Origin of the sequence: [Micrococcus luteus] ATCC 49442 (genome assembly GCF_010367585.1) — a bacterium.
In the GTDB taxonomy this organism is placed as follows: domain Bacteria; phylum Actinomycetota; class Actinomycetes; order Actinomycetales; family Micrococcaceae; genus Arthrobacter; species Arthrobacter luteus_A.
On the sequence record NZ_JAAAXP010000001.1, the window covers coordinates 970,835 to 1,083,975 of the forward strand.

Here is a 113,141-nt window from a genome sequence, read left to right on the forward strand (position 1 = left end):
AGGAACGTCGGCCGCGACGGGGTCAGCTTGAGGCCGCCGACCACATCCAGCAGCACCCGCCGCTCGGCTTCGTCATGCCCGTGCTTCGCTACCAGGTTCACAAAGACCTCCCACAGCGCAACGCACCAGATCTCCCCGGCGTTGTGCACGGCACTGTTCGACCCGCCGGAGTTCGGACTGATGGGAGCACCGGTTGGCAGCAGCTGTCCGGCGCTGATGTGACGGAAGGTCAGCGGGCTCGTCACCATGTCCGCGCTGTAGGGATACCGCCGGATCGAGAAGTAGTAGTTGTCGTTGAAGGTCGGCGTGAGGTCGGTCCAGCCGCCCACCGGGAAGACCCCGTTGACGAAATCGTCTGCGGGTTGCGACGTCATGCTGATGGCGAAGAAGTCACCCCAGCCCTCGCCCATGGCGCGGCCTTGCTGGTTAGTCAGGCCATTTGCGTTCCCTACCAGCCGGTTGGTGATGTAGTGGCCCATCTCGTGGAACGTGATCAGCGCCTCGTGGTTGCTGGTACGGGTCGGTTGGGTTGGCTGCGGTCCCAGGAACTCGAACATCTGCATGCGGGGACTTGCCCCGTCTGCCGGGGTGGACATGTTCGCGTTGTCGGTGCCGCTGAAATCGTTGCCTTCAGCCAGGATCGGGTCGCCACCGATGCCGCCGCGGTTGAAGTTGTCGGCCTGGGCATTCCCTGCAGCCTCGTCGAATCCTGCGTCATACCAGCGGTCGTGGAGCCAGTTGACGTGGAAAAACATGCCTACGAGGCTGTTCTGGAGATTGGTTGCGTCGCTGGCATCCAGGCTGTGGTCGTAGGTGTAGTCGAAGGTGTCGGTAGCCGTAATTTCTCCCAGCACGTCGCCGCCGCCCAGCCCGTCGTGCGGCTTCAAATCGGCGTAGGCGATGCAGTTGTTTCCTTCAGTGGTGGTTGCGCCCGGCGGCAGCCACGGGTCCAGGCCCGGCAGGCTCTCCAGCGTGACCAGGCGTTCGGCGACAGGATCTGCCTGGAAACCATCGGGTACTCCCGTGGGGTGGGGGGACCCGGGAGCCGGCCCGTCATGGGGCCGGAACACCGCGTCTCCGGTGTTATGCACGCGATAGGTAAAGAGCGCACCCTCGCTGGCCAGATTCTTGCGGAACAGGACAAAGGGCGTCTCCACGGAGTCGATAACGTAACTGAAGGCGGGAAATCCGACGATCCACAGTTCAAGGTAATGACCTGCGGCGAACTGCTGGTTCCCCAGCGGAAACATCACGTCCTTCACTCTGACCGGCCGCTCAAAAAGTGGCCGACGTTCGTTCTCACCGGGTATGAATTCATAGGACCGGTACGGGGCATCGTCGGGCTGGTTTTCCGCAAGGACAAAATCAGAGGGCTGGTACACGACCCGGGTCAGGTCGAACGCCGCCCTGGCGATAGCGTCTTCCGGGGTTCGCGCCTGCGTTGCCCGGCGCTCCCGGGCAGCGACGCCCGCGCCGGGGAACAACTGCCCGGACATGGAGATCACGCCGTTTCCGTCGTCGAGTGCAACCGTCACGTCAGAATCGAAGACTTCGACACCGTCGACACTCTGGTACAGCTGCGCCGTTTTAAGACCCGTGCGGCTGACCGAACGCACTTCCACACCGGCGGCGTCTTCTTCTGCGAGGTTCCAGACGGCACGCCTGTCCCGGATGAACTGCCGCACGGCGTCGGCCGGATCCGAAGGTCCCGGCGCGGCCAGCCGGCCGCTGGGCTGTCGGCTGACGATCCGGTTGGGGAGTCCCGTGGTTTCGTCCTCCTCGATGACCAGATCCGGTACATCTGCGGACAACTGGTCCCGCCCCGTGGTGGGCGTTTCAGGGGATGGCCGCTCGGCGCCTCGTGCCACCTGGACTCCGCGGTCATAAAGGGCGTGATAATCGTCCGGGATCATGTGCCTTCTCCATCCAGGGGTCGGATCCATCCGACCACGTTAGTGTCGTCCGTGCTGAGTGACCATCCCATTCAGAGGATGGGCCGATCTCCTTAGTCTCCGGAGTCCGCGTCACAACGCCATCACGTTGGCGTCACCGCGTGAAGTTCCGTCCCCGGCGGTGACGCTCCGGTGACGAGCCATTGCAACCATGACGTAAGCGGGTCAATTCTGATCCGCACATTTGAATGGCGAAGGGGCGAACAATGACCACTGGTACGAACGAACAGAACGACGAATATGTCGAGTTCGACGAGCAGGCGGTTTCGGCAACTCTGGAGGCATCGAGGCAGCCGTTCGAAGGAAGGGATGCACGGGCTGTCACTGAGATCTCCGCAACGGATGGCGGCGAGCTCGAGCTGCGCGCATCCTGCGTTTCTGTTAATTCCGGCAACCACAGGGTGTGCCTGAGGCTTCCCCTGGGCATCGGCCAGGTATGCATCCCGGTGCCGTTCGACCTCCCGAATGGCACCGCAGTCAGGGCCTGTCTGAGCATCCGCACCAAGTGGGGCATTCCCACGGGCGTATGCGTCAAGCTCTATGTCTCAGGCGAACAGGTTGCGAGCAAGTGCTTCCCGTGACGGACTGATGTTCCGCCGTGCACGGCGGCCGCACGTCCACAACGGCCCGGGCGGGAGGCGACCCCTGGCCCGGGCCACACCTGGGCGCCGGCACATCAGGCTGTGTCTTATTGGCGTCCCAACCGCCGAACGTCCAATGCCGTATGCGATGCCCCGGAATCCAAGGGAGTAGAAGAAGTGGATGACGAACTGAACTTTGAACGCTCGTCCTTTTGTGCCAACAGCTGTTGCCTGGAGGTCGCTCTGGTACCTCGAACCGGGAAGGTTTATGTGCGCAATTCCCGGAACCCCGGCACCCTGATGACGTTCTCCGCAGAGGAGTGGCGCGCATTCCTGGCCGGTGCCAAGGGCAATGAGTTTGATATCTAGTATTTAGGTGGTGCCCTGGCTCGCCCACCTTCCGGCGAAGATATCCTCGTCCAGGAACGCGGCCGCCGTCACGCCGCTGGCGATTGCAGTGGCAACGAAGCTCATATTTCCGCCGGTCGCCTTGGCCATGTCCCCCACGGCAAAGACGTTAGGCACCGACGACCGCTGGAAGTGATCGACCCGTACCCGGCCATCGTCCCTCAACGTGCAGCCGAGTTCGTGGACGAGGGGTGATCGCTGGCTGTACTTTGCGGACACGAAGCCTGCCCGATAGGTCACGGCGGTGGCATCCGCCATCCTCAGCATCAGTCCGCCGGGCTGGGCCTCGACAGCCACGACTTTGTCTTCGATGATCCGGATGTCGTTGTGACCAAGCCTTCGTCGCGTCAGCGGGGAAAAGCTTGGCTCTCCGTTGGAGCACAGCTGCACGTCGCGGCTGATTCGATCCTGGACGTAAGCCGCCATGAAGGCTGCCTGCTCGCTCCCGCCGATCACCACCACTGGTTGATCCCCCACCTCAAAGCCGTGACAGAGGGGGCAATGGAACAGGCTTTTGCCATATGCAGTGCCGATGCCCGGGATCGACGGCAGCTGATCGACAACGCCCGTAGCCAGGATCAGGTGATCTGCAGAGACATCGGCCCCTGTTGTGGACACCACGATCTTCGCATCCTCAACGAGAACCGTCGTGGCTTCGGCCGACAGGAGTGAAACGCCGGGGAACTTCGCCAGCTCTCGGCGGGCCGCGAGAATCAACCCCTCCGGAGTCATTCCCTCCCGCCCCAACAGCATATGGACGCTCGAGGCCGCACCATTCCGGCCTTGATGGTTGTCGATGAGAACGACGCTCCTGCGCTGTCTGCCAAGCACCTGCGCCGCAGCCAGGCCGGCTGGCCCGCCCCCGATGATCGCAACGTCGAAATGTGATTCCCTACCCATGGCATTCGCGGCGTCAGCGCACGCCGGCCAAACTCGGGCCGGTCAGGATGAGTTCGTGCATGCGCGCTGAGAGCTGCGCCGGGATCCCTGCTTCGGCAAGGAGGGCCGCGTAGTTGTGCACCTGCCGACGGGCTTCGCTGACATTTCCCTCCGCCAGGTGCGCGCGGATGAGGCAGCGATGTGCGCTCTCCCGCAGCGGATCACCGGCAATCGCCTGCAAGGCCGCCTCAATCGCACTGTCGAACCTCTCTGCGCCCACATACCAGGCAGACATCCGTTCCAAAGCGTGCAGCCGGATCTGACGCTGGCGCTCGCGGTCGATGACCAGCCAATCGTCGTACCAGGTTGGCAGCAAATCCCAACCCAGTGCATTGATGGTCACTGGTGGCGCCGCACCCGGCAACCACTGATCCAGCCGATTGCGTAGCTCTGTGATGTCCACGCGCACAAAGGTGGTCAGGCCGAGCCTGTCACCGGACGCAGCCACCAGCGGCAGCCCGTCGGGCCTGGGCAGCCTCCACAACGTCGAGCGCAGGCAGCCCCGGGCCTGGGCCTCATCCAGATCCGGCCATAGCTTTGCGGAGACTGCCGTTCTGTTCAGGTCGCTGCGCAATGCGAGAAAACCCAGCAAATGCTCGGCCCGCGGGGTCAGTCCCACTGTCGACTCACCAAGCCGTAGGCGGAAGTCGCCAAGGAGCCGGAGTTCCAGGGCACCCGCGGCGCAGTGTCCGGGGATCGTTCCGGCCGGCCTTTCCTTGACCGATGTAGCGGACGTGCTGGTCCCTGCGGAGTTAATGTTCCCCGGTTCCATCGGACGTTCCTTTCCTGCGCCTTGCCCCGCCCGGGCTCGTGTGGCGCCACGAGACCTTCGTTCTTTGGAGTACACGCGCCGCTGCGTTACTCCTGCGTTACCGCCGGCGGGAGCCGGAGTGCTGGCCGGCCCTTCGATGCATGCGTGGCTGCCTCGCGGCCAGTAACGCTGCTGTAACGCCCGGGTGCTGCAATGGGGTTGCCGAATGCCACAGGTTACGAGCAGCGCGAAAGCGGGAAACCATGATTGGCCCAGTCGCTCAGATCCCCGCGGGAAACGGGACGTCCCTGGATCTCTATCTTTTGAGGTTCGGAAAGGACGGCAGGCTCGAGAGCCCGCAGACCGCGGAGCTCGCTGTCGCAGCAGCCCGCGCGGCCACCGACGTTTTTGTATTCTCGCACGGGTGGAACAACGTCTATGGGGATGCCCTGCGGAACTACACCCGGTTTGCGGAGGGCTTTATCGCCCAGCGCGCAGAATTCCAGCTGCAGGTGCCAGCGGACTATCGCCCGGTGCTGATAGGCATCGTCTGGCCCTCCACGTGGTTCGTGATGGACTCCGAGAACGGTCCGGACATAGCGGGAGGCGACGGCAAAGCTTCCGGCGAAATCGAGGCGATGACCGCCGAAGTGACTGACGGGTGGGATACCGGGACCCGCGGGCAACTGCTCGACCTGGTCGACGGGGTCGAACTCCTCACCGAGGCCCAGGCACGGGATGTGGCGGCGCTGCTTCTCGGAAACTGGTCCGAGGACGAGGACGGACAGTCAACGCGGCCCGACATCGACAACGTTATTGACGCCTGGAAAGAAATCGACGGCGTAGAAACCGCAGCCGGCGACGACGAAGACGAGATCGGTGTCATCGGCGGCGGACAGTCAGATGCTGCTGTCAATGCGGCCGGCGGATTCTCGCTCGATCCCCGGGGGATCCTCCGGATGGCAAGCGTGTGGAAAATGAAGGACCGGGCCGGGGACGTCGGTAAGCTGGGCGTCGGTCCCCTGCTCTCACGAATCGCCAGGCCCGGAGTTCGCCTGCACCTCATAGGGCACTCATTCGGGGCGAGAGTGATGCTCTCGGCCGTGGCACATTCCCCCGTATTCGACAGCAACCCGGTCCATTCCCTCCTGCTCCTGCAACCTGCAGTCAACCGCTGGTGCTTCGCGCAGGACGTGGCCCAATTGGGCAGGGCGGCCGGGTACGCGAAGGTACCGGACCGCGTGGTGCGGCCCATCATCGCCACGCGTTCGACCTTCGACCAGCCGCTGCATGAAGTCTTCCACCATGCTCTTCGCGGCGATAACTTCGGCGAGATCAATGCCGCCGCGGTGGGAGATACCGACCGGTACGGCGCCCTCGGCGGGTATCCCCCGCAAGGCATACGCTTCGCGGATCAGGAGGCGAAAGCACCCGGCACAAGGTACGACCTGGGCGGGGGCGAGCGTGTCATCTCAGCCAACGGATCGCGTGTCATCGACGGAAAGCCCATGATCGATGGTCACAGTGATGTGAACTCGCCGGTGACCTGGTGGGCTTTGCACAATCTCTCCGGGGCGTGAGAACCCGTGTCGGGTCTGATCATCCGCCGCTGGAAGCTGGCCGTCCTCCGCGTCAGCCTGGATCTGTCCGCGCGGCCCGCAGTGGTCCGATCCAGGCTGGACAGCTACGCCGGCGATCGCGAGGTGACGTACTGGGAGCGCTCGGACGCGCTCGCGGACTTCGGACTCGCTCTGTCAGGCGAAACCCCCCGCACGGTGCAGGTGCCGCAGGAACTTGAACGCGCCGTCGTACGCTCCATGCTCACGGAACTTCCCGCGGAGTCCGCGCTGTGGCTCAGGCTTGAGCCGCCCTACGGCTACCTTGGATCCGCCCCGTGGGAAGCCCTTGCCGAACGGATTCACGTCCCCGTGCTGCGGGTCCCCGATCGCCTGCCCGTGGCTGCCTCCCTCGGCGACACCTGGCACGTGACGATGGTGGTCAGCGCGCCGAGCCGAACGGGTTGGGGGGCCACGCACGTCAGCAACTTCGCGCGCGCCCTCGCCCGGTCCGCAACCATGGGCGAAATCGAAAAGTTCGAGATCGACGTATTCCCGAACCTGACTGTGTATCAGCAACTGACCGGCGCCGCCGATGACCTGCCCTACGTCCGGATTCACGATCCCGGCGATTTTGTACGCCAGCCCCGCACACGGCCGGCCCCCAACAGGGTTGGCGGCACGCGGCGGATCGACTCCGACGACGACCCGCGGCTGCTCTGGGCGGAATGGATCACCGACCGGCTCGGGTCGCGGGCATCCAGCGCCCTGCACGTTGCAGCGCAGGGCCTGGCGAGTGATGACCGGTCAATGCTCACAATCTCCGTGGATCCGGCATCCCCTCAGACTCCGCGCAGGGCTGCGACGGCGGACGCCTACGACGTGTGGTCGCTGGCTGACGCGATCGGGGCATCCCTCGTGTCGATCGCTGCTCCCGAGCACGAACGGCGCGACATCGGTGCACGTATGGTCGCGGACCGGCTGGGGCAACTCCGGCCCGGGCCGACGATCTTCAGCTCGATCGAGCTTGACCCCGACTGCCAGGCCCTGGCCCGAATCCATTCTTTCCTTGCGATGCAGCGGGACAACGAACTGCCCGGCGACCCTTCCTGGTTTGGTTACATCCAGCCCGAATCGATCCAGCAGGCGCTTGCGCAGCCGCTCCCGGCGCGCCATACCAATCAGGCCGCGCCGCCTTTGCCGTCCGGACCGCTCCCCGAGGGTCTGTCCCACCCCGAGTCCTACGCGCCAACCGCGCCGCTCTCGGAATCCGTGAGCGGCAGCGAGGTGCCCCGCTGGGTGGCGTCGTCGTCGAGGTTCATCGAGACCCGACAGGCGAACCTGTCGAACGCCATCGACGCCGGCGAGCGGCGGGACGGCCCGGACTCCGCCTACGACAGGGGCGCTTCGGAGGCGCTCGCGGACATTCAGGACCTCATTCAACGCCACCTGGGGAACGCATGAGGATGATCGTGGCGTTTGAGTCACTCGGGGCCAAGACGGTGATGACCCTTTTCAAGGCCCCGGTCTCGGTTGCCGGGCAAAACGAGGGCCGCAGCATCCGTATCACCCCGCTTCGCGGCGTGGACGCCAAAGAACGCGGGGAAGAGCTGGCCAAGCTCCTCAGAAGACACACCCCGGTCAAGCAGGCAATGGGCTTTGCACTCGCACATCCGCCGGCAACATCCCCGGTGCCGATCTACTTCCGGGTGGCCAGCAGCAGCGCCGACTCCCTGCCGTGGGAGCAGCTCTTCATCGTCCCCCAAGGTTTCCTTGCGCTCGACGCACGCTGGCCGATCGGGCGTATCGCCAAGCGGGTGCACGACGTGCGGCAGCGTTCATTCGAGGCACCGTTCCGCATTGTGGCCGTGCTTTCGGCCGCAGGAGAGACAGGCAACGGAAAGTCACAACTCGAGTCCCTCACGCGGTCAGTGAACGCAGCCCGCGGGAACGGCCTGGACGTTGTTCTCCATGTGATCTCGGGTGATGCGGCCATCATCAACGCGGCGACCGGGCTCGGCGATCCGGCCGTCACAGCAGACTGGCTCGCCGCCACACCAACGGAAATCACCCGCCAAATTTCTGACGCCCGCCCCCACATCCTCCATGTGCTCTGCCACGGCGGTTACGCAGCCCCCGGGGTCGTTGGCCTCAACTTCGCCACGGCGCTGGACTTCGAGGGCGGGGCCGGAATGGGGAGCGTCGTGGTGTCCATCGACTCACTCGCCGGCTCGATCGACCGTTCGACCTGGCTGGTAGTCCTGGCCGCGTGCGAAACAGCCGCGACTGAGGACGGGACGTCCGTTGCGCCGGCCGTCACTCAATCCGCCGCCCACCTGCTCGTCAACTCGGGCGTCCCGGCCGTGATCGGGATGCGCGAGATCGTCGATCTCACCGCGATGAACAGGTTCTGCAAGTTGGTCTATCCGGAGCTCCTTGCCATCGTCACGCGCGCCGTGGCCGATGACGGTCCTTCCGAACGCATCGTGGAATGGGCACCCGCCCTGACCGCACCACGGCTTGCGAGCGCAGGCGTTGATCCCGTGAGCGACGCGGCCTGGTCGGATCCGGTCCTCTACGTCCAGCACGAGGAACTCAGAGTCGATATGGGTGGTGCCGTCGGTGCTCTGTCCGGCGACGAACTCAAGGCAGCGCGGGGACGGCTCGACGAATACCTCAGCTTTGAGCAGGGACTCGACCCCAAGACCACTCCACATGGCGTGATCAGGGAGGTGCAGGCGGAGATCAGGCGGCTGCGGGCAATCGTGGGAGCGGCCCGATGACCGACGACGGGACGGTGCTGCCGGCGTCGGTCCAGATCGACGCGTGGTCGGGAAAGCGTGCCGTATCCCCGCTCGCCCCGGACGCACGACGCTGGGGGGCCAAACCCGGCCTGCCGACCCAAAAGCCCCTTAAGTTCGATAAGCCACCCGACCCTACCGACTGGGAGTCCGACGAGGTGGGCTACGGCATTCTCGTCCCCGACTCCCCCACGGCGCCTGACACGGGCGAATATGTGTGGACGAAGGAGAAGGCGACGGGGAGTGCGCTCCCGGAGCCGGTCCGCCGACTGCTCAAAGCGCGTCCGAAGACAGTACTCCTCTACTGGAATCCCCTGCACGGGAACCGCTTTGTCCGGCGCTATTTCGACAGCGATCCTCCGCACACCAGCGACCTCCGCATCGGGCTGTCCCAGTTCGGGACTGACCGCAAACAGTTGCCGCGATTTGTGCTCATTGCCGCCAGTCCAACCACGATTCCGTGGGGGGTGCAATACTCACTCGCCCTGCGCCATGCCGTGGGACGGCTGCCCTTCGACGACAATCAGGGAGCCGCGTACGTCTCGGCGATGCTCGACGGTGCCGGCTGGGCAACGTCGCCGCCAACGGCGTCGAACGTTGCCGTCTGGACGGTCAACCACGGTACGCGGGACATCACCCATCTCATGCAGAATGTTCTGACCAAGCCGCTCATCGAAAAGTGCGAGGGCACCATAGAGAAGCTCACCGTGGTGGACGGTGCGGACGCCACGACCGCGGGGCTCGTGTCAGCTCTGGCGTCGAAGCCCACTCTCCTGGTGACCTCAAGCCACGGGGCGACGCCCCTCGACGAGCGCGAACTCGTCCGTGACCTGGGACTGCCCGTCGCCCGCAATCACACCCCGGTGGACATTGACGCGCTGGTCGAGTCGGTACCCGGCGGCGCTGTCTGGTTCGCCCAGGCATGCTGTTCGGCGGGCTCGTCCCGTGAAAGCAGCTACGCGGCGCTCCTTGAGGAAGGGACCATGGCACGGCTGATCGTCGACACCGTCGCCGGGCTCACCTCGTCTGTTTCACCCGCCCCGCTCGCGCTTCTCACCCGCCAAATCCCGGTACGCGCTGTCTTCGGCCATGTGGAACCGACGTTCGACTGGACACTTCGCGACCCCGGGACGAAGCAGCGGTTCGGTCACGACCTCATCAGCGGGCTTACGAGCCAGCTTCACTCCGGGCAGCCGCTGGGGCTGATACTCGAGAACTACTACTCCGGCGTCGGTTCGCTCGTCAGTGCCTGGGCGACGCGATCGGACGAGTTCCAGGACTTGCACGATCGCGAGATTCTGGCGGAGATGACCCGCCTGCGTCTGACGGCGTGGGATCGGCAGTCGCTGGTCCTCCTTGGCGATCCCACGGTCCGGATCCCCAAGCTCGCCGAATTCGACCGTTGACAGACCCTAAGTAACGCGAGTAACCTCAGTCACATGTTCTTGAGGTAACGCGCGTTAGTAAGCGAAGCGCGGACGCCCCGGAGCACCATCAGGTCCTCAGCATCAACGACACTCCCGGAGCATTCAATGGCGAAAATTACGGCCCCGAAGAAGGCCGCGGCTGTGCGGCAGCGGGGTGTCACCATGAATGATGTCGCCAAGCACGCCGGCGTCTCCCGGACGGCAGTGTCGTTTGTGCTGAGCAACCGCGAAAATGCCAGCATTTCCGCGGAAACCCGGATCCGCATCAACGACGCCGTGCAGGAACTGGGTTACCGCCCGAACGCCGGAGCACGTGCACTGGCATCCCAGCGCAGTGACTGGTACGGCATTGTCACCGAGATCGTGACGGCACCGTTCGCCGTCGACATCATCAAAGGTGCCCAGGACCAGGCCTGGCTTGACCGCCGGTTCCTGCTCATCGCGCCCTCCGACCAGGCCGATGCCACAGGACCCAACCAGGGCATGGAAGATGCCGCTGTCGAAAAGCTACTGGAACAACGAGTGGAAGGACTTCTCTACGCAGCCACATACCACCGCGGCGTGCACGTTCCGCAAAGCGCCAGGGAGGTGCCCACCGTCCTCATCAACTGCTTTGATATCGACGGGAAACTCCCGTCGATCGTCCCGGACGAGCGCGCCGGAGGCAGGGTGGCCGTCGAACGGCTGCTCAGGGCCGGCCATACCCGGATTGGCGTCATCAACCTGGACCCTGACATTCCCGCGGCCCTCGGACGTTTGGAAGGTGCCCGCGAAGCCCTCACCCAGGCGGGGCTGGATCTTGATCCAGAGCTGGTGGTGCCCGGACATGCAACGGCCGACGGCGGTTATGCCGCCGCCTGTGAAATCCTGGACCGCTACCCGGAAAAGGACAGGCCTACCGCACTGTTCTGCCTCAACGACCGCATGGCAATGGGCGCATACGACGCCATCAAGGAACGGGGCCTGACCATCCCCGGAGACATCGCCGTGATCGGCTTCGATAACCAGGAACTGATTGCGGCCTACCTCAGGCCCAAGCTGACCACGGTTGCTTTGCCGTTCGAAAAAATGGGCGCCCTGGGAGTCCGGACGCTCGCAGCTCTTACAGCAGGACAGCCGATAATTGCCGACCAGCAATTAGTCGACTGTCCGCTGCTAGAACGCTCTTCGGTCTGACCGCGAAATCAACGTCGAAGAGCAACCCCTCACCCACCCCTTCACCTTGCTGATGAAGATAGGAAAGAGATAACCATCATGACACAACACCGATTCTTGAGGTCTGCCCGCATCACGGCCGCCGGTCTGGCGGTCGGCGCCATGCTGCTGACCGGCTGCGCAGCCACCGCCAACAAGCCTGCCGGCACCGACGCCGCGGCGAATGCGGGCGCATTCCTCACCATCCCGCGTGAGGATATGGGCACCTTCGTGCAGAACTTCAACCCGTTCGCGCCCACAGTCAACCCGATGGTCCAGCAGTCCATCTACGAATCCCTCCTGATCTTCAACCCGGCCAAGGGAGACACCGTGCCGTGGCTCGCCACCGGGTGGAAGGCCGCCGAGGACGGCAAGTCCATCACGTTCACGCTGCGCGACGGCGTGAAATGGTCTGACGGTAAGCCGCTCGTGGCCGAGGACGTCGCCTACACGTTCGAGCTCCAGAAGAAGATCAAGGGCGGTTACGACTATCTGGACACCGTGGCCGCAGAAGGAAACACGGTCACCTTCACCTTCAACAAGCCCTGGTCCCCGGCCCTCTACGATGTTGGACAGCTCACCATCCTGCCCAAGCACATCTGGTCCGCCCTGGCCGATCCGGAGAAGGATGCCAACGCCAAGCCGGTGGGCACCGGCCCCTACACGGAGGTGGACAGCTTCCAGGCGCAGTCTTTCGTGCTGAAGAAGAACCCCAACTACTGGCAGCCCGAAAAGCAGAAGATCGCCGGTATCAAGATGCTCGCCTTCGCAGGGAACGACGGCGCCAACCTCGCCGCCGCCAACGGCGACGTGGACTGGGCCCCGCAGTACATCCCGAACATCGAGAAGACCTTCGTCTCCAAGGACAAGGAGCACCGGCAGTACTGGTTCCCGGCCACGGGCGCCATGATCAACTGGCAGCTCAACACCACCAAAGCCCCGTTCAACGACGTGGATGTCCGCAAGGCGCTGAGCATGGCCGTGGACCGGGACCAGGTCACGACAATCGGCATGAGCGGCTACGCCAAGCCGGCCGACTGCACCGGACTCTCCGGCAACTATGAAACCTGGAAGAACGCCGAGGTCAAGGACAACTGCACCTGGACAAAGCTGGATGTCCAGAAAGCCAACGAACTGCTGGACAAGGCCGGCTATGCCAAGGGTGCTGACGGCAAGCGCACGCTCAAGGACGGTAAGCCCTTCGAGTTCAAGATCTCCGTAGGCGCTACCTCCTCCGACTGGCTGTCAGTTGCCAACGTGATCGCCCAGAACCTGGCCGAGGTGGGCGTTACCGCGAAGGTGGAATCCCCGGACTGGGCCGCTGTGGTTGCCGGCTACGAGACGGGCGACTTCGACTCCGGCATCGTCTGGAGCGCCAACGACCCCAGCCCGTACAAGTACTTCAACACCTCCATGGGAAGTGCAACGGTCAAGCCGGTGGGCACCAAAACCTTCGACAACTACCACCGCTTCGGTGATGCCACAGCCGATGCGCTGCTCGCCGAATTCGCTGCCGAATCAGACGAGTCCGGCCAGAAGGACATCGCCAATAAGCTGCAGGAAGAATACAACAACACCGCGCCGCTGGTGCCGCTGTTCTCCGGACCGGAATGGGGCGCCTTCAACGACACCCGCTTCACCGGCTGGCCCACCGAGGGCAATCCCTACGCCACCCTTTCGGTCCGCGCACCCACCACGGTGCTGGTACTGACCACCCTGGAACCGCGCAAGTAACCAACTCCGGGCAGGCGGGCCACCTCGCCCACCAGCAATGCACGCCCGGCGGCTGCGTTTCAACTAGCCGGCCGCCGGGCGTGCCCCCACATTTTCCGCACTTCCCGAATGGAGGGAACCCGTGCGCTTCATCCTGCGCCGCCTTGGTTTCTACCTGATCGCCTTCTGGGCATCCATCACCCTGAATTTCCTGCTCCCGCGTTTTATGCCGGGCGACCCCGTCTCCCGCATGTTCGCACGTTCCCAGGACAGAATGCAGCCCGAACAGATCGAGGCCCTGCGAAAGCTGCTCGGCGTTGACGACAGGCCGCTCTGGGAGCAGTACACCGACTACCTGCACAACATCTTCACCGGGCAGATGGGAGTTTCCATCTCGCGCTTCCCCACCCCTGTCACCGAGGTCATCTCGTCCCAGATCGGCTGGACGCTCCTGCTGGGCGGAACCGCACTGGTGATTGCCGCCGTCGTGGGTAACCTGCTGGGCATCCTGGCCGCGTGGCGCCGCGGCGGCGCGGTGGACTCCGCACTCCCCCCGGTGCTCGTGTTCATCGGCTCGTTCCCCTACTTCTGGCTCGCCATGGGCGCGCTCTACCTGTTCGGCGTGGTGCTGGGCTGGTTCCCCATCCGGCACGCGTTCACGGCCGGGCTGGAGCCCGGCTTCACCTGGGAGTTCATCGGCGACGTCGGCGCCCACCTTGTGCTTCCGGCGCTGACCATCGTGCTGGTGTCCATCGGCGGCTGGATGCTGGGCATGCGGAACACCATGATCGCCACCAATTCGGAGGACTACATCACCATGGCCGAAGCCAAGGGCCTCCGGCCGGGCCGCATTATGCTCCGCTACGCAGCCCGGAACGCCATGCTGCCCTCGGTGACGAGCTTCGGCATGGGCCTGGGATTTGTGGTGGGCGGCGCGCTCCTCACCGAGGTGGTGTTCGCCTACCCCGGCGTTGGCTACCAGCTCCTGAACGCCGTTCAGGGCCTCGACTACCCGCTGATGCAGGGCCTGTTCCTGACCATCACCGCCACCGTGCTGCTGGCGAACTTCCTGGTGGACATCCTGTACGTCCGCCTCGACCCGCGCGTGCGCAGCAACTAAGGGATCCAACCATGACAACCGTAATTCTGCAGCAACCCGCCAAGCCGGCGGGCACCATAAGGGCTGGCCGCAAACCCAACCGCAGCTTTATCCACGGGCTCCTCACCAACAGGAAGTCGATGGCGGGCATGGCGGTGATGCTGGTGTTCATCACACTGGCGCTCCTCGCACCCGTTCTGTTCCCGGGCGATCCCTCCCGGATCACCGCCATGGCCTCGCTGGAACCGTCCGCCGAGCACTGGCTGGGCACCACGGCCAAGGGACAGGATGTCCTCGCCCTGACCGTCCACGGCTCCCGAAGTTCCCTGTTCGTGGGGCTGACGGTGGGATTCGCCTCCACGCTGATCGGCATCCTGGTGGGCCTTGCCTCTGCCTACTTCGGCAAGTTCATCGATGAAGCACTCTCCCTGGTGACCAACGTCTTTCTGCTCCTTCCCGGCCTGCCGCTGCTGGTGATTCTGGCCGCATTCCTGCCGCCGGGACTGGGCACCGTCATCCTGGTGCTGGTGGTCACCGGGTGGGCCGGCTCCGCACGTGTCCTTCGCTCGCAGGCCCTGTCCATCCGGTCGAAGGACTTCGTGGCCGCGGCCGTGGTCTCCGGCGAACGGGCGGGCCGGATCATGTTCCGCGAGATCCTGCCCAACATGGCCTCCATCGTGATGGGTACCCTCCTGGCCTGCGTGATCTACGGCATCGGAGCGCAGGCGGGTCTTGAGTTCCTCGGCCTGGGCGATGTCAGCACGGTCTCGTGGGGCAACAACCTGTTCTGGGCCGGCAACGAGGGCGCCCTCCTGACGGGCAGCTGGTGGGTGTTTGTGCCCTCGGGTGTCTGCATCGCGCTGGTCGCCTTTGCGCTGGCCCTCATCAACTACGCCGTGGACGAGGTCACCAACCCCAGGCTGCGGAAGATCAAGGCACCCAAGCCAGCCGCCGTACAAACCCCTGCACACCCTGAAAGGAGCGCCCCGTGACCGTCTCCCAAGTCTCCTTCGGCTCCCACGAACCAGTCCTGGACGTCAGGAACCTCACCGTAAGGTACGTCGGCGATACCCGCTCCACCACCGCCGTCGACCGCGTTTCCTTCAGCATCGGCACCGGCGAGGTGTTCGGGCTGGCCGGGGAATCGGGCTGCGGAAAGTCGACCATCGCCAACTCGATCATGCGCCTGCTGAAGGATCCGGCCAGGATCGCCGGTGGCAGCATCTGCTTCGGCGGCAGGGACGTCCTGGCCATGAGCCCGGAGGAGCTGCGGCGATTCCGCTGGCAGGACGTGGCCATGGTGTTCCAGTCGGCCATGAACTCCCTGAATCCGGTGCTGACCATCGGCGAGCAGATCGTGGATATCTTCACCACGCATGCCGGCTACTCCCGCAAGGAATCGCTCCGGCGCGCGGGTGAACTGCTGGAACTCGTCCGGATCGATCCGGCGCGCCTTAAGTCCTATCCGCACCAGCTCTCCGGCGGCATGCGGCAGCGAGCGGTCATCGCCATGGCCGTGGCGCTCAAACCGTCGCTGCTGATCCTGGACGAGCCAACCACTGCGCTGGACGTTGTGGTGCAGCAGGAGATCATGGCCCAGATCAAGGAACTCCAGCGCGAACTCGGCTTCTCCGTCCTTTTCATCACGCATGACATGTCCCTCATGGTGGAACTCTCGCACCGCATGGCCGTGATGTACGGCGGCCGGATCGTGGAAACTGCAAAAGCCCGGGATGTCTACGCCACCCCCCGCCACCCCTACACCCAGGCACTGATGGGCGCGTTCCCGCCGCTTACCGGCCCGCGCATTCCGCTCAACGGACTGCCCGACGGCGTCAAATTCCGGAATATCCCGGACCTCACCGAGGCGGCACCCGGACATTTCGTGGCCGCGGCGGGTGCCGCGGGTGACTTGGGTGCCGGAACTGCGGCGGCTGCCGGCTCAGCGGCGAATGCCGGCACACCGGCCGCCGATCCCTCAATCATGGAAGGAGCCGCACGATGAACCGCACTGCACTGTCCCCGGGGCATCCTGATGCTTCCGTAGAAACCCCTGCCCTCGAGATCCGCGGGCTGGGAAAATCGTTCCCGATCGGCGGGCTTTTCTCCCGGGAATCGGTCCGTGCACTGCACGGCGTCGATCTGTCTATTGGCCGGGGCGAAATCGTGGCACTGGTGGGGGAATCCGGTTCGGGCAAGAGCACCCTGGCCCGCTGCGTTGCCCGGCTCGAGAAGCCAGGCTCCGGGGAGATCCTGATTGACGGCGTTGATGTCCTCAAGCGCGACCGGTTCCAGGCTTCGCGGGCCTTCCGCTCCCAGCTCCAGATGGTGTTCCAGGACCCGTTCGGTTCACTGAACCCGGCGCACAGGATTGAGCACTTCCTGCGGCGGTCGCTGGCAATCCACGGAAAGGCGGGCCGTTCTGAATCCGCCACCCAGCAACGGCTTGAGGAGCTGATGGCCACCGTGGGCCTGCAGGCAGACATGCTGGACTCCTATCCGCACGAACTCTCCGGCGGGCAGCGCCAGCGTGTGGCCATTGCCCGGGCCCTGGCCGTGGAACCGCGGGTGATTCTCGCCGACGAGCCAACGTCCATGCTGGATGTTTCCGTGCGCATCGGTGTGCTGAACCTGATGCGCACACTCCGCGACGAGCAGGGCATTTCGATGCTCTACATCACCCACGACCTCGCATCTGCCCGCTACCTGGCCGACCGGACAGCGGTGATGTTCGCCGGTGAGCTCGTGGAGGAGGGCGAGTCCCTGGACCTGCTGGCCAATCCGGCCCACCCGTATACCCGGTTGCTGGTGTCCGCCGTGCCGGACCCGGCCCGCGCGGGCTCCTACGATCCCGTCCGCCGCGCCGAACTGCGCCAGGCGGTCATGGCCTCGACGAACTGCGCTTTCGACGGCGACCCGGACCAGCCGTGCTCTGCGACCAAGCCCGTCCGCCACCAGGTCGGCGAACCCCGCAGCCGCCATTGGGTCCGCTGCCACCTCTACCGGCCGCGTGCCGGCGGGGGCGGGCATGCACTGGCACCTGAATCCGGGCCGGCACCTGAACCAGAAGACAAGAAGGCTTCGGCATGACCGGACTGATCCACCCCCTGGCCACGGTTCCCCGGGACGAGCTGGTGGCCCGCGCCGAGGCCGATCCGCTCCGCCCCCGCTTCCATTTCGTGTCCCCCGCCGGCTGGCTCAACGATCCCAATGGCGTCTGCCAGTGGAACGGGACCTACCACCTCTTCTACCAATACAATCCGGAGGGCGCCTTCCACCACAACATCCGGTGGGGCCACGCCACCAGCGCCGATCTCGTTACGTGGACGGACCAACCGGTGGCGCTGGAACCGTCCGCGGGGCCGGACGCCGGAGGCTGCTGGTCCGGGGTCGTGGTCAATGACAATGGAACACCAACCCTGGTCTACTCAGGCCGGGCCGATGAGCGGGAGCTGGCTTGTGTCGCCGTCGGGTCTGCGGACCTGCTGAACTGGACCAAAGCGGCCGGCAACCCTGTTATCGCCGCCCCGCCGGCCGGCGTCGACATTACCGCCTACCGCGACCACTGCGTGTGGCGCGAAGGGGACAAGTGGCGGCAGCTGGTGGGCTCAGGAATCCGGGGGCGCGGCGGGACGGCCTTCCTCTACGAATCCGCCGACCTGCACGCGTGGGACTACATCGGTCCGCTGTACATTGGCGACGCGTCGCAGGGTGACCCTGCCGGCACGGACTGGACCGGCACCATGTGGGAATGCGTGGACCTGTTCCGGGCAGGCGGGGGTTCGCTGGGTTCCGATCCCGTGGACAGCTCCCCCGATGTCCTGGTCTTCTCGGCATGGCACGACGGCGACACGCGGCACCCGCTGTACTGGACCGGGCGCTATTCCGGCGACTCCTTTGTACCCGCGGCGCTGCACCGCCTCGACTACGGGGGACGGTTCTTCTACGCACCGCAGTCTTTCCGGGACGATATGGGCCGACGCATTATGTTCGGCTGGCTCCAGGAAGGCCGCAGCGACGAGGCCATGGTGGACGCCGGCTGGTCCGGTGTGATGAGCCTGCCACGTATCGCTACGGTGACCGACGACGGAATGCTGCGGTTCGCGCCGGTACCGGAAATCGAGGCGTTGCGCCGGGAGCACGTGAGCATGCCCGGCTTCGTGCTGTCCGACGCCGGGGCACCTGTAAGTGCCGGGGTGTCCGGCCGGCAACTGGACCTTGAGCTCGACGTGCAGATCGCACCGGGAGCTGTGCTGCGGCTGGTTGTTCTGGGCTCGGAGGACGGCGCCGAGGAGACGGTGGTTGAACTGAGCCGCGCACCCGGCGACGGTTGCGAAGGAAGCCTCCGCCTCGACCGCAGCCGCAGCAGCCTCGACGCCACTGTAGACACGGAAGACAAGTCCGGGCCTGTTCCGATGCCTGGCGGCCGCGTGCACCTGCGTGTGCTGCTGGACCGGTCCGCCGTCGAGATTTTCGCAAACGGCATGCCGCTCACAGCCCGCGTTTATCCCACCCTGGGCGGCGGCCGGGTGAGCCTGGCAGCCTCCGGGGGTAGCGTGCGGCTGCTCGCGCTCGACGCCTGGACCATGGCTGGAATCTTCGACGGGCCCCGGCCCCTCTTCCCCTAACGCAGGACCGGACTGTTTCACACCGTACTGAGCCGGCAGCACCGACGCCGCCCGGAATGAAAAAGGACCTCATGAAGAATTCACCCTCAGTTTCACGCCGCTCACTCCTGACCGGGGCAGGTGCGGCGGTTGCACTCAGCGGGCCCCTGGCATTGGCTGGTGCCGGCACCGCTACGGCATCCCCAGCCCTTACACCCGGCACCGCGCCGGCCGGTTCCCCCGCGAAAGGACGAACCCGGATGCGTCCGAATTTCCACTTCAGCGTCCCCGACAACTGGAAGAACGATCCCCAGCGCCCCATCTACCTCGACGGCGAATACCACTATTACTACTTGTACAACGGTGATTACCTCGATGGCCGCGGGGGAACCTCGTGGCGGCGGGCTTCCACCCGGGACCACGTCGTGTTCCAGGACGGCGGCGTCGCGATCCCGAAGTTCAGCAACGCCAACGGTGACTGCTGGTCAGGATGCATCGTAGAGGACGTCCATAACAGCGCGGGGTACGGCGAGGGCGCAGTGATCGCGCTCGTGACCCAGGCGCCCGAAGGCCGGCAGGCCCAGTACCTCTGGTACTCCAAGGACCGGGGACGCTCATTCCAGCCCGGCGGCCTGGACCCTGTGCTGCCGAACCCCGGAGTGCCCGACTTCCGGGATCCCAAAGTCATCCGGGACGCCGACCGCAAGCGGTGGTTCATGGCCAACGCCGAGGGGCAGAAATTGGGGTTCTACGCGTCAACGGACCTGCGGTCCTGGCAGCGCGTGGGCGAGTTCGTGCGCACTGACCTGGGGTTGCTGGAGTGTCCCGATATCTTCCGCATGACCGCTGATGACGGGACGGAGCACTGGGTCCTTGGCACGAGTGCCAACGGCAAAGGCCGCGGCCTGCCCGCGACGTACGCGTACTGGACCGGCGCCTTCGACGGCAGTTCCTTCACGACCGACCATCCCGAGCCGGAGTGGCTCGACTACGGCTTCGACTTCTACGGGGCAGTCACGTATCCGCATCACGAGGCGTCCGGCAAGGAGGACGGCACGCTGCGCCGGGTGATCGGCTGGGCGAACTTCTGGGACTATCCGCACAACACGCCCACCCTCGCCACCGACGCGTACAACGGGGACGACATGATTGTGCGCGATCTCCGGCTGAAGCGGGGAAACGGCCGGTACTACTTGGCGTCAGCACCGACGTCGGCCCTTGCGAAGCACGTCAAACGCACCCACCGCCTTGGCGACCTGTCGGTGGCGGGCACGCGGGACCTCGACTTCCGGGGACTCTCCTACGACCTGTCCTGCGAGCTGGTGTGGGACCCCGCTGCCCCGCCCGCAAACCTGGGACTGGAGGTCTGCCGTGCGCCCGGCGGCGGCAGGCATGTGGCCGCCGGTGCGTTCCTCCGTGGTCCCTTCGCGTACGTCAACAGGCGGCCCACGATCAACCCGACGGGCGGCGAGACGCAGACCCCCGTCGAGCCCGCGGCGGGACGCCTCAGCATCCGCATCCTCGTGGACCGGACGAGCGTTGAGATGTTCATTGGCGACGGGCGTGTGGTGCATTCACACCGGGTGTTCCCGCTCGAAGGCGACAACGGCATCCGCCTCTACGCACACGAAGGAGCCGCTACCTTCCGGGACCTGACCATCCGCGAGCTGAGCGTGGTGCAATAACCCGCCGCCTGCCCGGCCCGGCCACCGGCTGGCTTCGTGCAGGGTTCACGGGAGCGTCGCCTGATGTCAGCGCACACCCGAGTCGAATGCCACGTTCACCTCGGTGATGGACCCGGCCTCAATAACAACCTGCTGCGGAGAGGCGGCTGGCAGGGGGGTCCCGGAGAGATTTGCGGCGTGAAGCTCATACGTCCCTGCGGGGAGCTCGAGCTGGAATTCCCCCTGGCCGTTGCTGGTAGCTTCACGGACCGTTGTTCCTGAGATGTCCCTGATAACGATATGGGCGGGCAGAGGAATTTGTGAGCAGGGCGTGGAATCCATGGTTTCGGGGCATCCGGCGTCGACGGTGACATGTCCCTTGATTCCGGAGTTCGCAGGCTCCGTCGCGCAGGACGCCAGTATCCCCGCCGTGCATACCGTTATGAGCACGGACTTCAAGGTGCGGAGCCGGAAGCGCATAATCCAACAACGTTTCTTCAGTGGCACAAGTTCCTCCCGTCTGCGGTGACTCCGGCGTCCGATATCAGAGTTCGGCGATGCTGGAGTTTCGCAGTAACGCACCCGTAACGCCGACTCATCTCTAATGGTCCAAGCCATACTTTGTCACTCAATAGAAGAAAGGAGCCGTGATGAGCGAGACAGCAGACTCTCCTGCCCCGCAAGGATCAGAGCAATCCACGCGGGTTGAGCTCCCGGGCCCAACCTTCCAGGAGCGGGAAGAGGAGTCCCCCGGGGCGGAGGAACGCCGGCCTGACATGGACCAGCGGCAGGCAGCGATCCATACAGAGCGGCGCCCGGCAGGGCCGGAGGAAACACACGAAGACCAGCAGGAGGCCATCGATGACGGGCTTCCGCGAAACGATGACGAGCCTGAAACTGATCCGGCCGAAAGTTCCGAGGACTAGCCATGTCTCCCGTATCGATCCTGTCCAACATCTCGCTCGGCGACGGGCCCACAAACAATGACACCTCCACCGTGGGGGAACCGACAGCAGCGGTGGCAGGCAGCCACATGTTCATGACCGGGAACTGGTATTGCAGTCAGAGCACCGACGGGGGCACAAACTGGAAGCACGTGGATCCGTTCACGGCGCTACCGTCAGCCGCCGGGGGTTTCTGTTGTGATCAGGTGGTGCTTTATGACGCCCGGCGCAGGCTATGGATCTGGATTCTTCAGTACAGCCGCCGGAATGGTGCCAACGTTTTCCGGCTTGCCGCCGTCCATGATGGCGACTTCGGCAACCCCGGCGCGTGGTACTGGTGGGATATTGCGCCGACAACGCTGGACAGTTCCTGGACACAGCTATGGTTCGACTACCCCGACGCCGCAGTGACGGCGGACAACTTGCTCATCACGTTCAACGTGTTCAACAATGTCGGCGACGGGCAATGGCAGCGGGCCGTCGTCATGCGCTTTCCCCTCGCGACCATTGACACTCGGGGAACGCTGGGTTTCAACTTCTGGACAACCACACAAAACGGCTCCCTCCGGCTTACGCAGGGCGCCGGACGCACGATGTACTTCGCCAGCCATAATTCGAGCCAACAGGTACGCCTGTTTTCCTGGGCAGACGGGCAGAACGGCGTCAATTGGTGGGACATCAACGTCACAGCATCAAGCAGCGCGATATCATCCAATGCCCCCAACAATGTGAACTGGCTGGCCCGGGCCGACCGGCGGATCACGGGCGCCTGTATCGGCAACGGCACCATCACCCTCATGTGGACCGCCGGCAGCGGAACGAACCGGCCCCGCGCGTACTGCAGAGTCGTGCAGATCGCAGAGGCCACCAAGCAGGTCACGGCCCAGCCTGATATCTGGAGTTCCACCCGGTCCTGGGCCTATCCGGCAGCGTGCACCAACAATTCCGGAGTCCTGGGGTTCACTGCGTTCTATGGCGGAGAAGACCGCCACCCCGGGCATATCGTCGGAATCCGTGAGGACAACGGAACGTGGAGCACCGCATACAGCAGGCAAGGAAGCCATTCACCCAACGAACCTAAATGGGGAGACTACCTATCCTGCCGTCGGCATACGCCCTCCACCAATACCTGGGTGGCATCCGGATACACTCTCGAAGGCGGCGCGACCCGCACCGACATCCTTCCCCGGATTGTCAGGTTTTCCAGGGTGTGATGACTCCTCCAACAAATTCCCAAAGGGAGCATCAGTTCACATTGGGTTGAATAGTCGGGCGGGGCCATGACACCGGAGATCATTTTACTGACGCTGCTGGGAACAGCGCTGGCGTGTACGCTGTCCGCTTCGGCAGGATTGGGCGGTTCCCTTGTTTTGGTGCCGATGCTTGCGCTGGCCATCGGTACCAAGGAAGGCGTGGCTCTGGCGGCCCTGCTGCTGGCGGCCAATAATCTGGTCAAACTCGTTGCGTACCGCGGCACCATCCCCTGGCGGAAATCGCTGATCGTCCTGGTGCTGGTGGTGATCGGTTCCGTGTTGGGTGCTGCCCTCCTCATCGCCGCTCCCGAAACGTGGGTGAGCGCCGCAGTAGTCTTAAGCATAGTGTTGGCGCTGGCTGCCGAGCGCCTCAGACTCCCCGCGATGCAGAAGGTCGGGGCACCGGTGCTTGCCTTGGCCTCGGGGGCGACCTCAGGGTTCTCGGGAACGTCCGGACCGCTGAAGGGGGTCGCGCTGCGCCTACTCAACCTGGACCGAAGCCACCTGGTCGGCGCTGCGTCGATTGTTTCACTTGCGGGAGACGCGACGAAGGCCAGCGTCTACGCCGGAGCAGGGCTGCTCAGCACTGAATCCCTGCTGTTAATGGCGGGTCTCTTCCCCGTCATGATTGCCAGCACATTTTTCGGCCGTTTCCTGAATACAAGGGTCGGAGAGCGCGGATACGCGGTCCTCTTCTGGACCGTGATGGGCGGCTATTCCCTCAGGCTGCTCGGTTTCGCACCCTAGGACAGCTGAATCGTGGCGGCAGTCGACAGCGTGACTACCCGCACCCGCCGCGCGGGCCGACGTGGCCCACGCCCCGCGGCAGGGGCGTTCAGCTGGCCGGCGCCACCACGTCCTCCAGCATTGACCTGTCGAAAAAGCGGACCTCGCCCGTGGCCTCGAAGAACACCGGTACCACCGATGTACTCGGGTCCTTGGACGTTTCGTAGATCTCGGCCGCACTTCCGTGCTTCCTGGCAATCGTTCCAACGAGCTCTGTACCGCGAACCCGGACAGTTCGATATTTGTAACTCATGGTGACCCCTTCGTCGGAGCCGCGGACAACGGCTGCCTTCAAGTTAGTCCCGACCGAGGAGATATCCCAGCTTTCCGGGCATCAACAAATTCGGGGCGTTATGCATTCACCGGCGGAAGGCCTTTGCCGCTCTTCCGGAGAGCTGAGCCGCCAATGCCACGCCTGGGTTTATCGAGGGGAACGGCACCTGGAGATCCGGGGTGCGTAAGGATCCAATGAGTTGTTCAGGTCGCGCCGGTGCCCGCTCGGGCGCCTTTCAGTCATTGGACGCGCAGCGGTGCATAAACGCTGCCATCTGATCCCGCAGAATCGCTGCACCCGGGCGGAAGGTACGTGTCTTGTCAGCCTCGGTCCAACCGTTGCTGATTGCGGTGGACGCCAACCAGGAGATCTGCTTGTAGAAAGCGTGGTCGGTGGGGATATCCGCAAATGCGGACTGGCCGTCCGGCTCATAGGCGGGAGATCCGGCATGGCGGTAGATGAATGCTGCCATCTGGTCGCGGTTGACCGTTGCCGCGGGGCGGAACGTCCGCGTACCGTCTGCCTCCCTCCAGCCCTCACTGATCTTTTCAGACCACAGCCAAGAGATCTCCTTGTAGAACGCGTGCGTCGTGGGCACGTCAGCGAAGGGCGACTGTAACGGGGGGACGAAGTCCGGCCTGCCGGCAAGCCGGAACAGGAACGCGGCCATCTGGTCGCGGTTCACCTGCTGGGCGGGACGGTAGGTCCTGGTCCCGCCTGCCTCGATCCAGCCCGTCGAGACGCGCGATTCCGCGAGCCACGAGATCTCCCGGTAGAACAACGCACCCGGGGGAACATCAGTGAAGGCTGTGCCGCTGGCAGTCGTCGGAGCGTCAGGGATTACACCGGCGTCGACGGAGACATGGGTGGAAGCCGGTGCAGGGGATGTGCCGATGACCGGGAAGTTGAAGCCAAAGCGGTAAAAGTTCAGCGAACGGGCCATGGCGCCGCGTTCGACAGGCTGATCAGGTCCGAAGCTCCCGTCGGGATTACCCACGACCACAAAGGTGGACGCCAGCCATGCCAACTCTTCATAATTCGGCATGCCGGGCAGGATATCCGGGTAAGCGGAATAGATGTGTGCGTCCGGGGGGACCCGGGGACTGTCGGCCAGCCGATGGAGGAAAACCGCGAGCGTCCGGCGGGTGATCTCCTCTTCAGGGCGGAAGGTACCGTCGGTGAACCCGTCGTCAATGCCCCAGGCCGCGACCCAGCGGACCGCGTCATTGTAGTCGGAACCGGGCGTCAGGTCAGAGAAGGTCGGGGCGTTCGGGGGAACGGCAGGACTTCCGGCGTACCTGTACAGGATCGCCGACAGGGAACCACGGTTTACCGGGATGTCAGCCCGGAAGGTGCCGTCCGGGTAGCCCGTGATGTAACCGCTGACGGCGGCCCACAGGATTGTGTCAAAGTTTGGGTGCTCCGGCGGGATATCGGTGAAAAGGCGGGGTTTTTCCAGCCCGGTGTCAATGCCGGAAATGACTTCGCCGGAGCTGACGTGGACAGGTGTGGGTTCCTGGCCCGGACTGTCGCTGCTGTACCACCGGTCCAGGGCGCCGCTGGTTCCGCCGAGGAACTTGAGCCGATAGGTTCCCGGTGCGAGCCCGGTCAGCTCGTAGCTGCCATCGGCATCCACAGACGTGCGCCCGGCCACGGAACCGTCCTCTGCGTATGCCTCCACTGTGAGGAGGCTGAACACCGTTCCCACGCTGCTTACTTCGCCGATAATGGCCGCGGGTCCCATGCCTGGGGTCAGGCCGCGTTCGGGAATGAGGGTTCCTTCGGGACAGTTATCGCCGAGCATCTCCATCAGCGCGGCGTACTCGGCGGGGTCAACGCTCAGGTTCCACCGGGACTTCACAAAGATCCATTTGTCTGCATAGCCGCATTGCACGCCAGAACCCGGCGGCTGCCACTGGCCCGGGTCTTTGGATCCTTTGTCGTCATCGACGGCCCTTGTCACGGCCCTGAGAGTCGTGTCCGGGTACTTGAGGTCGTTGGCAAAGTCGCGCCGCTGTTCGGCCGTCCAGGCCCAGGCCCCTGACAGCCAGGCTTCCTCGAGCGGGACCATATGATCGACCGTCATTTCCGCTGGATCTGATGCAAATAAGCGGTCGTATAGGGAAATCCAGCTGCCGGAAATGATTGTGCAGGGTGGCTCAACGACGATCATGGACGGGTGGGACGCTGCAATGAGCACCTCGTTGGCAGTGTCACAGCCGTCTCTGTCAGCATCAATCCATCGGCCAAAGCCCTTGGGATCCAAAGGCACGCCTGCTTCCGGCCGCACTTCAAGGGTCTCCAACAGATCAGCCGAAGTGGTCAGGCCGTCCCGCGCGCTCACCGCCGGCAAAGGCCCTGCCAGGCCTAGGAAGAACACCGGCACCAAAGCCGCTGCGATCCCAGCCTCGATAGTCCTGCGATCGAACCGAACACGCTCTCCCGGCATTCCGTTCCCCCAAGCATCAGCTAGTGCCTCGAGAGGTTGCCCAGGTTCTTGCTCTGACAAGGGAGGCAAGGAATTCTACAAGGTCATTCAAACAGAAGCACGCTGCATAAAGGCGCAGGTTTTGCTCAAGTTTCGAAATGAAATCCAACGGGTGCGTTCCGTGCAACTGCGGCAGCTTGGGGAGGCTCCTGCCCGCCTACGGATTCCTGAGTTGGTGGACACGGAGTCCTCTGAACCCTCTGGCCCGGTCCGGCTGCAGTACGACCCATCCGGAGCCCGAAGTGTGCACAACGTGCACACTTATAAACGTGCCTCACTGCACCTCGGGACGATGAGCGCATCCCTCTAAAGGACGCCGTTGGGTGGCCTCCGCTCACGTGCCCCTTTGGAGCGTACGCATCCGCAGCTCTGGCGTCAGATTGTCCACCACTGAAGTCAGGCCGCCCTAGAGACCTGCCATCGCGGGAGCCAGCCCTGACTGCTGTCCAGCCGTTCGGCCACGAGCTCTGCAATCTGGAGGCTTGAGAGGATTATGAGGGACTGCGGAAACTTCAGGAAAAGGATGTTGAGGGCGGTGGGACATCAATCTCCACGGGCCGGCCGGTATGTCTGACATCTATCGCCGGACATTCAGCTTTGACATTTATGGGCGTTCGACCCGAAACAGTGGACAATCCGGGCAACACCTTTGGTGTTCATTCATGCTGGAAAACCTTCTTGGGCCTCGTGATCGTACGCGTTAGTGGCTGCCATTGTTGGGTGACGGGGAGCTGCCGTTGATCAGATGGAACTCCAGCGCAGCCTGTGCGGTCCGCTAGTGTCCGGTCCGCTAGTGTCAGGTTCTGCGGATGGAGATGGGTTCGTAGACCATGACCGAGCCCAGCGCCGGTCCTCGGCAGGTCAGCTGACACGGCGGTAAGCGGTGGGCCCGCAGTTCCACGTCGATATGCGCCGGGTGGGGCGGGCGGCCGGTGATGTGGATGCGCCAATGGTTGCCCTCGCTCAAGGTCTCAGTAACCAGATAGCCATTCCGGCCGGCGGGACCGAAACGTCCGAGCACGGCAGCGACGGCGGCTTGCTGTGGTGGGATGAGATCCGTGTATCCGCGCAGATACTCTGCGTGGATACGATCGGCGAGGTGATTCTCGATCGTGGTGACGGATGACTCGGCATCGAGTCCACCGTAGTACACACCGTCGGGGGCGACGACGGCGTTAGCTGCGAACCTGTCACCGCCAATGTGGGAGCACTCCCACACCAGCTCTGGCCATCGCTCACTGAGTGCACGTCCTACGGGCCGTCCCCGCACGGCGCAGCAGGGGTCATGCTGACCATGAGCGCAGATCAGGATAACCGGCGGCAAGCCAGGATGTCCGGGCGATGTCAGGGCTGGGACAATCTTTGCAAGGTCCTCGTCCCGGTCCCACGTTCCCCATAGCTGTTGATAGGCATCGGCGCTTTGATGGCGCAGTACGGCCCAACGTCCGGGACCGAGGCGCCGGCGTGGGCCGGGCCGCCGCACCAAGAGGACCCGTGCACGTGCCGTCCGCGCAGCCGAGACTACGAGGGCTTTGGTTCCAGCGTCAAGATCGAGGCCGTCGAAGCCGTTGGGCGGCCACCCGCCCCGGTACTCTATGAGGATCCAAACCGAGCCGGGCGACGCCGTGCCTGCCATCGAGTCGCCGCGCGTCCGAGCGCTTTCCGCGCAGAAGAAACGTTTTGTCGGGGCCACGAGGGACATCACTGTTCAACGGGGACGAGAACTCCTGCGCGTAACAGACGTTCGACGAGTTCAACGCCGAGATCCGTCGCGGGGTGATCCTTGCCGTCGAGCAGGAGCCTGACGGACGGCAGATGTGTCTCGGGGAAATCGAGCCAGCCCACGCGGGTAGTCAGGCGTGAGCCCTCGAGCCGTGGTTCCAGTGCATCCCGAAGCCGCACCAGCGACTCGGGGCCTAGGCGCTCGAGGGCCGCGAGCTGGGCCACGGGGCCTAGCGGAGCCGGGCGTCCCTGTCCCCTCCGGGCTCGGTGGAAAAGGGAAGTGGTATCAGCCTCAGAGATTGCTGCGGCGAGACGTTCACGCACGGCGGCGATCTCCCCATCGGGTCCCTCCACGCCCAATGGCAAGGAACGGCGCATCTCGGGATCGTCGCACAGTGCTGCAAGCGCGGCCTGCGCCAGGTGTTCGGCCAGCCCGTAGCGAGTCCAGTTGTGAACTCCCAGAGTGAGATGGATCGAGACTTTGCCCTGTGCCTGGGCGGCATGCAACCAACCACGTGGCAGGTAGAGGACATCGCCGGGCTCGAGGACCGTGTCGATGTAGGCCGTGCCTTTAGCGGCCTCGGCGACGGCGGAGCGGCGATCTGTCCAGGGCTGGCTACGCAGCGGATCCATGTGGACCGGCTCATGGATGATCCAGCGCTTTGTTCCCTCGATCTGCAGAACGAAGACGTCGTGGATGTCGTAGTGATCGTTGAAACCGCGGTTCTGGGGCGGGGTGATGTAGGCATTGGCCTGCACAGGATGTCCGAGCTCGGTACTCAGCTGCGTGCTGAAGCTCGACACCGGCTCCCACGTGCGATGCAGCGCCTGTAGGACGAGGGTGGCTCCGTCGGCGAATTTGCGCCAAAGTTCGGTGTCGTCGAGCTGGTCGGCGATGGTGGCGCCGACGCCTGCCGGGGAGGTAAAGGAGGAGTCGGGAAGTGTCGAGCCACCCTTGGCTACACGCAGGAAAGGTGTCCGCAGTCCGCGGCGCGAGATCAGTTCGTCGACGGCCTTGGCTGAGAACACATCGGAGAAGTCGCTGACACCACGCGTGAGCAGCGCAGTGCGCCCCCAGACGTCGCTGGCGAATTCCTCATGGCCGATGCCAATCAGGCGTGTTTCCAGGACCCCGGCATCCCTCCCCGCGCCGGGGTCCTGGACGTCAGTGGTAGAGCTCAAACTCAGCTGCCCTGTTGTTCGGCACCGCCATCGGCACCGCCGTCCGCACCGCCGTCGGCACCCCCGTCAGCACCGCCGTCGGCACCGCCGTCGGCACCCCCGTCCGCACCGCCGTCGGCACCCCCGTCAGCACCCCCGTCCGCACCGCCGTCGGCACCCCCGTCAGCACCCCCGTCCGCACCGCCGTCGGCACCCCCGTCAGCACCCCCGTCAGCACCGCCGTCGGCACCGCCGTCGTGGGCGCCTGGGATGCCGTCCGCGCCGCCGTCGGCTGGGCCCTCCTGCTGGCTTGGATCCTGCTCTGGATTAGACATGCTTCCTCCCAAGAATCGAATGGCGTAACCCAGGCTCCGGTTTCGTCGCCTGGTTCCAAACCGAGCGATCCTACATCGACACCGCTCGTGATCATCACCCTATCGATATGGGTCAGCTCTGGGAACAGCTCGCACGCACTCAGCGGTCCCAAGGCCGGGCACGTCGAAGATGGCTGTCCCGTCACGTCAGCAGCTGCGATGCGCAGTGGGCCAGGCAGTGATGAGACCTTCCGCCCTCTCTTTGGTGCCACCCATGGTGTAGCGCCGAGTGCAGACCAGAAACGCTTCCGGTCCGCAGGAGATTGGATCACCTAATGTCGCGCTGACGCATACCGCTTACCCGTTTGTCGCGGCTATTGCGCCTCTCGGGGTCTTGTTGAATTGCACCCCACCCTGAGGGTGTCTTCATAAGTGATCGGAGCAGATTCACGAACTTCGGAAGCCGACACTACTCGGAACCGTCGCCTGTCTGGGCATCTGGTGACAGCGGCAGCCCCATGAATGCGTACAACTCCCGCCAAGCGTTATCCAGCCGCATCTCTGCCAAAAGGATTTCTTCCTTGCCGGCATTATCACCGCGCTGCCGCAACTCGTAGAGATCGTTGTACAGCCCGTCGACCCCATCCAAGCGCTTCTTGAATTCCATGTCAGCCATCGCAAAAGACTATCTGAACGACAACGACCGGGGACAGGGCCGGCCAGGGCCTTGCCGTCCCGGCATTCCAGCTGGCTCCCCTCCCGAGGCCCATCCCGGAAGGCTACACCGTGACTCCTGGGAACTCCATGTGCCCTTGGGCTCCTCCCCCTCGGTCCAGGCTGACGAAAGGCCCTTATCGGCTTCGAAAATGGACGGGGAAGTCCCCGAAGAGGGGCTGGGTCAGCCACTATTGCTCGGTCTTGTGCCGCCAATGGATCAGAGGCGCGGGCCAATACTTCCGTGGAGAGCCGTAGCCGTTTGGTTCGCACATGTACTGGCTGACGACGCTCTGATCGCGAGCATGGTCCCTGTCGGAGGAGTTGCGTTAACCGCGTCGGAAGTAATGGGCTGGATCGATGTCAACTTGAAGTTCATAGTGGGAAGATCCCTAGGATTCTCTATAGTCTGGGACGGGAAGTCACCCTACGCGAGGGTCAGTGAGAACGTGATCGAAGCAGTTGCTGCTGTAATCGGCCGGAACAATGTCACCATATCCGGCCGGGATGATGGGCCTGTGATGATGTTTGCCCACGGTTTTGGATGCGATCAGGCTATGTGGCAGAAGCTGCTGCCCTATTTCGTTGATGACTACCGGCTGGTGCTTTTTGACCATGTTGGTGCGGGACACTCCGACATCAGCGCCTATGACTGGGAGAAGTACGGGTCCCTAAATGGGTACGCGTCGGACCTGCTGGAGATTTGCGCCGCCCTTGACCTTGAGGACGTCATCCTCGTAGGCCACAGTGTCAGCACCATGGTCGCCGTGATCGCCGCCGTGCAGGACCCCAACCGTTTCTCCCACCTGGTCCTGCTTGCTCCTTCACCCCGCCATACGGATGACCCCTACGACGGCTACGTGGGCGGGTTTTCGCGGGAAGACATCGAGGGCCTGCTGGCATCTCTGGACAGCGACTATTTCGCCTGGGCCGCTGCCGTGGCGCCCATGGTGATGGGCAATCCGCAGGCGCCGGAATTGGCGGAGGACCTGCGTGTCAGCTTCTGCCGGACAAATCCGACCATCGCACGGCACTTCGCCGGGGTAACCTTCTTCTCTGATACCCGTCCGGAACTGAAAAAGTTGCGCACGAACTCCCTGATTCTGCAGTGTTCCGACGATCGGCTTGCCCCGCCGGAAGTGGGCGCCTATCTGCACAGGAATTTAGAACACAGCACCCTGGTGCAGCTTCAGGCCACCGGGCACTGCCCCCACGTCAGCGCTCCGGAGGAAACGGCCCGGGCGATTCTGCACTACCTCGACACCCGCTCGTGACCGGCGAGCCGCAGGCCCCTCCCCCGCTCAACTTTGAAGCCTTCTTTCATCAGACACCCTGGGATGGTCAGCCTGAACAGTTCTACAAGCCAGTGCCGGGACCGGCGGGGCGGCAGAGGACGGCTTCGCTTCCGCATATCTGACAGAAGCGCCCATCACGCGAGGGCGTCCCTCAGAGCAATAAAATCCGTCTTGGATCTGGCCCGTCGATCAACGAATTTCAGGGGACCTAACAGCAGGCGCTCTGGAGCAGAACGAATCCCTGCGACGAGACCACGCGCAACGGGTCGGCAAATAGTGAATCAATAGTCATGAGCTGGAGGGTACCGGGACGGCAGGACAAGTAAGCCGGCGCGGAGACCGCGAAAAGTGGGGCGTCGAACTAAATCAGGCTGGTTCAGTCCACTCCAGAGCCGCGGTTATGGATTCAGCGTTGGGAAGCTCGTGTCTTACGGCGGGCGGCAGGGCCTCGTATGTACGGAGGCGACCGCCATGGGCGAAGTTGACCGTCCAAGGCTGTAGCGGACTGTGTGGTCCTTCTTGCTGCCACAGAACAGGATTCCGACGGTTTCTGCGTGCGCTTCCCGCCGTAGACGATCATCACGAGGGCGAGGTAAAAATTTAGCTTCCCCGCGTTATGGCCAGCTCGCCATAACTTGGGACAAGTGTGTCCAAATTAGAGAAATGTCCGGGAAGTACGCTGCCAGTATTAATCGCGTTGCGATGATGACTACGAGACCCGCCAAGAGGGCTAAGGCGGACCTTCCCACCAAGTATTTCCAGCTACGCCGGTCGTCGCTCATGCTTTGAACATAGGGAGGGACAGCCTCACAGTAAATGCTCACCCGGATTTTACCCAGCTTTCCGTCTTCTTCTTGGTCTACCAATGAGTAGCGCATACCGCTCGAAAGAACTGCCGGTACCCATACATGGCCTAGCCCGAAAACCACTCCTGCTGGCGAATCGGTCGAGGGACGGTTCATCTGTTGCCAGCGCTGGTCGTCCCTGTCCTGATAGCCGGTCGCTTAACGTGATCCACGGCGGCGTCCCGGAGCGTGTGCAGTCTTCGACTCCGTCCAGTCAATCCATCTCCGGCGCGCGTTTCCCGTCGCATTCCGGTCGAGGCCACCTACACCGACGCCGATGGTGTCCAGATGGGACTGCCCCGGCTTTTGTTGACTCGGGGTCTTAGGCCGCTGTGAACGCGGTCCGGTTGATTGTTTCAGATTCGATGGGCGTGAGTTTGCCCAGCCGTCTTTGCCGTCGCCGGCGATGGTAGGTTCTCTCGATCCAGGTTGTGATGGCCAGCCGGAGTTCCCGCCGGTGAGCCACCGTTGACGGTCCAGGACGTTCTTCTGCAGCAGCGAGAAGAACGATTCGATCGCGGCGTTGTCCGCGCATTATCCGGCTAATGACCCTGGATGCCGGGGCTACCGTGGGACGGGTTGCCCAGACGTACCACCCTGACGACGTCGACGCGTCTCTGTCGGTGCAAAGCATGCTTGTTCAGGGACCCCTCGCCCGCACCGTGGCCGATGTCCGGCTCACCATGAGTGCGCTGAATGACTTCAGCCCGCGGGACCCCGCCTTCGTCCCGGGCGCACACGCAGCCGCCCGGCCCGAGCGCCCACTCCGTGTCGGACTTGTCCGCGACTTTGGTCCTGCCGCACCCACCGCCGCAGTGACCGCTTCCCTAGACCAGGCCGCTGGATACCTGGCCGACGCGGGCTACGTCGTAGAGGAGATCGAACTGTCCGTGCTGGCCGAGGCCTACCGGCTCTGGTACCTGCTGTGCATGGAAGAGTTCCGCCTCGCGATGCCGATGGTGAACGAGGTCGGCGACAAGGGAATGCAAAAAGCAGCGGAGCACTACTACGCCGTAGCGGCCGACTGGTGGGGCGAAAAGCCGACCCTCGAACAGTTCATCGCGGGATACGCCCGCCGGGGCACCCTCATACGTCAACTCGGTGCCATCCTCGAATCCCACCCCCTGATCCTCCTGCCTGTCTCGGCCGAACAGGCCTTTGAGTAGGACGCCGACATCGCCAGCGTGGAGAGCATGCGCCGGCTCATGGCTGCGCAGGCATCAATGATGGCTATCCCCCTTCTCGGGTTCCCGGCCATGTCCGTACCCACAGGGCTGGCCAACGGACTACCCACCGGGGTGCAGCTGCTCGGACGGCGGTTCGACGAAAACACCCTGCTCGACGCCGCCACGGTCATCGAGGCACGCGCCGGAACGTTCACGCCCATCGACCCTCGCTAAGGGAACCCAGATGCGCGACCGGGCCCGGTCAAACCTGCCGGGCCGGCTCGCCAGGCCGAAGTCGGTTGGTAGCGGCTAAGTCCGCCGATCTTAATCTCTGGCTTGCCCTCGTTTCATGGTGCAGTACTGGCGGTACACACAGCGCCTGGTGTTTCTTCTTGACGGGGTTCCAGGGGGACGGTTGCGAAGGGTGCGTGGCGGGGCTAGCGTTTGCCCAGGTGCCGCTCTCGCCTTTGCACTTAGCTCGTGTTCACCGGGGGAAGTTCACAGTTGGTTGCGGTCGCACGCGCTTCGAATGAAGGGTTTGGGATCACGGCTGATCGTATTGCCGGGGTCTGGTCCAGTGTGCCGGAAGCGGTGTCCCGAAAGCCGTACTTGCCCGGGACTACCGCATCAGCCGCGAGACGGTGCACCAATACCTGCGCCACGCCAATCCGGGGTGAATCCACTCCCCCGTCGTTGCGGCGTAGGCGTCGCGGGCCGCAGCTTGACGGAAGGAGCCTTATCGGCGCTGCGAGAGTAGCCGATAGAGGCTGATCGAGCTACACCGTTAGAGACCTGCTGGCTGTACGCCGCCCGATCCTGCGTGCACCCCGGACGTCACAGGGTCGGGCAAAAAGAACTCGCATTGTGGATGGCGGGCGCGTGCGGCTCGCTGACTCGATGACTCTGATTAATGACCACTCTTCTCCTGGTAAACGGCTACTTGTGACCTGGACTCGATGTCCGACACCGTGAACGCAACAATGGGCCTCCCATGTTGCGAGGACGGAAGACCCCTTTTGCGGTTGGGGTGTGAGTCGGCCGCCGCGGTTAGCCTGCGTAAGGGTCGGCGATGCCGATGTACTGGGTGTAAAGGTATTCCTCGATGCCTTCGAGGCCGCCCTCGCGTCCGAGGCCGGACTGCTTGACCCCGCCGAAGGGGGCCGCGGCGTTGGAGACGACGCCCGTGTTCAGGCCCACCATTCCGGTTTCAAGGCGTTCGCTTATCCGGATGCTTCGGTTCAGATCCTTGGTGAAGATGTAGGCCACGAGCCCGTACTCGGTGTTGTTAGCCAGACGGATAGCGTCGTCCTCGGTGGAGAAGGTGACAATCGGGGCGACGGGTCCGAATATTTCATGGGACAGGATTCGGGCGCCTTCGCGCACGTCGAGGAGAAGGGTGGGTTCGTAGAAGTAGCCCGGACCGTCCACCGGTGCCCCTCCCGTAATCAGGACGGCACCATCGTTCACGGCGTCGGTGACGAGCTCGTGGACCTTGTCCCGGCTCTTGGCGTCGATCAGCGGGCCCATCGTGGTCTCCGGGTCGGTTCCGCGGGCGATGGTCATGGCCGCCATCCTCGCGGCGAACTTCTTGGCGAACTCCTGGGCGACGGATTCGTGCACGATGAACCGGTTCGCTGCGGTGCAGGCCTCGCCCATGTTCCGCAGCTTCGCCAGCATCGCCCCAGTCACGGCGGCATCGACATCGGCGTCCTCGAACACCACGAACGGGGCGTTCCCGCCGAGCTCCATAGAGGTCCGCAGCACGGTTTCGGAGGCGTCGGCCAGGAGGCGGCGGCCAACCTCGGTGGATCCCGTGAAGGACAGCTTGCGCAGGCGCTGGTCCTTGATCAGCGGGCCCGTGGTGGCACCGGCGGTGGACGTGGGAATGACATTCAGGACACCGGCAGGCAGACCAGCTTCCAGCATGACGGCAGCGAACAGCTGGGACGTCAGCGGCGTCAGGTTCGCAGACTTCAGCACCATGGTACAGCCAGCGGCCACCGCGGGGGCGATCTTGCGCGTGGCCATGGCCAGCGGGAAGTTCCACGGTGTGATCAGCAGGCACGGTCCCACCGGCTTCTTGGTGACCAGCAGCCGGGACTTACCGTCAGGCGATACAGAGTAGCGGCCGAAGGCGCGCACCGCTTCCTCGGAGAACCAACGCAGGAACTCCGACCCATAGCTAACTTCACCCCGGGCTTCCACCAGGGGCTTGCCCATTTCCAGAGTCATCAGCAAAGCGAAGTCCTCGGCACGGGCGGTGACCATTTCGAACGCGCGTCGCAGGATCTCCCCGCGCTCACGTGACGGGACCTTCGCCCAGGACTCCTGCGCCGCGGCTGCCGCGTCAAGGGCGGCCTTGCCGTCTTCGGGGCCCGCGTCAGCGATGCTGAGCAGGACCTTCCCGGTGGCGGGGTCCTCGACGTCGAAGGTCTTCCCCGATGCCGCCGGGCGCCACTCGCCATTGATCAGCAGTCCAGTCGGCACGGAGGCCAGCAACCCGGCTTCACGCTGGGAGTTAATTGACATCGTTCTATCTCCAAGGGGTTTGAAGGAAGTCGTAGCGGTGTGCAGCCCGACCTTCAGCAGTTAGGTGCGGTCTTCCTGCCAGAGGCAGGGCATGAGGAGGTTAAATCTTCTGTGTATCTTTCACCATTGAGGTGGCAGGGTCGGTGCCGACCATCTGGGGCGGCACCGACGCCTTAGGAGAGAATTGGCTAGGCTCGGACGCCGGTCTTGATACGGATCAAGTCCAGAGCCTGAACGAGGTATCCCTTGAAGACCGGGTAGTTCTCGCTCATCGGGAAGTGCCCGATGGCCTTCATCTCGATGAACTCGGCACCGGGGATCTGGCTGGCCGTGCGGGCTCCGTCTTCAGGGGTGGTGAGGTAGTCATATTCGCCTGTCATCAGGACCACCGCGCATTTATCCGTCTGGATTTCGCCGAGTTTGCCGCGCAGGTCGTGGTCCACCGAGTAGAAGTACAGGTCACCCTTGAACGCCTCGGAACCCTGTGTGTAGTAGAACCATGTTTTCCAACGGTCGGCCTCCGGCGATTGCGGGGCCATGAGGTCCCAGGTGCCGCTGCCGCAGACCTGCGCGGCATTGGCGTGGGGGTGCTGCCACCAGTCGAGGTAGAACCCCGGTGAGTAGTCCGCCCCCTCTACTGGGATGACGGCGTCGAACCTCTCCGGGAAGCGGTGGGCGAGCTGCAACGCTATGTTCCCGCCGAAGGAGGAGCCCATGAAGATGGGGTCAAGCAGTTCCAGTGCATCGACGAGGGCGATGATGAAGTTGGCGTAGTGGTCCGCGCTGAGCTGGTACTCCTCGGTCCACCACTGGGTGTTTTCAGGGGGGTCTGATTTGCCGTGGCGGGGAAGGTCGTAGGCGATGACGCGGTAGTTGGCTGTGATTTCCGGGTCTTCCAGGAGGCCTCGCCACTGGTGGTTATGGGCTCCAGCGGTGTGCTGGCAGACCAGGGGCTGGCCCTGGCCGTTTTCGAGGTAGAAAACCTTGTATTCGAGGCCGTCCACGTCAACGGTGACGTAGTGGCCGGTGACAGGGGAAATTTTGCTCATGTCAGGTACTCCTATGGTCTAGACGGGTGCGCCGGTGGAACGCAGCAGTTCGATCTGGCGGGTGAGGCAGCGCAGGTTCTGCATCAGGATCAGGACGTCGCCCTCGAGCTTCATGTCGCGCTGGAAAGTGGCGGCCCAGATGCCGTGGTACATGGGAGCGGGGACGGGTTTGCCGAATTCACCCCAGGTGTGGGCGCTGGCCCGGATGGCGAACTGGTAGGGCACCTCGATGGGTCCCGGGTCCACGGAGATCTGGGCGATGGTTCCGGACACCACCCGGACAACGAAGGTGTGCGCCTCCATGTCCAGCAGGTAGGAGCAGGTGAAGTACTTTCCGTGGGCCTGAATTTCCGGGTCCTGGTTGTTGGCCTCGGTGAAGCTCTGAACCCAGGATTCTACAGAAGGGGCACGTGTTGCGACCGTCATGTCGTTGTTCCTCTCATTGGTCTCGCTGAGGGTGGACTTCTTTGCCCGAGCCTCGAAAGCGGGGTTCCTGGAGTGCCTTTAGCGGCTGGCTCCGTTGGCAACCCTTCGCTGCTTCCATTGCAGCCCCCGTGGCCCCGAACGGTCCAATACCTGTGCCCTATACACCAATAGGCTGAAACTATTGGACCCCGCTTGTGGCGGAGCTTAGAGTTGAACGATGCAGCAGCCACAGCTAGACCTGCGCGTCCTGCAGTACTTCATAGCCGTTGCGGAAGAATTGCACTTTGGTCGAGCGGCTGCGCGGCTCCATATCGCGCAGCCATCCCTTAGCGTCCAAATACGGAAGCTTGAACACTCGCTCGGCACTCCCCTGCTGATCCGGTCCAGCCGCAGCGTCTCCCTGACCAGCGCGGGGGATGTCCTGCTGGGTGAAGCTAAGCGCCTTTTATCCGCCGCGGAGCGTGCCGTTTCGTTGACGCGTGAGGTCGCCCGCGGTGTGCGCGGCACCCTGATAGTCGGCTTTCAGGCCAACGCGGCGGCTGAACTGACCCCGCGGATCCTCGCCGCGTTCAAGAACAACCACCCCGAAATTCACGTGCAGATGAGGTCCTTCGATTTCGCCGACCCCACAGCGGGGTTGGCCGATGGAGGCGCTGACGTGGCATTTGTGCGGCCGCCCCTGCCGGCGGCTGACTGGCTCGCCATGGAGACACTGTTTATTGAGCCGCGGGTCCTCGTAGTTGCCAGCAGTTCCCGCTTTGCCGGACTGTCTGAGGTCTCGGTCGAACAGGTCGTTGATGAGTCCTTCGTCGCCCGCAAGGCTCCGGATAAGTGGAGGGATTTCTGGCTCGCAACCCAGGCCCGCGGCGGGCAGCCAGTCCGTCTTGGCACTCAGGTAGCCACCGTCGACGAGTGTTTCGAAGCCATTTTGGGTGAACGGGGCATTGCGTTCACCCAAGCCTCCACCCAGCGTTTCTATGACCGTCCGGGGCTATCTTTCATACCGGTCAGAGACGTCCCGCCCTCTCCGCTGTCGATTGCATGGCGCACTGATGTCAATGACGGGCTGGCACGGGAGTTCGTGGAGACGGCCCGGACCTTGGCGTCCTTCGGGGGCGTCCCGAATCTCGTCGACTCCCGTCTGACTGCCTAGCTATCCTCTTCCTACTTCCCGAGCACAGGTGGGTCCCAGCCAGCCACGCCTCGGCCTAGGGAAGATGCGCATGGAGCCGCCCCGGTATTCGGTGGGAGCGGCGGACTCCAAGTTCACCAGTGCTGACCCGACGTTGTCCAGACGCAGGGCCAGCCAGCCGGCGCCCATCTGGATCCGCTGATTCCGGAACGTTCCTTAGCGCCTGCTGACCGCCGTCCGACGGGGGCATTCGCTTGCCTGATGCCCGGCGACTGGAAGGCATGCATAGACGTCATTGAAAAACCTCCGGATTTCTTAGTTTGTCCATGCCCTCTTGACGGAGGCAACGAAACCCTCATCCGGAGGTTTTCAGATGAGGCAACGAATCGCTCTTCCCGGAGGTACTGCGGGCTGTGAGTGCCAGGATCTGGCGTGAGAGATCGCCGGGCTTGATCTGTTTGAAGGCGGCGTTCATCTGGATGATCGGGCGTTTGCGCATCTTCTCGTGCCGGATCGCGCGTTGGTGGGGTGTGGCAGGGGCGTCGGGCTTTTTGGTCACTTTCGCGCCGTGCCGCTGCCTCTGTATGAGTTTTTGCTGGGGCAGCAGATAGTTGGTGAAGACCCGGTCCAGCTCCCAGATTTCGTTGAGTTTCTCCAGCTCCGCGGCGGTGTCAGAGCGGAGGTAGCCGACCAGTTCCCGGACCATGCCCAGTTCTTCTGCTCGACGTGCGCGCCATCGTTCTTGTTCCCCGGCCGGGACCGGGTGAAGGTGATCTGGTGCTCCTGGCAGTAGGCGAGCAGGTGGTCATTGATGAACTCGGAGCCGTTGTCCGAATCGATCCCGATGACCGGGAAGGGGAACACCGCAATGACGTGTTCGAGGGCTTCGAAGACCAATTTGACCGCCTTGTTCCGCACGGACCGGTTTACTGTCCAGCCGGTGGAAATGTCCGTCACGGTCAGGGCGAAGCAGAATTCCCCGAAGCTGTTGCCTCCTTCGTGGCCGACCAAATCGATTTCCACGAATCCCGGGACGGCGTCGTCCCATTCGGCCCAGGTCCGGACCGGGATCTGGGATTTCAGCAACGTGCCGGGCTTGGTGTGGGACCGGCCGCGCGGGAAGAGTTTCGCCCGTTCACCGGAGAGTTTCCGGTCGATGGTCGCCGCGCTCATCCGCACCAGCAGCTCGGCCTGCGCGTCGGTGATCTCAAGCTTTTTGTCCCGGCACAGCAGCGGTACCAGGACCGGCAGCATCGGGGCCAGGAGCCTGCCGGCAGGAGCGCGCAGCACCGCCCAGCACCTGATCAACGGGTCTAGCAGATCGGGGCCGTAGACATGCGTCCTGCCCGGTCTGGGCTTGACGATCTTTCAGCACCAGGGCTTCCCGCAGGGCGGCCCTGGTGTAGTCGCGATGCCAACCGGTCAGTTCGACCAGCTCGTTCAGGATCCGGGCTTTCTTGCACGATCGGCGTTCTTGTAGACGAAGGCTTTCTTCTTGGTCACCGCTTGCCAGTGAATCATCGTTAGCTCCATGAAAACGGGCATAGCGCGCACCCACTGCCACAGCCGATAACCACGCCGCCAGGCGGAGGTTTTCAATTGAGGCAACGTATCCGCCTACGCGGAGGTTTTCTACGAGTCAACGCGCCCCCTTGACTTTCTTGCTGAGCGTGGTCAGTCTTGTCGACAACAGGACGGGGCATCCGTGCGCGCCTGGTCCAGTGGAGGATACTCATGTTCCGTGCCAGGTCGCTGATGCGTTCCGGGACCTCCGGAGACCGGGTTACGCGCCTTGAGCTCTTCTTCGATCTGGTCTTTGTCTTCGCGCTATCTCAGCTGTCCCATCATTTGCTGGAACATCCCTCCTGGATGGGGGCCGGTGAGACATTTGTGCTTCTTCTTGCGGTCTATAAGGTGTGGGTGTACACGACCTGGTCGGCGACGTTGCTGGATACTTCGCGGATTGAGGTCCAGTGGATGCTGCTGATCGTCATGCTTGTCACACTGTTCATGAACGCCTCAATCGGCTCAGCGTTTGGCGCCTTCGGTTGGCTTTTTGCTGCGAGCTACCTTCTGGTCCAGCTGGGCCGCGGCGCGTGGATGCTCACGGTCGGACTTGACCGCACCACCCACAACCATTTCGTGCGCACTCTGATCTGGGGGTTTATGAGTGCGCCGCTTTGGATTGCCGGCGTCTTCTTCAGTCCGGGGCCGCGTTTGATGTGTTGGGGTGTCGCTGCCGCGATCGATCTGGCCGGCCATATGCTGGCGCACCGGTTGCCGGGCCGGAAAACCGAAGGAAGCAGGGTACCGGTCCCGGGAGAGAGGATCTTTGAGCGGTTCGGGTTGTTCTACCTGATCGCGCTCGGCGAGACGATCCTCTCAACCGGCCTGGCGATTGCAGGCAATCTGGAGGACCCCTTGATATTTCTGACCGGGACCATAAGTTTGGCCGGAAGCATCGCGATCTGGTGGTGCTATTTCCATGGTCTCGAACAGGACATTCTGGAAAAGCTTGCTTCTGTCGATGATCAGTTCCGACCCGGCATTTTGGCTGGCAACACCTTGGTCATGTTACTGGCAGGCCTGATCCTGGTGGCGGTTGGTGATCAGCTCGTGATCAGCGATCCGGCCGCCCGCCCCGACCTGTCCACCGTTCTGCTTCTATTTAGTGGGCCGGTTCTCTTCCTTGCCGGCCGGGGCTTTTTTATTCGACAGGTACTGGGCCTACGCCACTCATCTGATCTCGTCGGCATTGGAGCCTTAGTGGTGCTGGCAAATTTAAGCCTTCTCCTCCCCGCCTTCGTTGCCGCCATGGGGGCCGTTCTTCCCCTCGTGGGCGTAGCAGTTTCCGACACCATGAACCGCCGCCGCCGAACGCAACAGGGAGCCCGCTGACGTCCTATTGGATGCAGGGAATGTATCCCGGGCCGGCTTTGACAGCCTAAGGAGTCTTCCGCCAGCCCCCTCCCCCATCTGTCCCGCGGTGCACCGTTACATCCTTCGCAGCCCGGGGTGTTGTGCCTGTACCACCGATCCGGCCGGCGGTTGTTCGCTGATACAGGCACGACGACGGGTCCTTCGTAACGTGGATTCCCTACCCCGTGGCCAAGCGCGGCTGGTAGCACGTACCAGCATCTGCCTTATTTCTCCACGACAGCGGGTCTCCTAACTCTGGCAGGGGCATCCTCGCAACCGCTGCCCCTGCTAGGACTCTCAATGTGCTTGGGAAGAAATAGCTGCAACCGAAACCCGGATTGGCTAGTTATGAAACTCTGAAGTACGTCCCAATCTGACGACCGAGGTCCCGGACCCTTGACTTTCTTCTCGAGCGAGCCTAGAACTCAGCCTGACAGGACGATGGGTGGAGCGCAGTGGCTGGACAGCGAATCGGGTATGTACGGGTAAGCACTCTGGACCAGAAGGAGAAACGCCAGCTCGAAGGCCAGGTTCTTGACCGTGTCTTCACAGACAAGGCATCCGGCCGGGACACCGCCCAGGCCACAACTCACCGAACTGCTGCGGTTCGCCCGAGACAGCGACACCTTGGTCGTGCACAGCATGGACCGGCTCGCCCGGAACCTCGACGACCTGCGGGCCTTGGTCCAGGGCCTGACCCGCAAGGGTGTGCGGGTGGAGTTCGTCAAAGAGAGTCTGGTCTTCACCGGCGGGGACTCCCCCATGGCAAACCTCATGCTCTCCGTCATGGGCGCCTTTGCCGAATTCGAACGCTCCCTCATCAGGGAACGCCAGAGGGAAGGTATCGCCCTGGCAAAGCAGCGCGGCGCCTACAAAGGACGGAAAAAGACCCTCACTCCGGAATGCGTAGCCGAGCTGGTCCAACTGGCCGGCACCGGTGTCCCGAAAGTCCTCCTTGCCGGTGACTACGGGATCAGCAGGGAGACCGTCTAGCAGTACCTGCGCCACGCCAAACTGGGGTGAATCGCGCCCCGCCGCCCCTGGTCGTTCCACGGCCAACGCGGCGCCAGCTTGGCGGAAGGTACATTATCCGCTGTAGAAGTTCTCAGCCAAGACCGCCGGTAGCTCGCCAAAGGCTAGCTATTTCAGGGCGCTCGGACAATGACATCTGGACCTCTTTGTACTCGTCCATAATCTCCCAGGCCTCGGAACGTGTCTCTCTCAGGAGGGAGAGTAGCGCTACTCGTTCCTCCGCGCTGGCATGAGGCCAATCTTCGATTGTCCGGGTAAGTTCCGGAGCTGTCGCGCGTAGGCATCTAATCGGTGCTCCGTCAGCTATGCGTTCAGCGTGCTCGAAACTCGCCGCTCGGCACATTGTCCGGATGAGGAGAGGCGATCCAACTAGTTCATCCATCAACTCCGGAGAGCCGGGGTCAAGAGCCATTCGTACTCTTGCAGCTTCTAATTCAGCGAATACGTCGTTCTAATCACGCTCGTGAACCCGCTGCGGCCAGCCTCTACAGTGGCTACAAATGCCCCTATCGCCTCGAAGTAGCGTGCCTTAGACGCTTCAGCACGTTGATCGTCCAGTTGTTGGCGCAAAGATCTCTCCTGTGAAGCTAACTGTTCTTCCGCTAAGGCAGCGGCCTGACGACGTGCAAGCGCAGCTAGTCTCAATTGATGCTTATTGCTTCGCCAACCTAAGAGAAGGGCAACACCGGCCGCAGCAATCGCACCTATCGACGCTCCAAATGTGCCGCTCCAGAGCTGTAGCAGCCAGATCTCATCGCTGTTCATGCCGAAATCGTATCCTCGGCGGCGAAGCGCCCAATTAAGGACAGGCTTTCAGTCCATGCATGTTTGATCTCTCGTAGCTACGAGTTGCGGCCGTTCTAAATGCCCCCGGCCCTATCGAGGGAGTTGTTATGAGCCCTGGAGCTGCAGTACCACGTGCTCTTCGCCGCCCTCCCGGCTACTGGTCATTGCCCTAACACCGGCTTTACAGATTCTCAATAGCGGCGCCTAGAAATTGACGGGGAGTGCCCTGGAAGAGGCTGCGCGTGACATCAAACATGGCGTGTTTGACCGGGCTTATTGCCCGCAAATTCCGGGGTTAGGCCTCGTCCGCCTGTACCTGGTCACGGCGGGATATTCAGGCAGGAAGGCAGGGCCGGATGGCCCAGTGAAGCCCCTCATTCTCGGCCGTCCGCGCAGAATATTCGGAGTGGTCAGGATGTGAACGCATTGGGTGGAAGTTGTGCCATTGGAAAACGTTGCCTATGGTACTAAGCACGCTTAGTATCCCGGTTTTCGCGGAGGACTGCTGGGCTTTCCGATCTTGAGGAGAAGAATTCGTGCCAGAAGACAGCAACATCCAGATCCCCGGTGTCCCCGCAAGCGAGCCTGCCAGCCTGGCAGAGCCCACAGCTCCGCGGGAGCCCCTGCCGCCCAAGCCGGATCAGCAAGGACCTGAAGCGGTCTCGCCCACTGGAAGCCCGACAGGGGCTCCGGCCACGGCACGCGCCCAGTCAGGCCAGTACCTGACCACCACCCAAGGGCTGCGGCTTCGGGACACTGACCACTCCCTGAAGGCCGGCTCCCGCGGCCCCATCCTGCTGCAGGACCACCACCTCCGGGAAAAGATCACACACTTTGACCACGAACGCATTCCCGAGCGTGTGGTCCATGCCCGCGGCGCGGGAGCCCACGGCGTCTTCCGCTCCTACGGCACTGCAGCCAACATCACCCGCGCAGGCTTCCTGGCCAAAGACGTTGAGACGCCCGTCTTCGTCCGATTTTCCACCGTGCTGGGCTCCCGGGGCTCTGCCGACACCGTCCGCGACACCCGCGGGTTCTCCACCAAGTTCTACACCGACGAAGGCACCTACGACCTGGTGGGCAACAACATCCCGGTCTTCTTCATCCAGGACGGCATCAAGTTCCCGGACATCGTCCACGCCGCCAAACCGCACCCGGACCGTGAGATCCCTCAGGCACAGAGCGCTCACGACACCTTCTGGGACTTCGTGTCCCTGCACACCGAGGCCCAGGCGCACACCATGTGGAACATGTCTGACAGGGGCATCCCGCGTTCGTACCGGACCATGGAGGGCTTCGGCGTCCACACCTTCCGGTTCGTCAACGCCGAAGGCCGCACTACCTTGGTGAAGTTCCACTGGAAGCCAAAGCAGGGTGTCCACTCGCTGGTGTGGGAGGAAGCGCAGATCATCAACGGCATGGACCCGGACTTCCACCGCCGCGACCTGGCCGACGCCATCGAAGCCGGCGCCTACCCGGAGTGGGAGCTCGGAGTCCAGACGTTCCCGGACACCGACGACCAGATGTTTGAAGGCATCGACCTGCTGGACCCCACCAAGTTCGTGCCGGAGGAACTCGCTCCGGTCCAGCCCATCGGCGTCATGACCCTTAACGCCAACCCCACAAACTTCTTCGCCGAAACCGAACAGGTAGCGTTCCACCCCGGTCACCTGGTTCCCGGGATCGACGTCACCAATGATCCCCTGCTGCAGGTACGCCTGTTCTCATACCTGGACACCCAGATTTCCCGGCTGGGCGGGCCCAACTTCGGCCAGATCCCCATCAACCGCCCGCAGGCGCCAGTGAACGACATGCTGCGGGACGGGATGCACCAGCAGGCGGTCCATGGGGGTGTTGCTCCTTACCATCCCAACTCGCTCGACGGCGGCTGCCCATTCCTGGCCGGGCAAGATGTCGGCGCGTTTATTGACGTGCCGGAGGAATTGATAGCCTCCATCAAGGAGCGGAAGAACCCGGCTTCCTTTGATGACCACTACAGCCAGGTAGGCCTCTTTTTCCGCAGCCTCAGCCCGGTGGAACAGGACCACGTGATCCAGGCCTACACGTTCGAGCTGGGCAAGTGCTACGAGAAATCCATCCGGGAACGGCAGCTCGCAGCCCTGGCCAACGTGGACGCCGGCCTGTGCGCCGCAGTAGCTAAGGGCCTGGGCCTGCCCGTCCCGGCGGCGACAGAACAGGTAACGGCGTCCGACCCCAGCCCGGCCCTGTCCCAGGTGGGCAAGACCTGGCCCGTTGCCGGCCGCGTGGTAGGAATTCTCGCCGATCAGGGCAGCGACCTTGCTGCCGTGAATAAGGTACGAAAAGCCTTGGACGCCGAGGGCATCGTCCCGCTGGTCATTGCTCCCTCGGGCGGCTTCCTGGGAAAAGAAGACAACGGCGGGGTCCCCGTGCAACGGACGTACCTGACCGCGCGCTCCACCGAGTTCGACGCCGTCATCGTTTCAGCGGCTGCCGCTCCGGCTCCCGATGCCGCACCGGGGCTCGACGCCAAGTCCGGCGCTCCCGCGGGCGCCTCCGACCCGCGGGCAGTTCTGCTACTGACTGAGGCGTTCCGGCACGCCAAAGCCATTGGCTCATTGCACGCTGGCGCAGCGGCTCTAACGGCGGCAGGAATACCCCAAGATACCCCCGGGATCGTCTCCGAGGAAGATGCTGAAGCCCTGGTAACGGCATTGACCGGACTCTTGGCAGCCCACCGGGTATGGGAACGGTTCCCGGCCGCCCCAGCCTAGACCCAACCATGGCGAGTTAACCATCGGAAGGAAGCGCCGGCGTCGTACCCGGACCGGCGCTTCCTTCCTTGCCTCCGGCGCTGGTACGCAGGGGCTTTTGCCGTGAGGAGTAGGTCCAACAACGTTTACACCTCCCTCCTCAGGGAATGCCGGAAAGAAAGCACCACCTGGGAGAGCAGCGCGGCACCTACAAAGGACGGAAAAATTCCCTCACACCGGAACGCGCGGCAGAGCCCGTCCAGCGCGCCGACGCTAGAGCTCCGAAAAAAGTCCTTGCCCGGGACTACGGGATCAGCTGCGGGACCGTCTACCAGTACCTGCACCACGCCAACCCGGGGTGAACCTCTCCCCTGCCGGCGCCTCGTTGTGCCAGAGCCGAAGCGGCCGTAGCTTGACGGGAGATTGGTTATCGGCGGTCGATGGGTCGAGCCTCCTGCCGCTTGTGGCAGCGTGGCGTGATGAAGCGATCCGGGTCGGGTTGGTGGCCGACTCCAACCTCGCCAAAGGAGGTCGCGCACCTATTGCGTGACCTCGGGCCGCATGGGTTCCGAGAACGTCGACTGCGTTGGTCGGGCTTCGGGACCACAGCGACCAATCAGCCGTTGAGGCGCCAAGGAAACCGGGACGGCTTGGCTGGCGGCAAGTCCTCGACGGGGATCGTCTACAAATATTTTTCGGGCGACCCCTCGACACCATTAACAAGTGTGCTTAGCATTGAGTCTCGATCAGTTGCTCTTCGCGTACAGACCGGCCGGCGGGATTTTCCCGGACAGCCTGCGGTCTGAAAACCTCCGACCTCCCCACCCCTTGGTTGGGCCCGGAGGCCACATTCCTTGTTTCCCCCCACTCCCTCGCCAGTTCCAATACGCGTATTCGGGTGACACTCCGTCTGCTTTCCGGGCCGGCTTCCTGCCGTGTTCTGACTCTGCAGCGCGCCCGGAAGCTGACTACTGGGCCAACGATCGGATGGGTCAAAAGAAAAGAGCAAAAAAATGAAGGCAGTGGTTTACAACGGACCGAAAGACGTCAGCGTCGAGGACGTACCGGACGCCAAAATTGAGCATCCCGCCGATGTACTCGTGCGGATCACCTCGGCGAATATTTGCGGCTCGGACCTGCACATGTACGAGGGGCGCACCAGTTTCGAAGCCGGCCGCTCCTTCGGGCACGAGAACCTTGGCGAAGTGGTCGAGACCGGCCCGGCGGTGAGCAAAGTCAAGGTGGGCGATCGTGTGGTGCTGCCGTTCAACATCGCCTGCGGATTCTGTAAAAATTGCGACCGTGGCTTCACCAACTACTGCCTGACCATGCAGCCTGAACCCAAGCTCGCCGGAGCGGCGTACGGGTTCGCGGATATGGGACCGTACCAGGGCGGACAGGCCGAGTATCTGCGGGTGCCGTACGGGGACTTCAACTGCCTGCGCCTGGGCGAGGACTCTGTGGAGAAGGAGCTCGACTATGTCATGGTCGCCGACATTTTCCCCACCGGCTGGCACGCCACCGAGCTGGCCGGGGTGTACCCGGGGGACTCCGTGGTCATCTATGGTGCAGGACCCGTCGGGCTCATGGCCGCCTACTCGGCCATCATCAAAGGCGCCGGCAAAGTCATGGTCGTGGACCGCCAAAGTGACCGTCTGAAACTGGCGGAACAGATCGGCGCCATCCCTGTGGATGATTCCGCGGTGGACCCTGTCGAGTTCGTCAAGGACCAGACCATGGGGTTCGGGGCAGACCGGGGCTGCGAATGCGTCGGCTACCAGGCCCATGATCCGGGCGGAAACGAACAGCCCAACCTGACCTTGAACCGGCTCGTGGACTCCGTCCGGTTCGTCGGTGGCCTGGGCGTGGTAGGCGTGTTCCTCCCCCAGGATCCCGGAGCCCCCGACAAACTCGCGCAGCAGGGGCAAGTGGCCTTCGACTACGGAAACTACTGGTTCAAGGGACAGACGATGGGATCGGGGCAGTGCCCGGTCAAAAAATACAATCGGGCCCTGCGCGACCTCATCGCCGGGGGAAAGGCCAGCCCCTCCTTCATCGTCAGCCACGAGCTGCCGCTGGATCAGGCCCCCGAGGGCTACAAGAACTTCGACAGTCGCAAAGACGGCTGGACCAAAGTCGTCCTCCACCCCGCCGGCGCCTGAGAGAGCCCGGACAGGAGATCTCGATGTCGGAGCGAGCGATTTCCCGGAGGTGGTACTGATGCGGTCAATGGTGTATCGCGGGCCCTACAAGGTGCGCGTGGAAGAAAAGGACATGCCACCGATCGAGCATCCTAATGATGCGATCGTGCGGGTGACATTGGCCGCTATTTGCGGCTCTGACCTGCATCTTTATCATGGCATGATGCCCGATACGCGGGTGGGCATGACATTCGGGCACGAATTCATCGGCGTGGTGGAGCAGGTCGGCCCGTCGGTGGAGCGGCTCAAGCCCGGGGACCGGGTGATGGTGCCGTTTAACATCTACTGCGGGTCCTGCTACTTCTGTGCCCGCGGCCTGTTTTCGAACTGCCACAACGTGAACCCGAATGCGACGGCGGTGGGCGGGATTTACGGCTACTCCCACACCTGCGGCGGTTACGACGGCGGCCAGTCCGAGTATGTGCGGGTACCTTTCGCGGACGTGGGGCCGGGCTTGATCCCGGACTGGATGGATGACGAGGACGCCGTCCTGCTCACTGATGCGCTGCCCACCGGGTACTTCGGCGCGCAACTGGGCGACATCGTCGAAGGCGACACGGTGGTGGTGTTCGGCGCCGGGCCGGTAGGCCTGTTCGCCGCCAAGTCGGCCTGGCTGATGGGTGCCGGGCGGGTGATCGTGGTCGACCACCTGGAGTATCGGCTCGAGAAGGCCCGCACCTTTGCCCACGCCGAAACGCACAACTTCGTGGAGTACGACGACATTGTGGTGCACCTGAAGAAGACCACCGACTACCTGGGCGCCGACGTCGTGATTGACGCCGTAGGGGCCGAAGCGGACGGCAACTTCCTCCAGCACGTCACCAGCAGCAAACTGAAACTGCAGGGCGGGTCCCCCATCGCCCTGAACTGGGCCATCGATTCCGTCCGCAAGGGCGGCACCGTGTCCGTGGTAGGGGCATACGGCCCGATCTTCAGCGCCGTGAAGTTTGGCGACGCCATGAACAAGGGCCTGACGCTTCGGATGAACCAGTGCCCGGTCAAACGGCAATGGCCCCGGCTGTTCGAACACATCCGGAACGGGTACCTGAAGCCCAGCGACATCGTCACCCACCGCATCCCGCTGGAGCACATTGCCGAGGGATACCACATCTTCTCCGCGAAACTCGATGACTGCATCAAACCCCTCGTCGTTCCAACCCCGGCCTGAAAGGAAGAGCATCGTGGCTGAGATACCTACGCCTTACACCGCCGCCAGGCCTGTCCCGAAGGAGTCCGTGGAGGACCTGCGGGCCCGAATCCCGGGATGGGGCGCGGACCTCGACCCCGCGGACAGGCCCTCATTCCCCCGCGAGCAGCCCGGGATCGAGACCGGTGCGCACTGGGACTTCCCCGAACGCCAGGAAGAGAAGTGGCCCCGGGAACGGTCCCTCGAGCACGCTTTCGTGACTCCCGTTTTTGGGACCTCCACTCCACCCAAGGGGGCATCGGGAGCCATCCGGAAGCATGCCTACAAGTACAGCGAGGGCCGGGCCGCTCACTGGCTGCTGCTCATCGCCGCGGACCGGGTGGACGCCTGGGAACACCACCTGCGCTCGTTCGGGACCCTGCGCCCGGACAACCCGATCACCGAGGCTGGAGTGCTCAGCGAGTTCTCCCGCCATGGCATGAACTCCCGAGTCGGAAAAAAGCGCGCCGACCTGAGCCACCAGTGGATCGATCCCATCATCGCCGGCGCCCCCTGGGCACTGGCGGGGCTGGGGGCTGTAGCCGCCCTCAGAGCCGTGCGCAAGCACCGCGAAACCTAACATCTGTTCCCTCCAACGAGCGGACCAAGGGTGTCACCAGCAACGCAAATGCTGGTGACACCTTCACGTCCCCCTTGGCCGAGGTTCGTGACCGGATTGATGGAGACCGCGATCAGGACTGTGCCGAAGAAATAGGGTGATCCAGGAAGTACATGCGGGCATACTTCAAGGCATAGACGGTGTTGACGAGCGCCCATGCAACAATCGTGCCGAGGACGCCGAGGATGACCAACGCCACCGAGGTCGGATCTCCGTTCTGATTGCGGGACTGGACCAGTGCCACCACAACGGCGGCGATGCTCGCGGTACAAGCGGTGATGATAGCATTGTCGGTCACACGGGAGACGGACTCATCACGGGCGACTCGTTCAGTCCCTGCCGGGTCCTGGCGCCAGCAGATCCGCCACACCCATGCCAGAGCGGTGATGCCGGCGGTGCACCACCCGACCAGGGGCCCAAGGGCAGGTTCCAGGGCCACCGCTGTGAGGATGCCGGCCACGGTCCCGACCGCGACGCAGACGAGAGGATCCGACCGTTCATTGATGCTCCTCGAAAGAACGTTGCGGGCCCGTCCTGCCCTCAGGGGTGCTGACGCCGGGAAAGTTCAATCCTCACGTCCGTCCAGTGTGCGCAGTGGTGAAGATGCACGCAAGGGTTCTGAACTGCTACGCCTCCCAGGACTTGAGGGGCGTAGCGCGGGTGGAGCTGTTGCGTACAACAAGTGTCGGTGCGATCGGGGTGCGGTCTACCTCCCGCCCCTCCATCGCCCCGATAAGCACTTCCACGCTCATGAGCGCCAAGGCGGTGAAGTCCTGGCGCACAGTGGTCAGGGGCGGCAGGAAATAGTCTGAGCCTTCGATGTCGTCGAAGCCGACGACACTCACATCCTCCGGGACGCGGACACCACTTTCAGCGAACGCGCGTATAAGCCCAAGGGCGGTGTGGTCGCTGGCCGCGAAGATGGCCTGGGGAACCCTGTCCTCGCGGACCAGCCGGAGCCCGGTTTCGTAGGCCCAGCGAGGGCTCCAGTCGCCCTCGAGGCACAGGCCTGGTGAAAGCCCGGCGTCGCGAAGCGCAGCCTCCCAGCCGCGCTTGCGGACCCGTCCGTCGAACCAGTCCATTGAGCCGGCGATGTGGGCGATGTCTGTGTGGCCCAGGTCAATGAGATGCTGGGTGGCCAGCCGTGCTCCGAGCTCCTGGTTTTCCGAGTATGTGAAGACGTTTGGGGTCGATGATGCACCTGCGGCGATCATCTCCACCGGCACACGGCATGAGGCATTCCAGACGGCCGCTGCCATATCCACCAAAGGTGCAATGACGATGATTCCCCCAACACCGATGTCATCGAGGGTGTCCAGGGCGGGCTGCACGGACTCTGCATAGGGTTGGTCCACACTGATGACGGTTGTGGCATACCCCTTCTTCCGCGCAACGTTCTCAAGGGCCATGAGTGTCCCGACCGGACCGAACCGCGGGGAGCCGTCCGAAAGTATCCCGATGGACGTCGAGCGGCTGGTCACCAGCGCAGTCGCTGCCCTGTTCCGGCGGTACCCTATGTCCTGAATGACCTGCAAAACCCGCTGACGGGTTGCGGCACTGACGTCCGGCGCATTGTTGAGTACCCGGGAGACAGTCCCAAACGAAACCCCGGCGATGTGGGCCACATCGTTGATAGTGGGTTTTCGGCGTAACGAAACCTCCGGAAGACGTCCGTTCGCCCCACCCGGGATTTCAGCGTCTGCCATGCTCTCTCCTGTCTCGCGCTGCCCGCACCGACGGCCGGCGGCGGACTTCGTGCGTCCTAATCCTACGTTGGCGGGTCCTGCCGACTGCCTTCGCGTATGACTGATGTGAGGTTTGACACCTATCGCCGTAAACGTTTACGATAATTCCGTAAACGTTCACGGTACTTACGTTAGCGTTTACGAACGCATTCATTCAACGAGGAAAGAGCGGAAATGCCTGGCACTGTTGCAGACGTACTTGCGCTCGATTCCCGTTTCCGGAGTCGAATAATCCACCCGGGGCAGTGGTCGAATCTGGCCCTGCTCCTCACGGAGGAAGCAGTCGATGATCTCGCCGTAGCTGTCCGAACCTTCGTCGCCGCCGGCTCCTCGGCCGTTGTCTGCGTCTTCGATGACAACTTCCTTTGGGCCAGCATGGTCATCACCGTTGACCATGCTGGCGGGGGCGCATCGGTGTCCACGGTGGACAGTCAGGCTGCCGAAGCTGGCGGTGACATGACCAAAGCGGCAGGCGCGGCAATGAACTGGGTTCATACCCACTATGGGCTGTGTTCCCTGGGCCTGTTCATCAACAAGGAGCATGCACATGCGCTCCTGCGGGCTTCAGATAAGGCCAGGGCCATCCGTTCGGCCTCAGCCGCCGGTGGCCTCGTCCTGTCCCCGATTCCCCCGTCGCTGGCCATAGCCCTGGCCTGATCCATCCCAACCAACCACCTACCTCAAAGCACTGGAGAACAATGATGATCCGCAGGCTTCCCCTTATGGCCTTGGCAGCTGTCCTGTCACTTTCGGTCGCCTCCTGCAGCAGTTCGACAACGGCCACCTCAAACGCTCCTGACGCCGGCGTCTCCGCAAAAGCTCAACAGGCCCTCGACAAGATCACGGGACAGGTCCTGAGTAAGGGTCCCAATGGAGAAACGCCCTCGCCGGCGTCCGTTGCAGATTTGACGCCCGAAGAGATCGAGAAGGTCAAAGGACTCAACGCCGAAGCAGCAATCGTGATGCACTACGGCGGCAACGACTGGGCCACGGCCCAAGTCAACGGACTTAAAAGCGAATTCGAAAAGCTCGGCATCAAGGTCATCGCCACAACCGATGCGAACTTTAAGCCGGACAAGCAGGTCTCGGACCTCGAGACTGTCATGACGCAGGATCCGGACATCATCGTGTCCATCCCCACGGACCCGGTTGCCACGGCCTCCGCATACAAGAAAGTTGCTGCTGCCGGCACGAAGCTCGTCTTCATGGACAACGTCCCTCAGGGGTTGACTGCCGGCCAGGACTACGTCTCCGTTGTCTCTGCTGACAACTACGGCAACGGCGTCGTCTCCGCCCACCAGATGGCCAAAGCGCTCGGTGGCAAGGGCAAGATCGGCCTTGTCTTCCACCAAGCCGACTTCTTTGTCACCAAGCAGCGCCACGAAGGATTCAAGGACACGATTACGAAGGAATACCCGGATATTCAGATCGTCGAGGAAAAAGGGATCGCTGGCCCGGACTTCGCTGGAGATGCCCAAGCTGCTGCTAACGCCATGCTGAGCAAGTATCCCGACCTGTCCGGCATCTGGGCGGTGTGGGACGTCCCGGCAGAAGGTGTCATGGCTGCAGCCCGTGCCGCCGGCCGACCGGATTTGAAAATCGCCACAGAGGACCTCGGCAAGAATGTTGCCATCGCCTTAGCCAAAGACGAACTCATCGTCGGCCTCGGTGCCCAGGTTCCGTTCGACCAGGGTGTGACCGAGGCACGGCTGGCCGCAGGGGCGCTCATCGGTAAGGAAGCGCCGGCATATGTGGCGCTGAGTGCCCTCCCGGTTGACCACACCAACGTCCTGGAAGCCTGGAAGCAGGTCTACCACGAAGACGCCCCGAAGGACATTCAGGAGTCCTACAAGCAGTAGCCAGACCCGACGGTGCGGGGGTTCCGCCCCCGCACCGCGCCGAAAGGGCAACAATGAACACCGCAGACAATGTCGTCGAGATGCGCGCGATTTCCAAGGGCTTCAACGGAGTTTCCGTGCTGAAGGATGTCAGCTTCGACGTCCGCCGGGGCGAGGTCCACGCTCTGGCAGGCGGTAACGGGGCCGGGAAGTCCACGCTTATGAAGATTCTCCAGGGCGTCTACCAGGCCGATGCAGGCGAGATCCTCATCGGAGGCAAACCGGCCGCCATCAACTCGATCCACGACGCGAAGGCCGCCGGGATCGGAATGGTCTTTCAGGAATTCAGCCTCGTACCGAGCCTGACCGTTGCGCAGAACATCTTCCTCGGTGTTGAACCGCTCGGCGCGGGCGGGCTCATCGATGACCGCGCCGCGGTGAGGCGGGCCACGGAAGTCTTCGCCGAGATGGAGGTCCACGTCGATCCCCGGGCTGAGGTCTCGCGTCTCGGCACCGCATACTGGCAGCTGACCGAGATCGCCAAGGCCCTCGCACAGAACGCCACAGTGCTGATCATGGACGAGCCGACTGCTAGTTTGGCCCGACATGAGTCCGAAGCCCTCTTCGAACTGATTGACCGCCTTAAGCAGCGCGGCATCTCAATCATTTACATCTCCCACCGCATGGACGAGGTGTACAGGCTCGCAGATCGCATCACCATCCTTCGCGACGGCCGCCACCTCCTTACCGAGCCGCTCACGAACGTCACTCCCGAGCAGATCGTAGAAGGGATCGTTGGCAAAAAGATCGAGGGCCAGCTTTCGTATCGTGCCCGTCAGGTGGCCCCTGACGTGGCACCCCTTCTGGAAGTCCGCGGGCTCAACGCCGGCCGCCGGGTCCGGGACGTTTCTTTCGCGCTCCGGCCCGGCGAGATCCTCGGCCTGGCAGGACTCATGGGCAGCGGACGCACCGAGCTTGCCCGCGCGCTCTTCGGCATTGACAAAGTGGACAGCGGTGAAGTCCTGCTTCGAGGCAAAAAGGTCACTCTCGCCTCTCCACAGCAGGCCATCAATGCCGGCGTCGCCCTCATCCCGGAGGACCGTAGGGCCCAAGGTCTCGTCCTGGAACACTCCGTCCAGGACAACCTGCTGCTGCCGCTGCTCGGGCAGATTCAGCGCGGGCCCCTCCTGAATGGCGCCAAAGGCAAAGAATTGTCCTCGTCACTCATCAAGAGGTTCGCAGTAAAAGTCGCCCATCCCCACCGGCCGGTGCGGCTGCTCTCGGGCGGTAACCAGCAGAAGGTGGTCATCGCCAAGTGGCTGGGCACCGATCCGGACATCCTGATTCTGGACGAGCCAACGGCCGGCGTTGACATCGGCACCAAAAGCGAAATTTTGGACATGATCCGTGAGTTGGCCAATGCCGGCAAAGCCGTCATTGTCATCTCCTCCGAGTACCCCGAATTACTCGCGGTCAGCGACCGCGTCCTCGTCCTCAGGGACGGCTCCATCATCCGCGACATCCCCCGCAGCGAGATCGCTGACGAGGAATATCTCCAACTTGCAGTCCAGGGAGTCTGAACAGTGAGCAAGGCAAACACCATCGCGCCCCGGGACACCGCGGCACCCCGTCATATCGGCACCATCCTAAAAGAACTTGACTGGCGACGCTACGTCATTTACATCGGCTTCGTCGTCGTCTTCCTATTCTTCGCAATTCTCCTGCGCGACCAGGGCTTCATGTCGCCGAACAACCTGCTGAACATCTTCCGGCAGACAGCCACCATTACCGTCATGGCAGTAGGGATGACATACGTGATCGCCTGCGCGGAGATCGACCTGAGCGTCGGATCCGTGGCTGGCCTCTCCAGTGTCTGCACCGCGATGGTCCTCTCCCAATGGGGCCTGATCCCCGGAATCCTTGCCGGCCTCGCCGTCGGGCTCGTGGTCGGATCAATCAACGGTGCCCTAGTCAGCCTCCTTGGCATCCCCTCCTTTCTGGTGACCCTCGGCATGCTGGGGATAGCTGTCGGCGTGGCCCAGTGGATCACCGCCTCCGCGCCGCAACCGATCCTGAACGATACGTTCAACATGCTGTTCGGATCCGGCAACTTCGGCCCCGTTCCTGGCCTTGTCGTCTGGAGCGCCATCTTCGTCGCCATCGGCGCAGTCGTACTGAACCGGACCCGGTTCGGCCGGCAGGTCCTGGCCACCGGCGGCAACCGCAACGCCGCAGACTTCACCGGCATCAACACCAAGCGCATCAAATTCCAGGTGCTCCTCATCTCGGGCATGGCCGCCAGCGTCGCCGGAATGCTGTACGCCGGCCGCCTCCAGTCAGGCCGGTTCCAGTGGGGAGCCGGCGACGAACTCTCCGCAATCGCCGCGGTCATCCTGGGTGGAACCAGCCTCTTCGGCGGATTCGGCTCAATCGTCGGCACTCTTTTCGGGGCCCTGCTGATCGGCCTAATCAACAACGGACTGATCCTGGCAGGTCTCGACAGCAGCCAGCAGCAAGTGGTCCGCGGCGCCATCATCATCCTCGCCGTCGCTCTCGCCCGGAAGAAGTAAAACCGTATGACCGCAAAATTGCGTGCCGGAATCATCGGCACAGGATTCATGGGCTCCGTCCACGCGCACGCCGTCCGCGCAGCAGGGGGCGAAGTCACTGTAGTCGCCGGAAGCAGCCAGGCATCCGGGGAGGCCGCAGCCGCCGGCCTCGGTGCCCGGACCGCGGCCGAATCTCCTGAGGCGCTGATTGGACGGGACGACGTGGACGTTGTCCACATCTGCACCCCCAACGCCACTCACGCAGACCTCGCCCGCAAGGCCATCGCCGCCGGGAAAGCCGTAGTCTGCGAGAAGCCCCTCGCCACCAGCGTTGAAGACGCCGTTGAGCTGACAGACCTTGCCGAAAGGGCGGGTGTCGTCACGGCCGTGCCCTTCGTCTACAGGTTCTATCCGGCCGTTCGCGAAGCGCGTGACCGCATCGCCCGCGGCGACGCCGGACGCCTCTGGCTCCTGCACGGCTCGTACCTGCAGGACTGGCTGGCCGGCGCAGAAGCGACGAACTGGCGGGTCGATTCGACGCTCGGAGGCGCGTCCAGGGCATTCGGTGACATCGGCGTGCACTGGTGCGACCTGATGGAGTTCACAACCGGACACCGCATCACGAGGCTCATTGCAAGGACGAGCCGGGCCTATGAGCAGCGCGAAACCCACGGCCAGCTGTCCTCGGTGGCCACCGAGGACGGGGCGACACTCCTGTTCGAGACCGACGAGGGAGCCACCGGCTCCCTGGTGGTCAGCCAGGTCAGCCCGGGCCGCAAGAACCGCCTGTGGTTCTCCTTCGATGGAACCGAAGCATCATTCAGCTTCAACCAGGAGCGACCAGACACCCTGCATATCGGACGCTCGGATTCCAGTACCGACATCCCCGTAGGGCCACAGACGCTTTCGACCCCGGGCGGCAGGCGCTATTCCATGCTCCCACCGGGCCATCCCCAGGGGTACCAGGACAGCTTCAACGCCTTTGTCGCAGACACCTATGCGGCAGTCCAGGGACAAGAACCCGAAGGGCTGCCTACCTTTCGGGACGGACTCCGGGCAGCCCGACTCACTGACGCACTCGTTACCTCCGCCGCCCAGCAGGTGTGGGTCGACGTCCCCGGACTCATAACCCCCTCTAATCTTTCCAACCTTCCTTCAGCAGTTGAAAGGCAGAAGCAATGAAACTTGGTTACTGTTCCATCACCTGGGGCGGCGTCGTCGGCCACCCCCAAGGCGTGACAAGCGTCAAAGACCTCTTCTACCTAACCCACGGATCCATGCGTGACGCCGTCCGCGACATCGCATCTGTCGGCTACGAAGGCGTTGAAATGTTCGACGGCAACCTTGCGGAATACGCGGAAAAGCCCGAGGAGCTCACAGAGATCCTGAACAGCTCCGGGGTCTCCCTGACAAGCGTTTATACCGGCGCCAACTTCATCTATGCCGACATCCTTCCCGACGAACTCCACCGGATCCATCGCGCTGCCGAATTGGCCGCGAACTTCGGAGCTGAACGACTCGTCGTCGGAGGTGGAGCACGGCGCGCGGCCGGAACCACCGACGAGGACTACCACCGCCTCGGCGACGCGCTTGACAGGGTCACGGACATCGCAGAAGGCTTCGGGCTGTCAGCAAGCTACCATCCGCACCTGAGCACCATCGTGGAAAGCCCCGACGAGCTGGACAGACTCATGCCGCTCACCCGGATCGGCTTCTGCCCGGACACCGCCCACCTTGCCGCCGGCGGAGCAGACCCGGCCGCAGTCATCCGGAAATACCCCGACAGAATCCGCCATGTCCATCTCAAGGACTTCCAGCAGGACCCGTCTACTTTCCTCCCGCTGGGCCAGGGCGAACTCGACTTCCCGGACATCATCGCCGCAATCCGGGAAAGCGGATACGACAGCTGGCTCATGGTCGAACTCGACGGCTACGACGGCGATCCCCGCGAAGCTGCCGAAATCAGCAAGAAGTACCTCGAGAAACTCCTCTAACCAAATTTGACCACCAGGGAGAGCCGGCCTCGGCGACTCCCGCCTTTTCCGAAAGGAACCCAATTCACATGCAGAACCTCAACGTCGGCCTCATCGGTGGCGGTTTCATGGGCAAAGCCCACTCCCTTGCCTACGCCGCCATGCCCATGTTCTTCTGGCCGGCACCGGCCCTCCCGGTCCGCAAAGTCATCGCAGAGGCCAACCCCGAACTGGCAGCCGAAGCGGCCCGCCGCTTCGGCTTTGAAAACTCCACCTCAGACTGGCGCAGCATCATCGAGGACCCAGACATCCACGTCGTGGACATCGCAACCCCGAATCACCTTCACGCCGAGATTGCCATCGCCGCCGCCGAAGCAGGCAAACACATCATCTGCGAAAAACCCCTCGCACGCACAGGCGAAGAGTCCAAGGCCATGTACGACGCGGTCAAAGACAAGAACATCGTCCACATGGTCGCCTTCAACTACCGGCGCACGCCCGCAGTTGCCCTCGCAAAGAAATACATCGAAGAAGGGGCAATCGGCCAAATCCTCAGCTTCCGCGGAACCTACCTCCAGGACTGGAGCGCCGACCCCAACTCCCCGCTGTCATGGCGCTTCCAGAAATCGATTGCAGGTTCCGGCGCCCTCGGCGACATCGCCACGCATGTCTTCGACATGGCCCGCTACCTCGTCGGAGAGTTCAGCGCCGTCAACGCCGTTCTCTCCACCTGGATTCCGGAACGGCCGCTGCAGACAGCCGGAGCTGACGCACTTGGGACGGTGCGGGGTGGAGAGGGCCCGCGGGGCAAGGTTGATGTTGACGATGAAGTTATGACGATGATCCGCTTCGCAAACGGAGCCGTGGGATCCGTTGAGGCGACACGCAACGCGCACGGAAGGAACAACCACATCACTTTCGAAATCCACGGAACCGAAGGCAGCATCGTCTTCAACTACGAACGCCGCGATGAGCTGCAGGTCTGCTTCGCTTCCGACCAGGCCGACCGCCGCGGTTTCCGCACCGTGTACACCGGCCCGGCCCACCCCTACGGCGAAGGGCTCTGGCCCATTCCAGCTCTGGGCATTGGCTACGGGGAAACGAAGATCATCGAAGCGTACGACTTCTTCAAGGCCATCGCTGAAGGCGGCACCGTAAGCCCCAACTTCGCAGACGGCTACCAGGTCGCCCTCATCGACGACGCGATCGTCGAATCCGCCGCAAAAGACGCATGGGTCGAAGTTCCACAGATCACCGATTGATCTTCTTCGGGAGGGACGGCGAAAAGCCGTCCCTCCCAAAATCCCCGGACCATCCGCCAAGGAAGACACAAAGATGCCCAATCCCCTCCCAACCCGCCAGGAGGCGGCAGAAGTCTGGCTAATGCCAGTCTTCATCGCCAAGGCAGGGCACGAAGCTGACCTCCAAGAAGCCCTCCACACCCTGCAGACACGAAGCCGAAAAGACCCAGGATGCCTGGAATACACCGTCTTCTCCGACGGGCAGCGACCCGGCACCTTCATCCTCTTCGAAGGCTGGGCCCGTAACGAGGACCTCGAAACCCACAACCAAGAAGGCCATGTAAAGGAGTTCGTGAAGGAAGTGGACCAGCTATTGGCCGTGCCGTTCGCCATCACCCTGCTTACGCCTCTCACCTGAACCTAAAGGCCCGGAGGGGCCGGACAGATTCGGGTACACCCAAACCTAACGTCAGGCAGCCGCTCAAGCATCGTCAGAATAGGGCCGCCGTGACGGTTTCCCCTACTCCTGTCAGTTTGCGAACTCGTCTGCACGGAATGTCACACTCGTCTGCACTTGCTCTAGGACGTCGCCGAGGATCACGGTCATCCTGTCGAAGGTGGTTTGGCGGCGCCGGGTCACCAGGGTTCACAAGCAGGTGGTCATTGATCTCTCGCACGGTAGTGCTGCTCCCACGCACGCGTGTCGGCGCCACGCGGAGTGTGGTGCGGGATTCAGTTGGCGGGCGTCTTGGTCGACCCCGGCGTGATCGAAATCGGCATGCAGAGCCTTAGCTGGCCCCCGGATCCGTCGTTGATGCAGTCGAGCGACACATCCTCGTCATCGGTGTGGAGAATGACGTTCGACATCCCGCGCCTACCTTGATTGAAGGTGAGTTCAACGGTGCCATCAGGAGAAGTACAGCGGTAGGCGGTATTCCAGACGCTGTTGTCTTCGCACCGTTTGAGCTTTTGAGTCGCGCCGTCCTCATCGACGTACTCCCAGTCCTTGTCTCGATACTCGCCGACCTGGATGGCGGAGTGCGGGACTGCGCGAGCGTCATCACGTGTGAATGGACGCTCACAGGCCGCTAGGGTGAGCGCAACCCCCATCAAGACAGCTGCTGTGGCGCAGCGATGAAATCCCACCCGCACATCCCTCTCTTTCTTGCCCAGCCGGGGCAACCCCAATGCTAGCGGCGTTTCTTTTCACGGCCGGCATGTTGGCGTGTGTGCCTGCCCGCCGTCGGCGGCAGCTCACCGGTGCGGGTGTGCCCGCGCATATTGGTGTCAGCGTCTGCCAAGGCAGTCCAGTATCTGCCGCTCTCGCCGTGGACAAAGGCCTAGCCCGCCTCGAGGTTCCGCGCCAGGACGAACTGCCGCGGAGCCAACGGGTCGCGCATGCTGAACCTGCTTCTCGCTACATGGGTCGTCGTTGCAGTGGACGTTACCCGTGAGCGTCATGTGGTCTCAGAGGCATTTCTCAGAAACGAAAGAATTTCAAGAACAGGTTGATTTAAAAATCCTGCTGTTCGAAGCGACCTGTTGCAAACGGGCATCCATCTGCGGAAAACCGCTGTGGAGGTTGCCGCTAAATGGCGGCGTTCTGTAATTGCTATATGCCGCATGACTCCCCCGGATTGTCTTGTCTCGCTTGGGAAATGAGACGTTTCATTCAGCGACCAACACTCGCGTCGGCAAGACCCTGGTTCCTGTGAGATCACGCGGACCTTTTCGCGCCCGGCGATTCTCATAACAGTGAAGAAACTTGTTGGCTACGCGGGATTTTCCAGGCGGCAGCAGTCCACCGACCGACAGCGTGACTTGCTGGCCGCCAGCGTCCGCCACGATACCCTCTACATCGACCACGGCGTCTCCGGAGCACGCGCGTCAGGACCACAGTTCGACCGGGCTCTCGATGCGCAGATAGAGGGCGACACCCTCGTCATCACAACCTCGGACCGGTTTGGGCGATCCACCCAAACATGCTCGCCTTTGCAGATGGGCTCCGAAGGGGGATGCCGGCCTGCGAGTCCTGAATCTCGGCGGAGGCGATGTCGAGACCGCGACGCCGATGGGGTGAATGTTGGTCACGGTCATGGCCGCCCTCGCGCAGATGGAACACGGCATCAAGCGCGAACGTGTCACGGAATCCATCAGCAAGAGAAGAGAAGCCGGGAAGGACCTTGGCGGGCGGCCCCGCCGGGTTACCGCAAGTCAGATTCGAAGCACTGTTCGACTGGTCAAAGGTGGCGAGCCCGCAGCGCAGGTTTGCCCGAGAGATACCGGAATGTCCGAGCAACCTTCTATAGGCGGTCACGAGAACTTACGGACCAGCAGAGCGACATTTGGCGCCGCAAGAAGACCGCCATTTACCGCTGTAATTCACACCGGCAGTTCCGCGACGTTCCTCGTCCCAATCAATGTTTCTCACATGCGTGTTCTCAACAAAACGCTTTTTCGCCTTTGATGAGCGCGGAGAGGTCGGCATTGGCATTGCTTATGCGGTCAGCCGCCCTGGATCAGAACGCGGTCCGCAGCACACCGCGTCGCATGCCGCGGTGTGGGTTGCCGCGCGAGTTTCCCTGGCAGAAAGATTGCGGTCTGGAAGCTCCATAGCGGACTCAATCAGCCGGCAGTTTGTGCCGAAGGGCCAAGCCAGCCCATCAAAGCCGCTGACTGCGTAACGGCCCGACAGGGTTGGTGAACTGCTGGTGAGCAGCACCTGAGTGTCACGAATCCGAGCCGTCGGCTTGACCGATTTTTCGCTGTCCTCCTGTCCAGCATGCCCTCCTTTACGGCTGGTGGCCAGCCAGGCTATCTAGCGGGACGACCGACCTTTGGTACCGACATCTTCTAGGTGCGGGTGAGGGCGAGGATGCCGGCGGCGGTATGGGTAGCCGCACCGTGCTGGACGAGGTGCGGTTTGCCGGGTATTTCCAGGAAGCGCCCGTGCGGGGCGGTGGCGGCCAGTTTTTCGCACCAGGGCCGCGGCGCTACCGGATCTCGTGAACCGCGGATGACCAGAACGGGTTGGCTCACTATCCCCAGGCGCGCTTCGAGGTCGTAGGACATCATGACGGGCAGTTCGGTGAGGTACCAGCGCAGCCCGGAGCGGGCGTAGTCGGTGAAAACTATCGCGTTGCCCACTGGGCTTTCCATCAGCGAATCAAGGCCTAAGGCCAGGGATTGCTGACGGATTGTGCGGCGCGCCGAATCGACAACCGGGCCCAGGAGCACGACGTGGGAGACCAGGTCCGGGTGCTGAATAGCGAGCTCGGTCGCGAACTGGGTTCCCATTGAATGCCCGATCACCACGACGCGGGTGGCACCCATCTTTTGGAGTGTTGCAGCGATGATATCGGCGTAATCAGGGACGCTGAGCTGCCAGCCGGGTCTGGGCGTTGCGCCGAAACCGGGCAGGTCGATGGAGTAAGTGTCCCCGTGCTGGGCGAGGAGGATCTGGAGCCTGCGGTAGTAGCGGTGGGACATCCCGATGCCGTGAAGCAACACAAAGACCGGACCTGAAGCATCCGCAGGTCCAGCCAGAAAGTGCACGTGCGAGGTCAGGCCCGCCGTCGTGACGATCCTCGGTGTCAGCGGCTGGCGCATCCAGGACAGCACCCCTCCGACTGATTCCGGTTCTGCTTTATCTATTTTGTCGCTTGCGGCTTTCACCGGCTTTCCTTTCATTCTGGCCAACTGTTTCGTCCTGAAGTTACCCCAGCGCGGCGAGGGCGGCTGGCGCGCATTCGATGGTGACCGGCGTCTTCGGGTCGACGGACTTCACTTCGCCGTCGATTTGATACGGGATGGGTTTGAGGGTGGTGAACCGGTAGCTGCTGACGCTCGGTTGGTCGCCAAGGCCCTGGGTGGTTGCCCTCAGCGCGGTCAGCAGCACCCGCCACTTTGGCCGGTGCGGGAAGGTGATGACTTCGAATTGGCCGTCGGCGAGCTTGTCGTCGGCTTCGCTGAGGGTGGCAGAGCAGTTCCTTCAGGGCGCCTTTGCTGCCTTTTTCAAGGTCGATGGCCATGACGGGTGTCAGGCCGAACCCGATGTAGGAGTGCGCGTACTCAGCAGCGGCGTCCTCCCCGTTGCCTGTCCGGATCCGCAGGAGGTCGATGTGGCGTACGTTGCCGCCCGCGATGGCTTCCTCAAGCGGCGCTGTGCCGGTGGTCCGCCGGTGGTCGTTGGCATTCCCGGCGGCCATCACCGCGCATACCGCGTTTGGATTACCGGCCTGCATGACGCCGTTGATGACCTCGTTGTAGCCCCCGTCCCCGCTGACCGAGACAACCAGCACGTCCCGGCTGCCACGGGCAGTCTCCCGGGCCAGATCGACGGCGTGGCCTGCGTGATCTGTGGGTTGCAGCGAGATGTCAGCGGCGTAGGGAAGAAGCGCTGCGAGCCGGGACCGCAGGTCCTCGGCGAGTTTGGGGGCGTCCCCGGTGCTGTTGGGGTTGAAGATGATGACTATTGAGTCAAAAGTCCGTGCAGTGGTCATTGTGCGCTCCGTGATTTTCATGCGCCGTGGCTGTGGGTGATATGTGCCCGTCCGGTTAGGTATCCAGGACAGATCAGGGGATAGTGCTGCCGTCCGTCCGGCCTCTTCCCGCTGTGAGCGGGATACCGGGGGCCGGTAACTGAGGGGGCGGCCTGGCTCAACCCAGGGTGCTTAACTGTTGCCGGTATGGACGATGCTTTCGGGGTCCTGTTGATGGGCCGGGGCGTCTGCGAGGCCTTCAGGGGTGAGGTCAAGGTCCTCGATAAAGGTAGGGCTTTTCTGCCCCGCGGCGTGTGTGGCGTCGGGGGTCGTGTGGCTGTTGGTCATCATTTTTTTGGGGAGTACCTTTTGTTTTGCCGTGTGAGGCGTTGGGCTGGTGCTGGGTCAGCGGGGCACTTCTACTTGGAACCGCACCGGCAGCGTAGGACCTGGGTGGCGAGATAGACCGCCAGAGAGTCTTCGGCGTCGGACGAGGCGGGAAATGTCCGCACGGTGGTCTGGGCCCGGGGTTCGGGCACAGACATCGGTTCTCCGCAGTGAACGTAGCGTCCACACCGATGAAGCAGGTTCTCCTGCTAGCTAAGCGCAAGGCTGCGACGTGGTCGGCTGTGGTGTCCAGGACCCGGGAGACACAGCACTGCGAACAGCGGACGGCGACTGCGAGAGACCCTGTCCGCAAGCCCACAACTGCCGGGGATTCCACCATCAGATACTGGTCGGTGTCGCAGGTTGCGCACCAGGGGCGTTTCCCGCGGGGCTGGTACACATCCCGGGGAACGCAACTGCTCGATGTTGTGGTCAATCTGGTCAGACCACGGCCTGGTAGCTGGTCAGGATGTAGTCCGCGGCTGCCGGGCCCTTCATCCGCAGGCCCTTGCGCCTGGAACCGACTCGCTCTCTCATCGCCGCCCGGAAGATGCGCTCCGGCTGCGGCGTGGTCTGGGATACGTAACACCAACTGGTGTACAGGCCATAAAAGGCATCCCCGTCAAGAGTCGCGTCGGACTCCGGGTCGCTGTAGGTGGCTTCGTCGAGGAACTGGTCGAACTCTGAATGTGCCATGGTGGCTCTTCTCAACAGGGTGCGGGTGGTCGCCATTCGGCTACAGCGGCCTCAAGCTCCATGCCCTGCACGGGACACGGAGCGAACTGCCGGATCATCGGGGGGTCTCCGGCAGATAGTTACGCGGGGTGGGACAGGATGATCCTGGCGCGGCACCCCCCCAAGGGGGCCGCGCCAGGATCGGTCAGTTCCCGCCGTGAGGGCGGGAAGGGCGTTTGTTAGGCGTTGTTGTGGTGGACGCGGTTGCCGGCCTTGGCCAGGCCGCGGGCCACCATCAGACCCACTGTGAGGAAGGTAATGTATTGCATCGCGTCGTTGGCGTTGAAGACGTCGACGCCGTTCTCACTGGCGTCATCCCCGACCACTGCGGCCGTGATGATCGTGGCGAGGACCGCGGCGACATAGACGGCGAACTCGAGGGTCCGGGTCGATACCTTGATGTCGTTGGCGTTGCGAACGGTGCTGGACTGGTCGTTCTGGGTGCGTGCAGTAGTCAATGGTTCTCCTCATAAAAGGTGTGAGCGGCCGTGGCGGCCATGCAAACTCTGATCCCTTTACTAAAACCATGTCGACAAATTCTCTACACCGTAGACTTTACGCGTAGACTGCTTAAGAAGCAAGCTTACGTATCTTCCAATGGGTTGGTCCGACGCAACGATGAAGGATGGAAACTCCAATGGCCTCCCCCGAAAAATCCGGCCACGCACCAGGTGCCCGGAAGCCGCGCCTGAGCAGGGACCTGGTGCTCTCCACTGCACTGGCACTGGTGGACGCGGAGGGCCTGGACGCCCTCACCATGCGCCGACTGGGTCAGGAACTCGACCGGGATCCCATGAGCCTGTACCGCTACGCAGCCAACCGGGCAGCCCTGCTGGACGGGGTCTCCGAAATGGTGTTCAGCGAACTGGCCATCCTTCCCGAGGACCCGGACTGGCAGGCGCAACTGCGCAAAATAGCCCACGATCTCCGACTCCTGGCCCTGCGCCACCCCAACGTGGTACCACTGCTGGTCACCCGGCCGCTCTCCACCCCATTGGGCTTGCGCCCCCTGGGCACACTGCGCCCGCTCGAACAGATCCTTGCACTGCTGATCGAGGCCGGCTTCACCCCGGCAGCGGCCCTGCATGTCTACCGCGCTTACTACGGCTTCCTCTACGGACACATCCTGAACGAACTCCAGGAATACATCGTGGACCCGGAAGAAAACGAAGCCATCCTGCGCCTCGGCCTACACCGCCTGCCAGCCAAAGACTTCCCCCATCTCCGGGCACTGGGACCGATCCTGGCCGACTACGACGGCGACGGCGAACTCGACCAGGGACTCAGCATCCTCCTCTCCGGCCTCGCAACCCAGCTCACCCCGCAGCACCAGCCATCCCCCTAAGACAGCACCGCCAGGCCAAGACCTTCAACCGGCGAACGCCACAGGCAGGCCGGCGAAGGTGCCCGGGCTGAAGCCGTCAGACTCTCCGTCAGACGGCGTTCACGTGGGGACACGGGCAGCGCCTCATGAATGGACGCCAGGAAGAATTCCTAGCCGCTGACATGGCGCTGCGCGCGCGAGAGACGCAGCAGCTGGGGATGCCGGACCCCGCCGTCCACGAAAGCTCATTGGCGCCATTGGCCGCCAGCACCCTGGGTAACTGAATCTTTCGTCGTCCCACCCACCTTTTTAGGAAGGCTACTTACTAAATAATAGTAATCATGCTTACTATTGCATCCGGTGCTGGTTCATCAGCAGCAGCTGACCCTAGAAGGAAAGAGAGCAATGATGACCGAGAATCAATGGAATACCGTCGGAGGATCCTCCGGGCAGCACACGGATGCCGTCCCCGGAACAACGCCTGTCACCACTGCGGATGCTGAGGTTGGCCCAGCCTCCAAGACCGACGCCGCCAAGGAAGAAGCTTCGAATATTGCCGGCCACGCCGCCGCTGCAGCACAGGGCGTATCGGAAACCGCGAAGGAAGAAGTCGCCAACGTTGCTGCGGAAGCGAAGTCCAGCGCCCAGGACCTGCTGGCCCAGGCGAAATCGGGGCTTTCCAGCCAGGCCGGCACACAGCAGCAGAAGGCTGCCGAGGGTATCCGCACCATCTCCAGCCAGCTGCAGACCATGGCGGACGCACCCGGGCAGCAGGGCATCGCCAGCGACCTGATCCGGCAGGCCGCCGACCGTACATCCTCCGCGGCTTCCTGGCTCGAAAACAGGGACACTGGCGCGATCCTGACCGAAGTCCAAACCTTTGCCCGTAGCCGTCCCGGCACCTTCCTGCTGCTCGCAGCGGGCGCAGGCATCCTTGTGGGCCGCCTCGGCCGCGGACTCCAGGCCGGAGCCCCGGAAAGCGCCGCTGCCATCCCGCGCCGGCCGGTGCCGGCCCCTGCCCTTGGAACAACCGCCACCTCCGGGATCGGCGGGACTTTCAACGATGGGCCGGTCGCGCCGCCTACCGCCTACGGTGAAACCGTCTACGGAGAACCGGCACGTCCGGCATTCTCAGGCACCGAATCAGGCGGCGTCCCGCTGAAAAACGTGGATGATCCGTACGACGACATTCAGGACGGCGGTCGGCACCTGTGAGTAGCCAAATACCGGAGGCTGCTCCGAGTGAAGCCCATGTGAAGGCGGACAACACATCGCTGGGTGATCTGCTCGGTGAGGTCACCCGCGACCTGTCCACGCTGATGCGGCAGGAAGTCGAGCTGGCCAAGGCCGAACTCAAAGAGTCAGGGTCCAAGGCCGGCAAGGGCGGCGGCATGCTCGCCGGCGCCGGCGTGGCCGGGCACTTCGTCCTGCTGTTCCTCTCCATCGCCCTCTGGTACGCCCTGGGCGAGCTGATGGGACTGGGCTGGTCCGCGGTCGTCGTCGCCCTCATCTGGGGCATCATCGCCGCCATCCTGGCCTCCATGGGCAAGAAGGAACTCAAAACGGTCAAGGGCATGCCCCAAACCACCGAAACACTCTCAGAAATCCCCCCAACCCTAAAACCAGGTGAGGTAACCCGATGAGCGATAACCCGGATGCAATACGCCAAGACATAGAAGCCACCCGCGCACGTCTGGGCACCAACGTGGACGCGGTCGCCGACAAAGTCACCCCCTCCAACATCGTCCACCGCCAGACCGACAAGGTAAAAGACACCGTCAAGGACGCAGTGACAGGGGTAAAGGAGAAAATCATGGGAACCGCAGATTCAGTGGCGTCCACGGTCCAGGACACAGTCTCCTCCGGCACTAGCCACACCGGGGATGCCCTGCACAGCACCGGGGAGTCCCTGCACGGGGCCAAGGACAACGTCGCCGCCAGACTCAGTGACGCCGGATCCGCGATTCCCGGTGCACCGGCACAGGTCAAAGCCAAAGCCCAGGGCAACCCGCTGGCCGCCGGCCTGATCGCCTTCGGCGCCGGGATGCTCGTCTCGTCCCTGATCCCGGCGAGCCAGAAGGAACGACAGGCAGCCCAGCAGCTCAAAACCGCCGCCGAGCCCCTGACCACACAGGTGACCGACGCGGCCAAGGACATGGTCCAGGACCTCAAAGAACCAGCCCAGGAAGCAATGGCTAACGTCAGGGCCACCGCGGCCGACGGCGTCGAACACGTCAAGGCCGAAGGCCAAGGCGCCGCAACCGGCGTCAGAGACCGCGCCAGCGACGCCAAGGACAACGTCCAGAACACGTGAGCCGCCAGGAAAAGGCTCCGGAGCCGCCCCACAACCCAGCGGGGCGGCACCCGGACCAGCACCCACCCACCGGCGGCCCGTGGCACATAGCTTCCCCGCAGCAGGCAGCCTCCTTGCCCAGCCCTGTCCCGGACCAATGGGCGACCCACCGCCTCGTCACTATCGCCGCCCGGCTGAACGAGCGCCGGTTGAACCGCCAGTTGTCCCAGCTTGGGCTGACCCTAAGCGCTCTCGACGCACTGGAGACCGCGGCGGAACGTGAGCCCACCACGGTCACCGATCTTGCCGCCCTTCTCTGCGTGAGCAGCCAAAGCCTGGGCAAACTGCTGCCCCGTCTTCAAAGCCTGGGGTTCCTGACCAGAGAACGGGGCAGGGACGGCCGCAGCGCGGACATCCGCCTCACCCAACGGGGGCGCGAGGTCCTCGCAGCGGCTGAGGACCTCCTCCGGGCAGGGGCGAAAGCCGAAGCGGAAGACGAAGCACTGTTCCGGCAGCAGCTGGAACAACATATCCGCACCCTCAGGGACGCTGAGCCGGACGCAGCACCACAGCAGGTCCCCCCGGATCAGCGGTCAGCGGCAGCCTCTGCTGCCCGCTACCCGCACAATCCACCACAGGCACGACACAACGAACCAGGAGCAAAGCCATGGCCACCACGAACCGGACAACCGGAGCCAAAACCAACCTTCAGAAAGCAGCCCAGGCAGTAGGTGCCGTCTTCCTGCTGGTAGGAGTCCTCGGCTTCATCCCGGGCATCACCACCAACTACGACGCACTCTCATTCGCCGGGCACGGCTCCGAAGCGCTCCTCCTGGGCATCTTCCAGGTCTCCATACTCCACAACATCGTCCACCTGCTCTTCGGCGTCGCGGGCATCCTCATGGCCCGCACCAACGACCAGGCCAGGAACTACCTGCTCTACGGCGGCGTCGTGTACCTCGTCCTCTGGCTCTACGGCCTCCTCGTCGGCCACGACACTCCCGCCAACTTCGTCCCGGTCAACAATGCTGACAACTGGCTCCACCTCGTCCTTGGACTGGGCATGATCGCCCTGGCCATCGCACTCTCACGCGGCACCTCACGCGGCGCCGCCACCCGCCGCTGAGCCCGTCACCCGATCAGCAATTCCCACCAGCCTGCGTTCGCATGCAGCTGAGATTCCGAGGAAAAACAATGCACATCCCAGGACAGCGGGGACCGATCAGTGCCGCCGTGACCGAGATCCTGACCGGTCAGCCGGCGGAAAGCGGGGAAGCCCTTAACGCCCTCCAGGCGCTTGTCCCGGCGCAGCTGACCAAGACCGAAGATATCATCGAGGACGATGACCTCCAGCTGGCACTCTTCTGCCTCTACGAACTGCACTACGGCGGCCTCGACGGCGTGGAGGACAGCTGGGAATGGAACCCAGGCTTGATCGCCGTCCGCCAGCTTCTGGAGCAGCCGTTCGAACAGGAACTGCGGGCCGCCGCCACAGCGGCAGTTCCCGAGGTTCCTCCGGTACCAGCCGCGGGGCCGGTCAGTGATGGTGTGGCCGCCGTCCTCTTCGCCCTGGCAGCCGCCGATACCGGGCCCAGCCTCTCGCGCTACATCGCCAAGGAGGCCACCCCCGGCCAGCTCCGGGAGTTCCTGATCCAGAAATCCATCTATCAGCTCAAGGAAGCGGACCCCCACACGTGGGCCATTCCCCGTTTGACGGGCAGGGCCAAGGCTGCCCTGGTCGAAATCCAGGCCGACGAATACGGCGGGGGGCGCGCGGACCGGATGCACAGCGCCCTGTTCGCCTCGACTATGCGCGCCATGGGTCTGGATGACCAGTACGGCAGCTACGTGGATGCTGTCCCAGCAATCGCCCTGGCTTCGGTAAACATGATGTCCCTCTTCGGCTTGAACCGCCGGCTCCGCGGTGCCATCGCCGGGCATCTTGCAATCTACGAGATGACCTCATCCCGACCCAACCAGCTCTATGGCAACGGATTCCGCCGCCACCACTTCGATACAGCGGCGACCGCCTACTTCGACGAGCACGTCGAGGCGGACGCCGTCCACGAACAGATTGCCGGTCGGGATCTCGCCGGAGGCCTGGTAGAAGCTGAACCAGGGATGCTTCCCGACATTCTGTTCGGCGCGACGGCGGCGATCGCCCTGGACACAAGGCTTACACAGCGGATCCTGGACGCGTGGGAAAATGAGCGGTCATCGCTGCGCAGCAGCCTCCCGGCAGCCGCATGATAACAACTACGCAACCCGGCCGCCGACCTACCCAGTTGGACCTGTCGACGAACAAAAACGAGGACCTATGAGCCAGGAACGTGCCGAAGGGTCCATTGTTGTCTGCCCGGACGGGCCGCTGCTGGTCCGGGGAGACTTCGAGATCGTCACGCCCTCCGGGGAACCCGTGCCCAGGGAACGCAGAACCGTGGCACTGTGCCGGTGCGGCGCTTCCGCGATCAAGCCCTACTGCGACGGCACGCACAAGATGATCAAATTCCGGACCGAACCGCCTACCGTGGCAGGGCAAGAACCCTAGAGCTGGTTCCACAACGCCAACAGCCTCGCGCAGCCAGGCAGCCGGGTCGCTGCCTGCCCTTAGACCCGGCAAAGCCTCAAGGCAGGCAGTTGGACGACCAATCAGCGCTTCGTCTCGTGCGACAGGAGAAGACCGATTTCTTGCGCACAGCCACACCAAGAGAGGCTTAACCCTTTCCCGGATCCTGAGCGCCCCAAGGCCATGATGGCAAAAAATGGCAGGGACGGGGCACTGAGGCGTCAGCTGCCGGTTTCGTAGTGGGGTACGGCGACGGGCTTGGATTCGGCGGAGCGGACCTCCCGCAGGTACACGGACGCGCCCACGATCACCGCCGCTGCGAGGAACTCGCTCTGCCAGTTCTGGAAGGACTCGAACCAGAACTGCGACGTTCCGATGTACTCCAGCACCGTGACCGGCTCCTGGCCATGGGCCAGCTGCTCCTCGCTGTAGTCGGCGGCCCCACCCAGGGCGTGGCCGATTATGGACCCCAGAAACAGGAGGAGGAACAGGCCCGAGAGCGAGTGCTCGTACACCTTCGGCACCCAGCCGCCCCGGCGGACCGGCCACGGCGTGCTTGGGCCTTTCTTCGCTGTCCGAGGATCCTCGTCCTGCGGCGCGGCCTTGCCGACGGGTTTGGACTCTGAGGAACCCTTCTGGAACAGGTAGGCCGTCAGCACCACGTACATCCCCATTTGCAGGAACTCCGATTCCCAATTCTCAAACGTGGCCTCAGCGAAAGCGCCTGTTCCGAGATACTGGAGGACCGTCACCGCTTCCTGTCCATGAGCGAGCTGGTCCTCACTAATAGGAGGCAGCGCCGGAAAGAATCATCCCGCCGAAAAAGACGAGGAAAAGCACCACATTCGCCATCAGAAGTCCGTGGTCCCTGACCCATCATTCGCGCAACGGCTTCCCTCTCTGAGGTATGGCGGGACCACCCATCCCGCACCGGGACAAGACTGCCGCCGGCTCCCCCATCTAACCAACCCCCACGGTCACCTCACCGAACCGCCGGAGACTTCCTCGTCTTGTCCTGTTTCCCCTTACCGGCAGAGGGCCGCTGGGCAAACCGGCTATTTGTTGCCTTCGCTGCCATGTACGTCCGTCGCCGATGCGGGGACTTCCTGTTCGAGTGAAGAGCCCGCCACAGCAGCCTCGCTCGGCCTCACGGAACCGTGCTGGATCCCCGGCGGGTGCTTTCTTCAACGCATAGCTCGTACCAGAATTCGGCTCCAAGATCCGGTGTCGGAGTATCAAGATTTCGATAGAGGCCGTCCAACAGGGCGGCGAGTTCTCCCTCGGAAAGACCGGGAGTGACTTCTTCGGGCCCTCGGGGGTCGTGGATGATCCGGGAAAGCTGTGCGTGGTTCATCGCCGAGGGGCCAGATCGGGCGCATCAGCAAAGGTGTGCATCATCGTGTTCCTTCTCGGTTACGGGGGCTCGCAACGGCGGCAAGTACCGACCACTTCCTAGCTACCCTAAGCCGGGCGCGGCCGAAGTGCACCGCTCTGCCGGGAACACGTTCAACAAATGTCAAAATTGGGTGAGAGTTACCGTACGCTCCCTCCACAGGCCTTATCGGCAGGGTGAGGTAAGCACTCGGGTGTCAATGGCGGATTTTCCGTTCGGCTTTCTACTCCTCGGTCATGGGGCCTTTCTGTGCTTGGGTGCCGGCCGTCGTAGCGTTCGTACTTCGGGCTGAAGCCCAGTTTCTTCCAGTCGCAGATCACCGGTTTGGCGTGGTGTTGGCCCTGGTAGTTGGTGCTGATGAGGTAGGCGGTGGCGTCCTCATCGGTCGCCGGTTCGCCGTCGGCGCGGTTGGCCACGTTCACGTACAGGTTTTTCTCGTCGGCGTAGTGTCCGGCGTCTTCTTCAATGGCCTTGCCCTGGGCGGTCAGTTCCTCGATCAGGGCCGCGAGCCGGGCCTTGGAATCCCGGTCGTCCCGGAGCCACTGGGCAATGTGGTCAAAGTAGCGCGGTTCGTCCCGGATGACTGACTCGAGTTCCTCCATCGCGTCCTGGTCCCCTTCGAACTCGGTCATGACGAGAGCCATGTCCAGGGTGTAGCCGCTCTCCAGTGCCTTGGTCCCGGTGGTGGAGGCTTTAGCATTGAGCGCCCGGCAATTGAATTAGGACGACTGCACTCAGGGCACAAGGTCCTCCACAAGCGTGGCCATCTTGTCGAGGCACTGTTCAAGGCCACTCTGCGACAAGTCCCGTGCCTCCTGGGTACAGTACCCGCGCTCGGTCATGTGTAGCATCGTGCCGTCAGCACGACCTCGTGGTCACCGTCGGCGGGAACGCCGTCGGCGGGTATGCCCGCCTCTGTCGGGGTGATGCGGTTGCCATCGGCGTCAGCGAAGTTGAACACCTAGCGGATACGGCGCAAGGGTTGGACCTCGGTGAAATTCCATGTGCTGTGCTGCTCGAATCCTCCCCACCCAGCAGGTGCGCGCATCGTCACACGGATTCGGCCGCCGGCTCGAACGTCTGCTTCTGCGCGCGGGCATGTGTAACCTGCTGGTCCCCACCACTGGCGCAGGCCACCAGACTCCGTCCAGGCAGCACAGACCCGCCTCAGCGGTGCGTTGAACTCTCTGACCACAGCGACGTCATAGGTGCCGGGCATGCGAATCCCTTTCAGCTGCGATAGGCAACGAAGTTGGATGCTGGCGACTACATACGGCCGGCGGTAAGGTCCGGATCACCCTCGAAATCCGCGTCGCCTGGGTCCTGCACAGGCGCCGGGGAAACGGGCTCTTCAGCGGGCCTCCGCACGGAGCGCCACACGCTTACCCCTGCCGCGACCATGGTCAGCAGTCCGCCAATCCACCACCACTTCCGGGACGCCGGCTGTCCAGCCTTAACCAGAACGGGATCCGTTACGTTAGCAGCTGCTTGCGGTGTAACCCGCTTCAAACGTTCCTGGACCCGCGGAGTCAGTGTTTCGACCCCGCCCGCCAGCTCATCAGCGAGCCGATACAAGACGCCTGGAGGCGCGGAGATGCAGTTTCAATACCTGCCTCCAGCCCGGCCACCGCTCTCTGCAGTCCAGCCTGGACCCCTGGGGTGGCCCATTCCCTGCCCTTCGCCAGATGGTTCATGAGGTTCTCAGAAAGATGGTGGACCTGCTCCGTTTCGGTCTTCGGTGTTGCCATGCGCATGAATGCCTCCTGGGTCTGGTGGATGCCCATAGCCTACGGCGGGCAGCGGCGCGGAAACAGGGTGTATCGACTCCGTTCCTACCCTTTAGTGCATATTCGTCTGGCTGCCGCCGGTTGTACCAAGCCCCCCACAATCAGCCAGCGCAGGCGAAACTCTCGATTCTCTGGAAGGGACGGACATCAGGTCATCCGGGAGATACTTGTCAGGACCGGGCAAACGCACGACCCTGTACCGGCACCTCCCGCCTCGCTTCCCCTCGACTCTTCCGGAGATGGCCGCCGATGCCTGATGCTGCAACGCTTACCTTTGCCCTCACCTACGCCGGAACCCTGGCGGTGGCTGCTCTGATGTTCCTCGGCCAATTCGCTGCCTTCACCATCCTCCTGGCTCTAGCCGGGATAGTCAGGTTACTGACTCTCCCCGTACACGCGCTGGCACGGCGCGAGGATAAGTGAGCCGACAACGAACGCCGCACAGATGCCCCCGGCCTGGTCTGGAAAGAGCAGGGATGATACGGGCAGGCACGACACAGCGGCCAGAATGCCCAGGGGCATCGCGCGTCGCCCCCAAGGGTATCTTTGACACCGCGCCCGGCGGCGGGTCCCCCATCCGCCGGGCTACTGGCCGACGACATAAACGGCAGTCTGTCCACGAAACGGACTTTTCCGACAGGGAGCGAACCGCATGACCATGTGCGAGGGTGTGATTGAACAGCGCATCACGGTGCGGGCCACTGCCGGGCAGGTGTGGGCGCTGGTCAGCGTCCCCGGCTGGTTCCTCAGCAGCCACCCGGCAGCCCCTGCCGTGCAGAAGATCGATGAACGGCTCACTCTTGTCCACGATGACAGGGTTGGCCTGCGAGTCATCCGAACCCTGGAACTAATTCCACCGTCCTACGTCGCGTTCCGGTGGGAAGTCCCCGGAGAATCCTCGCTCACACCGACGCTGATTCAGTTCTGGGTCACTGAACAGAGCGCCGGCACGGTGCTGCTCAAAGTCAGGGAGAGCGGCTTCACCGCGCAGTCGGGCGAAGTCGATGAGGACCTGAGAACACTGGAAGACAACGAGAAAGGCTGGATGGGAGCTTTGGAAGGTGTCCGCCGCTATTTCGAATGACGAGCCAGGGAACCTCCCGCCCTGGCGGTCAGGCCGTTCTTCGGTCGGCGGCCCACCGTCATGCCGCCCCAAGGCGTGACCCCTCTCCGCGAATCCTTGACCATCTTGAGGCGAAAAACCGCATACACGAAGTGACCCCAGGTTCTCCAGTGAGATGGCCCCTAAGCGATATGTGTGTGGAGGAAAGCACCCGCAGGGCAGCCAGCGGTAAAATCCAGCCAGGCTCGGAACGGCCCGTGTTCGGGTGCTCTGCGCCCTGGGGGCGCCGGGCAACACCGACAGTTGCGGCGACCCAGATGTTGCCGGCCCAGGTCCGGTCGGGCCTGGACACACCTGAACTCCGGGCTGCGGGGTCTTAGCGGCTGGAACCGCGCAGGATCCCGGTGATCTCCCTCAGCGGGAGAACCGGCTGGCGGTACTCACGGGAGAGGATGCCCTGGACGGCGGCAGCGGCTTCCCCGTCCTCGGAGGCGGTGGCGTCGGCGGCGTGGATGACCCGGATGTTGTGCCCGAAGGCGTCTGCGGCTGTCTGCGCGATGCAGTTGTGGGTCGAGACGCCGGCGAGCACGATCGTGTCGACGTTCCAGTTCCGCAAGCGCAGCAGCAGGTCCGTTCCGAGAAAGGCACTGTCCCTGGTCTTCAGGAGCTGCGGCAATCCTTCGGTCGTGAGGCCCGGCACGAATTCTGCCTGTGCCGTGCCGCGGAAAATGAAACCCTGGTCATCCTCGAGCATGTTCAGCGTCCACGTGGATTTATCCTCCTCATGTTCCGTCTTAATCAGGAGCACGTTCACGTTGTTCTGCTTCGCTGCGGCTATCAGCGTGTTGCAGGCCTGGACCGTGTCCTCCTGCCGGCGTTCCAGGGACGGGTCTTCGAAGAAGGCTTTCTGCATGTCAATCACCAGCACTGCGATCATTTTCGTCCTCTCGTAAAGGTCGCCGCGGTCCGCCCGGGGTCCTGCAACCATCCTTCACTGGCAGATCCGGGCCCCCGGGTCCGGATCCGGACGTTGATCAAATTTTTGCCGCCTCGAAGCAGTCCCCACGATCCGCGCGCGGCAGCAAGGCCTCTCGGGGCTGCCAGGCGCGGCCAGTGCGTGCAGTGCGCCATGCGCAGCAACGGCGGGCATCAGAGACATATGGATGGCGGGGGCGGTCAGTAGGAGATGAATTCGACGAGTTCCCCTACCCTGTCTTCGGGGTAGTTGCGGGCGATGTCGGCCTGGCTGAGCATGCCGATGAGGTCGTGTCCGTCGATAACGGGCAGCCTGCGGACCTGGTGCTGCTGCATGGTTTTGATCGCTTCTTCGATGGAGTCGTCGGCGCCGATCGTTACCGGCTTGCCCTGACCGAATTCGCCCGCTGTGGCTGTGCGGGGGTCTCCGCCTTCGGCGAGGCACTTGATGACAATGTCCCGGTCGGTCAGCATGCCTTTGAGCCGGTTGTCTTCACCGCAGATGGGAAGGGAACCGACGTCCAGGTCCTTCATCTTGCGTGCCGCGGCGTCCAGGGTCTCTTTTTCGCCGACGCATTCGGCCCCGCCGGTCATGATCTCGCGTGCAGTGGTCATTGCCTTCTCCTTTGTCGGGGGGGCCCGGCACGACATGGGCCGTCCCGGGCTCCTACACCGGAACGGTGGCGATCCCATCGTTCCGGATTCCTATCGGGGTAGTTCCATCTGGAAGCCACAGTCGCAGCGCAGGACACGGGTGCTGAGGTACACGCCCAGAAAACTTGCTGCTGGAGTATCTGTTGTCACGGGCGAATAGACGCTGCGCAGTTCGGAGCCTGCGGCATGCATCGGCTCGCCGCAGTGGATGTACTGCCCGCCGAACTGCAGGACATCTGCTGCTGTGGAAGGTCCGGGCCGGTTCAGGATGGCCGCGACCTGCGAAACGGAAGCGTCCTGGGTATGAAGCCCCCCGCATCCCTCGCAGCTGTAGGAGACGACGACCAGCCCCTGTGCAGGTGATGGCAGGGGATCAAGGGAATGGATCAGGATGTGCTCGCCAGTTCCGCAACGAGTGCAATGCAAGTAGTCGGGATGCGGGTGACGGTGCCCTCCGAAGAGGTCTGGGTCGGAGATGGTCGACATTGACGGTTTCCTTTGAACGGGAGACCCCGGCCCGTCTGCGAAAGCCACTCTCCCGGCTTCAGGCTAAACCCGTGCCTGCTGCACTGGCAAGCACCGGGCATATACAGGGAACAGCCGAAAGCCACGGCCCGTACCCAGCCAGGTCGCTTCGGCTAGGACCATTGCACCAGTGGCCCAACCAGGGCCAGTTTCGCCGTGCCCTGTCCCGGAGTACGATCGCCTCAGGATGATAAGGCGATCGCTTCGCCGGGATGGGCCCGGTCGGCGGTGATCCCTTTGTCTTGATCGTCCGAAGGGCGGGGATGCTGGTGATGTGGGTGACAGTATCCAGGCTGCAAGGCAGCTTCAACGTTGTCAGCGGGCTCTGGCCGCTGCTTCACATGCGCAGTTTTGAGGCCGCAACCGGGCCGAAGACAGATGAGTGGCTGGTTCGAACGGTCTCGGGCCTGTTGATTGCCATTGGCATGGCCCAGATCCTGAGCCGGGACAACTCTCAGAACCTTGTTCCCGCCAAGCTACTGGGTATCGGAACAGCGGCCACCTTGGCGGCCATCGATCTGGTCTACGTGGCCAAGGGCCGGATCAACAAAATCTACCTCCTCGACGCCGCCGTCGAACTGTCTTGGATCCGCCACTGGCTAGGCAAGCCTTAACCCATGAGCACAGTTGATCCTGTTGGTGATCCGAGAAAGGTTTCACGATGACAGCAGAGAACCTCCCAGGCGAAGAACCGGGCCCAGCCGGGGATGACACGGACACGCGTGATCAGCTTCCCCAAGCTACGTCCCTTGCGCCGCATCCCGATCCCGAGGAGCCGAAGGGATACCCCGATATCGCCGTAAGAGAGTCCGCCGCGCCGCGGGAGGAGTCCGTTTCCGGAGAAGAAGAGGACTTCCTGAGCGGGTAACCCCAGCCGCTCGCGGGGCGGGGTCCGCCCGAAGCGAGGGTTCAGCCTGATGCTGCGCTCAGGGGTCCCCACACCCCTGGGGGTCGACGTGCACTCCTTGCAGGAGCCAGCCGCGCCTCAGTCGGGCTTCGCCGGGTGCGAGATACGGCGCTTGCGCCAAAAGAGCACCGCAGCGACCAGAGCCACGGCGACGATGCCGCCGATCACGTAAGGGGCGTATTCGACCCGTGTTTCTTTCGCTTCCCCGGTCTCGCCCGTGCCCGCGTCCACGGGGCTGCTGGGTGTTGTGGTTGGCGAGGAGGATGCGCTCAGGGAAAGCCCGTCCTGAAGCGGGGCGAAAACATTCTCGTGGGCAACCAGGGGTCTGGTTCCTATGGCCCACGTGCCGACCAGGGCAGGTGTAGCGGTCAGTTGAGCACTTCCGGCCAGGAGCAGCCCTAGGCAGCCGCGTAAGAATTTCTGGATCATGGTTTTCCTTTCGTGAACCGCGACGTCGTGCGTTACGTGGTGATCGGTTTACTTCGCCGGTAGAGCAGGCATCCGGCTGCGATGAGGGCCAGGCTGATGCCGAGGAAGCCCAGGTCCCACGCCAGCGGGCCGCCCAGGTCGTCCCGGACATGGTGGATTCCCAGCAACTGGTGGTTTATGAGGGCCTCCACAACGTTGAAGGAACCCCAACCCGCGAGGACCAAACCCAGATGGAAGTTCCAGCGCGGAGATAACCTGCCCTGTCGACGGGCACGGATGGTGAGAGCGGCAGCGATCAACACCAGCACCCACATGGCGGCGTGGAACACTCCATCGGCCAGGGTGTTCAGCTCAAGACCTGCCACAGTTTTCGTGTTGCCGCTGGAGGTGTGGCTCAGCAGGTGGTGCCACTGCAGCAGCTGATGCAGGACGATGCCGTCCACAAAGCCGCCCGCCCCCATCCCGAACACCAAAGAGGGGGCGACGGCCGGTGAACCTTCCGACCGCATGCCAGTCTCGCGTGACAATTTCTCCGACCCTTCCCCTCACGCACCTTCACCATGTCCCGTACCCGGCGTCGAAGGTTCTAAGCAGCCTTTGACCTCCTGTTCGCGTGGAGCGGCTCGACTGTCGCAGACCGTCGCGCAGCGGAGTCTGGTTCCGCGCCATCCGGGTAGCCCTCGGCTCTGCAGACAGGGGGTCCGGCGCTGGGGTGGCCAGCCGTTGGGCATGATCAACCGGTCTTGGACCATCCTCGACGATGCCTGGTTCTTTGCCGGGGAAGTTCCATTTTGTCATTTTCTCCCCTCCGTGAGGACGTTGAGGCTGTAGCTTCCCGGCCGGGGCGAGGCTGCCTGTGCCTGCCTTGCCCGACGCGGGCATCGGCGGCCGTCAGCAGGGCCTCCGAGGTGCCCGGTTATCGACTTGCAGGACCGCGGGTCGTCCGTCCTGGTTCTTGGGCTCTTTGAGTTGTTTCCTTGAGTTCCGCCTCCGCGGTGGCCTGGGTACCGTCAGCGGGTCCTCCCGCTGACGGAGGTCATCGAGATCCTTAGCGCCGTAGCCGCTGAGACATCTGGGGTTGTCAGGGCCCTGAACAGGCCCGCGCCCGGGAGCAGGCCGGTCGTCCGGCGTCATCTCCGCTAATTGCCACGCCGGGTTCCGAGCACTCGGTGTTCACCGCAGGGTTGAGCGGATCCTACTGGGCGGCAGTCCTGCGGGCGCTTTCTTCGACGCACAGGTCGTACCAGAACTCCGCGCTGAGGTGCGGAGTTCTGGTATCAAGATTCCGGTACAGGGCGTCCAACAGGCCTGCGAGCTCTTCAGCGGAAAGAGCCGGAATGACCCCTTCGGGTCCCCGGGGGTCGGTTGGCCGACTCGGACCCTAACGCCTCATAGACACCATAAACGAGGACCTGAACTGGCGGAACAGAACCGGTCAAACACCCGCTGAAAGCGTCGGCGCCGGATCCCGCCCCGCACCCAAAATGTGGGGAATACATTCCGGTGCCGCCGGGTTGACAGTGATCCACCGTGCCTACACAGACAGACCAAAGGAGAACGATCACGATGGCAATTGACTACGACGAACCAAGGCACGCTCCAGAGGATGAACTCACGGCGCCCCTGGAAGGGCTGAAGACGGAGAAGAGCCCGGCACAGCCGGTCATTGACGTCGACGAAGCAGAACTCGCCGACGACTTTACGCTACCCGGAGCCGACCTGTCCCACGAGGAACTCCTGGTCCAGGTCGTCCCGATCCAGGCAGACGAATTCACCTGCATGTCCTGTTTTCTGGTCCACCACCGCAGCCAACTGGCCAGAGAACAGGACGGCAACAAGTACTGCCTCGAATGCGAAAGTTAGGGCTCGCTCGGCCCCGGCTCATTCCGCGCCCCTAGTCCCGGCCACCGGGCGGATGCACGCCGAACTCCCGGGTGGGGGGACGAGTGGACTTAGTCGGCCGGGTCCAGGAGCTCTCCGCCGGCCCGCTGCCGGGCTTCGAGCTGGTGCTGCTCCAGCTTCGTTTCCGCATCCCGGCGGCGGTAACCAATTGCACGCAACTGACCCCTCGTGGGATGGCGGTGCTCCCGCTCCCACGCGTGATCATTCACGCCGGTACCGGGAACACCCGCGGCACCATACCCGTTCGCATTATGGCTCATATGCGGATCGTCTCACGAGCGCCGGGCCCGGGAGAAGCACCTGCGCCGAATAGTTACCTTCTCAGTGTTCCTCGCTGCAGGAGTCGTCTGACCGGATCCTGTGCACATCTCGTTTGGCCGCGGGCTGATCAACTCCTGAACAATCGGGCATCCGACAGCTCCAGGCAACCGTCCCAATCCCTAGTTCCGCCGTAGAAGTTGGGCAGGCCGACGGCGGCAGAGCCCCTGGTGACGTCCATCAGCCAGCAGTGGGTCATCCCCCAGCTCGTCGACGGTTCTGGCACTTCCCCCAGCGGAGTCGCACGGTCGGCCCGGTTGACCCCCTTCCCCTTCGGAACTGTCAACCGTCACCGGGCCATCAACGCGGCGTCGGCTTCGCCTTGAACGGGGTCTGCGTGTGGAAGTTGCTCAGGCGGTGGTATGGGCCGCAGCATCCAGCAGGACTCTGCGGAAGTTTCCGGCGCTGTTCATCACTGTTCTCTGCCGGCGCGCCCCGGTCCCTTCAGCCATGATCTGCCGGACGGTTTCCTCCACCAGGGTCCTGTCTCCACTTTCCGTCAGGACCGGCCGGATGTGATCCAGGAGGGCTTTCACACATGTTTCTGCCGGGTGCGGCCGGTTCAGTTCGGGATGGATCAGATCATCTTCGATTCCGAACCTGCTGGCGCGCCACGAGGCCAGGCGAAGCATTTCCGCAGGAACTGCCGGGGGCTGTTTCCCTGCCGCCCAGTCCCTGGCCGCCGTCTCAACCAAAGCACGCGCAATGGCGGCCACGGCAACAGCATGGGTGGAATCGGTACAGACATCTGGGACGCGGATCTCCACTGTCGGATAAGTTGCAGATAGGCGGGCGTCGAAGTAGATCATGGCACCGTCCAGGAGTACGTTGCAGGAAAGCAGCATCTCCACGAGCTCGTGATAGGCCTGTGCTGAACCGAAGATTTCTGTCGGGCCGGCCGTTGGCCACCGCCTCCAGACCTGATACCGGAAACTCGCATAACCGGTGTCCTGGCCCTGCCAAAATGGTGAGTTCGCGGACAGTGCGATCAGGATCGGAAGCCAGATCCTGATCCGGTCCAGAACCGCGACTCCTTCCTCCTCCGAGTCAACTGACACGTGGACGTGGTAACCACACATCAGCTGTTCCCGCAGTGGCAGCCCAAAACGCTCCTCCATGGCCCGGTAGCGCGGAGACCGGACCAGATGAGGCGATGTGGCAAGAGGGGAAGTTCCTAGGGCTGCAATCTTTGCCCCGAACATACGGGCCTGCCGGTCAGCTTCGGCCCTTCCGTCGCGAAGCGCAGCCGCGAGATCAGCCAGCCCGGCAAAAGGGGCGGAAACCGCCTCGACCTGCTCGCGCTGGACCTCCGTGGTCAGCGTATTGCCCGGCGCTACCTGTGAACGGCTGCCGAGCCCTCCCGTGACGTGTGTCGATTCCTCAGGTGCGCTGCCAGCTATAAGGCTTTCACCGATCGCTGCGTGCGCGCCCGTCCGGGCGTCAACAAGCAGAAACTCCTCTTCCACCCCGAAGCTACGCATGAGGCCAGTCTCCCCGATCCCTCGGCATTCACCAACGAATAAGACGATAACGGCCAGAACCCTCGATCCGTTTGAGGACTCCATACGCCTCCCCAAGAAGAGACACCAGCCATACACGTTCCACTGTCCTGGAAATGGGACTCCGGTGAGCTGCCTGGGGCCCATGCCGGTACCGCCAGCCCATTTTGTGTCATGCCGGCTGCGCCTAAGAGGCGCGTCGCCCCGGCCGATCTACGATTGCGGCGTGCCAGAGAAGCCACGAATGAACCCGCCAGGGAAACACCACCGGAAGCAAAGCCCGCAGCGTTTGTCCCGCGGCGGGTCACTCGACCGGTTCTGGCGGGTGTCGTGCCCGGGCAGCCGCAGGCGGTCGTGCACCGGGCCGCGGACCTTGCGTACACGCTGAACGTCAAGCTGATCTGCGTGTACGTGGACATCACGAGTTACCTCGCTGAGGAGCTGGACGACGGGCCGGTCGACGACGCTGAAGCCACCAGTGCCGGCATCCAGGAACACCTCGGGAACACCTTGAACGGCACCGGAATCCGATGGTCATTCCGGACGCTCTCCGGCGATCCGGCCAGGACACTGGGCCAATTTGCCGAATCCGCCGACGCCTCCTTCATCGTCGTAGGTACCCGCGAACTCGGTCTCGGAATCCGATTGGAGCAGCTGCTCGTCGGCTCCGTCGCCCTCGACCTCACACACCTCCAGCACCGGCCAGTTCTGGTCATCCCACTCCCCGCCAAACCGCCCCGGATGCCTGACAGTGAGTAGGTCACCGCTTTCCTGGTCGCCACAGTCGCCGTGCTCCTTACCAGGGAAGGCCGGAGCCGTGACCTGGTGTCGATTTCTAATCGTCATCACACCTGAACAAAGGTCTTCGGGGGCCCGGACCTGCTGGTTGTCCGGGGACGTGCGTATGAAAAGTGGATTGCTTTCTAGCCCCGGCCGCCGTTCAAAACACCACCCACTTGGCAGCCCGAAACGGCTTACTTGAGTTGTCGCTGTCGCCTCAGGCGCTGTCCGGATGAAGGTTCGTCCACGCTGGAGTGGCTTACAGTCTGGTCGACTCTAGTCGGCACGTACCTGACCCAAGCCGGTAGGCCCCTGGTTGTGCTGATCCTTCTTGGCGATGCTGTGGTGAGGTGGATCGGGGAGGTCAGGCGGTTGGACTTGGTGAGCTCACGGCGGTGTCCCTGGTAGCGTCCGGGTTTGCGGAGCGCCGGTAGCCCGTCGGGGAGACGCCGTAGGCCCTGGAGAATGCTGTGCTGAAGGTAAAGGCGTTGCTGTAGCCGACCTCGTGGGCGATGACGGCGGTGGTGGCGGAGCTGGTAACGAGTCTGTCTGCGGCCAGTGCCAGGCGCCAGGTGGTGAGGTAGGCCATGGGTGGTTGTCCGACGGCGGTGTGAAAGCGGGCGGCCATGGTGGCCCGGGAGACGTGCGCGCGGCGGGCCAGTTCAGCGACGGTCCACGGCGTGGCCGATTGCTCGTGGAGGAGGGCCAAAGCCCTGGCCACTATGGGATCGCGGGTTCCCGCGGCCCAGCTGGGGAGTTCATCCCCGGCCCGGTTTACGCTGACGCGCACCAGGTGCAGCAGCAGGAGGTCAAGGACGCGGTCCAAGGCGCTCTCGTGCCCCAAATCCGTGTGGGTCAGCTCGTGCTCGAGCAGGTTTAGCAGGCCGGGGTCGGTCTCGTGTTCGTCGAAGACAGCAACCTGGGGTAGGGCAGATGTGGCCAGCTGGCCGGCCGCGGCCGCCGTTTGGTATGTAGCTATCAGCAGGACTGTTTCCCCGTGCGGGCTGTTGCCCCAGGTCCGCACGCCCTGGGACATGGTGAGCTCCAGGTGGTCTCCGGCCGGGGTGTGGCAGGACTGTCCCGGGCCGATCACCACGGTGGGCGGCCGGCCCGGCGAATCCGCCACCACATAAGGGGCGGGGCCACGGACGGTCGCGGACTCTCCTGGACGCAGAGACCGTGGAGGGCCCCCCTCGGCGATGATCCAGGCGTGTCCGCGGACCGGCACGATCACGGTCAGGGCGGCCTCATCCTGGACATCGATGGCGAACGGCGGATCCATGACCACCCGCAGGGAAAATGCTGACTGCGCCCGGGGCCCGGTCAGGAACTGCGAGAAAGGGTCCATGCTTCCAATCCTAGACCCTGGCGTATCTGAAATGGATTTCCGGGCATTCAAGGTCCAGCCTCTTTGGGGCAGTCTGGGTTTATGACCTTCCTCAAAGCACCTGCCCCTGTCCTTGTCACCGGTGGAACGGGCCGTACCGGCGTCCGGCTCGTCCGACGCCTCAGGGACCGCGGCGTGGCGGTGCGGACCGGCTCCCGACGCGCCCCGCCCCCTTTGACTGGCACGACTCCACCACCTGGCGACCGGCCTTGGAAGGGATCCGGGCCGCTTATCTCTGTTACAGCCCGGACCTGGCGTTCCCGGGGGCATCGGGGCTGATTGCCGATTTCGCCGAAGCTGCCCGGGACGCCGGCGTTCAGCGGCTGGTGCTGCTGTCCGGCCGCGGCGAGGACGGGGCACGGGCCGCCGAGGAATCGGTGCAGACCTGCGGGCTGGAGTGGACAGTGCTGCGCTGCTCCTGGTTCGCCCAAAACTTCAGCGAACACTTCCTGCTCGGCCCGGTGCGACGGGGCAGGCTATTACTGCCGGCGGACGGAACCGTAGCCGAACCCTACCTGGACCTGGATGACCTCGCCGACGTCGCCGCCGACGCCCTCACCAGTGACCGCCACGTCGGGCGGCTGCTGGAACTGACCGGTCCGCGGCTGCTCATCCTTCAAAATGTCGCAGCCGAACTGTCGGCCGCCATTGGACGGCGGATCGAATTCGTTCCCTGCACAGCGGAGGAATTCGCGGCCGATCTGGCCACTGACGGCATTCCTGCCGAAGATGCCCTGCCGCTGGCGGGACTCTTCACGGAGATACTCGACGGGCGGAACGCCTCCTCAACCCGCGATCTGGCCCGGGTCTTGGACCGAACCCCGACCGACTTCGGCGTCTACGCCGCCCGTACCGCCGCTTCAGGGCTATGGGCAGCGCCCGTGAGAGCGGGCCTCCGGTGAGCGGCTGGTTGCCGGTAATAGCCGGTACCGGGTCCGCGGTGGCAGGGGGCTTCTATCTCGCTTTCTCCGCGGTGGTCATGCCCGCCCTACGCCGCCGCCCAGCGAAGGACGCCATCGCAACCATGGCCGCCATCAACGAGACGGCTGTACGGCCTCCGTTCATGATCCTGTTCTTCGGCACGGCAGCCGCCTGCGCGGCCGTCGCGGTCGCCGCCGCCACCAATCCGCTGACCCACTCCCCAATGAGGGCCGCCGGCGCAGCCGCATACCTGGCAGGGTGGGCCTCCACCATGCTGGTGAATGTGCCACTGAACAAGCGTCTGGCCACGCATGGCGGTTCCCAGCCGGACCTGCAGTGGAGCCGATTCGAGCAATCCTGGACCCGGGCCAACCTGATCCGCTTCGGACTCTCGATCGCAGGCGCGGTCGGACTCCTGATCCCAGTTCACACAACACCTTAGGCCCGATATTGAGCATTCCGGATGAGGCCGGTCAGAGCGCAAGCGGTGAACCATCGCTTCCATACCGGTCCGGTCACCCCTGAGCATCTGGCACTGATGGAGTCCGCACAGCCGTTCACCGCTCGAGCCGTTCCTTGTATGCTCTTTTCCCGGCGTTCCGTGGCTTTGCCCGGCATTCGTGTGTTTGGCCGAAGGGGACGTCGCGGCTGACGGTGTAGTTCGTGTAGTAGTGCTGGGTGACCAGTATCCCGTGGCGGCCTTCCATGATGGCGTGCCGGCGGGCGATGTCCACGGCGGTGCTGAGGTCGTTTTCAATGGTGCGGGGGTCGTGGGCGGTGATTTCCAGGACGAGGTCAGAGTGGCGTTTGATCATGGTGGGTTCTTTCTCTGTGGGTTCAATGCCGGGGTATGTGGCGGACGCCGCCTCCTGCCGGGCACGCCCGGGAGGGTAAGGCTGTCATGTGAGAGAGGGTTGCCCGGCATTCTTTGATGGGGCTGTAGCCGGCAAGGGGCCGGCTGTCGGATCGGCGGAAGTATGTCCTGCGGATCTGTAGTCCGTGTGGATGATCAGGTGCATCGGGCGCAAGGATGTGGCACGTGAATCTTTGGTGTCGGCGAACTCTCGCGGATGCCCCGCCAGTAGAGGACCGTAAGATCGGCGGCCAGGAAATAGCCAGTGTGAGCCCGGTGCGGGCTCACACTGGCAGGCGGCCGGACTGTGGATCCTGGGTCGCGCGACCCAGTACGCACGAAGTTGAGCATTCCGTGTGCGGGCGTTCAGGGTGGCAGGGTTCTGGCTCGTAATTTCCAGGAGGTGCGGCCGCAACCTTGCAGATGGTGGGTGGGGGGCTCAGGCGGCCGCGGTCGTGGCCTGAGCACTGGGAGTGGCCTGGAAGCGGTTGATGTCGAGTTCGGCCATGTCCAGGAGTCGGCGGCCTCCGGTCAGATTATCGGTGATCCAGAACAGTCCGTGATCTGGGGCCACCTCTGGGACGCGTCCGCGATGGACCAGAACAGCCTGGTACGTCGCCTCGACTTCATCGCCGAGGTTTAGTTCCAGGCAGGAGGTAATGGCGATCTTTTTCGTTGCAGTCATGCCGGGTCCCCCCTGAGGTATCTGATGCCCGCCGTATGCGGCATCGAGATGGACGCCACGTGTCCGGGGCCCGACTTCGATTGTGACCGCTAGGTTCCCGTTGGAAGTCGTTCCGGCCCCGGGAGGTCCGGTAGGGCCCGCACGGGGCAACGCAACACCCCCTCGTCCGGACCAGGTCAAGGAGTTGGCGGGTGCCGGTCCGGGCGTCCAAAATCCACACGAGTTCAAGGTCGGGGATGACGGTGAGGATCCGACCGCGGTAGAGGAGCGTGTCCCCGTACCGGGCTTCAAGGCGGTCACCGGGGCGAAGCTCCGAGCAACTGTGCACGACGGACGGAAATCTGGTCATGGTCCGGTCCCTTCACCAACTTACTCCGGTCCTCTCAGTGTTGGGGTGGTCCGGTTGCCCGGGCATTTCCGGGGCATGACTTCTTGGTGTCCGATCAAAGCAGCAGTATTCGCCCGCCAGTCCTGATCTCTCTGGCGAACGCAGACCGGCGGCTGAACATCCTCACGTCGTTCCGGTGGCCGGATAAGTCCCTTTGCCCGCCGGCACCGGCGGCAGGCTGTCAGGACACCTGTGAATGAATCGTTCCGGGAGCCGGACCCAGTGAAGGGACCGGGCGCTACTGTGATCGGATGAAGTTCTCGGAGGCGGAGACGCTCATCAATGCCTGCAGCTCGACGGTGTGGACCGTCCTAACGGACGCTGCGAATCTGACCGCCTGGAATTCGGGGAGTACTGAGATCGCGGGAGACATCCGTAATGGCGCCACTATGAGGGTTAGGATGCAGGCAGCGGTGAACGCAGAGTCCGGCTGCGTGTACAGCAGCTCCCGGGAGAGGTCATGCGATGGGAAACCGGTCTTCCGCCGGGGCTTCTCACCCGCGTCCGCACTTTTGTTCTTACCCCTGAAGACACGCTGACCGGGCTCCATGTAAAAGAGGTCCTCAGCGGGCCTCTGTTTCGGTTCGTACCGGGGGCGCGACCGGCGTCGGAGCAGTCTCTTGGTTCGTTCGCCGAGGCGGTCCGGACCCGTGCCGAGCTGCTCGACCGCCGGCTCTGAACGGGCCGTCGACTGAGCGTGCCTTCTTCCTAATCCGGGGAGAGCCAAACTCCGGTCATTCGGGCTCCGCTCTCGTCCACTCGATAGCTATATAAGAGCGCTGTAGCGTTTAGGTGCGAAGGCCCGCCTGTCCCCCATGGGCGGGCCTTTGTTTCCCCACCGCGGATCCGTGTCCCTTAGCCGCACCACGGCGTGGTTCGACTGGGGCACGGTGCAGAGAAATCTGAATCTCACACCCTCGGCATTCACCCACGCCCATACTGACCCTGACTTATACGGGTTTATTCGCCGGTCAATGCAAACCATTGTTCCCTTCCGCCAATCCCGCGCGGACGACGGGCACCCCTCCGCGGGACCTGTCCGACTATTAGACGAAGTGCGTGCGTAAATGGGTGCCGGGGTAAATGGATTCGATGATCCCGCGGCTAGGTCCCGCAATTTGATGTGGCGGGAGCCGGAAGCTTTTCTCAGGATGGACACCGCCGATTCCTGGCTGCATCGGTTCTGAGCCCATGATGATGCCGACGGCGATGTCTATCGCGGTTCGACTCTTCATCGCCGCGTCCAGGTTATTCTTCGCATCCTGAAGCTGTGCCAGGCGCAACTCCAGCCTAAGTATCTTGGCTGACTGCTCACCGAACAGCTCGGCCCGCGAGAGGTCCTCGCCGCTGAACCCGTGCGCGCGTGAGGAGTAGACGTTCAAGGCCGCAGAGGATTCTCCCTCCAGTGGAAGGGGGACACTTAGAATTGAACGGACTCCATGCGTGATGACAGCTCGGGCATACTCGGGCCAGCGAGGTTCTTGTGCAACGTCGGGGACGTGCATGGTGGCCCCGGTCCGCATGGCCGACAGGCACGGTCCGTCGCCAAAGGCGTACTGCAGTTCATCCATCTTCCTAACCCACGGGCTGTTGCTCGCAACCGTCACGGGCTTTTTATGGCGCACGACAATGATGTTGCAGTAAACCTGCGAGCCAGGCGGGGCAAGGAGCGAGGCGGAGAAGACAGCGAGGTCCTCGAAGAATTCCTCAGCATCTGACGTTTCCAAAACCAAGTCCTGAAGCCGGGAAGCCACACCGTTCTGAAGCACTGCGGGGATGGGGGAAGCATTCATTTCAAGTCACAACAAGGTCCTTCAACCGCCCGTGGATCTGCGGTGCGAAGACGCCCACTACCAAACGCTTCCCTTCCAGCGTACATTCGCCGATCCCTACCGGAAACGAAGGAGTTCCATCATCGTAGAGCGGAGGATTGAGACGGAAGGTTCTGGCCATGAATAGGCCTGACGGGAACAGAAACAGACCGGGCGGTCAGGGTGCCGGCCCGTGGGACCGGGGTTGCTGGCCCGGGGTGAAGAGCCCGGCAGATGCGGACCCCCGACTGCCGGTCCCATTCGGTCCGCGGCTTGAATCCCCAGGTTTAGGTACTCCCCCGCCCGGCCCGCTGTCGGCTTCGAATTGGTGCTGGCCCAGCCTTTTCCGCATCCCGGCGGCGGTATCCGATTCCACGCAACCGACTCCTCGAGGCATAACGATTCTCCCGCTCCCTCCGGGTCCTCTGCCCGGAGTGCGGGGAAGGGATGGCGCACCGGGAGCCGTTGTATAGTAAGTAGCCTTATGACTTGAGAGAAACAGCGCCGCAACGCACTGGAAGGAAAAGGGTATGGTGGCGGAATCGCCGGGCTCCATCAGTACTGACGTGGTCGGCGATCGCTACCGGCTGGCCGAGGTGGTCGGCCGCGGTGCGATGTCGTCCGTCTACCGGGCACAGGATGAGAATCTCGGCCGGGACGTGGCATTGAAGCTCTTCGTGCCGCAGGCCCCCGACGCGGATGCGCTCAAACGTCAGGAAGCGGAGATCATGCTGCTGGCAACCCTGAATCATCCCAGCCTGGTGACCCTGTTGGATGCCGGCATCGACACCCGCGTCCCGGATGAGCCCCGGCCGTTTCTGACGATGGAACTGGTCGAGGGCCAGGACCTGCGCAGCCGGATCAGACACAGCGCAGTCCCCTTGGACGAACTCGCCGTCCTGGGAGCAGGGATCGCCGACGCACTGGCTTATGTGCACGGCCTGGGCATCATCCACCGTGATATCAAGCCCGGCAACATCCTCCTGGTGCAGATCCGCCCCGGGGAGCCACTGCGGGCAAAGGTCACCGATTTCGGCATCGCACGGATCGCCGATTCAACCCGGCTCACTGCTACGGGGGCAATGGTCGGCACCGCCGCCTACCTCAGCCCCGAACAGGCCATGGGTTCACCCCTCAGCCCCGCCACAGACATCTACTCACTCGGACTCGTCCTGCTCGAATGCATCAAACAGGAAATGGAGTACCCCGGCAGCGCCGTCGAATCCGCCGTGGCCAGATTGCACCGCGCCCCGACCATTCCCCCGGATCTTCCGGCCGGGTGGGCCGACCTGATCCGCTCGATGACCTCCATGGAACCGGGGGAACGCCCCACCGCGGTGGACATCGAAACGGCGCTGCGGCAGGCCCTTGTCTCACCCGCATCCACTCCCGGGGGCCTGGCCCCGGAAACCACGCGTGTGCTGCCGGGCAGGCCGTTCAGGGCGCCGTCCGTTCCCCCAGACCTGCCAGTCGGCGAAGTGCCGGCCAGTCCAACCAACGACGACTCCAACAGCAACGATTTTACCAACGCCCCTCAGCCGCCGGGGTCTTACGCACCTCATCCAAGGATCATCCGGGAACCACACCGCCGCATGCCGTCCCGTCTGCGACAGAACCTCCGGTTGCCCGCACTCACGCTGCTCCTTCTTGCCCTGGCAGGCGGGGCAGCCGTACTCACGGCAAGCCAGGCCCCACCATCCACAGCCGAGACCACGACCTACCCGGCAGTGACCGGCACGCTCGGTGACCACCTCCAGGAACTGCAGAAGAGCGTGGCACCATGACCATGTTCCCCTCCCTAAGTCAGCGCACCGGAGCCTGCATGGTTATCGCCCTGGTGCTGGCGGGCGCACTCACCGGCTGCGGCCCCGACGATACCGGCCTGCAACGCGACACCGCCCACCAATTTCAGGAACACGTGCTCGGTGTCAGTAAAGCCGCGGCCGCCAATGATCACGCGGCAGCGCTCACGGGCCTGGACGCACTGGAAGCTGAGGTGGCATCCGCAGCCGACAGCGGTCATATCTCCGAAGACCGGCGCCGCCGCATCATGACCAACGCGGCCGCCGTCAGGGCCGATCTCACGACGGTAATTAATGCAGCCGCTGAAGCCGCCAAAGCAGCAGAGGAGGCGTCCGCCGCCGAGGAAGCTGCAGCCGCAGAGGCAGCGAAAGCCCAAGCTGACGCTGAAGCGGCAGCGAAAGCTGCCCAGGAAAACACGGCACCGGTTAACCTCGCCCCCGCACCGGCCCCGGCACCGGATCACGGGAAAGGCAACGAGGGCAAGGGCAAGAACAGGAAAGACTAACAGGGAGCAGGCGTGGTGCCGGCGGGTCAGTTGCTTCAGATTATGACAGAGCCCTGTTCCGTGCGGCTGCTGGTGCGGCTTCCTCCGTAGGCGTCCACCCGGCGAGTCCTGGCGCCAGGACGGCGGCCTGGTTGACCGCGAAGTCAATGTGGCGTAGCAATGCCGTCACGCCAAAGCCGGCTCATATCGGAGGGCGACCAGACAATGCCCAGGCCCCCGGATCGACCCCAGACGAAGAGTAATGAGTGAATGCATGTCTACTGATGGAGAACCCCTGAATAACCCCGCCAGGGAAACGCTGCCGGAAGCAAAGACTGCGGCCTTTGTCCCGCGGCGGGTCACTGGACCCGTTCTGGCAGCTGTCGTACCCGGGCAGCCACCTGCAGTCGTGCACCGGGCCGCGGACCTTGCGTACACGCTGAACGTCAAGCTGATCTGCGTGTACGTGGACATCACGAGTTACCTCGCTGAGGAGCTGGACGACGGGCCGGTCGACGACGCTGAAGCCACCAGTGCCGGCATCCAGGAACACCTCGGGAACACCTTGAACGGCACCGGAATCCGATGGTCATTCCGGACGCTCTCCGGCGATCCAGCCAGGGCCCTGGGCCAATTCGCCGAATCCGCCGACGCCTCCGTCATCGTCGTGGGTACCCGCGGACTCGCTCTCGGAATCCGGCTGGAGCAGCTGCTCGTCGGCTCCGTCGCCGTCGACCTCACACACCTCCAGCACCGGCCGGTTCTGGTTGTCCCGCTCCCAAGGCAAAACCAGCCCGGGTAGCTTCCCTGACTGAAAACCGTCACTTTGCGTTCACCATTGACCGGACTGGTAGGAACGTCGACGTCAAAGCATGAAGTCAGCCTTTGCGTTCGCACTGGATACCTAAAAGTGATCATCATGCTTACTATTGACTGGCGTTAGGCACATCGGTGTAGGAGCTGCTCACTGGGGGCAGTGGCGACCGTGCCGGAACTGGAGTTCGCATGAGCACTGAACAGGGTTTGAACCCGCTGACCGATGAAGAACTGCTGGCACAGGGCGGCACAGCGCTGCCTGACAAGGAAGTGGCCTCCGTGCTGGACCTGAACGCCGATCTGGACCTCGGCATTAACGCCGCGGCACCTATCGACCTGGCGGTCGCGGCCAACGCCAACGTCGCAGCCCCGATCGATGCGGCTGCCTCGGCGAACATCCTGTCCTACGGGTCCGAGGCCCAGGCCCTTGCCGATCAGGGAGTGATCATCGACCAGGGCATCACCGCCGATGCAACGGCTGACTCCACGCAGGACAGCGTCATCGATCAGGGCACGGATACAGCTGGCGGTGAGGCCGGAACCGTGGACAGCGGCACCGGGGCTGTCGGTAGCCCGGACGGCGGGCTCCTTCCAGATGATGGAGCTACAGATGTCGGCGCCTTGCCGGTGGATCCGTCCGCGGCACTGGACGGGGACCTCCTGAACGTCAATGTCGATCTTGCCGCCCAAGCGGACATTGCCGCCCCGATCAACGGTGCTGTCGCGGCGAACGCCAACGTCGCAGCACCGATCGACGCCGCCGTCGCGGCGAACATCGGCTCCATCGACAGCGATGCGTTCGCGGTCGCCCAGCAGGACGCCATCATCAGCCAGAACATGGACGGCGAGGCCACCGCCTCCGCTGACCAGCAGTCCGATCTGCGGCAGTAAAGTCCGGACACCACTTCCCACATGAGCAGCCTTTAATGAGCACTGTGCACGGCGGGCCGTCCCGGATGGACGGTCCGCCGGTCTCTAACGCGTCCGCCGGACCCGGCACCCTCACTTCGCCCGATGCACGCCTGCCTGAGATTCCGGTGCAGGCCAATGGCGTGGAGCTGATCGGTGAGACGAAGGGCTCGGGCTACCGCGAGCCCCCTTCACTGGTCCGCAGGGCTGACGGCCAGGCCATCGCTCTGACACGCCTGCTGTATCTGGTGCTGGAGGCCGTCGACGGCCATCGGACCACCGGTCAGATCGCGGACCATGTCAGTGCCCGCTTCGGGAAGCTGGTCAGCGAGGACAACGTCCGCACGCTGGTGGCCTCCCAGTTGCTGCCGCTGGGCCTGCTCCGGCTGGCCGACGGTTCACAGCCCGAGGTGAGGAAAGCGGACCCGCTGCTCGGGATGCGCTTCCGCTACATCGTGACCGATCCGGAGCGTACCCGCCGGCTCACGGCCCCGTTCGCGGTGCTTTTCAATCCGCTGATCGTGGTGGTCGTGTGCACGGCGTTCATGGCCGCATGCTGGTGGGTCCTTATGGTCAAGGGGCTCGCCTCCGCAACACATGATGCGTTCGCTAAGCCGGGGCTCGTCCTGCTGGTCCTGGCCGTGACCATTCTGTCCGCGGGCTTTCACGAGTTCGGCCACGCCGCGGCCGCGCGCCGTGGTGGCGCAACACCGGGCGCCATGGGTGCCGGCCTGTACCTGATCTGGCCCGCGTTCTTCACCGACGTCACCGATTCCTACCGACTGGGCCGGGGCGGGCGCCTCCGCACCGACCTGGGCGGGCTGTATTTCAACGCCATCGTGGCCGTTGCCATTATGGGCCTCTGGTGGGCCACCGGCTTTGACGCCCTGTTGTTGGTGGTGGTCACCCAAATCCTGCAGATGATCCGGCAACTGCTCCCACTGGTCCGGTTCGACGGATACCACATCCTGGCCGACGCCACCGGCGTCCCGGACCTCTTCCAACGCATCAAGCCGACCCTGCTGGGGCTGGCGCCGTGGCGCCGGACGGACCCCGCGGCTAACGTCCTCAAACCCTGGGCGCGGGCCGTAGTCACCGCCTGGGTGCTCATCACCGTGCCGCTGCTGGCCCTCAGCCTGGTCATGATGGTGCTTTCGCTGCCTCGGCTCCTGGGCACCGCATGGGCCAGTGTCCTGGCGCAGCAGTCCGGGTTGTCCCAGGCCCTCTCTGCCGGGGACATCGCCGGAGCCGCGGTGCGCGCCCTGGCGATCGCCGCCGTCGCCCTTCCTATCGTCGGCATTGGCTACGTCCTGATCCGGCTGGTTCGGCAGTTGACCGCCGGACTCTGGCAGCGCACCCGCGGCAAGACCTTGCAGCGGGCCGCGGCGATGGCCGCGGTCGCCGCGGTGACCGCAGGACTGGCCTGGGCGTGGTGGCCGAGCCCGGACACCTACCGGCCGGTCCAGCCGTACGAACGCGGCACCCTGACCGACGCCACCACAGCCCTGTTTCCGGCGGCGCCGTACACTGCGCTGCAGGAAGGCGGAACCGGGAACACGGTGGCGCTCTGGCCGGCAGGAGCGGTGAAGCCGACCCGGGAAAACCCGCAGCTCAGCATGGTCCTCGTACCCCACACCAGTCCTGCCGACGTGGGTGCAGAGAGGGACACCACGGCCGGTTCAGCCACTGCTCCGTCATGGGTATTTCCGTTCAACCAGCCCACTCCCCCATCCGAAGACGGCAACCAGGCCCTCGCGGTGAACACAACGGACGGCTCCGTGGCCTACGACGTGGCCTTCGCACTCGTGTGGGCCGAAGACGGCACACCCGTGGACACGACCAACGAGGCCTACGCCTTCGCCAGCTGCGCCGACTGCGCCGCCGTGGCCGTCGGCTTCCAGGTGGTGCTCATCGTGGGCCAGGCCGACGTGATTGTGCCGGAAAATCTCTCTGCCGCCGCCAACTACAACTGCCTCCGCTGCCTGACCTACGCACTGGCCACGCAACTGGTCCTTACCCTGGACGGACCGCTGAGCGAGGACAGCACCGCCAGGCTCGACGCGCTTTGGGCCGAGATTGCCGAGTTCGGGCGGAACCTGCAGAACATCCCGCTGTCCGACATCCAGGAACGCCTCAACACCTTCAAAGACCAGGTCAAGCAGCTGATCCAAAGCGATCCGAGCGCCACCAAAGGCGCCGGCACGTCCCAAACGCCCACCACAACAACCGCCCCGGCGCCCGGCCCAACACCGGGCTCGAGCCAGCCCCCCTCCCCACGCACCACCGCCCCCGGTTCCGGTTCCGTGCCGACGGGAACGCCAGCAGCGGAGCCCACCACCGGCGGCAGTCCACCGGACAGCAGCTCCACAGAAGAAGTCCCGGCCACCACTGAAACCGCCCCGGCCACGACACCCCCGGGCCTCCCATCGCCCGCCCCGACCACAACTGGAAGCTGAAGTCACTTCCTGGGCATCCGCCCCGAGAACCCTGACTTTGACACATAGCGGGCTGGAGCTGACTGCGGCGGTGCGCCCGGACACGCTGGGCACAGCCTTACTCCATGTTTGGGGTCGCCAAGTGTGAGCTTTTACAGGACAACAGGCGTTCACCGCGTCCGTGGCATGTGATGTAACGCGAGCGTGTACTGCCGGTAGCGCCTCGACGGGTAGCGACTGGCGCTGATTTCAATGAGGGTCCCGGAACACGTGTGGAGGTGCCTTGTCCCGGAATTTTCTGGGGCAAGGCACCTCTCACATTGGGCTTCTCGACTCGTCCCGCCGTCTGTCTGCCGTCTGGCCGCAACTCACCAGAAGTGCGCTACATCCACCACCATGCGCGATCCGGAGCCGGGTCCGTCCAGGGTGAATACCCGGAACGGAAGCCTGCCGCGGACGCCCAGTCCGACGTTTGTGGTGCCTTCAAAGCTGCCCGCCCATGCCAGCTGACGGAACGTCTGGTATCCCGAAACGTTAGTCAGCTCGTCCGGGTTTGCCGGGCTGTACGTAGCGTTCCCATCGGCGTCGTACGACGGAGCGTTCACAGTCACCTGCAGGAAGGCATTGCCCCGCAGCGGGACCGGAGCACCCGAACCGTCCTCGGTGACCTCCGGAACGTACCTGACGTTGTAACCGTTAGGCACGCCGCTGAGGTCAACCACCATCCGATCGAAACAGTAGTGCTGCCCCGTCCTGATATTGGTGACGGGTGCGGCGTTCATGGTGGGGTCAGATTTAGCCATCGAACCCCACACGAGTCCGCAATAGGATGTGGTTGCCGAGGCAGGCCCTGGGGCCAGGAAACCCAATCCGACAGCCATCAATATGACTGTCAGCCACGTATGAAACTTCCTCATTGTGGGCCACCCTTCGAATGATTTGGTAACTCCAGCGTAGGAGTACGAAACTCCCTCCGACAGGCTTGTTGCAGCTTCGGCGCGCAACCGTTAGACACGTGGTTTTCCGATCACGGAGGCTTAATTTTGCGGGTCCGTTTGGGGCTGCTGAGAGGCTATTTTGACCCATGATGCACACTGCCGTTATTCACGATAACGCCGGCTGACCGAGTGACGGGGCACGCAGAAGAGACGTCCGAGAGAGAGACGGCGCGAGCGTAGCCCCGGTGGAATAGCTCGCCGACCCTGGCCCGGATCAGGATCTGGATTCCGATCCTGATCGCACTGTCCGCGAACTCGCCCTTGGCAGGACCGCGACACAGGGTTTCCGCGTCTCATCCATGGATCCGGACGGTCCACGGGCGCGGCGTCGTTCTTGCCGAGCCGGGACCGGGTGAAGGTGATCTGGTGTTCCTGGCAGTACCGGTGGAGCTCGTTGTTGATGAACTCGCTGCCTTTATCGGAATTTATGGCGATGATGGGAATGGGGAACACCCTGGTTGCGTGTTGGATCGCTTCGAAGACCCGCTTCTGGGCTTTGTTGCGCACGGACCGGTTCACCGTCCAGCCCGTTGCGACGTCGGTGCCGGTGAGCGTGAAGCAGAACTCGCCCTGGCTGGTGCCACCTTCGTGGCCGTCGAGGTCGATCTCCACGAAACCCTGCGCCGCGTCGTCCCAAGCAAGGTGGGTGGCATGGGAGTTCGGTTATGCCATGGTCAGCACCATGGATTAGAAAGCGGATCTGCAGCGTGCAGCGCTGCATACCGCGGGCTGCCAGCGGATCTTCACCCGCCACGGCGTAAGCGGAACAACGGGCGCTCTTTCGTGGACAGGCGCGCCCTCTCTGCGTAGACACGAAAGCAACAGCTGGGCTTTGAAGAGAGGTCCCGATGAAGAAGCCTCAGCGGCCGGTTCGCTTCCTCGTGCTCGCCCTTGCTTTCTTTCTGGTTTCGGGCGCCTCATGCGCACCGCTGCAGGAACTCATTCAAGGCATGCGCGGCGCGACTGACGACGCTGGCAAAGTAGTGGCAAGGCCGCCACGCCCGAGGAGCTCAGGGCCGCATCAACCAAGATAGACGACTACCTAAAAGACGTATCCAATGGGACAACTCCGACTCCCGAGCAGCAGGCCGCGCGGGACCTCGGTGCCCAACGGTCCGATATCGCCAAAGAAATTGCTGACATGCTTGGGCTTGCCGAACGATATTCGGCGCTGATCACCGAGGACTCCGTCGTCCTGGTGACGGGGTCCATCATCCGCGATCCCGGCCCGACTTTCCGGGCGATGCTTGATGAGGCGGCTGAGAAGGTCCTGAGGCCGGAATCACCTCTAGCCGTTTCTAGGCTAGGCCGTATGCCGAACTCACCGCGGCGATCGAGAATGCCGACTACCTTGTTTCCTCGGCCGAGGAGTTTGTTGACAGTGCCGGCCTCTCCAGCACCATCCTGTCGAATGCCTCCGGCATCGTTGACAAGGTCAAGAAGACGGTCAGCGCGGCCGCCTGGAGTAATGGTGGCGCCTTTCAGACCTATATCCGTTACTGCGTACTCCGCTAGCCCTTGCCGCCAAGAGCGTTCGGTCGGCTTCAACTAACGTTGATCTACGGAAGGCCCACTATCGGTTCTGCCGCAGAGCGCATCGTTGATCGGCGTTGGTCCGAGGAGAACCAAGGTGACGTTTCGGCGTTTTCCCATCCGCGTGCTCGCGTGTAGCGAGCGATAGCGGCGCCTTCGCCGCGCGTACCCCTCCGTTCGACGGCGTACCGGAGAACGGCCGTTTCGCAGTCCATTCCGAGAAGGGCTTGGGCGGCTCTGCGGAGCGCTTCATCGGCGGTGGTGGCCTGGACCGCCGCACGGCCGATGATGTTGTTCAGTGCCACATATTCGAGGAAGAACGCCATAAGGAATCATTTCATCTCGCGTAGGTCGCTGGGTTTGGAAAGTACAGCGTGGCTCTTCCCAATGTCTCTGCAGCCGTTCCGGCTTCGTGGTTCGAATGCCTGCCAGCAGCTGGTTCGGGCGCGTTGTGACACACGAAGAGGCCGGGGCCGCTGGAGGCGGCTCCCGGCGTCGTTCGCATCATTTTGTGCAGCGGTATGGCGGCGGGCCGTAATGCCCGGCTAGCGGCGGGTTTCGTCGACGCCGTCGCTTTCGATGCGTTCCTTGCGGACTTCTTCATCGATGGTGACGTCGTCCGTGACGGTTTCCTTGTTCAGGCGGACCCGCTCGACCGGCACCGTTTCCTTGTCGACCACGGGACGCTCCTCGTGCAGGATCACTTCGTGCTCCTCCTCGCTGATATCCGGGCCCGACAGTGCGGCGCTGCGGTTGGCATCCGTGATGGGCTCGCGCTCCAGTCGGACTTCCTCCCGCTCCACCGGAACGGTTTGCGTCACGTTTTCCGTGACGACGTACTTGCGGAGCCGGACGCGGCCGGTGGCCTGGCGCTCCGTGCCCACGTTCACGCGTTCTTCCGACCGGGTCATGGCGTCATCCGTTGTGGGACCCGACGTGTCATGACCGACCGCGCCCTCGTTCCCTGTGCCGGCGTTCAGATCCGCTTCGCTGGCATGGCGGACGTCCCTGTCAGCATCAACATCCCTGTCAGCGTCGAGTGTGTTTCGGAGTCAGTGCTTGCACCCCTTTCGTAGTGGGCGTAAAGACGGTCCTCCTCGGCCGGCTCAAGATGACCGTCCGTCTCCACGCGCGGGGCGTCCTTGACATGGTCCTTTGTATACGGGACAACCAGATCATCACCTTCTGCCCGGGCACCCTCAACCGGAACGAAGGCCTGGGACGTGCCAAACAGTCCCGTCTTGACTGTGGCCCACGTGGGCTCGCCGGTGTCGTCGTCGGCGTAGAGCTGGCCGGCCGAGCCGATTTTCTCGCCATCGGCTCCAATGACGTTTCCGCCCTTGTTGAGCAGGCTTTCGATGTTTTCCCTCGTGAGCATGAGTTCTCCCTTGGATGGTTTCTTCGCACTGGGCTTGCGGTAGATCCACCCGTCCGACGGCGATCCATCAGCCTCGGCAGGTGGCATTCCCCACTGCTTGAGGTTCCGCTGCAACTGCCCTAATACGATAAGCATGCTTAGCATTCAAAGCAAGGCTTCTTAGTATTAGCGAGTTCCTGGGCCCGCCTCTGGGCCGCCAGGAGGGTCAGGCCTCGCCCGCCTGTACCTGGTCACGGCGGGATATTCAGGCAGGAAGGCAGGGCCGAATGGCCCAGTGAAGCCCCTCATTCTCGGCCGTCCGCGCAGAATATTCGGAGTGGTCAGGATGTGAACGCATTGGGTGGAAGTTGTGCCATTGGAAAACGTTGCCTATGGTACTAAGCACGCTTAGTATCCCGGTTTTCGCGGAGGACTGCTGGGCTTTCCGATCTTGAGGAGAAGAATTCGTGCCAGAAGACAGCAACATCCAGATCCCCGGTGTCCCCGCAAGCGAGCCTGCCAGCCTGGCAGAGCCCACAGCTCCGCGGGAGCCCCTGCCGCCCAAGCCGGATCAGCAAGGACCTGAAGCGGTCTCGCCCACTGGAAGCCCGACAGGGGCTCCGGCCACGGCACGCGCCCAGTCAGGCCAGTACCTGACCACCACCCAAGGGCTGCGCCTTCGGGACACCGACCACTCCCTGAAGGCCGGCTCCCGCGGCCCCATCCTGCTGCAGGACCACCACCTCCGGGAAAAGATCACACACTTTGACCACGAACGCATTCCCGAGCGTGTGGTCCATGCCCGCGGCGCGGGAGCCCACGGCGTCTTCCGCTCCTACGGCACTGCAGCCAACATCACCCGCGCAGGCTTCCTGGCCAAAGACGTTGAGACGCCCGTCTTCGTCCGATTTTCCACCGTGCTGGGCTCCCGGGGCTCTGCCGACACCGTCCGCGACACCCGCGGGTTCTCCACCAAGTTCTACACCGACGAAGGCACCTACGACCTGGTGGGCAACAACATCCCGGTCTTCTTCATCCAGGACGGCATCAAGTTCCCGGACATCGTCCACGCCGCCAAACCGCACCCGGACCGTGAGATCCCTCAGGCACAGAGCGCTCACGACACCTTCTGGGACTTCGTGTCCCTGCACACCGAGGCCCAGGCGCACACCATGTGGAACATGTCTGACAGGGGCATCCCGCGTTCGTACCGGACCATGGAGGGCTTCGGCGTCCACACCTTCCGGTTCGTCAACGCCGAAGGCCGCACTACCTTGGTGAAGTTCCACTGGAAGCCAAAGCAGGGTGTCCACTCGCTGGTGTGGGAGGAAGCGCAGATCATCAACGGCATGGACCCGGACTTCCACCGCCGCGACCTGGCCGACGCCATCGAAGCCGGCGCCTACCCGGAGTGGGAGCTCGGAGTCCAGACGTTCCCGGACACCGACGACCAGATGTTTGAAGGCATCGACCTGCTGGACCCCACCAAGTTCGTGCCGGAGGAACTCGCTCCGGTCCAGCCCATCGGCGTCATGACCCTTAACGCCAACCCCACAAACTTCTTCGCCGAAACCGAACAGGTAGCGTTCCACCCCGGTCACCTGGTTCCCGGGATCGACGTCACCAATGATCCCCTGCTGCAGGTACGCCTGTTCTCATACCTGGACACCCAGATTTCCCGGCTGGGCGGGCCCAACTTCGGCCAGATCCCCATCAACCGCCCGCAGGCGCCAGTGAACGACATGCTGCGGGACGGGATGCACCAGCAGGCGGTCCATGGGGGTGTTGCTCCTTACCATCCCAACTCGCTCGACGGCGGCTGCCCATTCCTGGCCGGGCAGGATGTCGGCGCGTTTATTGACGTGCCGGAGGAATTGGTAGCCTCCATCAAGGAGCGGAAGAACCCGGCTTCCTTTGATGACCACTACAGCCAGGTAGGCCTCTTTTTCCGCAGCCTCAGCCCGGTTGAACAGGACCACGTGATTCAGGCCTACACGTTCGAGCTGGGCAAGTGCTACGAGAAATCCATCCGGGAACGGCAGCTCGCAGCCCTGGCCAACGTGGACGCCGGCCTGTGCGCCGCAGTAGCTAAGGGCCTGGGCCTGCCCGTCCCGGCGGCGACAGAACAGGTAACGGCGTCCGACCCCAGCCCGGCCCTGTCCCAGGTGGGCAAGACCTGGCCCGTTGCCGGCCGCGTGGTAGGAATTCTCGCCGATCAGGACAGCGACCTTGCTGCCGTGAATAAGGTACGAAAAGCCTTGGACGCCGAGGGCATCGTCCCGCTGGTCATTGCTCCCTCGGGCGGCTTCCTGGGAGAAGAGGACAACGGCGGGGTCCCCGTGCAACGGACGTACCTGACCGCGCGCTCCACCGAGTTCGACGCCGTCATCGTTTCAGCGGCTGCCGCTCCGGCTCCCGATGCCGCACCGGGGCTCGACGCCAAGTCCGGCGCTCCCGCGGGCGCCTCCGACCCGCGGGCAGTTCTGCTACTGACTGAGGCGTTCCGGCACGCCAAAGCCATTGGCTCATTGCACGCTGGCTCAGCGGCTCTAACGGCGGCAGGAATACCCCAAGATGCCCCCGGGATCGTCTCCGAGGAAGATGCTGAAGCCCTGGTAACGGCATTGACCGGACTCTTGGCAGCCCACCGGGTATGGGAACGGTTCCCGGCCGCCCCAGCCTAGACCCAACCATGGCGAGTTAACCATCGGAAGGAAGCGCCGGCGTCGTACCCGGACCGGCGCTTCCTTCCTTGCCTCCGGCGCCGGTACCCAGAGGCTTTTGCCGCTAGGTTTTGCTCCTACCGAAGCCGCCCTCGCCCGCAGCTGCGTCCCCGGTGGAAGCCTGCCGCCGGCATCTGTATGACGTGGCGATCAGAAATTGGCCAGGTAGCGGGTGAAGCTCCATCGAGGCCCGGGTTTCTGGACTTCTACACCAGTGGCAGGGCATTAGGTGTTGTCGGGAAACTTTCCGTAGATGACCTTGCCGGCCTCCTCAAGAAGCGGCCGGCCACTCGTGCGGGCTCCCCGCTGGAGGACCATGATGGCTTCGGCCCGGCTGCACCCGTCCTGGCTGATGATGAGGGCGACCGCGCTGTCAACCACAGCACGGGATTTCAGCGCTGCACTCCACTTTTCGGACCCCACGTCGCGCCGAGGTTTGCCCAGGGCGATCTGAACAGTGTGTGACATGGAACGGGCAAGCTCCTGCACTGCCTCAATAATGGGTGGCTCAAAGGCGGAGGGAGAGGCGGAGTAGCAACTGAGGGCAGCCTTGACCGGGATACCGGCCTCGATCGGGGCGGCCAGCATCGACCGGAATCCCTCACGGCGGACAGCGTCGGCTAAGCAGACCAAGCCGCCCTTCTCCTGAAGATCGGGGACGAACAAGTGGCTTTGCCCGCCGAGGGCCACCAGGCAGGGGCCTTCTCGCACTTCGTGCTGCAGCATTTCCAGCCGCCGCACCCGTTCGTTGCTGCTGGCCAAAACTCTGAGGACGTTGCCCCGTTGCACGCTAATGGAACAGTCCAGGGGCGTAGCTCCGCCGAGCAGGGACGCGGCCATCAGCGTCAGCCCGAGGAGGAAGTCCGGCAGGCCTTTGCTCTGCAAGAGTGGATCCTGAACTATGCCAGCCTGTGGTTTTTTGATACGCGGCATGAGGCCTCGATTCCCGCAAGGCCCAAGGCCTTCGCTCCGTCGACTGACGGAACGCCGTGGGCACCTTATGCACGCTGCTGTACGGTGGCGGCCTCTCGGACTTCCATCCCAGCGTACCCGCACTTGGACACATCTCCTCACCGCCGCATGGGCTTGGGGGCGGGCATCCAGTCAACCGAGCCTGTATTTGGCTCGTCGAGTCCGGATAAACGACGGACAGGATGATGGGTTTGGGTGTCCCGTGGAGTCCATGAGCCTCATCACAGGGACTCCCCCGCCCACATCACCTCCCGGCTATCGGCATCCCTGCAGTTGGGGGAACGTCCGGCACGAAATCCTGTGGAGTCGTTGGCCGGGACGTCTCCATCCTGCACCTTGGAAGTTAGTAAGTACGCTGACGAGTTTGGCAGGCCAGCCACCTCCAGCGATGAGGTAGCAATGATGGATGGTCCACGGCAAGCAGCCCGACGCCTCATCGCCTGCACAGCAAGAGCGTTGAAGGTCTCGGGCTCAGATATTGGGGTCAAGGCGGGAGAGCCAATGCGCTCCAGCAACCTCCCCTGTCGAACTCGATGTTCTCGCGTGGGCCATGGACCTGGAAGAAGACTCCCCCGCGTTGACGCTCAACTCGGCCCGGGACCGCATCGTATGAGGGGCAGCTGAAACACTTTTTCCTTGTCCCTGCCCTGCACTCACAGCCCCGAACCGACCCGCTTCAGTCACCCAATTCAAGCAGCAACGCCCCGCCGGGAGTGAGATATGACTCGCCGCTATCACAGCTACCTCCCTATTGGACAGGCAACCAAAGCACTGAACATCGACGTCAACCAGGTACTGGCCAAGCTACGGCTTGAAAACCCTTCGCCACCTCGACGACGACGTCCAGCAATAGAGCCGGCTCCGTTCCGTCGCAGTCGCCATAGAAGTAGGCGGGTGTCTTGCCTCGGCAGCTCTAGCGGGATTGGAGAGCATCCAGTGCCACGGCCATCGCCGCCGCAACCCGGCCATCAAATCGGGCGCCCGGAAGGGTGATGAGGTAGCGGTCGCGGAGGGATCGTCCCCGTTCTGATGTCATGAGCACTTCTCCGTTCGGATCGACAAAGTCGAAGTGGAAGCGGAAGGGCGAAGGGATCACGTCTCCCACAGGTGTCGCTTCCCAGATGCGCCGGCCGATGGCGACGCCGAGGCTGCGTTCACTTCCGGTGGCCTTGAGCCCGTCTGTTTCGAGGTACCAGGTCGATCGCAGCAGGGACTTGCCAAAGTCTTTCCGGAAGCTGCCGATCCGTTCTTCATTGGCGTCCAGCACGTCATATGTCGCGGCGAGGTCAAGGCGTTGCCGAGCTTTGAAGGAAAAAAGCGGTATGGTCCTTGACTCATCCTGGTAGAAGGTCACCTGCTCCTTGAATGCCGCCCGCTTCTGCTGAGCGACGGCGAGCAGGTGCCCAGGTTGCCCGTCTCCTGTCACGGAACGTATTTCGTACCGGTTCACCATCAGGGTGAGCTTCTGTATGACGGTGAAACGGTCGATTCCTTGGGCCAGTTCTGCGGTCATGTGCGTCCTCACGGTTAAGCGGTCCCGAACCAGTCAGGCCCGGCGGTTGCTATCTTCTCTTCCTTGGCCGGCCCTGTTGAAGGGACTGGTACTTGTGCCTGGGCTGGCCCTTCCACCATGACGTTGCTTTCAACACCAGTGGAGTTCCAGGGGGCTGTCTGGGCGGATCAGTGGTGCTCACCGCTCCTCCACCTGCACCCTGGTCACCCTCATCAGCGGTCGTGAGAGCTAAGTATAGGTTCACGGCGCTTGGAGGGCTGCCAGGACGGAAAGGGGCTACCCGGTTTCGGCCGACGATGAGTCACGGCCGTGCCGGATGGAACGCCGTGACGACCAGCGAGCCCGGGTCCGCCGCTAACTTCGGGCAGGAGACAGCGCCCCGGCCGCAGCGCTAACAGCGGGCGCACAAGGCCATCAGATCACGCAGGCTCTCTGGGGCAGCTGGCAGCAAGACGCCTGGATCAAGGACATAACGAACGGTCGGTTCATCGATCCAGAAAAGATCGAGGCGATCAACCTGCAGGGAGAATTTGTCTCATCCCGTGGACCGCTGCCCATCCCGCCCTCGGAGCAAGGCCAACCCGTGGTCTGCTCGGCCGGCGGAGGCGCGAACGGCCTCGAGATCGCTAGTCGGTACGCCAGCGCCGTCATCGGCGCCGTGTTCACCATTGACGAAGCGCGCGCTCCCAGCGTGAAGACGTCCGGGACGCAGCGCGCAGGGCCGGACGGAATGTCGATGAGGTGAACTTCATCGCTGGATTCATGCCGGCCATCGCCGCCACTAAACGAGCGGCCCTGGACCGCCGGGTAGCCCTCGGGGGCAAAGCCGCCCCGGCCCTCGTGCCCTATCTCGGCTCCATGCTGGGACTGACGCTCGACGCAAGCCAGATCGATGAGCCACTCAGGCCAGCCCAACTAGCAGCAGCCCGACCCAGTTTCTTTGATCCCCGCTACCCCCAAAGCACTCGAAGTCGCCCTCGAAGGATGGACGCTCCGCGACATCCTCGCCCACGGGGTCATCGACTACCACCCCACCCCGGTCGGCCCGGCATCCGTCACCGCGGACCACATGCAGGAACGGTTCGAAGCAGGCGCCTGCGACGGCTTCTGGGCGTCCATCGACGTCTACGAGGACGGTGTCGACACCTTCGTCGACGAAGCTGTCCCCCTGCTCCGGCGCCCCAGCCCAGTACGGGCTGGACGCCCGGCTCACGGACCCTGCGGCGTGAGAACAACCGCCAGCAGTCACAGCCACACCATTGATGAGGGTCTCCTCCGCAGCGCCATCGGGCCGTTGCGCCTCAGGCATCACGCTTGCCGGGGACCAATCGGGTTCACCTGCCAATCGTTCTACAGCGTCTCCGTCGACCCGTCGCTGGTGTCTTTCAGCGTCATTAAGACCTCCACCGCGACAGAGTCCGCGCCGCACGCGCCTACGCGCGTAGACGCGCGATACAGGCCGCATGAATCATGCTGCCGAACCGCACTCTGGCCAGCGCTCAGCAAGCATAGGCTGGTCGGCCGAGGCAGGTTGACGGAGGGCCGGTTATCGGCGTTCCGGAATGTGCTGGTAAGGGCGCCAGATTGCATGATTTGAACGCCTGCCCAAGCGGTACGCGCCTGGCATAGCGGACCCGAGCGCCGGAAGAAGTGCCGTGTTTGAATGTTGTAGCCCGCGTAGGTTTCCAGGCGTCCACGGGGCCCGGCCAAATTCACCCCGCACCCCAAGTTCAACCGAATTCACCCGCAGGTTGGGACATAATCTGCACTGGTTTCCGTCAAGCGGTCGGCCTCCTCCGCCCGACGGCATCGGCTTGGTGAGTACGAGCGGATTCGAAGAAGCTCTGCGATGCGGGTCCGGGCGCCCGGCCTCTTATCCATCTTCATCGGCGCCCGGGGTCGGTAAGACTGTCATGCCGGGGGCGGCTTGGCGATCAGGGAATGAGTTTGTCGGCCCGGTATCGGTCGAAGAGTGCGAGGAAGGCGTCCAGGGTCCGCCGGTAGCCGGTGAACCCGGCATCCCGGCTCTTGCCCATGTCTGTCACTACCTCAATGCCGCGCCCAAGGTCACTGTCCGTATGCCACCAGGACGCCACGCGATCCAGGTCCGGCTCGCTGAGGTGATGTCGCCCGGCAAGCTCCCTCCACTGGCCTTCCCGCCCTGCCATGGACCGCTCAAGGGGACGGGGCTCCCCTACGTACCCTCCCCACTCCACACCGAAGTAGGCCGCGAGCTTCGGCCACATCCAGCGCCAGCGGAACACGTCACCATTGACGATATTGAAGGCCTCGTTAGCGGCCTTCGGTGTGGTGGACGCCCAAAGCATGTGCTCGGCGAGCAGGCCGGCCTCCGTCATGTCGGTCAGGCCGTTCCACTGCGTCTCGGATCCCGGAAAGACGAAAGGCTCCCCGCTCTCCCGGCAAAGTGTCGCCTGGGCGGCGAGCGTGAGACCCATGTTCATGGCATTGCCCACCGCATGCCCGATCACCGTATGCGCGCGGTGCACAGACCACGTGAACCCTTGGACCGCCGCGGCGGCCCAGAGTTCATCCTCCTGCGCATAGTAAAAGTTCCGCACCGGCAGGCGCGGCTCCTCTTCGTGAAAGGGCGTGTCGGCCATCTCACCGGCCGCGTACGCTTCGAAGGGTCCGAGGTAATGCTTGAGACCGGTCATCAGGGCAACGTGGGCTACGCCCTTGCCGCGAAGCGCTGCGAGGAGATCGCGCAGCATGCCGGCATTGACGGCGATGTTCTCCTCCTCGGTCTCACGCCGCGACCACGCCGTGAAGAAGACATGCGACGGATTCTCCGGCTCGAGCACGCCGGTCAGCGACTCAGCCGAGGTCAGGTCCGCGGAAAGCCACCGCACCCCGGGACGCTCCGCCCCGGGATTGCGGGACAGGGCAAGAACGGCCCACCCCTCCCCCGCCAGGGTCTCAACCAGGGCGGAGCCCGCGATGCCGGTGGCGCCTACTACCAGAGCCGTCCGCTGCGCTGTTGCTGATGTTGCTGTGCCCATGGTCATGGTGCTCCTCTTGATAGGTGCTCGTGCCACGATGGGCAGACCCGAAACCTTGGCGGGCCTGCACCCCTCCGGCACAGCTGCGGTTAGGCCGACGCCGGCCCCATAGCGAGAAGCCATCGCGCTGAGCAGATATTCCTCTCCTGAGTGCGCGCTGGTACACATGCCGTTGCACTTCATGGGCGATTTTTCACTCGCCTCCCTGACATCAGCCCTTGTTCCATTGTTGATCGTGTGCACGCTCGTCAGGCTGTTGCTGGGCATGGTGCTGGATGCCACCGGCGGCAGCGTCCTGGCCGCCGCACTGACCCACACCATGTTCAACCGCAGCAACAATGAAGAGGGAATCATTGCCGGGCTCATCGAGGGCAATGCTCGAAAACTGGCAGGGAGCCTTGCCGTGATCGTGCTCGCGGTGGTTCTCTCTCTTATCACCGGCCGGCGCCGCCGCTCGGAGCAGCCGGGTTGAACGGTGTCAAAACCGCAAGGAACCACGCGTTGACGGCCACTATGAAGGAAGAGTCATGAACACCTTGCACAACCCGCCTGACGAGGCTGACGCAGAATTTGGTCCACTGCCCGCTGACCGCGTCCAGGCCATCGCCCAGGACATGGCCTCCGTGGCGAGGATCCCCGGACTCTCTATCGCTATCGCCACCCCGGACAAGGTTCTCTATGCAGGAACAGTCGGATACGCCGACCTGGCCGAACGTCGTCGCGCCCAGCCGGAGGACCAGTTCCTGTGGTTTTCCATGACGAAGATTGCCACCGCTACGGCAGCGATGCGGCTGCACGAAAAGGCAATCCTGGACTTGGATGCCCCTATCGGCACCTACCTACCCGACTACCGCCCGCCTGAACGCTTCGGACACCCCACCATGCGGCAGTTGCTCACGCACACCGCAGGCCTGGCCAACCCGCTCCCTGTGCGGTGGGTCCGCCCCGAGCATCAACCCCCGGACCCGACCTGGCTCTCCGGCATTGTCCGGAAGCACGGCACTCCATCCAAGGCTGTCGGCTCCCGGGCGGCCTACTCCAACATCGGCTACCTGCTGGCCGGCGAGGTCATGCAGGCCGCCTCCGGCGAGCTGGTTCAGGAGTGCGTCCAAGACTTGGTGCTCAATCCGCTGGGTATGACAGCAACGGGATACGAGTACGACCCGGAGGCTCCCCGGGCCGTCGGCTACGTGCGGATGCCTCTGGGCCTGCGAGCGGTACTTGGGCGGATCTTGCCCAAAGGCGTGGTAGGAGCACGGGTGGGGAAGTACACCAGCCTGAACCCGTTTCTGGTCAACGGGCCCGCGTATGGGGGCCTCATCGGCACCGCCGCAGACGCCTCAAGGCTGGCCGCGGCACACGCCGCCGCAGCTGCAGACCACCACCCGGTCCTGAAGCAGGGCGCCATCGAACAGATGCGAACCATTACCGTCTCGAGCAAGCGGTTTGACCACGGCATCGGCTGGTTCCGCAGACCTGCAGACGCTGCGCGAACCCCTGCTTTTGTCGAACACTACGGAACCGGCGGCGGCTTCTGGAACGCCATGCGCATTTATCCAGATGACCGACTCGCCATGGTCGCGATGGCCAACACCACCGCTGCCTGGAATGTTGACCGCCTCTTCACACAGCTCAAGAACCTGCCATAGGCATAAGCTCATGCCCATCGTCATCGGGTGAACTATCCGACGCCCAGCCGGTGCAGTGGAGGGCGGTGAACAGTACCGCAAACCCAGCGGCCACGGTCACGACCAAGAACGCGATCCACAGCAGGGCTTTCATGGCTGCCAGGATGGAAAGGCGCCATCCGCCTGACGGACGGTGCACGGATGTAACAGCGATCGCACGACATTGCCCTTTCCGGCCTATGCTGACGTGCCCGTGTGACTGACCGATGCCGGCGAGGTCGAAGGCTCGCGGTCGATGTCAAAGGTGGTGAACGTTGCCGGCGGTGATGTGCGTGCCGTTCCGCCGTGAGCGCAGACCTGTGGCCAGAACTCCGACGAGGTCGAAAAGGGTGATCCTCCCGGAGGAGTACCGCCCGGCGTCGCGTGCCTCCCCCTGTTGACAGAACCGGACAATTTGTTGGCCATCAATATTGCTTCCGCCTCTTATTGCGAGCACCATGATAGGCAGCCGGGGGTTAGCGACAGATTGGGTCTTGGAGCCAGACCAAAGGAGAACCAACACATGGCCCCTCAATTCCCTCCACCCCGCCGACATCCTGACGCCCAGGAAGCAACAGATGTCGGAGCCGGCAAACTCCATCGCTGGACGACCTACCGTGGGCTGGCCGTGTACACCGTGATCGCCTACGGGATTGCATGGCCTCTGTTGATTGGAGGCTTCTTTGGGACGGAGACGGGCGTCCTGGATCCTGAAGGGGGCCTGGTCGCCCTGATGAACCAGGTCGCAGCCGGGGCACCGCTGATCGCGGCCGTAGTGGTCCTGGCCGTCAGCCAGGGTCGGCAGGGCCTGTCCGGGCTGGGGCGGAGCCTCGTCCGATGGCAGGTTCATCCTCTGTGGTACGCGTTCGTCTTTGTTGCTGTCCCGTTTCTCGGAATCGCCGCTACCTGGGTCTTCCACCCCGCGGCAACGACTACTGCCTTGGGGCAGGGCTGGTCGCTGCTCTACACTCAGTTGCCGTTGGGAATTCTGAGCATTGCCGTGTTTACCGGGCTGGCCGAAGAACCCGGATGGCGCGGTTACGCACAACCCAACGCCAACCGGAGTTATCCACCCCTGCTTGCCGCGTTAATCGTGTCGGTGATCTGGGCGCTCTGGCACCTTCCCAACGCTCTGTTCGTGCAAAACCTGCCCGAGACCCTCGCCCATCTGCTGGCCACAGTCGTCAACGGCTTCGTCCTGGCATGGGCTTACAACTCCACCAGCGGCAGTGTCCTCATCGTGATGCTCCTTCATGGAGCCCAAAACGCGACAGGGGGACTGATCATGCGACTGTTCGATGGTTCGGCCGAAGGACCGACAGTCACTGCGTACTACCTGATCTCCGCTTTGACATTCGGGGTGCTGATGGCCACAGTTGCCATCCTCACCCAGGGACGGCTGGGCTTGCCACCTGCGGGCGGCGTGATCCGGACTGAAGCCGTGGCCCGTGACTAAGTCCGGCCTTTCTGCCCGATGAACGTGTTCATGATGTCGCACCCTTACCTCCCGCGGGCAAAGAATCGTGCTACTCCCACGCCAGCGGCTCCACGCTCCTTCGGCGCCCGGCGGCAAGCGCCGCGGTGCCGCCTTAAGCCCGAACATCAGAAATGACGGTACTGCTGATGAACTCCCGTGGTTCTTCTTCCGCTCCCCTGTCCCTCATCAAGCAGCATCCGGTGGCAGCCTTCGTGGTCATCGCCATCTCGCTGTCCTGGACTGGCCAGATCCTGTCGCTCCTGCTCCTGGGCAATATCCTGCCGGGAATCCTTGCGGAACTGCTGATACTGCTCGGTACGGCCGTCTTGGTTACTGGTGCCGCGGACGGACGGCCGGCCGTCCGCGAACTCTTCCGCCGAGCACTCCGCTGGCACGTTGCCCCCACCTGGTACGTGACCGCGGTTCTGGCCCTTCCCGCGCTAACGGCACTCATTGCCCTAGCCACCGGAACCTACCACCCGCCCGCTATCGGCTGGGCGACCATGCTGGGCAACTATCTGCTGAACACACTGATCATTGGCGCCCTACTGGGAAACATCTGGGAGGAACTCGCCTGGACCGGCGTCGTGCAGCACCGAATAATGGACCGGCGCGGCCCTGCTGTTGCTGCCCTGGTGACCGCCATCCCATTCGCACTGATCCATCTGCCTTTCGCTTTCGCCGAACGAGGCTTCATGAGCACGTCCTGGGATGACGTGGCGATTTCCTGGGCGGTCCTATTCCTCTTCGCGCCGTTCTTTCGCCTACTAATGGGCCTCGCCTACTTGGGAACGGGCTACAGTCTGCTTATTGTGGGGCTGCTGCACGCGTCCTTCAACGCCTCCGCCTCAACGAAGCTGGACGTGTTCGACGGCGACTGGCAGCAGATCGCCGCTGTGATCGTCCTACTGGCAGTGTTCGCCGCAGTCAGCGTGGCCCGCATGATCCGCTCAAAGCGGGCCGCTCGTAAATTCCTTGGGAACAAGGTAGCCAGGCGTTACCGATAGACGCCCCTCCGACCTTTCACGACCACTTGGCCCTCGCATACGCCGCTTTCCATCCGCATGGAGCGGGCAAAGCCAAAGTGCCCGCTGGCGTAGCCCTCATCGTCGCGTCCATCGTTTTCGTGAGCATAGGGCTCTGGCGTGCCATGTTCTTCGGCCTCATGCCAGATCCTGAACTTGTTGAGGATCTGAGGGTTTGTGGACTCTACATCCTCGCCGGAGCGCTGAGATCTCTGGCGCCCGCTGCATGGTCCGTGAGTATGAGGCATCCTCGCTGGGTTATTGCCTTTGTGGCCGCGCCCGTAGTCCTGGTAGGCGGGGCAGTCCTGACCGAGCCCATCAGCCTCATCCGCCAGTGGCCCTGCATTTGTAGCCTTTCCCCTGGCTGTGGCGGGCCTCTACTGGGGATTGCGGCACCGGGGCTACCTGTGGTCGGGGTAGGAAAGCCAACGTGGCGGTGACATAGGCGGACTCCCGGGTGCCGAGCGGTGCCCGTTCAAGGTCTGCCGGCCCACGGTACGGCACGGAGCCACCGAAAAATGCCGCCACAGAGGGACCAACTCCACAACTCCTCGTCTCTGACCATCCGGGGGCGGGCAGGTCCTCCGGCCTTGATAAAGGATCCTTTAGTGGAACGAAGCGTATGCTGCAGCCCACACCGCTGGTGTCGTGGCCGACGAGGAGTCCGTAGAGCCAGATGTCCAGGTAAATGATGCCGCCGTGGAGGAGGAACGTCCTGGCCTGTTGTGAGTGGCC

At 63.5% G+C, this 113,141-nt stretch carries 107 protein-coding genes and 6 pseudogenes (1 of these 113 cut by a window edge); 65 read left to right on the forward strand and 48 right to left on the reverse strand.

All coding sequences use genetic code 11. The features are described from left to right. Positions 1 to 1,913, reverse strand: partial view of a M36 family metallopeptidase gene (locus tag GUV69_RS04490; protein ID WP_164200130.1) — the 5' portion only. It extends 172 nt beyond the left edge of the window; the window shows 1,913 of its 2,085 coding nt (coding positions 1-1,913); its start codon is at positions 1,911 to 1,913; its stop codon lies beyond the left edge, outside the window. Between the two features lie 245 nt (positions 1,914 to 2,158). Here GUV69_RS04490 and GUV69_RS04495 point away from each other — a divergent pair, with 245 nt between their 5' ends. Both GUV69_RS04495 and GUV69_RS04500 read left to right on the forward strand, forming a co-directional pair. Then, positions 2,159 to 2,533 carry a hypothetical protein gene (locus tag GUV69_RS04495; RefSeq protein ID WP_164200132.1) on the forward strand — a complete coding sequence of 125 codons (375 nt, stop codon included), beginning with the start codon at positions 2,159 to 2,161 and terminating at the stop codon, positions 2,531 to 2,533. A gap of 177 nt (positions 2,534 to 2,710) precedes the next feature. Then, positions 2,711 to 2,902: a DUF397 domain-containing protein gene (locus GUV69_RS04500; RefSeq protein WP_164200134.1), complete on the forward strand. Its 192-nt coding sequence runs from the start codon at positions 2,711 to 2,713 to the stop codon at positions 2,900 to 2,902. A gap of 3 nt (positions 2,903 to 2,905) precedes the next feature. Here the strand turns inward: GUV69_RS04500 and GUV69_RS04505 are convergent, their stop codons facing one another. Both GUV69_RS04505 and GUV69_RS04510 read right to left on the reverse strand, forming a co-directional pair. Beyond that, positions 2,906 to 3,841: an NAD(P)/FAD-dependent oxidoreductase gene (locus tag GUV69_RS04505; protein WP_164200136.1), complete on the reverse strand. Its 936-nt coding sequence runs from the start codon at positions 3,839 to 3,841 to the stop codon at positions 2,906 to 2,908. Between the two features lie 13 nt (positions 3,842 to 3,854). Further along, positions 3,855 to 4,652: an AfsR/SARP family transcriptional regulator gene (locus GUV69_RS04510; protein WP_164200138.1), complete on the reverse strand. Its 798-nt coding sequence runs from the start codon at positions 4,650 to 4,652 to the stop codon at positions 3,855 to 3,857. A 242-nt stretch (positions 4,653 to 4,894) separates the two neighbouring features. Between GUV69_RS04510 and GUV69_RS04515 the strand changes: the two genes are divergently transcribed. From GUV69_RS04515 to GUV69_RS04570, 12 genes are all read left to right on the forward strand, one after another. Next, complete coding sequence (locus GUV69_RS04515; protein ID WP_164200140.1) at positions 4,895 to 6,211, forward strand: alpha/beta hydrolase; 1,317 nt, start codon at positions 4,895 to 4,897, stop codon at positions 6,209 to 6,211. Between the two features lie 6 nt (positions 6,212 to 6,217). Beyond that, complete coding sequence (locus GUV69_RS04520) at positions 6,218 to 7,651, forward strand: hypothetical protein (protein ID WP_164200142.1); 1,434 nt, start codon at positions 6,218 to 6,220, stop codon at positions 7,649 to 7,651. 8 nt (positions 7,652 to 7,659) lie between these two features. Next, entirely contained in the window at positions 7,660 to 8,970 is a 1,311-nt protein-coding gene (locus tag GUV69_RS04525; RefSeq protein WP_164200144.1) for a CHAT domain-containing protein, read from the forward strand. Positions 8,971 to 9,146: 176 nt separating this feature from the next. Further along, the gene (locus tag GUV69_RS04530; RefSeq protein ID WP_164200146.1) at positions 9,147 to 10,394 is read left to right on the forward strand and encodes a hypothetical protein; all 1,248 of its coding nucleotides are present in this window, start codon (positions 9,147 to 9,149) and stop codon (positions 10,392 to 10,394) included. Positions 10,395 to 10,520: 126 nt separating this feature from the next. Continuing rightward, complete coding sequence (locus tag GUV69_RS04535; protein WP_164200147.1) at positions 10,521 to 11,591, forward strand: LacI family DNA-binding transcriptional regulator; 1,071 nt, start codon at positions 10,521 to 10,523, stop codon at positions 11,589 to 11,591. A gap of 78 nt (positions 11,592 to 11,669) precedes the next feature. Further along, on the forward strand, positions 11,670 to 13,343 hold the full coding sequence (locus GUV69_RS04540) for an ABC transporter substrate-binding protein (protein ID WP_164200149.1): 1,674 nt from the start codon (positions 11,670 to 11,672) through the stop codon (positions 13,341 to 13,343). 121 nt (positions 13,344 to 13,464) lie between these two features. Then, on the forward strand, positions 13,465 to 14,442 hold the full coding sequence (locus GUV69_RS04545; RefSeq protein ID WP_164200151.1) for an ABC transporter permease: 978 nt from the start codon (positions 13,465 to 13,467) through the stop codon (positions 14,440 to 14,442). Between the two features lie 11 nt (positions 14,443 to 14,453). Then, positions 14,454 to 15,413, forward strand: a complete 960-nt coding sequence (locus GUV69_RS04550) for an ABC transporter permease (RefSeq protein WP_164200153.1) — start codon at positions 14,454 to 14,456, stop codon at positions 15,411 to 15,413. Further along, a complete protein-coding gene (locus GUV69_RS04555) occupies positions 15,410 to 16,426 on the forward strand; it encodes an ABC transporter ATP-binding protein (protein ID WP_244292608.1) in 1,017 nt (338 codons plus the stop codon). The genes GUV69_RS04550 and GUV69_RS04555 overlap by 4 nt, the downstream gene beginning before the upstream one ends. Beyond that, positions 16,423 to 17,511 (forward strand): ATP-binding cassette domain-containing protein, encoded by a 1,089-nt coding sequence (locus tag GUV69_RS04560; protein WP_164200155.1) that lies wholly within the window; start codon positions 16,423 to 16,425, stop codon positions 17,509 to 17,511. Before GUV69_RS04555 ends, GUV69_RS04560 begins: the two co-directional genes overlap by 4 nt. Then, positions 17,508 to 19,049 carry a glycoside hydrolase family 32 protein gene (locus tag GUV69_RS04565; protein ID WP_164200157.1) on the forward strand — a complete coding sequence of 514 codons (1,542 nt, stop codon included), beginning with the start codon at positions 17,508 to 17,510 and terminating at the stop codon, positions 19,047 to 19,049. Before GUV69_RS04560 ends, GUV69_RS04565 begins: the two co-directional genes overlap by 4 nt. Before the next feature lie 239 nt (positions 19,050 to 19,288). Then, a complete protein-coding gene (locus GUV69_RS04570) occupies positions 19,289 to 20,713 on the forward strand; it encodes a GH32 C-terminal domain-containing protein (RefSeq protein ID WP_164206229.1) in 1,425 nt (474 codons plus the stop codon). 66 nt (positions 20,714 to 20,779) lie between these two features. Here GUV69_RS04570 and GUV69_RS04575 read toward each other — a convergent pair whose 3' ends face one another. Beyond that, positions 20,780 to 21,034 (reverse strand): carboxypeptidase-like regulatory domain-containing protein, encoded by a 255-nt coding sequence (locus GUV69_RS04575; protein ID WP_164200159.1) that lies wholly within the window; start codon positions 21,032 to 21,034, stop codon positions 20,780 to 20,782. A 308-nt stretch (positions 21,035 to 21,342) separates the two neighbouring features. Here GUV69_RS04575 and GUV69_RS04580 point away from each other — a divergent pair, with 308 nt between their 5' ends. The 3 genes from GUV69_RS04580 (at position 21,343) to GUV69_RS04590 (ending at position 23,636) form a co-directional block, all read left to right on the forward strand. After that, positions 21,343 to 21,618 carry a hypothetical protein gene (locus tag GUV69_RS04580; protein WP_164200161.1) on the forward strand — a complete coding sequence of 92 codons (276 nt, stop codon included), beginning with the start codon at positions 21,343 to 21,345 and terminating at the stop codon, positions 21,616 to 21,618. Positions 21,619 to 21,620: 2 nt separating this feature from the next. Further along, the gene (locus GUV69_RS04585; protein WP_164200163.1) at positions 21,621 to 22,850 is read left to right on the forward strand and encodes a hypothetical protein; all 1,230 of its coding nucleotides are present in this window, start codon (positions 21,621 to 21,623) and stop codon (positions 22,848 to 22,850) included. A 66-nt stretch (positions 22,851 to 22,916) separates the two neighbouring features. Further along, a complete protein-coding gene (locus GUV69_RS04590; protein ID WP_164200165.1) occupies positions 22,917 to 23,636 on the forward strand; it encodes a sulfite exporter TauE/SafE family protein in 720 nt (239 codons plus the stop codon). An 88-nt stretch (positions 23,637 to 23,724) separates the two neighbouring features. Here the strand turns inward: GUV69_RS04590 and GUV69_RS04595 are convergent, their stop codons facing one another. From GUV69_RS04595 to GUV69_RS04610, 4 genes are all read right to left on the reverse strand, one after another. Beyond that, positions 23,725 to 23,928 (reverse strand): hypothetical protein, encoded by a 204-nt coding sequence (locus GUV69_RS04595; protein WP_164200168.1) that lies wholly within the window; start codon positions 23,926 to 23,928, stop codon positions 23,725 to 23,727. Between the two features lie 256 nt (positions 23,929 to 24,184). After that, positions 24,185 to 26,035 (reverse strand): S-layer homology domain-containing protein, encoded by a 1,851-nt coding sequence (locus tag GUV69_RS04600; protein ID WP_164200169.1) that lies wholly within the window; start codon positions 26,033 to 26,035, stop codon positions 24,185 to 24,187. 1,198 nt (positions 26,036 to 27,233) lie between these two features. Continuing rightward, positions 27,234 to 28,139, reverse strand: coding sequence for a ferredoxin family protein (locus GUV69_RS04605; RefSeq protein WP_348272242.1), 906 nt, complete (start codon positions 28,137 to 28,139; stop codon positions 27,234 to 27,236). Further along, positions 28,139 to 29,341, reverse strand: a complete 1,203-nt coding sequence (locus GUV69_RS04610; RefSeq protein WP_164200173.1) for a cupin domain-containing protein — start codon at positions 29,339 to 29,341, stop codon at positions 28,139 to 28,141. The genes GUV69_RS04605 and GUV69_RS04610 overlap by 1 nt, the downstream gene beginning before the upstream one ends. Positions 29,342 to 29,355: 14 nt before the next feature. Between GUV69_RS04610 and GUV69_RS22910 the strand changes: the two genes are divergently transcribed. Further along, on the forward strand, positions 29,356 to 29,970 hold the full coding sequence (locus GUV69_RS22910; protein WP_208786578.1) for a hypothetical protein: 615 nt from the start codon (positions 29,356 to 29,358) through the stop codon (positions 29,968 to 29,970). A gap of 133 nt (positions 29,971 to 30,103) precedes the next feature. Here GUV69_RS22910 and GUV69_RS04620 read toward each other — a convergent pair whose 3' ends face one another. Further along, entirely contained in the window at positions 30,104 to 30,310 is a 207-nt protein-coding gene (locus GUV69_RS04620; protein ID WP_164200177.1) for a hypothetical protein, read from the reverse strand. Between the two features lie 487 nt (positions 30,311 to 30,797). Between GUV69_RS04620 and GUV69_RS04625 the strand changes: the two genes are divergently transcribed. Then, a complete protein-coding gene (locus GUV69_RS04625) occupies positions 30,798 to 31,622 on the forward strand; it encodes an alpha/beta fold hydrolase (protein WP_164200179.1) in 825 nt (274 codons plus the stop codon). A gap of 1,188 nt (positions 31,623 to 32,810) precedes the next feature. Here GUV69_RS04625 and GUV69_RS22915 read toward each other — a convergent pair. After that, positions 32,811 to 33,022: pseudogene (locus tag GUV69_RS22915) on the reverse strand (integrase core domain-containing protein); the annotation flags it as partial. A gap of 11 nt (positions 33,023 to 33,033) precedes the next feature. Between GUV69_RS22915 and GUV69_RS23090 the strand changes: the two are divergent. From GUV69_RS23090 to GUV69_RS23095, 3 genes and pseudogenes are all read left to right on the forward strand, one after another. Further along, positions 33,034 to 33,654 carry an amidase family protein gene (locus GUV69_RS23090; protein ID WP_164200181.1) on the forward strand — a complete coding sequence of 207 codons (621 nt, stop codon included), beginning with the start codon at positions 33,034 to 33,036 and terminating at the stop codon, positions 33,652 to 33,654. A gap of 27 nt (positions 33,655 to 33,681) precedes the next feature. Further along, positions 33,682 to 33,888: an amidase family protein gene (locus GUV69_RS23500; protein ID WP_164200183.1), complete on the forward strand. Its 207-nt coding sequence runs from the start codon at positions 33,682 to 33,684 to the stop codon at positions 33,886 to 33,888. Positions 33,889 to 34,223: 335 nt separating this feature from the next. Continuing rightward, positions 34,224 to 34,331, forward strand: a pseudogene (locus tag GUV69_RS23095) (recombinase family protein); the annotation flags it as partial. 370 nt (positions 34,332 to 34,701) lie between these two features. Here GUV69_RS23095 and GUV69_RS04645 read toward each other — a convergent pair. The 3 genes from GUV69_RS04645 to GUV69_RS04655 form a co-directional block, all read right to left on the reverse strand. After that, positions 34,702 to 36,183, reverse strand: a complete 1,482-nt coding sequence (locus tag GUV69_RS04645) for an NAD-dependent succinate-semialdehyde dehydrogenase (protein WP_164200185.1) — start codon at positions 36,181 to 36,183, stop codon at positions 34,702 to 34,704. A 188-nt stretch (positions 36,184 to 36,371) separates the two neighbouring features. Next, positions 36,372 to 37,232 carry an alpha/beta fold hydrolase gene (locus GUV69_RS04650; protein WP_164200187.1) on the reverse strand — a complete coding sequence of 287 codons (861 nt, stop codon included), beginning with the start codon at positions 37,230 to 37,232 and terminating at the stop codon, positions 36,372 to 36,374. A gap of 18 nt (positions 37,233 to 37,250) precedes the next feature. Then, a complete protein-coding gene (locus GUV69_RS04655; protein ID WP_164200189.1) occupies positions 37,251 to 37,658 on the reverse strand; it encodes a hypothetical protein in 408 nt (135 codons plus the stop codon). 217 nt (positions 37,659 to 37,875) lie between these two features. Here GUV69_RS04655 and GUV69_RS04660 point away from each other — a divergent pair, with 217 nt between their 5' ends. Continuing rightward, entirely contained in the window at positions 37,876 to 38,811 is a 936-nt protein-coding gene (locus GUV69_RS04660) for a LysR family transcriptional regulator (protein WP_164200191.1), read from the forward strand. Between the two features lie 334 nt (positions 38,812 to 39,145). Here GUV69_RS04660 and GUV69_RS23100 read toward each other — a convergent pair whose 3' ends face one another. Both GUV69_RS23100 and GUV69_RS23105 read right to left on the reverse strand, forming a co-directional pair. Further along, positions 39,146 to 39,349, reverse strand: a complete 204-nt coding sequence (locus GUV69_RS23100; protein ID WP_164200193.1) for a hypothetical protein — start codon at positions 39,347 to 39,349, stop codon at positions 39,146 to 39,148. Then, entirely contained in the window at positions 39,346 to 40,080 is a 735-nt protein-coding gene (locus GUV69_RS23105) for an integrase catalytic domain-containing protein (RefSeq protein WP_164200195.1), read from the reverse strand. Before GUV69_RS23105 ends, GUV69_RS23100 begins: the two co-directional genes overlap by 4 nt. A 444-nt stretch (positions 40,081 to 40,524) precedes the next feature. Here GUV69_RS23105 and GUV69_RS04675 point away from each other — a divergent pair, with 444 nt between their 5' ends. Both GUV69_RS04675 and GUV69_RS04680 read left to right on the forward strand, forming a co-directional pair. Then, complete coding sequence (locus GUV69_RS04675; RefSeq protein WP_164200197.1) at positions 40,525 to 41,688, forward strand: low temperature requirement protein A; 1,164 nt, start codon at positions 40,525 to 40,527, stop codon at positions 41,686 to 41,688. A 476-nt stretch (positions 41,689 to 42,164) separates the two neighbouring features. After that, positions 42,165 to 42,702 (forward strand): annotated as a pseudogene (locus GUV69_RS04680) (recombinase family protein). Positions 42,703 to 43,170: 468 nt separating this feature from the next. On the opposite strand, the gene GUV69_RS04685 reads toward GUV69_RS04680, so the two are convergent. After that, the gene (locus tag GUV69_RS04685) at positions 43,171 to 43,506 is read right to left on the reverse strand and encodes a hypothetical protein (RefSeq protein WP_164200199.1); all 336 of its coding nucleotides are present in this window, start codon (positions 43,504 to 43,506) and stop codon (positions 43,171 to 43,173) included. A gap of 557 nt (positions 43,507 to 44,063) precedes the next feature. On the opposite strand from GUV69_RS04685, the gene GUV69_RS04690 reads away from it, so the two are divergent. From GUV69_RS04690 to GUV69_RS04710, 5 genes are all read left to right on the forward strand, one after another. After that, on the forward strand, positions 44,064 to 46,280 hold the full coding sequence (locus GUV69_RS04690; RefSeq protein WP_164200201.1) for a catalase: 2,217 nt from the start codon (positions 44,064 to 44,066) through the stop codon (positions 46,278 to 46,280). A gap of 146 nt (positions 46,281 to 46,426) precedes the next feature. Continuing rightward, positions 46,427 to 46,621, forward strand: a complete 195-nt coding sequence (locus GUV69_RS04695) for a helix-turn-helix domain-containing protein (protein WP_164200204.1) — start codon at positions 46,427 to 46,429, stop codon at positions 46,619 to 46,621. Positions 46,622 to 47,272: 651 nt separating this feature from the next. After that, positions 47,273 to 48,421 (forward strand): glutathione-independent formaldehyde dehydrogenase, encoded by a 1,149-nt coding sequence (locus GUV69_RS04700; RefSeq protein WP_164200206.1) that lies wholly within the window; start codon positions 47,273 to 47,275, stop codon positions 48,419 to 48,421. Positions 48,422 to 48,479: 58 nt separating this feature from the next. Then, positions 48,480 to 49,628 (forward strand): zinc-dependent alcohol dehydrogenase, encoded by a 1,149-nt coding sequence (locus tag GUV69_RS04705; RefSeq protein ID WP_164200208.1) that lies wholly within the window; start codon positions 48,480 to 48,482, stop codon positions 49,626 to 49,628. Between the two features lie 13 nt (positions 49,629 to 49,641). After that, entirely contained in the window at positions 49,642 to 50,226 is a 585-nt protein-coding gene (locus GUV69_RS04710; protein ID WP_164200210.1) for a hypothetical protein, read from the forward strand. A 112-nt stretch (positions 50,227 to 50,338) separates the two neighbouring features. Here the strand turns inward: GUV69_RS04710 and GUV69_RS04715 are convergent, their stop codons facing one another. Together GUV69_RS04715 and GUV69_RS04720 are read right to left on the reverse strand one after the other, a co-directional pair. Continuing rightward, a complete protein-coding gene (locus GUV69_RS04715; protein ID WP_208786579.1) occupies positions 50,339 to 50,725 on the reverse strand; it encodes a DUF1345 domain-containing protein in 387 nt (128 codons plus the stop codon). A 166-nt stretch (positions 50,726 to 50,891) separates the two neighbouring features. Next, complete coding sequence (locus GUV69_RS04720; RefSeq protein WP_164200212.1) at positions 50,892 to 51,971, reverse strand: LacI family DNA-binding transcriptional regulator; 1,080 nt, start codon at positions 51,969 to 51,971, stop codon at positions 50,892 to 50,894. 213 nt (positions 51,972 to 52,184) lie between these two features. Between GUV69_RS04720 and GUV69_RS04725 the strand changes: the two genes are divergently transcribed. The 8 genes from GUV69_RS04725 to GUV69_RS04760 all read left to right on the forward strand — a co-directional run bounded on the left by GUV69_RS04725 (position 52,185) and on the right by GUV69_RS04760 (position 60,029). Next, positions 52,185 to 52,667, forward strand: a complete 483-nt coding sequence (locus GUV69_RS04725) for a hypothetical protein (RefSeq protein ID WP_164200214.1) — start codon at positions 52,185 to 52,187, stop codon at positions 52,665 to 52,667. A gap of 65 nt (positions 52,668 to 52,732) precedes the next feature. Beyond that, positions 52,733 to 53,869, forward strand: a complete 1,137-nt coding sequence (locus tag GUV69_RS04730) for a substrate-binding domain-containing protein (protein ID WP_244292610.1) — start codon at positions 52,733 to 52,735, stop codon at positions 53,867 to 53,869. 53 nt (positions 53,870 to 53,922) lie between these two features. Beyond that, positions 53,923 to 55,428, forward strand: coding sequence for a sugar ABC transporter ATP-binding protein (locus GUV69_RS04735; RefSeq protein ID WP_164200219.1), 1,506 nt, complete (start codon positions 53,923 to 53,925; stop codon positions 55,426 to 55,428). Between the two features lie 3 nt (positions 55,429 to 55,431). Then, a complete protein-coding gene (locus GUV69_RS04740; RefSeq protein ID WP_164200221.1) occupies positions 55,432 to 56,418 on the forward strand; it encodes an ABC transporter permease in 987 nt (328 codons plus the stop codon). Between the two features lie 6 nt (positions 56,419 to 56,424). Next, positions 56,425 to 57,579, forward strand: coding sequence for a Gfo/Idh/MocA family protein (locus GUV69_RS04745; protein WP_164200223.1), 1,155 nt, complete (start codon positions 56,425 to 56,427; stop codon positions 57,577 to 57,579). Continuing rightward, on the forward strand, positions 57,576 to 58,391 hold the full coding sequence (locus GUV69_RS04750) for a sugar phosphate isomerase/epimerase family protein (RefSeq protein WP_164200225.1): 816 nt from the start codon (positions 57,576 to 57,578) through the stop codon (positions 58,389 to 58,391). The genes GUV69_RS04745 and GUV69_RS04750 overlap by 4 nt, the downstream gene beginning before the upstream one ends. A 68-nt stretch (positions 58,392 to 58,459) precedes the next feature. Then, a complete protein-coding gene (locus tag GUV69_RS04755) occupies positions 58,460 to 59,632 on the forward strand; it encodes a levoglucosan dehydrogenase (RefSeq protein ID WP_164200227.1) in 1,173 nt (390 codons plus the stop codon). Between the two features lie 73 nt (positions 59,633 to 59,705). Further along, on the forward strand, positions 59,706 to 60,029 hold the full coding sequence (locus GUV69_RS04760; RefSeq protein ID WP_164200229.1) for a putative quinol monooxygenase: 324 nt from the start codon (positions 59,706 to 59,708) through the stop codon (positions 60,027 to 60,029). Between the two features lie 314 nt (positions 60,030 to 60,343). Here GUV69_RS04760 and GUV69_RS04765 read toward each other — a convergent pair whose 3' ends face one another. Then, positions 60,344 to 60,757, reverse strand: coding sequence for a hypothetical protein (locus tag GUV69_RS04765; protein ID WP_164200231.1), 414 nt, complete (start codon positions 60,755 to 60,757; stop codon positions 60,344 to 60,346). Between the two features lie 609 nt (positions 60,758 to 61,366). Between GUV69_RS04765 and GUV69_RS04770 the strand changes: the two are divergent. Further along, a pseudogene (locus GUV69_RS04770) lies at positions 61,367 to 61,939 on the forward strand (recombinase family protein); the annotation flags it as partial. 525 nt (positions 61,940 to 62,464) lie between these two features. On the opposite strand, the gene GUV69_RS04775 reads toward GUV69_RS04770, so the two are convergent. The 6 genes and pseudogenes from GUV69_RS04775 to GUV69_RS04795 all read right to left on the reverse strand — a co-directional run bounded on the left by GUV69_RS04775 (position 62,465) and on the right by GUV69_RS04795 (position 65,672). Beyond that, a complete protein-coding gene (locus tag GUV69_RS04775; protein ID WP_244292611.1) occupies positions 62,465 to 63,286 on the reverse strand; it encodes an alpha/beta fold hydrolase in 822 nt (273 codons plus the stop codon). 40 nt (positions 63,287 to 63,326) lie between these two features. Continuing rightward, positions 63,327 to 63,509, reverse strand: a complete 183-nt coding sequence (locus tag GUV69_RS23110) for a hypothetical protein (protein WP_244292918.1) — start codon at positions 63,507 to 63,509, stop codon at positions 63,327 to 63,329. A 268-nt stretch (positions 63,510 to 63,777) separates the two neighbouring features. Beyond that, positions 63,778 to 64,134: pseudogene (locus tag GUV69_RS23115) on the reverse strand (acylglycerol kinase family protein); the annotation flags it as partial. A gap of 150 nt (positions 64,135 to 64,284) precedes the next feature. Continuing rightward, positions 64,285 to 64,443, reverse strand: coding sequence for a hypothetical protein (locus tag GUV69_RS04785; protein ID WP_164200233.1), 159 nt, complete (start codon positions 64,441 to 64,443; stop codon positions 64,285 to 64,287). A 477-nt stretch (positions 64,444 to 64,920) separates the two neighbouring features. Then, positions 64,921 to 65,175: a hypothetical protein gene (locus GUV69_RS04790; RefSeq protein WP_164200235.1), complete on the reverse strand. Its 255-nt coding sequence runs from the start codon at positions 65,173 to 65,175 to the stop codon at positions 64,921 to 64,923. Between the two features lie 218 nt (positions 65,176 to 65,393). Further along, positions 65,394 to 65,672, reverse strand: coding sequence for a hypothetical protein (locus GUV69_RS04795; protein ID WP_164200237.1), 279 nt, complete (start codon positions 65,670 to 65,672; stop codon positions 65,394 to 65,396). Between the two features lie 179 nt (positions 65,673 to 65,851). Between GUV69_RS04795 and GUV69_RS04800 the strand changes: the two genes are divergently transcribed. The 8 genes from GUV69_RS04800 (at position 65,852) to GUV69_RS04835 (ending at position 71,379) form a co-directional block, all read left to right on the forward strand. After that, positions 65,852 to 66,559, forward strand: coding sequence for a TetR/AcrR family transcriptional regulator C-terminal domain-containing protein (locus tag GUV69_RS04800; protein ID WP_164200239.1), 708 nt, complete (start codon positions 65,852 to 65,854; stop codon positions 66,557 to 66,559). A gap of 384 nt (positions 66,560 to 66,943) precedes the next feature. Further along, positions 66,944 to 67,753, forward strand: a complete 810-nt coding sequence (locus GUV69_RS23120) for a hypothetical protein (protein WP_244292612.1) — start codon at positions 66,944 to 66,946, stop codon at positions 67,751 to 67,753. Beyond that, the gene (locus GUV69_RS04810) at positions 67,750 to 68,181 is read left to right on the forward strand and encodes a phage holin family protein (protein WP_164200240.1); all 432 of its coding nucleotides are present in this window, start codon (positions 67,750 to 67,752) and stop codon (positions 68,179 to 68,181) included. The genes GUV69_RS23120 and GUV69_RS04810 overlap by 4 nt, the downstream gene beginning before the upstream one ends. Beyond that, positions 68,178 to 68,852, forward strand: coding sequence for a DUF3618 domain-containing protein (locus GUV69_RS04815; protein WP_164200242.1), 675 nt, complete (start codon positions 68,178 to 68,180; stop codon positions 68,850 to 68,852). Before GUV69_RS04810 ends, GUV69_RS04815 begins: the two co-directional genes overlap by 4 nt. Then, complete coding sequence (locus tag GUV69_RS23575; protein WP_164200244.1) at positions 68,849 to 69,562, forward strand: MarR family winged helix-turn-helix transcriptional regulator; 714 nt, start codon at positions 68,849 to 68,851, stop codon at positions 69,560 to 69,562. The genes GUV69_RS04815 and GUV69_RS23575 overlap by 4 nt, the downstream gene beginning before the upstream one ends. Next, positions 69,499 to 69,957, forward strand: a complete 459-nt coding sequence (locus GUV69_RS04825) for a DUF4383 domain-containing protein (protein ID WP_164200246.1) — start codon at positions 69,499 to 69,501, stop codon at positions 69,955 to 69,957. The genes GUV69_RS23575 and GUV69_RS04825 overlap by 64 nt, the downstream gene beginning before the upstream one ends. A gap of 68 nt (positions 69,958 to 70,025) precedes the next feature. Next, the gene (locus GUV69_RS04830; RefSeq protein WP_164200248.1) at positions 70,026 to 71,081 is read left to right on the forward strand and encodes an iron-containing redox enzyme family protein; all 1,056 of its coding nucleotides are present in this window, start codon (positions 70,026 to 70,028) and stop codon (positions 71,079 to 71,081) included. Between the two features lie 67 nt (positions 71,082 to 71,148). Continuing rightward, entirely contained in the window at positions 71,149 to 71,379 is a 231-nt protein-coding gene (locus GUV69_RS04835) for a CDGSH iron-sulfur domain-containing protein (protein WP_164200250.1), read from the forward strand. 239 nt (positions 71,380 to 71,618) lie between these two features. Here the strand turns inward: GUV69_RS04835 and GUV69_RS04840 are convergent, their stop codons facing one another. The 4 genes from GUV69_RS04840 to GUV69_RS22925 all read right to left on the reverse strand — a co-directional run bounded on the left by GUV69_RS04840 (position 71,619) and on the right by GUV69_RS22925 (position 74,544). Further along, positions 71,619 to 72,149, reverse strand: coding sequence for a DUF6766 family protein (locus GUV69_RS04840; RefSeq protein WP_348272243.1), 531 nt, complete (start codon positions 72,147 to 72,149; stop codon positions 71,619 to 71,621). A 781-nt stretch (positions 72,150 to 72,930) separates the two neighbouring features. Continuing rightward, entirely contained in the window at positions 72,931 to 73,434 is a 504-nt protein-coding gene (locus GUV69_RS04845) for a hypothetical protein (protein WP_244292614.1), read from the reverse strand. Positions 73,435 to 73,751: 317 nt separating this feature from the next. Beyond that, complete coding sequence (locus tag GUV69_RS23130; RefSeq protein ID WP_244292615.1) at positions 73,752 to 74,009, reverse strand: SRPBCC family protein; 258 nt, start codon at positions 74,007 to 74,009, stop codon at positions 73,752 to 73,754. 310 nt (positions 74,010 to 74,319) lie between these two features. Continuing rightward, entirely contained in the window at positions 74,320 to 74,544 is a 225-nt protein-coding gene (locus tag GUV69_RS22925) for a hypothetical protein (RefSeq protein WP_208786580.1), read from the reverse strand. 282 nt (positions 74,545 to 74,826) lie between these two features. Between GUV69_RS22925 and GUV69_RS04860 the strand changes: the two genes are divergently transcribed. Both GUV69_RS04860 and GUV69_RS04865 read left to right on the forward strand, forming a co-directional pair. Continuing rightward, positions 74,827 to 75,000 (forward strand): hypothetical protein, encoded by a 174-nt coding sequence (locus GUV69_RS04860; protein ID WP_164200252.1) that lies wholly within the window; start codon positions 74,827 to 74,829, stop codon positions 74,998 to 75,000. Positions 75,001 to 75,229: 229 nt separating this feature from the next. Beyond that, positions 75,230 to 75,661, forward strand: a complete 432-nt coding sequence (locus GUV69_RS04865; RefSeq protein ID WP_164200253.1) for an SRPBCC family protein — start codon at positions 75,230 to 75,232, stop codon at positions 75,659 to 75,661. A 355-nt stretch (positions 75,662 to 76,016) separates the two neighbouring features. Here GUV69_RS04865 and GUV69_RS04870 read toward each other — a convergent pair whose 3' ends face one another. From GUV69_RS04870 to GUV69_RS04880, 3 genes are all read right to left on the reverse strand, one after another. Next, complete coding sequence (locus GUV69_RS04870; RefSeq protein ID WP_164200255.1) at positions 76,017 to 76,577, reverse strand: cysteine hydrolase family protein; 561 nt, start codon at positions 76,575 to 76,577, stop codon at positions 76,017 to 76,019. 239 nt (positions 76,578 to 76,816) lie between these two features. Continuing rightward, positions 76,817 to 77,230 carry a CBS domain-containing protein gene (locus GUV69_RS04875; RefSeq protein ID WP_164200257.1) on the reverse strand — a complete coding sequence of 138 codons (414 nt, stop codon included), beginning with the start codon at positions 77,228 to 77,230 and terminating at the stop codon, positions 76,817 to 76,819. Positions 77,231 to 77,320: 90 nt separating this feature from the next. Then, positions 77,321 to 77,755 carry a hypothetical protein gene (locus tag GUV69_RS04880; protein ID WP_164200259.1) on the reverse strand — a complete coding sequence of 145 codons (435 nt, stop codon included), beginning with the start codon at positions 77,753 to 77,755 and terminating at the stop codon, positions 77,321 to 77,323. Positions 77,756 to 78,072: 317 nt separating this feature from the next. Between GUV69_RS04880 and GUV69_RS04885 the strand changes: the two genes are divergently transcribed. Both GUV69_RS04885 and GUV69_RS04890 read left to right on the forward strand, forming a co-directional pair. After that, positions 78,073 to 78,408, forward strand: a complete 336-nt coding sequence (locus GUV69_RS04885) for a hypothetical protein (RefSeq protein ID WP_208786581.1) — start codon at positions 78,073 to 78,075, stop codon at positions 78,406 to 78,408. A gap of 47 nt (positions 78,409 to 78,455) precedes the next feature. Next, on the forward strand, positions 78,456 to 78,662 hold the full coding sequence (locus GUV69_RS04890) for a hypothetical protein (RefSeq protein ID WP_164200261.1): 207 nt from the start codon (positions 78,456 to 78,458) through the stop codon (positions 78,660 to 78,662). Between the two features lie 117 nt (positions 78,663 to 78,779). On the opposite strand, the gene GUV69_RS04895 is transcribed toward GUV69_RS04890, so the two are convergent. After that, positions 78,780 to 79,130, reverse strand: a complete 351-nt coding sequence (locus GUV69_RS04895; protein WP_164200263.1) for a hypothetical protein — start codon at positions 79,128 to 79,130, stop codon at positions 78,780 to 78,782. A 32-nt stretch (positions 79,131 to 79,162) separates the two neighbouring features. Next, a complete protein-coding gene (locus tag GUV69_RS04900) occupies positions 79,163 to 79,657 on the reverse strand; it encodes a DUF2243 domain-containing protein (RefSeq protein ID WP_244292616.1) in 495 nt (164 codons plus the stop codon). A gap of 1,039 nt (positions 79,658 to 80,696) precedes the next feature. Here GUV69_RS04900 and GUV69_RS04905 point away from each other — a divergent pair. Then, positions 80,697 to 80,993, forward strand: coding sequence for a DUF4193 domain-containing protein (locus GUV69_RS04905; protein WP_164200265.1), 297 nt, complete (start codon positions 80,697 to 80,699; stop codon positions 80,991 to 80,993). Between the two features lie 89 nt (positions 80,994 to 81,082). Here the strand turns inward: GUV69_RS04905 and GUV69_RS04910 are convergent, their stop codons facing one another. Both GUV69_RS04910 and GUV69_RS04915 read right to left on the reverse strand, forming a co-directional pair. Then, positions 81,083 to 81,292, reverse strand: coding sequence for a hypothetical protein (locus tag GUV69_RS04910; RefSeq protein ID WP_164200267.1), 210 nt, complete (start codon positions 81,290 to 81,292; stop codon positions 81,083 to 81,085). Between the two features lie 408 nt (positions 81,293 to 81,700). Further along, positions 81,701 to 82,831 carry a glutamate--cysteine ligase gene (locus GUV69_RS04915; protein WP_164200269.1) on the reverse strand — a complete coding sequence of 377 codons (1,131 nt, stop codon included), beginning with the start codon at positions 82,829 to 82,831 and terminating at the stop codon, positions 81,701 to 81,703. Positions 82,832 to 83,068: 237 nt separating this feature from the next. Here GUV69_RS04915 and GUV69_RS04920 point away from each other — a divergent pair, with 237 nt between their 5' ends. Beyond that, a complete protein-coding gene (locus tag GUV69_RS04920; RefSeq protein ID WP_348272262.1) occupies positions 83,069 to 83,608 on the forward strand; it encodes a universal stress protein in 540 nt (179 codons plus the stop codon). A 385-nt stretch (positions 83,609 to 83,993) separates the two neighbouring features. Here the strand turns inward: GUV69_RS04920 and GUV69_RS04925 are convergent, their stop codons facing one another. Continuing rightward, a complete protein-coding gene (locus GUV69_RS04925) occupies positions 83,994 to 84,977 on the reverse strand; it encodes an AraC family transcriptional regulator (protein ID WP_164200272.1) in 984 nt (327 codons plus the stop codon). Between the two features lie 248 nt (positions 84,978 to 85,225). Between GUV69_RS04925 and GUV69_RS04930 the strand changes: the two genes are divergently transcribed. Together GUV69_RS04930 and GUV69_RS04935 are read left to right on the forward strand one after the other, a co-directional pair. Next, complete coding sequence (locus tag GUV69_RS04930; protein ID WP_208786582.1) at positions 85,226 to 85,918, forward strand: Rossmann-fold NAD(P)-binding domain-containing protein; 693 nt, start codon at positions 85,226 to 85,228, stop codon at positions 85,916 to 85,918. Further along, complete coding sequence (locus GUV69_RS04935) at positions 85,915 to 86,379, forward strand: anthrone oxygenase family protein (RefSeq protein WP_244292618.1); 465 nt, start codon at positions 85,915 to 85,917, stop codon at positions 86,377 to 86,379. Before GUV69_RS04930 ends, GUV69_RS04935 begins: the two co-directional genes overlap by 4 nt. Positions 86,380 to 86,494: 115 nt before the next feature. Here the strand turns inward: GUV69_RS04935 and GUV69_RS04940 are convergent, their stop codons facing one another. The 3 genes from GUV69_RS04940 to GUV69_RS04950 form a co-directional block, all read right to left on the reverse strand. Beyond that, on the reverse strand, positions 86,495 to 86,752 hold the full coding sequence (locus GUV69_RS04940) for a hypothetical protein (RefSeq protein WP_164200276.1): 258 nt from the start codon (positions 86,750 to 86,752) through the stop codon (positions 86,495 to 86,497). Positions 86,753 to 87,229: 477 nt separating this feature from the next. Further along, positions 87,230 to 87,475 carry a hypothetical protein gene (locus tag GUV69_RS04945; protein ID WP_164200278.1) on the reverse strand — a complete coding sequence of 82 codons (246 nt, stop codon included), beginning with the start codon at positions 87,473 to 87,475 and terminating at the stop codon, positions 87,230 to 87,232. 1,434 nt (positions 87,476 to 88,909) lie between these two features. Beyond that, on the reverse strand, positions 88,910 to 89,590 hold the full coding sequence (locus GUV69_RS04950) for a GAF domain-containing protein (RefSeq protein ID WP_244292619.1): 681 nt from the start codon (positions 89,588 to 89,590) through the stop codon (positions 88,910 to 88,912). A 614-nt stretch (positions 89,591 to 90,204) separates the two neighbouring features. On the opposite strand from GUV69_RS04950, the gene GUV69_RS04955 reads away from it, so the two are divergent. From GUV69_RS04955 to GUV69_RS04975, 5 genes are all read left to right on the forward strand, one after another. Then, entirely contained in the window at positions 90,205 to 91,458 is a 1,254-nt protein-coding gene (locus GUV69_RS04955) for a serine/threonine-protein kinase (RefSeq protein ID WP_164200280.1), read from the forward strand. Then, positions 91,455 to 91,982 carry a hypothetical protein gene (locus GUV69_RS04960; protein ID WP_244292620.1) on the forward strand — a complete coding sequence of 176 codons (528 nt, stop codon included), beginning with the start codon at positions 91,455 to 91,457 and terminating at the stop codon, positions 91,980 to 91,982. The genes GUV69_RS04955 and GUV69_RS04960 overlap by 4 nt, the downstream gene beginning before the upstream one ends. 253 nt (positions 91,983 to 92,235) lie before the next feature. Beyond that, a complete protein-coding gene (locus GUV69_RS04965; RefSeq protein WP_164200282.1) occupies positions 92,236 to 92,763 on the forward strand; it encodes a universal stress protein in 528 nt (175 codons plus the stop codon). 203 nt (positions 92,764 to 92,966) lie between these two features. Continuing rightward, positions 92,967 to 93,668 carry a peptidoglycan-binding protein gene (locus tag GUV69_RS04970; RefSeq protein ID WP_164200284.1) on the forward strand — a complete coding sequence of 234 codons (702 nt, stop codon included), beginning with the start codon at positions 92,967 to 92,969 and terminating at the stop codon, positions 93,666 to 93,668. 35 nt (positions 93,669 to 93,703) lie between these two features. Next, positions 93,704 to 96,142: a hypothetical protein gene (locus GUV69_RS04975; RefSeq protein WP_164200287.1), complete on the forward strand. Its 2,439-nt coding sequence runs from the start codon at positions 93,704 to 93,706 to the stop codon at positions 96,140 to 96,142. A gap of 347 nt (positions 96,143 to 96,489) precedes the next feature. On the opposite strand, the gene GUV69_RS04980 is transcribed toward GUV69_RS04975, so the two are convergent. The 4 genes and pseudogenes from GUV69_RS04980 to GUV69_RS23580 form a co-directional block, all read right to left on the reverse strand. After that, positions 96,490 to 97,038, reverse strand: a complete 549-nt coding sequence (locus GUV69_RS04980; protein ID WP_164200289.1) for an AMIN-like domain-containing (lipo)protein — start codon at positions 97,036 to 97,038, stop codon at positions 96,490 to 96,492. Positions 97,039 to 97,221: 183 nt separating this feature from the next. Beyond that, positions 97,222 to 97,731: an integrase catalytic domain-containing protein gene (locus tag GUV69_RS04985; protein WP_164200291.1), complete on the reverse strand. Its 510-nt coding sequence runs from the start codon at positions 97,729 to 97,731 to the stop codon at positions 97,222 to 97,224. Positions 97,732 to 98,678: 947 nt separating this feature from the next. After that, positions 98,679 to 98,978 carry a hypothetical protein gene (locus GUV69_RS04990; protein ID WP_164200293.1) on the reverse strand — a complete coding sequence of 100 codons (300 nt, stop codon included), beginning with the start codon at positions 98,976 to 98,978 and terminating at the stop codon, positions 98,679 to 98,681. A gap of 219 nt (positions 98,979 to 99,197) precedes the next feature. Next, positions 99,198 to 100,030 (reverse strand): annotated as a pseudogene (locus GUV69_RS23580) (PRC and DUF2382 domain-containing protein). A 446-nt stretch (positions 100,031 to 100,476) separates the two neighbouring features. Between GUV69_RS23580 and GUV69_RS05000 the strand changes: the two are divergent. Then, the gene (locus tag GUV69_RS05000; RefSeq protein WP_164200295.1) at positions 100,477 to 102,693 is read left to right on the forward strand and encodes a catalase; all 2,217 of its coding nucleotides are present in this window, start codon (positions 100,477 to 100,479) and stop codon (positions 102,691 to 102,693) included. 264 nt (positions 102,694 to 102,957) lie between these two features. Here the strand turns inward: GUV69_RS05000 and GUV69_RS05005 are convergent, their stop codons facing one another. The 4 genes from GUV69_RS05005 to GUV69_RS05020 all read right to left on the reverse strand — a co-directional run bounded on the left by GUV69_RS05005 (position 102,958) and on the right by GUV69_RS05020 (position 108,243). Beyond that, on the reverse strand, positions 102,958 to 103,617 hold the full coding sequence (locus GUV69_RS05005) for a GAF and ANTAR domain-containing protein (protein WP_164200297.1): 660 nt from the start codon (positions 103,615 to 103,617) through the stop codon (positions 102,958 to 102,960). 1,000 nt (positions 103,618 to 104,617) lie between these two features. Continuing rightward, on the reverse strand, positions 104,618 to 105,217 hold the full coding sequence (locus tag GUV69_RS05010) for an LURP-one-related family protein (RefSeq protein ID WP_164200299.1): 600 nt from the start codon (positions 105,215 to 105,217) through the stop codon (positions 104,618 to 104,620). Between the two features lie 901 nt (positions 105,218 to 106,118). Then, entirely contained in the window at positions 106,119 to 106,466 is a 348-nt protein-coding gene (locus GUV69_RS22935; protein ID WP_208786583.1) for a hypothetical protein, read from the reverse strand. Positions 106,467 to 107,151: 685 nt separating this feature from the next. Continuing rightward, positions 107,152 to 108,243 carry an SDR family oxidoreductase gene (locus GUV69_RS05020; RefSeq protein WP_164200301.1) on the reverse strand — a complete coding sequence of 364 codons (1,092 nt, stop codon included), beginning with the start codon at positions 108,241 to 108,243 and terminating at the stop codon, positions 107,152 to 107,154. A gap of 175 nt (positions 108,244 to 108,418) precedes the next feature. On the opposite strand from GUV69_RS05020, the gene GUV69_RS05025 reads away from it, so the two are divergent. From GUV69_RS05025 to GUV69_RS05040, 4 genes are all read left to right on the forward strand, one after another. Further along, positions 108,419 to 108,709: a hypothetical protein gene (locus GUV69_RS05025; RefSeq protein ID WP_164200303.1), complete on the forward strand. Its 291-nt coding sequence runs from the start codon at positions 108,419 to 108,421 to the stop codon at positions 108,707 to 108,709. A 55-nt stretch (positions 108,710 to 108,764) separates the two neighbouring features. Then, positions 108,765 to 109,886, forward strand: coding sequence for a serine hydrolase domain-containing protein (locus GUV69_RS05030; protein WP_164200305.1), 1,122 nt, complete (start codon positions 108,765 to 108,767; stop codon positions 109,884 to 109,886). A 541-nt stretch (positions 109,887 to 110,427) separates the two neighbouring features. After that, the gene (locus GUV69_RS05035; RefSeq protein ID WP_164200307.1) at positions 110,428 to 111,360 is read left to right on the forward strand and encodes a CPBP family intramembrane glutamic endopeptidase; all 933 of its coding nucleotides are present in this window, start codon (positions 110,428 to 110,430) and stop codon (positions 111,358 to 111,360) included. A gap of 152 nt (positions 111,361 to 111,512) precedes the next feature. Beyond that, complete coding sequence (locus tag GUV69_RS05040; protein WP_164200309.1) at positions 111,513 to 112,388, forward strand: CPBP family intramembrane glutamic endopeptidase; 876 nt, start codon at positions 111,513 to 111,515, stop codon at positions 112,386 to 112,388. The last annotated feature ends 753 nt before the right edge of the window (positions 112,389 to 113,141 follow it).

Excerpts from the sequence above, each read along its gene's own strand:
- GUV69_RS04650 (WP_164200187.1), bottom strand. The coding sequence starts at position 37,232 with ATGAGCAAAATTTCCCCTGTCACCGGCCACTACGTCACCGTTGACGTG.
- GUV69_RS04895 (WP_164200263.1), bottom strand. The coding sequence starts at position 79,130 with ATGATCCAGAAATTCTTACGCGGCTGCCTAGGGCTGCTCCTGGCCGGA.
- GUV69_RS04700 (WP_164200206.1), top strand. The coding sequence starts at position 47,273 with ATGAAGGCAGTGGTTTACAACGGACCGAAAGACGTCAGCGTCGAGGAC.
- GUV69_RS04600 (WP_164200169.1), bottom strand. The coding sequence starts at position 26,035 with ATGACGGTCGATCATATGGTCCCGCTCGAGGAAGCCTGGCTGTCAGGG.
- GUV69_RS04720 (WP_164200212.1), bottom strand. The coding sequence starts at position 51,971 with ATGGCAGACGCTGAAATCCCGGGTGGGGCGAACGGACGTCTTCCGGAG.
- GUV69_RS04945 (WP_164200278.1), bottom strand. The coding sequence starts at position 87,475 with ATGACTGCAACGAAAAAGATCGCCATTACCTCCTGCCTGGAACTAAAC.
- GUV69_RS04975 (WP_164200287.1), top strand. The coding sequence starts at position 93,704 with ATGAGCACTGTGCACGGCGGGCCGTCCCGGATGGACGGTCCGCCGGTC.
- GUV69_RS23090 (WP_164200181.1), top strand. The coding sequence starts at position 33,034 with ATGACCCTGGATGCCGGGGCTACCGTGGGACGGGTTGCCCAGACGTAC.
- GUV69_RS04815 (WP_164200242.1), top strand. The coding sequence starts at position 68,178 with ATGAGCGATAACCCGGATGCAATACGCCAAGACATAGAAGCCACCCGC.
- GUV69_RS04830 (WP_164200248.1), top strand. The coding sequence starts at position 70,026 with ATGCACATCCCAGGACAGCGGGGACCGATCAGTGCCGCCGTGACCGAG.
- GUV69_RS04535 (WP_164200147.1), top strand. The coding sequence starts at position 10,521 with ATGGCGAAAATTACGGCCCCGAAGAAGGCCGCGGCTGTGCGGCAGCGG.
- GUV69_RS04725 (WP_164200214.1), top strand. The coding sequence starts at position 52,185 with ATGCCTGGCACTGTTGCAGACGTACTTGCGCTCGATTCCCGTTTCCGG.
- GUV69_RS04940 (WP_164200276.1), bottom strand. The coding sequence starts at position 86,752 with ATGATCAAACGCCACTCTGACCTCGTCCTGGAAATCACCGCCCACGAC.
- GUV69_RS23500 (WP_164200183.1), top strand. The coding sequence starts at position 33,682 with ATGCGCCGGCTCATGGCTGCGCAGGCATCAATGATGGCTATCCCCCTT.
- GUV69_RS04605 (WP_348272242.1), bottom strand. The coding sequence starts at position 28,139 with ATGTCCCTCGTGGCCCCGACAAAACGTTTCTTCTGCGCGGAAAGCGCT.
- GUV69_RS04495 (WP_164200132.1), top strand. The coding sequence starts at position 2,159 with ATGACCACTGGTACGAACGAACAGAACGACGAATATGTCGAGTTCGAC.
- GUV69_RS04560 (WP_164200155.1), top strand. The coding sequence starts at position 16,423 with ATGAACCGCACTGCACTGTCCCCGGGGCATCCTGATGCTTCCGTAGAA.
- GUV69_RS04880 (WP_164200259.1), bottom strand. The coding sequence starts at position 77,755 with ATGTCGACCATCTCCGACCCAGACCTCTTCGGAGGGCACCGTCACCCG.
- GUV69_RS04845 (WP_244292614.1), bottom strand. The coding sequence starts at position 73,434 with ATGGCTCTCGTCATGACCGAGTTCGAAGGGGACCAGGACGCGATGGAG.
- GUV69_RS04755 (WP_164200227.1), top strand. The coding sequence starts at position 58,460 with ATGCAGAACCTCAACGTCGGCCTCATCGGTGGCGGTTTCATGGGCAAA.
- GUV69_RS04570 (WP_164206229.1), top strand. The coding sequence starts at position 19,289 with ATGCGTCCGAATTTCCACTTCAGCGTCCCCGACAACTGGAAGAACGAT.
- GUV69_RS05025 (WP_164200303.1), top strand. The coding sequence starts at position 108,419 with ATGGGCGATTTTTCACTCGCCTCCCTGACATCAGCCCTTGTTCCATTG.
- GUV69_RS04955 (WP_164200280.1), top strand. The coding sequence starts at position 90,205 with ATGGTGGCGGAATCGCCGGGCTCCATCAGTACTGACGTGGTCGGCGAT.
- GUV69_RS04595 (WP_164200168.1), bottom strand. The coding sequence starts at position 23,928 with ATGAGTTACAAATATCGAACTGTCCGGGTTCGCGGTACAGAGCTCGTT.
- GUV69_RS04675 (WP_164200197.1), top strand. The coding sequence starts at position 40,525 with ATGTTCCGTGCCAGGTCGCTGATGCGTTCCGGGACCTCCGGAGACCGG.
- GUV69_RS04835 (WP_164200250.1), top strand. The coding sequence starts at position 71,149 with ATGAGCCAGGAACGTGCCGAAGGGTCCATTGTTGTCTGCCCGGACGGG.
- GUV69_RS04590 (WP_164200165.1), top strand. The coding sequence starts at position 22,917 with ATGACACCGGAGATCATTTTACTGACGCTGCTGGGAACAGCGCTGGCG.
- GUV69_RS05020 (WP_164200301.1), bottom strand. The coding sequence starts at position 108,243 with ATGACCATGGGCACAGCAACATCAGCAACAGCGCAGCGGACGGCTCTG.
- GUV69_RS05030 (WP_164200305.1), top strand. The coding sequence starts at position 108,765 with ATGAACACCTTGCACAACCCGCCTGACGAGGCTGACGCAGAATTTGGT.
- GUV69_RS04510 (WP_164200138.1), bottom strand. The coding sequence starts at position 4,652 with ATGGAACCGGGGAACATTAACTCCGCAGGGACCAGCACGTCCGCTACA.
- GUV69_RS04660 (WP_164200191.1), top strand. The coding sequence starts at position 37,876 with ATGCAGCAGCCACAGCTAGACCTGCGCGTCCTGCAGTACTTCATAGCC.
- GUV69_RS04750 (WP_164200225.1), top strand. The coding sequence starts at position 57,576 with ATGAAACTTGGTTACTGTTCCATCACCTGGGGCGGCGTCGTCGGCCAC.
- GUV69_RS04730 (WP_244292610.1), top strand. The coding sequence starts at position 52,733 with ATGGCCTTGGCAGCTGTCCTGTCACTTTCGGTCGCCTCCTGCAGCAGT.
- GUV69_RS04790 (WP_164200235.1), bottom strand. The coding sequence starts at position 65,175 with ATGGCACATTCAGAGTTCGACCAGTTCCTCGACGAAGCCACCTACAGC.
- GUV69_RS04575 (WP_164200159.1), bottom strand. The coding sequence starts at position 21,034 with ATGGATTCCACGCCCTGCTCACAAATTCCTCTGCCCGCCCATATCGTT.
- GUV69_RS04705 (WP_164200208.1), top strand. The coding sequence starts at position 48,480 with ATGCGGTCAATGGTGTATCGCGGGCCCTACAAGGTGCGCGTGGAAGAA.
- GUV69_RS04580 (WP_164200161.1), top strand. The coding sequence starts at position 21,343 with ATGAGCGAGACAGCAGACTCTCCTGCCCCGCAAGGATCAGAGCAATCC.
- GUV69_RS23120 (WP_244292612.1), top strand. The coding sequence starts at position 66,944 with ATGATGACCGAGAATCAATGGAATACCGTCGGAGGATCCTCCGGGCAG.
- GUV69_RS04980 (WP_164200289.1), bottom strand. The coding sequence starts at position 97,038 with ATGAGGAAGTTTCATACGTGGCTGACAGTCATATTGATGGCTGTCGGA.
- GUV69_RS05010 (WP_164200299.1), bottom strand. The coding sequence starts at position 105,217 with ATGACCGCAGAACTGGCCCAAGGAATCGACCGTTTCACCGTCATACAG.
- GUV69_RS04870 (WP_164200255.1), bottom strand. The coding sequence starts at position 76,577 with ATGATCGCAGTGCTGGTGATTGACATGCAGAAAGCCTTCTTCGAAGAC.
- GUV69_RS22925 (WP_208786580.1), bottom strand. The coding sequence starts at position 74,544 with ATGCGCATGGCAACACCGAAGACCGAAACGGAGCAGGTCCACCATCTT.
- GUV69_RS04785 (WP_164200233.1), bottom strand. The coding sequence starts at position 64,443 with ATGATGACCAACAGCCACACGACCCCCGACGCCACACACGCCGCGGGG.
- GUV69_RS04925 (WP_164200272.1), bottom strand. The coding sequence starts at position 84,977 with ATGGACCCTTTCTCGCAGTTCCTGACCGGGCCCCGGGCGCAGTCAGCA.
- GUV69_RS04965 (WP_164200282.1), top strand. The coding sequence starts at position 92,236 with ATGTCTACTGATGGAGAACCCCTGAATAACCCCGCCAGGGAAACGCTG.
- GUV69_RS04695 (WP_164200204.1), top strand. The coding sequence starts at position 46,427 with ATGCCGGAAAGAAAGCACCACCTGGGAGAGCAGCGCGGCACCTACAAA.
- GUV69_RS04645 (WP_164200185.1), bottom strand. The coding sequence starts at position 36,183 with ATGTCAATTAACTCCCAGCGTGAAGCCGGGTTGCTGGCCTCCGTGCCG.
- GUV69_RS04910 (WP_164200267.1), bottom strand. The coding sequence starts at position 81,292 with ATGAGCCATAATGCGAACGGGTATGGTGCCGCGGGTGTTCCCGGTACC.
- GUV69_RS04505 (WP_164200136.1), bottom strand. The coding sequence starts at position 3,841 with ATGGGTAGGGAATCACATTTCGACGTTGCGATCATCGGGGGCGGGCCA.
- GUV69_RS04860 (WP_164200252.1), top strand. The coding sequence starts at position 74,827 with ATGCCTGATGCTGCAACGCTTACCTTTGCCCTCACCTACGCCGGAACC.
- GUV69_RS04735 (WP_164200219.1), top strand. The coding sequence starts at position 53,923 with ATGAACACCGCAGACAATGTCGTCGAGATGCGCGCGATTTCCAAGGGC.
- GUV69_RS04655 (WP_164200189.1), bottom strand. The coding sequence starts at position 37,658 with ATGACGGTCGCAACACGTGCCCCTTCTGTAGAATCCTGGGTTCAGAGC.
- GUV69_RS04865 (WP_164200253.1), top strand. The coding sequence starts at position 75,230 with ATGACCATGTGCGAGGGTGTGATTGAACAGCGCATCACGGTGCGGGCC.
- GUV69_RS04990 (WP_164200293.1), bottom strand. The coding sequence starts at position 98,978 with ATGGCGTTCTTCCTCGAATATGTGGCACTGAACAACATCATCGGCCGT.
- GUV69_RS04915 (WP_164200269.1), bottom strand. The coding sequence starts at position 82,831 with ATGCGTAGCTTCGGGGTGGAAGAGGAGTTTCTGCTTGTTGACGCCCGG.
- GUV69_RS04970 (WP_164200284.1), top strand. The coding sequence starts at position 92,967 with ATGAGCACTGAACAGGGTTTGAACCCGCTGACCGATGAAGAACTGCTG.
- GUV69_RS04905 (WP_164200265.1), top strand. The coding sequence starts at position 80,697 with ATGGCAATTGACTACGACGAACCAAGGCACGCTCCAGAGGATGAACTC.
- GUV69_RS04760 (WP_164200229.1), top strand. The coding sequence starts at position 59,706 with ATGCCCAATCCCCTCCCAACCCGCCAGGAGGCGGCAGAAGTCTGGCTA.
- GUV69_RS04620 (WP_164200177.1), bottom strand. The coding sequence starts at position 30,310 with ATGGCTGACATGGAATTCAAGAAGCGCTTGGATGGGGTCGACGGGCTG.
- GUV69_RS04890 (WP_164200261.1), top strand. The coding sequence starts at position 78,456 with ATGACAGCAGAGAACCTCCCAGGCGAAGAACCGGGCCCAGCCGGGGAT.
- GUV69_RS04550 (WP_164200153.1), top strand. The coding sequence starts at position 14,454 with ATGACAACCGTAATTCTGCAGCAACCCGCCAAGCCGGCGGGCACCATA.
- GUV69_RS04800 (WP_164200239.1), top strand. The coding sequence starts at position 65,852 with ATGGCCTCCCCCGAAAAATCCGGCCACGCACCAGGTGCCCGGAAGCCG.
- GUV69_RS04960 (WP_244292620.1), top strand. The coding sequence starts at position 91,455 with ATGACCATGTTCCCCTCCCTAAGTCAGCGCACCGGAGCCTGCATGGTT.
- GUV69_RS04540 (WP_164200149.1), top strand. The coding sequence starts at position 11,670 with ATGACACAACACCGATTCTTGAGGTCTGCCCGCATCACGGCCGCCGGT.
- GUV69_RS05040 (WP_164200309.1), top strand. The coding sequence starts at position 111,513 with ATGACGGTACTGCTGATGAACTCCCGTGGTTCTTCTTCCGCTCCCCTG.
- GUV69_RS04825 (WP_164200246.1), top strand. The coding sequence starts at position 69,499 with ATGGCCACCACGAACCGGACAACCGGAGCCAAAACCAACCTTCAGAAA.
- GUV69_RS04875 (WP_164200257.1), bottom strand. The coding sequence starts at position 77,230 with ATGACCACTGCACGCGAGATCATGACCGGCGGGGCCGAATGCGTCGGC.
- GUV69_RS23130 (WP_244292615.1), bottom strand. The coding sequence starts at position 74,009 with ATGCCCGGCACCTATGACGTCGCTGTGGTCAGAGAGTTCAACGCACCG.
- GUV69_RS04565 (WP_164200157.1), top strand. The coding sequence starts at position 17,508 with ATGACCGGACTGATCCACCCCCTGGCCACGGTTCCCCGGGACGAGCTG.
- GUV69_RS04685 (WP_164200199.1), bottom strand. The coding sequence starts at position 43,506 with ATGAACAGCGATGAGATCTGGCTGCTACAGCTCTGGAGCGGCACATTT.
- GUV69_RS04745 (WP_164200223.1), top strand. The coding sequence starts at position 56,425 with ATGACCGCAAAATTGCGTGCCGGAATCATCGGCACAGGATTCATGGGC.
- GUV69_RS05035 (WP_164200307.1), top strand. The coding sequence starts at position 110,428 with ATGGCCCCTCAATTCCCTCCACCCCGCCGACATCCTGACGCCCAGGAA.
- GUV69_RS04515 (WP_164200140.1), top strand. The coding sequence starts at position 4,895 with ATGATTGGCCCAGTCGCTCAGATCCCCGCGGGAAACGGGACGTCCCTG.
- GUV69_RS04585 (WP_164200163.1), top strand. The coding sequence starts at position 21,621 with ATGTCTCCCGTATCGATCCTGTCCAACATCTCGCTCGGCGACGGGCCC.